This window comes from Ilumatobacter sp., from assembly GCF_039969435.1.
GTDB lineage: Bacteria > Actinomycetota > Acidimicrobiia > Acidimicrobiales > Ilumatobacteraceae > Ilumatobacter_A.
Genome location: NZ_JBDVNU010000017.1, coordinates 343473 through 442560 on the forward strand (window position 1 = coordinate 343473; position 99088 = coordinate 442560).

Sequence of the window (99088 nt, forward strand, 5' to 3'; positions counted from 1 at the left end):
GGCGAACCCGGTCGGCTCGGTGGTGACCTCATCGCCGGTTGCGTCGACGCTGTCGTCGGCTCGGCCGCGAGCGGGCATCGTCATCGACTCGGGGATGATCTCGACGATCGGTGCGGCGCCTTCGGGGAGGGCGGCGGTGCGGACCTGGAGGTCGGCCTGACGGACGTGGCGTTCCCCGTTCGCGATGCCGAGATCGGACGTCGGATCTGCGTTCGCCAAGGCCTTCATCGTGGACACGCCCTGCTCGACGAGCACCGACCGATCGGCGGCTCGGAGACCGCTGACGTAGACGAGCGAGTCGTCGGCCCGCCACTGGTCGTCGCAGACCGAGGCGTAGTCGCAGAAGTCGCAGTGCGAGCAGGGGATCGGCTCGGTGATCGCCGCCGATGCACCGTCGATCGCCGTGGCGAGGCGGTTGCGGAGCCGTTGCCAGTACGGCTCGACGTCGGCGAGGCGGATCCGTTCGCAGTCGCCCGATCCGAGTTCGAGGGCGACCGTGTCCGCCCGGCGACCCGTAAGCGCTCGCACGGCGTCGGCGTAGAAGCAGAGCTGGAGGACGTGGCCCGGCTTGGCCTCGCTGCGGGTGAGCTTCGCGTCGACCGCCTCGTAAACGGGTGCGTCGTCGGGTGAACCGTCGACGCGGAGGAGGAAGTCGGCCACGCCACGCACGCCGTCGTGGATCAGCGGGAGTTGATAGACGACATCCCACTCGCCGGTCGCCATCGGATTCCCGACCCGGGCGACCCACGCATCGAACGGCTCCCAACCGCCCGGGAAGTCACGGGACGTCAGGCCACCGGCGTCGGGGGGCGTCGGGTTGTCCGGCGTGATGCGTGCGGGCACCTCGAAGACGCGCTTGCCCTCGGCCCGGTATCGGGCGAGGACCTCGCGTTCGTGCGCCTCCCCCTTCTCGAGCAGCATCGTTGCCATCTCGCCGAGGCCGGCGACCTCGATCTTCAACGAACCGGTCGTCCTGCGGTGGTCGAGCGTGAGGGTGTGGGCGCACGCCAACCACGCCGTCACCTTCGAGGGCGAGATCAGTCGGTCGGTCATTGTCCGATTGTTGCCGATGCTCGTGGGGCTGGTGCCTGATGCCGTCGGGAGAGCCGAGCCGATTCGTTCGGAGCGGATCTCGAGATCGGATTGCGAATGCATCTCGCATGCAATGCTGCTATTCTGCATGCATGCCGGCGATGACGATCCGTGAGGTGCCCGATGAGACACGCAACGAGCTGGCCGCTCGGGCTGCTCGGAGCGGACGATCGTTGCAGGAGTATTTGCGACAGACCCTGATCGACCTCGCCGCCAAGCCGGACATGAACGAGATGCTCGACCAGTTGCGCGCGCGGAAGGAAACAACGAGATCTCGTCTGAGTTCAGAGCAGATCCTGGCATTCCGTGACGACGGTCGGCGTTGAGCATCGTCGTCGATGCCTCGACGGTCGTGGCGGCGTTGATCGACGACGGGCCGGATGGACGTTGGGCGGAGGAACAGCTTCGGAGCGGCCGGGTGGTGGCACCCCATCTGCTCCCGGTCGAGGTCGGTCACGTGTTGCGACGAGCTGAATCAGTCGAAACCGTCGGGAAGGATTCAGCTGCCCTCGCCTTCGCCGCCCTCGTTCGGCTTCCGATCGAACTTGCACCGTTCGAGCCCCTCGCCGAGCGGATCTGGGAACTGCGATCCAACCTCACGATCTACGACGCGTTCTACGTCGCGCTCGCGGAGTCCATCGATGCTCCGCTCGCCACGCTCGATCTGCGCCTCGCTCACGCGCCCGGCACGAGGTGCGACTTCATCACGCCGTGAACTGACCTGGATCGATCGGCTGACGCAGCCGGCTTGCGGAGCCAGTGGACAACGTCCCGCATGCCCGACGCAATCGGATCGCCAACGCGTCTGTCGTCGAAACGGTTGCCGTCGTCTGCCACGACGACGGGTCGAGTTCTACTCGCAGCCGACACCGTCACCGTCGCGGTCGAGCTTGCTTTCGTACCCCGGGTCGCCCCGGTAGATCGGATCCGCACCTGCAGCACGCACGGCATCGCAGTTCTGATACGAGACGTTGGCCGGAGCAGGCGGAGGTGGGGGTGGCGGAGGAGGTGGGGGCGCATTCGTTGTCGTCGTCGTAGTGGCGATCGTCGCTGGAGCCGTCGACGCAACGACAGGATCGACGAACGGCACGATGGACACCGGGGCGGCCGTCGTCGAACTCTCGACTTCGGCGAGCGAGAGCTGCCACTGACGGCTGAGCTCGGCCAGTGCCTCGGGATCGTCGTTGCCGTACTGGTCGCACCAGTCCCTCAGTCGAGCTTCATCTTGGTTCATGTTGTTCCAGTGCTCTTGCCAGAACTCCTCGCCGTTGAAGGCGCGGCCCATCGTCTGCTGCACGCAGTCGTCGACCAGCGCAAGCGGAGCAGCGGGAACGGTCGTGATCGCTGTGTCCTCAGGAACCGGGACGGCGCTCGCTGCGACCGCTTCGGTCGAGTTCGTCGACGCCGTCGAGTCGGCCGGCTCCTCGCAGGCAGCGGAAACGAGGAGCACGCCACCGAGGATCACGCAGCGTCCGAACGTTCGCACGGGAGTCATCAAGCGCGAGGAGCCACCGGCCCGCCCGTCGGTTCCACTCGTGCTGCTCGCGATCGACATCATGCACATCCATCGGTCGATGGCGGGACGAAACCAGCACGAGGACACCTTCTTGTCGAACTCTTGCCAGATCAGATTGTTCGAGATCGTTGGCCAACGATGATCCCGATGCAGCGACGGATGTGCTCCTCGATGTGCTCGACGTCCTCCGCAACCTGCGGCTGGTGGTCTCGTGACGAGCGGTATTCGACGGTCCGACCGAACGCACGAACCCGTCATCAGAACCTCGCGGTCGGCGATGCGAAGGTCATCGCCCCAAGAGCACCAGCAAGCGGTCGGCGATCGAATCGACCGTCAGCGACGAATCCGACGCCACGTCGATCACCAGGTCGTAGGCGCCATTGAGGTCGACCGAGGCGACGTCGACGTCGCTGTTCAGCGCGCCGAAGACGACGCTGGCGGTCCAACCCAGCCGTTCGTTGCCATCGATCAGCGCAAGGTTTCCGACCAGCGATTGGAGCAGCGCAGCGGCCTTCGTCCACAGGTCGGGATACGCATCGTCGCCCATCACCGTCGACGCAGGCCGAGCGACAGCGGAATCGAGCAGGCCGACATCACGAATCGGCGGTGGCGACCCGAACTGCTGCACCGCGATCGCAATCACGTCGTCGAGCGTGAGGAACCGAGTCACCGGATCGAGGAACTACTTCGAGAGTCGATCGAGGAGGTCTCGGTGGTGCTCCATGACAGAACTGCTGATCGCGAGCACTTCGTCGCGCTGCGTCCGTCGTGCGACCTCGTTGCGAACGGCCTCGACTGCGAGTGCGTGCATCGACATGTTCGCCTTCGCCGCTGCTTCTGCAAGCGCAGCGTGTTCTGCATCACTGAGCCGCGAGGTCATCGCCGCACGTGATATCGAACTGGTATCACGTGCGGGTTCGCGTCGCGAGCGACCGTTCAGGACAGATGGCGGCCGCACACGGGCCAGGGGCCACTGCCCGCTTCGATGTAGAGCGCGAGGGCCATGGCGTCCTGGTCGGCCGGTGTGGCCGCTGCCGGATCGATGCCGACGAGTGTCGGATCGTTCCGGTCGGCGACGCTGTCCCAGGTCGACTGGACGAACTGGTAGGCGCCTCGGTAGCGGCCACTGCTGCTGGCGATCGCGTAGTCGCCGCCCGACTCGCAGTCGCGCAGAGCGGCCCACTCCTCGGCGCTGGGGCCCAGCGGAGCCTCGTCCGGAACACCGTCGGTGCTCAACGCATCGGCCTCCAGGACGTCGAGATGGGAGCGGCGGGTGACGACGCCGTACCGGCCGTCCACCTCCACGTTCAGCACCTGCTGCAGCGCCGCCACGCGCAGGCTGTCCTCGCCCCACGTGTAGGTCTCGGTGAGGAGCGCCTGCACGTCGAGGTCCGGTTCGGCCACGGCCACGGCTTTCCATTCGGACAGAGTCACGACTCCCGGTTCGGACAAGGTCGCGGCTCCCGGTTCGGCGACGGTCTCAGCGACCGCAGTCGTGTCGGGCTGCGGGGCCGATTCCTCGACCGACCCGACCCTCGGCGTGAAGACCGGTTCGTCCGCGGTCTCGGCGGGGCTCACGGTCGTTCCGGTCGGCACGGCGGAGCCGTCGTCGGCCACGGCGTTGACCACGAGGGGTGCGCCGACGATCGTCACGAGCAGTGCCGTGACCACCGCCGAACGACGGAACGCGGAGCGGTGGGGGCGGCGACATGCCGCGGCGGGGGGTGGGGTGAGGGGAGTCATGACGCTTCCTGCCGAGGTGCGCCTTCTGCAGCGGCACCGGCGGGTCGTGTGCGGAACTTCGCCGCAGACGACCGAGATGGTCGGATGTCGAAATGTTACGGAATGATGACGGAGCCGGCCACGAGACATCGGGCACAGGAGTCCGGAGGGTCGTTCGGGCCCCGAACACGTGGATCAGGCGGGGCCGACAGCGCCTCGAGGAACTCTGATGTACCCCTGTGCTTGAATGATCTCCGAGGCGTTGTCCGACGCCGAATCGTTGTCATCACGCAACCGAACTCACGACCACGAGAACGGAGCCACACGATGGCAATCCACGAGCGAGACCTCTTCGACACGTCCACCGACCAGCCGGCCTGGCCGCACCCTCACGACGAAAGCGCCTTCACCACAGGTTGCCCGGAGTGTGATTTCACCCGGATGGTCCTCTCGATCCAGCGTGAGCTCCGGCTCACCGTTCGGGATCTCTGGATCTCCGGTTGGACTCCGAACGGCTTGGCGGATGAGATCCGACGCCGTATCGGCACGGGTGCTCGCGACCTCGTCATCCACGCGCTGCTCGACGAGAACGAGACGCGAAGCGATCAGGCGAAGGCGGAGGACTGGACCCGACAGGTGGCGTGCCTCGCGACTGAGGCCGGCGTCGACGACTGCGACACCGGCTGGGTCGCCCGGTGGACCTTCCGACAGAAGGACCGGACCGTCGCGGGCATCGTCCTCTTCGATGCGCTCGACGCCCTTCACGACCTGCTCCCAGATCCCGGATGATCTCGGAACCTCAACGGTCCGACCACGGTGCTACCGTTCGTCTCATGCCCCGTGGAGCGCCTTCTCCGAAGATCTCGATCAGCATCGCCCCATCGGTTCACACCCGTCTCGTCGAGGCGGCCGAGGCCGAGGGGGTCACGGTGTCGGCATGGATCACCCGGGCCGCCGAGGACCGACTCGCGATCATCGACGGGTTGGCGCTCGTCGCACAATGGGAGGCCCAGCACGGTGCCTTCACCGTCGACGAGCTGGCTCGCGCCGACGAACGAGTGCGAGCGGACCTCGACCCGAACCGTCATGGGGGACGCGATGACCGTCGCCTATGACGCCGGCCCGCTGATCGCTGCTGATCGGAACGACCGGGAGATGTGGGCGTACCACCGCCGTCTGCTCGAGCATGGCCGACGACCGGTCACGACAGCGCCGGTGGTCGCTCAGGTGAGTCGACCCTCGAGTCAGGTCACGCTTCATCGCCTGCTCGCTGCCTGCCGGATCATCGGATTCGATGCCGATGACGTGCGATCGGTCGGGGCACTGCTCGCCCGATCGAACACGTCGGACGTCGTCGACGCACACCTCGTCTGCGTCGCCGAACGCATCGATGCCCTCGTCCTCACCTCCGACGGCGACGACATCGCGCACCTGGCCGACCATGCCGAGACGTCGGTGCGACACCGCCGACTCTGACGTCATCCGCGACGGAATGTCGACCGACCTCCCGAGCGACCCGGCCGAGTGCTCGTCCCGACGTAGCGAACGGTGATGGCGGCCGGTTCACTTCCAACAACCAGCATCACATCGCTCCCTTGGAGGCAGCAGATGACCACCACCGACGCAACGAGCGACTCCGCCACGTCGCACACGAACACCCCGACCTGGCCGTCGCACGACCCGGCCACGCGCCGATGCCTGCCGACGACCTTCCGTCCCGTCGACCACGACCGGGTCGCGTCGCTCGTGGCCTCGGAATGGGAGCGGTTCGCGAAGACCACCCCCGGATCGGCCGAGCACAACGTGCGCGCCAGGAGGACACTGCCGCTCGGGGTCACCTCGTCGTTCCAGCACTGGGACCCGCACCCGATCTCGGTCCAGTCCGCCGAGGGCGCCTGGATCGCCGACGTCGACGGTCGCCGCCTGCTCGACCTGTCGATGGGCTTCGGTGCGATGCTGGTCGGCCACCTCAACCCGGTGGTCGTGGAACACGTCACCCGGGCGCTGGAGGAGGTCGGCACGCTCTTCGTCACCCCGAGCCCGCAGGCGACCGACATGAGCGAGCGCTTCTGCGCCCGCTTTGGCTTGGACCTGGTGCGCTTCACCAACTCGGGCACCGAGTCGTTGATGTACGCGATCCGCGCCGCCCGGGCGTACACGCAGCGCAAGGCGATCGTGAAGATCGAGGGCGGATACCACGGCGGGTACGACCCGCTCCAGGTGTCGGTGAAGCCCGCGCTCGCCGACATCGGCCCCGCCGACGCACCCGTGGGCGACGTCCCCTTCGACGTCGAGGCGGGCACCGTCCACGTCGTCGCGTACAACGACCTCGCGATGCTCGAACGCATCCTGGCCGAGCACGGTCGGGACGTCGCGGCGATGGTGGTGGAACCGGTGATCGAGAACCTCGCGATCGTCCTGCCCGACGAGGGGTACCTCGCCGGCGTGCGAGCGCTGTGCGACCAGCACGGCGTCGTGTTGATCTTCGACGAGGTGAAGACCGGCCTCACCGCCGGCCACGCAGGAGCCGCGCAGCGCCTCGGCGTCCAACCGGACCTGATCACGCTCGCCAAGAGCATCGGCGGCGGCCTGCCGCTCGCCGCGTTCGGCGGCAAGCGCGAGGTCATGGAGGTCGTCGTCGACGGGCGGATGGCCCACTTCGGCACCTACAACGGCAACCCGCTGGTGATGGCCGCCGCTCTGGCGGTCGACGAGCTCTGCACGCCCGACGCGCTCGCCGCTGCCGAGGAGATCAACGTCCGCGCGCTCGACGCGATCGACGACGTCATCAAGCAGTACGAACTTCCCGCCCACACCGTCGGCATGGGTGTGAAGGGCTGCGTCACCTGGTCGCCCTCACCGGTGCGCAACTACCGCGACTACAAGGCGACCGACTTCGCGACCGCCGAGCTGTCGTGGCTGTGGGGCGTCAACCGCAACATCCTCACCCCACCCGGACTCGACGAGCAGTGGCTGGTCTCGCTGATGCACACCGATGCCGACATGGACCTGCTCGTCCACGACTTCACCGCGCTCGCCAAGGCGCTGCGCGACTGAAGGTGGCGACCGGCTCGGTCGTGCACCGGCGAATACCGGAGCCGGTCCCGGGGTTGCACCACCCGTGGAAACAGCCATCGAACTGCGGATCGACCCGCGACACCGTCCCGTCGGATCCAGCACGGTCCGCCGCCTGCTCCCGTTCCGGGAGCGACGGATGGTCGGTCCGTTCATCTTCGCCGACCTGATCGGTCCGGAGGAACTCGCCGACCAGTCGTCGCCGAACATCGATGCCCACCCGCACATCGGTCTCGCCACCGTCACCTACCTCCTCGACGGACGGATGGTCCACCGCGACTCGACGGGTGCCGTCGCCACGATCGAGCCCGGTGACGTGAACTGGATGACGGCCGGTTCGGGGGTGACCCACACCGAACGTGCGCACCCCGACGACGCGAACGTGGCTCGGTCGCTGCACGGTCTGCAAACGTGGGTGGCACTCCCCGATACATCGGAGGAGGCGGCCTCGGCCTTCGAGCACGCCGACGCTGACGCGTTGCCCACCGAGACGGTCGGACGCTCACGAATCCATCTCGCCGTCGGCACCGGGTGGGGAATGGAGTCGTCGGTCGTCGGCGCCTCACCGCTCGTGCTGGCCGACGTGCGACTCGACGCCGACTCACCGGTGCCGATCTCCACGACGCACGCCGAGATCGCCGTCCTGTCGGTCGACGGCGACATCGCGATCAACCACGAGCGGATCGAAGCAGGCCAACTCGCCGTGCTCGACACCTCCCGGGAGCTGACGCTGAGCGGATCGGGCACCGCGATCGTGCTCGGCGGCGACCCCGTCGGGAAGCGCCACATGTTCTGGAACTTCGTCCACAGCGACGAGGACCGGATCGAACAGGCCAAGGCCGACTGGATCGAGCAGCGGTTCCCCACGGTCCCCGGTGACCACGAGCCCTACGTCCCGCTCCCGGGCCAGACCTCGCCGAGCCCCGCATCGACGCCGACACGAACGGACTGACATGCAGATCGGAATCGACAGTTTCGCGGCAACCATGCCGGACCCCGCGACGGGTGTGGCCGTCTCGGGGGCCGACCGGATGGAGGCGCTTCTCCTCGAAGTCGAGACCGCGGATCGGGTCGGCCTCGATTCGTTCGGGATCGGCGAACACCATCGCGCCGAGTTCCTCGACGCTTCACCCGCCGTCATCCTCGCGGCAGCGGCCGCACGCACGCAGCAGATCCGGCTCACCAGCGCGGTGACCGTGCTCAGCGCGGCGGACCCGGTCCGGGTCTTCCAGGACTTCGCCACCGTCGACCTGATCTCACGCGGCCGAGCCGAGATCGTCGTCGGACGCGGATCGTTCGTCGAGTCGTATCCGCTCTTCGGCCTGGAGTTGCAGGACTACGATGAGCTGTTCGTCGAGAAGCTCGGACTGCTCCTCGAGCTGCGCGAGAGCCCCGAGGTCACGTGGAGCGGCCGGTTCCGGCCGCCGCTCACCGGCCAGGGAGTGTTCCCCCGGCCGCACCAGGACGAGATCCCGATCTGGGTCGGCGTCGGCGGCACGCCCGAGTCCTTCGCCCGGGCCGGCGCACTCGGCCTGCCGCTGATGGTGGCGATCATCGGCGGGACGTTCGAACGCTTCCGTCCGCTCGTCGATCTCTACCGCGAAGCCGGACGACGTGCCGGCCACGACCCCGACTCGCTGAAGGTCGGCGTGCACGCGATGGGCTTCGTCGGTGAGACCGACGAGGCGGCACGCGACAGCTTCTTCCCCGGATGGGCGCAGATGATGTCCGGTGTCAGTCGGGAGCGGGGCTTCGCGCCGCCGTCACGCCGGCAGTTCGACGCGATGTGCGGGCCCGGCGGTGCCTTCCTGATCGGCAGTCCGCAGACCGTCGCCGACAAGCTGATCGCGACGAACGACGAACTCGGTGGGCTCGCCCGGGTCACGTTCCAGATGAGCTCGGCGGCACTCGAGACCGCCGGGATGCAACGCTCGATCGAGTTGCTCGGCACCGAGGTCGCACCCGTCGTCCGGTCCGCACTCGCCGACTGACCGTCCGACCTCGTCAATCCGGCTGCCCGGCTCGATCACCGTCTCAGGTGGACGGGTGGTGGATCGCCATGCGCGTCCGGGGGTCGAAGAAGTGGAGTCGGTCGGGCGGGATCGCCAGGTCGAGCACGGTGTCGGCGCGCGGCGCACGGCCCGGCGTGAGGAATGCGACCGGAACGCCGAGGGCCTCGGCGTAGACCATCGTCTGGTACCCGACACTCTCCGTCGTGCGCACCACGGCTTCGATGCCGTCGGTCGTCGGAGCACCCACCACCAGATCCTCCGGGCGAACGCCGACGACGACGTCACCACCGTGGTACGGGTCGATCGCCGACGTCGTCACCGGGATGCGATGCCCGAGCACGGACACGTGTCGCCCGCCGCCACCGGCGTCGACGCGGCCGGCGAGGATGTTCATCGACGGCTCACCGAAGAAGTCGGCGACGTCGACCGTCGCGGGTCGGTCGTACACGTCCGCCGGCGTGGCGTACTGCTCCAGGCGGCCGTCGACGAGCACGGCGATGCGATCACACATCGCCATCGCATCGCGCTGATCGGCCGTGGCCATCAGCGACGTCAGTCCACGGTCGTGATGTGTCGCGACGATCTCGGCTCGGACCCGCGCCCGCACCTGGTCCTCCAGGTTCGCCAACGGCTCGTCGAGCATCAACGCCACCGGCGCACCGATCACGGCCCGTGCGAGCTGGACCCGACGCCGCTGCCCCTCCGACAACGTCGAGGGACGACGATCGAGGAGCGATTCGAGACCCAGACGCGACGCCTCGCGCCGCAGTCGCTGGTCGATGTCGCCGACCGTCGCACGCTCCTGTCGGACCTCGAGCGGAAAGCAGATGTTGCGACCCGCCGAGAGATGTCCGAGCAACTGGTTCTGCTGCGTCACCAACCCGAAGTACCGGTCCCGCGACGCGATGTTCGTGATGTCACGGGAGCCGACGAGGACGCGACCCGACGTCGGCGCCTCCAACCCGCACAGGATCCGCAGCACGGTCGTCTTGCCGCAACCGGACGGTCCGACCAGTCCGACGAACTCGCCGGCGGAGATCGCCAGATCGAGATGATCGACGGCCGCCGGCGCGCCCGGCCACGCCTTCGTCACGTCGTCGAGCACGATGCCCTGCACGCGCGACGACGGTAGTGAATCCGCCGTCGACGGGCCAGGCGTGGTCGCAGGTCGACTGCTGGGTGAGTCGATGGTCGACCCACCGGCAGTCTGGACCCGCCGCCGGTGCCCGTCGTGGTCAGCCCACGCGGCTCGAGGCCTGCGGCACCGCCCAGTGTTCGAACGTCGACTGGAACGGCGCGATCTTCAGGTTGCTGTTGAGGATCGAGATGAACGACTGGCCGCCGGCGCTGTCCGTCTTGAGGCGGGTCATCGCCACGTACGCGAGTCGCTTCGACCCGGCGTCGGCGCGGATTCCCATCACGAGCACACGCGTCTCCCATCCCTTGAAGCTGTGCACGGTGCACCCCTTCACGCCCGGGGCGTCGGGCCAGAACCGCTGCTTGCGGCGCTGCTGCTCGTTCTTGTTCTCGCTGAAGATGTGGTGCACCGCATGCCCGGCGTCCTCGATCACGTGGACAGCGTCGATGCCGTCGCGGTGCTGCTCGCACAGGAACACGACGTCGTTCGGCGACAGCTCGGGATGCGCCGCCAGCAGCCGCACCACTTCGCGACCGATCAGGCGGCCGAGTTCGTTCGGGCGATCGGTGTTCAGTCACCGACGACGCGTCGGGTTCGACGCGCCGGAGATCGCCACCCGATCGGCGGGCACCTCACCGGCGATGTGCTCACCGTTCAGGTATTTCGCAGCGAACGCGTTCGCCATCGGCACGAGGTCGCTCGGCAGGCGGTACGACCCGCTGAGCTCGGTCCACGGTCCGGAGAATCCGGCGCCGAGCATCCGCTCCTCGTCGGTCCACGCCTTCTTGTCGTACACGTCCTGCGTCGGGTCGGACACGAGCAGCATCTCGCCGTCCTCGGCCACGACGGGTTGCGCCCGATGGATGCGTCGACGTTCGTGTTTCGGAAACCCTGTGACACCCCCTGGGTACTGTTGTTCGTATGTTGATGTCGGGGGTGATCGAGCGAGCGGAGCGGGTGATCGCGGTGCGCGCCGACCCCGCTGCTTCGGCTGCGTCGCTGACCTCGGCGATGCGATCGGTGGCCGAACTGCGGTCGTTCCTCGCGGCAGCTGATGCCGATCTTGCGGTTCGGTTGCGGGCGGTGTCGTCGTTCCCCGAACCGGAGATCGCTGCGGTGTCGCGCGAGTCGCTGTCGGCGGCGTCGACGGTGATCGAGCGAGGCGAGACCCTCGCGGTGGTGGCCGGATTGGCCGAGGCACTCGATGATGCCAGGGTGACCGCTGGGCATGTCGATGCGGTCACGCGTGGTGCCAAGTCGCTCGAGCCATCGCAGCGTGACGCGTTGTTCGGTCGGATCGAAGGGCTCGTCGAGGAGGCGGGTGGGTTGTCGGTGGCCGAGTTCGCGCGTCGTGTGCGTCGTGAGGCCGACGGGGTGCGTGCCGATGACGGGATGGCGAGGTTGGAGCGTCAGCGGCGGGCGACGTCGATGTCGACGTGGACCGATGACGAGGGCATGTGGAACGTGCGTGGTCGGTTCGATCCGGTGACGGCGTTGTCGGTGTCGTCGGCGCTGGAGCGTGCGGTGGAGGCGTTGTTCGCCGAGGCGGTTCCGGAGTCGTGTCCGTCCGATCCGATCGAGAAGCAGAAGCATCTGCGAGCGCTCGCGTTCGCTCGTCTGGTCGAGGGTGGTGTCGGTTCGGGCAGGCCGGGTCGGGCGGAGTTCGTGGCGGTGATCGATGTCGATGCTCCGGCGGTGGCGGGTGCGGCGGCGGTCGACTGGCCGATTCCGATCGAGGTGCCGCAGCGGGTGTTGGCGTCACTGGTTGCCGACTCGGACGTGACCACCGTGGTGGTGCGCAATGGTGTGGTGTTGCACGCGCCCGGGAATCTGGATCTCGGTCGGGCGACGCGCCTGGCGAACCGGGCACAGCGGCGTGCGTTGCGTGGTCTGTATGCGACGTGTGCGATTCCTGGCTGTTCGACCGGGTTCGACCGGTGCAAGTTGCATCACGTGGTGTGGTGGCGTCACGATGGGGCGACCGATCTGGACAATCTGTTGCCGGTCTGCTCGCGTCATCACCACGCCATCCACGACGGCGGATGGAACGTGCAACTCGGCCCGAACCGTGAGCTCACCCTGACGTTGCCGGACGGCAGCGTACGCAACACCGGGCCTCCGAGTCGGAGGGCGGCATGAAGTGGCCGGGTGCCTTGCCCGGTTGCCTTGCCAGGTCGCGTGCTCGGTCAGCGAGCACGACGGCGCGCCGCTCGCCGCGACTGCAGAGCCCCCATGTCCCGGGCGACCTCTGGTCACACTCCAGGTCGGCGCGTCACGTGTGGACGCGGAATGCGTCCGCATCGTGACGCGTCGGCGTGGGCCTCGTGGATGCATCGTCGTCGACGGAACGACATGATGTTCCGATGCTGGCGATCGTCGGGAGTGGTGAGTACCTGGCGGGGATGACCGCCGTCGATCGCGACCTCCTCGACCTGTTCGACTCGCCGGCCCGGGTGGTCTGCCTGCCGACTGCGGCCGGCACGGAGGGCGATCCGATGATCGACGACTGGATGCATCGTGGCGTCGCCCACTTCACCGCTCTCGGCGCCGACGCCGCACCGGTACGTGTGTGGGATCGCACGAGCGCAGACGACGTCGGCCTCGCCGAACAGGTCGGGGCGGCCGACCTCGTGTACCTCTCCGGCGGCAAGCCGACCCACCTGTTCGACAGTCTGAACGGGTCCGTCGTGTGGCAGGCCATCCTCGACGTGATCGGTCGCGGCGGCCTGCTCGTAGGGTGCAGCGCCGGAGCGATGATCCAGGGCGAGGTGTTCGCCGGCTTCCCTCGCTCGCACCAGGGATTCGGCCTGTGGCCCGGCGCCCACATCGTTCCGCACTTCGACGAGATCCCGACGGCCGTGGTCTCAGCGATGCGCTTGGCGCTGGGCCGCGAACACACCCTCGTCGGCGTAGACCGGAACACGGCGTTCCTCCACGCCGACGACACGTACCGGGTGATCGGCGAACGAGTGACGATCTGGACCCGCGACGACAAGGTCGAGTTCGGACCCGGTGAGGTTCCTGCCGGCGCGATGCCGTCGTGACCCGCGGCGACGAGGTCGAGTTCGGTCCCGGTGAGGTTCCTGCCGGCGCGATGCCGTCGTGACCCGCGACGGCGAGGTCGAGTTCGGTCCCGGTGAGGTCCCTGCCGATGCGGTGCCGTCCTGACCTGCGGCGACGAGTCGAGTTCGGGCCCGGTGAGGTCCCCGCCGACGCGATGCCGTCCTGACCCGGACGCGCGCACTCGGAGCGGCACCTGCGAACCTGTCGGGATGAGTAACGACGCAACGAAGTTCGGATGGTTGTCGCCGGTGGCCGGCCACGCGGGGAGCGACTTCCAGCCGATCGTCATGTACCAGGAGGAGCACATCTTCCCCGGCGTGCTGGAGCACTTCGACTCGCTGTGGATCGCCGATCACTTCTACGGCTTCGACGCCGACAAGAAGGAAGGCTTCCTCGAAGCGTGGGTCACGCTCACCTGGCTCGCCGCGCGGTACCCCGACATCATGCTCAGTCACCACGTGCTCGGCCACGGCTACCGCAACCCCGCACTCACGGCGAAGATGGCGGCCACCCTCCAGGTGCTGTCGGGCAACCGGTTCATCCTCGGGATCGGCGCCGGCTGGCGCGAGGACGAATACGACTCCTACGGCTACGACTTCCCGTCGAACGCCACCCGTCTGCGCCAACTCGAGGAGGTCGTGCAGATCTGTCGGCTGATGTGGACTGAGGAGCACCCGACCTTCACCGGCGACCACTTCGCCATCGACGACGCGGCGGCAACGCCACGGCCCGACGTGGTGCCGCCGATCTGCATCGGGAGCTCCGGTGAGCAGATCGGTCTGCCCATCGTCGGACGCCACGCCGACATCTGGAACGGTTCGCACCGGGGCGGCGACGAGTCCTGGCTGCGGATGCGAGACATCGTCCGCGCGTCGGCGATCGACGCCGGACGCGATCCCGATGCCGTCGAATGCAGCATGACCGTCGGGGGTGACCTTCCCGAGTCCGACGCGGACTCCGAGGCGTGGGTCGAACGCCTGAGCCACCTGCGCGACCTCGGCGTCGAGCACTTCATCATGGACTTCGGCCACCCACTCCACGCCGACCCCGCCCTCCGCTTCGTCGAGCAGGTCATGGCCTCCATGCGGAAAGCCGGGTGAAGTCGACGAACCAGCACGGCCACCATCGATGACGCGCCGAGCGTCGACGAAGTCGCGCCCGGATGGTGGCACGCAGCGGATCAGCGATCGAGCGGCGATACTCGGCATCACGATGGCTGAGTACGAGGACTTCCGAACACCGGGCCGCAAGCGTTCGCGCAACAGCGTGGACGACGACGTGCACGACGCAGAACTGTCCGCGAAGAGCCTGCAGGAGATCGCGCACGACCGCGGGCGCATCTGCAAGAAGCGCGGCTGCGTCGTCTGTGCGCCGCTCGTCGAACGTCGCCGCGAGAAGAAGAAGGAACGCAAGGCGGCAGCGCGCGCACTCCTCCACGAGAAGGGCCAGCCGTGCGGAGCGCAGAAATGCTCCGTCCCGGTCTGCGTCGCCGCTCGTGAAGCAGGCTCCTCGTCTGCGTCGTCGCCCACGTCGTCGTTGCCCAGCTCGTCGTCGACCAACTCGTCCTCGCCTGCGTCGTCGTCAACCAACTCGTCGTCAACCAACTCGTCGTCACCCAGCTCGTCGCCGCCCAACTCGTCCTCGTCTGCGTCGTCCGCGTCCGCCTCGTCATCGGCCCCCGTGCGCGACGAGCGACCGGTCCCGCCGCCGACCGCAGCGCCCGCCACCATGTCGACCAGTGCAGTGGACTCGACGGCCGGAGCAGCGCCGACGGAGAGATCGTCCGCCGCTGATCGGCGAACCGGTGGACCGACACCGGATCGGACGCACCGTCGACAGGCGGATCGGCACCGCGTGGGCCTTCCGTGCGGGTTCGAGGACTGCCCGCGCCAGGAGTGCATCGACGGCTTCGCCAACGAACGCACCCGGCGGCATCGTGCTCACCGACCATGCCGGTCGGCCACATGCGACAACCCGATCTGCGTCGCGGGCCGATCGACGGACTGAACGGTCGAGATCTGAGCAAGGGTCGAGATTTGGACGACGGTCGGGACCTGAGCAACGGTCGCGATCCGAGCATCGGTCAAGATCTCGACCGGACGAGCCGATGAAGGAGCGTGCTCGCATTCACCGACGTCTCCACGCTCCGCGGACATGATCGGCCCGCCGCCGGATCACGCATCCGCCGGCTCGAGGCCGAGGTGTTGATGCAGGCGATCACTGCGCTTCACCTCGCCGACCTCCTCACCGACGCCGAGTACGAAGCGAAACTCCAGCGCCTCGCCGCCCGACTCTGAACCGACTGCACGCGCCTACGCGGGACTGCACGCGACTGCACGCGACTGCCGGGACTGCCGGGACTGCCGGGACTGCACGACTCAGACGTGACTGCAGGCGACTGACGGACTGCACGCAAGTGACGGGACTACGCGGGACTGACGGACTGCGGGCGACAGACGCGATTGCGGGCGACTGACGGACTGCACGGGAGTGACGCGACTGCACCCGCTGCGGCCGGAACGCGACGAAGCCCGGCCCACCGCGTCGATGCGGTGAACCGGGCTCCGGCGAGATGAACGTGACGGGAGAGGTCAGGCCGAGGCAGGAGCGACGAGCTGGATGTCGAGTTCGATCGCGACCTTGTCGCTGATCATCACCTTGTCGCCGCCGAGCGGGACGTTGAACTCGATGCCGAAGTCCTTGCGCGAGATCTGACCGGTCGCCGAGAACCCGGCGCGGGTCGACTGGTCCATCGGGAACACCGAGGTGCCGAAGAACTCGACCTCGAGCTCGACCGGCTTCGTGACGCCGTTGATCGAGAGGTCGCCGAGGAGCGTGTACTCCTCGCCGCTGCCGACGATCGACGTGGAGTTGAACACCATCGTCGGGTTGGCCTCGGCGTTGAAGAAGTCGGCCTGCTGGAGGTGGGCGTCGCGGTCGGTGTTGCCGGTGGAGACCGTGCTCATGTCGACGACCGCCGACACGACGCTGGACCCGAGGTCGTCACCGACGGTGAGGCTGGCCTCGACGCCGTCGAAGCGACCGCGGACCTTGGCGAGGCCGAGGTGGCGAACGGTGAAGCCGACCGTCGAGTGCGACGGGTCGGCGGTCCAGATCCCGAAGGAGAGGGGGAGTGATGCTGTTTCTGTCATGGAAATGATCCTAACGAAAGTATTTGCGAACGCAAATAAATGGAGATGTCACTGATGTCACAAGCAGTCAACGGAAGATCCGTTCCGATGCGAGCTCGCATCCATGGGCGAGCGAGGCGAGCTTCGCGAAGGCCACGTCCGGGTCGATGTTGCGGATGCCGACGTGGACGGAGAAGCCGCAGTCGACCCCGGCCATCAGTCGTTCGGGATCGACGACCGTGGCCCACTGTTCCAGCCGTTGGGCGACGACCTCGGGGTGTTCGATGTAGTTCGACTGCGGTTCGATCACGCCGGGGCAGATGATCTTGTCGGCGGGCACGCCGATCTCGGCGAGCACCTTCCACTCGTGTGCGTGACGCGGGTTGGCTCCTTCGAACAGCACCGTCCGCGGCTTGGCAGTCCACACGATGTCGGCGATCTGGGCGATCGAGATGTCGCAGTGGTGTGGCCCCGGGTAGTTGCCCCAGCACAGGTGCATCCGCAGTTGTTCGGCCGGGATGTTGCGCACCGCATGGTTCAACGCCTCGATGTTGATCGAGATGATCCGGCGGAACTCCTCGTCGTCGAGGTCGGCGTAGGCGGAGTGGCGCCCCATCGCGAGGTCGGGGCAGTCGAGTTGGACGATCGCTCCGGCGTCTGCGATCGCCTCGTACTCCACGCGCATCGCGTCGGCGATCGCGAACAGGTACGACTCGTGGTCGGGGTAGTACTCATTGCCGAAGAACAGCGACACCACGCCGGGCGATGCGGCGCTGGTGAAGATCTGGTGGCCGTCGGCCGCCCGTGACAGACGCGTCATGTCGTCGACGGCCGGTCGTGGATCCTTCACCCCGATCGGCCCGTTGCAGGCGGGTGCCGAACGCTTGCGGCGCCCCGGGTTGTCGGCCACCATCTCGGCACTGCGCGGGAAGTCGACGAGATCACCGAAGTGGTAGGTCTGCACCGACTCGCCGTCGAACCCCGACAGACGGTGCTGGACGTAGGTGGCGTACGACGGCTTCGACATCTCCCCGTCGTTGATCACGGTGATTCCGGCATCGATCTGGCGTGCGACGACCTCGCGCACCGCGTCGTCGATCTGCTCCTCGAGCGCGACCGCGTCGACGGGGACCCCGTCACCGGCCGCCCACATCGTGGTGATCAGGCGATCCGGTCGGGGGAGGCTGCCGGTGTGGGTGGAGGCAATGGTGCGTGTGGTCATCGGGGATCTCCGGAGGTCGGGTGGGTCAGGGGAAGCGTGGTCGGGTCGAGGACGATCCGGGCGACCTCGACCGGTCGGGCGATCATCAACCAGTGCGAACAGTCGAGTTCGCCGAACCTCCAGTCGCACGACGCGCGAGCCGCCGCTGCGTATCCGGCGAACGGGGAGTCGGCGTCCTTCGTCGCGGCCACGTAGGTGGTGTCGACATCGGTCGGGAGGTCGACGGCGAAGTCCGCAGAGAGGGTGGCCGCCGACTGCGGACGCAGCCGTGACGTGAACCAGTCGACGGCGTCGGCGCCTCCGAACTCGGCGGGGTCGGGCGTGAACCTGTCGAACGGCACCATGCCGTCGCGCTCGACGAGATGACCGGTCGCTCGCTCGATCGCTGCCTCGCCGAGCGGTGCGTGCGCGTCGAGGTAGACGAGACGGTCCACCCGGTCGGCCACCCTCGGCCACGCCCGCGTGACGACCCGGCCGCCGTAGCTGTGGCCGACCAGGGTGACCTCGTCGAGGTCGAACGTGTCCACGAGGTCGACGAGGTCGTCGACGTGATCGTCGAGGGTGATGTGCGGCCCGGACTCGCGTGCCCGCACCCCGTGGCCCCGCAGGGACACCGCGTGGACCGCCCGACCCGATCGCCGGATCAGCGGGAGGACCGGCTCCCAGCACCATTCGCCGACCCAGGCACCGTGGACCAGGACGATGGCTCCGCCACGGCCGGTCGGCGGGAACGCCGGCGGGGTCACGACGGCTCCGCCCGCCCGGCGTGCTCGGGACGTCGGTCGGTGCACCGAGCGATCATCGGTGGATCAGGGTGAGCATGGGTCGGGGGTGGTACGGGCTGATACGAGAGTGGAACGGTCGGGCTGGTTCGGGGATCGTGTAGGGCTGGTTCTGGGCGGGCACGGGGTGGTGCGGACTGTTCGGTCGTCCGTCGAGTCGTCGGCCCGACTGGCGCCAGTGTACGCACAGCGGTACACTGCCCGTGCAGCGGACACCCCTCGATCTCGCTGATCGGATGAGTGATGATGGGGGACGGATCGCACCGCACGTTCCGATCGACCGCACATCACAACGGCACTCGACCACCAGAGGGACCCATGACCGCCACCGAAGAAACAATCACCGAAGACACCGCCACCGAAGAGACCGGCCCCGCACCGCTCGTCAAGCGACTCCACCACACGGCGTACGTCACCAAGGACCAGGGCGCCACCCGCGATTTCTACGAAGGCATCCTGGGGTTCCCGCTGCTCGCCACGTGGGCGGAGTCCGACGAACTGTTCGGTGCCGTGCGCGTCTACTGCCACACCTTCTACGGCCTGGCCGACGGAAGTGCACTCGCGTTCTTCCAGTTCGCCGAGGAGTCCGACCAGGAGTTGTTCGACCCCGAACTCGCACCGTCGCCCTTCCGCCACATCGCCCTCCAGGTCGACGACGAAGGCCAGCGCGAACTCCAGCGTCGGCTCACCGAAGCGAACTGGAAGCCCGAGGGCACCTACGTCCTCGAGCACGGCTACTGCCGCTCGCTGTACACCGAGGACCCGAACGGGATGCTGCTCGAGTTCACCGTCGACGTGGCCGAGGTCGACGAGGTCAACGCGGCGCGCCGCGTCGATGCCCACGAGACCCTCGACCGCTGGCTCGCCGGCGACCACACCGGCAACAACCCGTACCGCTGAACCGGCACCTCCATCGCACCGTACCGACCACCGATCTGCCCGTCGACATGACGCCGATCGAACTCCGGCGTGCACCGACGGCCTGCGCTCAGCGGTCGGACGAGCGGACGGACGAGCCGACGTCCGCGTCCTCGTCCGCCGATGCGACCGGCAACAGCGCTCGATCGGCCCACGCCGCGGTGATCGCCGCCGTGGTCTCCAGCAGGTGCGGCAGGTACTCGTCGGTCAGCTTCTCGATCGACGTCTCGGCGGCGTGCACGGTCACGTTGGCCGCCGCCGTGATGCGGCCCTTCGTGTCGCGGACCGGAGCTGCGATCGACCGGATGCCGACCGACAGTGCTTCGTCGGACAGAGCCCACCCACGATCGCGAACCGTTGCGAAGCTGGTGTCGAGAGCGGCGCGGCTGGGCACCACACGCGGGATGATCCCCGACCGCGACGGTGTCGCCAGCACCTCGTCGAGCTCGGAGGCGCTGTGCTCGGAGAGCAGGACGTGTCCCATCGAGGTGGCCACTGCGGGGAACAGCGTCCCGATGTTGACCGACAGCGCGATGATCTTGGCAACCGGCACACGGGCCGTGTACACGATGTCACTGCCGTCGAGTTGCGACATCGAACTCGACTCGTTCGTGCGGCGTACCAGCGCAGCGAGGTGCGGGCGGGCCACGTCCCACAGACCCTGCGCCGCGATTCCGGCGGTCCCGAGCCGCAGGACGCGGGTCGTGAGCGAGTACACGCCGTCGTCCGACCGCACGTACCCGAGCGTCTCCAGGGTCATCAACAGCCGCCGCGCCGTGGGCCGGGCCAATCCCGTCCGGGTCGCCACGTCGCTCACGGTCAACTCGACCGCCGTCGGCCCGAAGCACGTCACGATGTCCAACCCGCGAGCGAGTGCTTCGACGAAGTCGCCGCTCGTTCGGCGGGCGGTCCTGTCGACGGGCCCGCCGTTCCGTTCCCTCGTCACTCCCCGAAAGAGTAGCCACCATGCCTGACACCCCTCCCCCGAGCGCCGCAACCGGTTCGGAATCCACCACCACGGACGCCACTCCCAAGCGCGGGCCCCTCGACGGGCTGATCGTGTGCGACCTCTCGCGCGTCCTCGCCGGGCCGTACTCCTCGATGCTGCTCGCCGACCTCGGAGCGACCGTGATCAAGGTCGAGAGCCCCGGAGGCGACGACACGCGCGCCTGGTCGCCGCCCGAGAAGAACGGCGTGGCCACCTACTACATGTCGATCAACCGCAACAAGCAGTCGATCGTGCTCGACTTCAAGGACCCCGACGACATCGCCCTCGTCCACGAGTTGTTCCGTCGCTCGGACATCGTGATCGAGAACTTCAAGACCGGCGGCCTCGAGAAGTTCCGCCTCGACTACGAGACGGCACGCGAGATCAACCCCGCACTCGTCTACCTGTCGATCAGCGGCTTCGGTACGGCGGAGGGTGCGTGGCTCCCGGGCTACGACCTCGTCGTGCAGGCCGTCTCGGGGCTGATGAGCCTGACCGGCGACGCCGACGGGCCCGCCTACCGCGCCGGGATCTCGGTGTTCGACGTGATGACCGGTCTGCACGGCACGATCGGTCTGCTCGCAGCACTGAACCAGCGCAACGAGACCGGAGTCGGCCAGCACGTCGAGGTCAACCTGCTCTCCTCGGCGATGTCGGGACTCGTCAACCACACGGGCGCCTACGTGGCCGGCGGTGTGGTGCCGACCCGGATGGGCAACGCACACCCGAGCGTCTACCCGTACCAACCGATGCCGACCAAGGATCGCGACGTGATCGTGGCCGTCGGAAACGACCGCCAGTTCCGCTCGTTCTGCGACGTGCTCGGGATCCCGGAGATCGCCGAGGACGAACGCTTCGCTCTCAACGCCGATCGCGCCGACAACCGCGACGAGGTGCATCCCCTGCTGCTCGAGAAGCTCGCCGAATGGTCCGCCGACGACCTGTTCATCGCGCTCAACAAGGTGGGCGTGCCGTGCGGTCCGATCAACTCGATCGCCGACGGCGTGCAACTCGCCGATGACCTCGGCCTCCGACCGCGGGTGACCGTCGGTGAAGGTGACCGCGAGGTCGACCTGATCCGCAACCCGATCTCGTTCAGCGAGGCCGAACCCCGCTACACGTCACCGCCACCGCTGCTCGGCGAACACTCCGACAGCGTCCGCGAGTGGCTCTCTGCGCCCGCTTGACCCGCCCGCGCCATCCGAAGCCGCGCCATCCGAAGCCGCGCCATCAGGTCCAGCGCCATCCCATCCCATCCCGCCCGTCCGAACCCGCTCGTCCCATCCGAACCCGTACCTGCCCGGATGCGATCCGCTGGGTCGTCGGGGTCGGGCCATCGAATCCATCCCACGGAGACCTACATGACCGAACCCACCACGCCCGCCGCCCAGCCGCCCACCTACCGCACCGGCCTGGGTGCGTCCGACCTCGATCACATCTGGCTGCTCGGACACGAGATCCAGGATCTGCTCGGCGCAGTGACCTTCGGTGAACTCGCCTACTGGATGGTCGCCAAGCGCCGACCCACCGAGGGCCAGCGCATCTTGTTCGAAGCGGTGCTCGTGGCACTCGCCGACCACGGCTTCACGCCCACCGCGATCGCGGCGCGCCAGACGTACCTCAGCGCGCCCGACTCGATCCAGGGCGCAGTGGCGGCCGGCCTCCTCGGTGGTGGATCGCGCTTCCTCGGCGTGACCGAGAACTCGGCGAACTTCCTCCACGACGCCCTCGACGCGCTCGACGACGTGCCGACGGACGACGCCGGGTGGGACGCAGTGGCGACGCGCATCGTGGCCGACACCAAGGCCGCCGGGAAGTTCGTCCCCGGGCTCGGCCACCCGGTCCACAAGCAGGGAGACCCGCGCACGCCGGCGCTGTTCGCGCTCGCTCGCGAGCACGGAGTGTTCGGGCCGCACCTCGCCCTGTTCGAGGCGATCGGGCGAGCCCACCCCGACGTCCTCGGGCGCACGTTGCCGCTCAACGGCGCCGGGGTGTGCGGGGCCGTCCTCGCCGATGTCGACCTGCCGTTGGGCGTCACGCGCGGCTTCGCGCTGCTCGCACGCTGCGCTGGCCTCCTCGGTCAACTCGCGGAGGAGATGGTCGACCCGATCGCCAACGACATGTACATGAACATCGACCGCAACACCGACTACCAGCCACCCACCTGACTCGCGGGGACCGGGACGGCCGGTCGAGTCGGTCCGATCCGTTCAGAATGGATCGGACCAACTGACGGCGTCGGCCTCCGTCGATGGTCCGCACGTTCCCCGCGCCGTAGGGTCGTGGCCGATGGGGGAGCGCAACGACAACCTTGCCGGCTCGTCGGGATTCGGCTACGCGGAGTTCGGCAGTTGGTACGACACGTACTGCACCGACGTGCTCCAGCCGGCGCTCGACCGTGCGATGGACGCGCTGCAGCGTGAACTCGACGATGCGCTGCCCGAGCGCGACATCGCACGCATCCGCAGCCTCTCGGGCCGCGTGAAGTCGAAGCGCCGCACGTGGCGCAAGGTCAGCCAACCTCGATACCGGCGGCGGATGAACACGGTCGACGACATCCCGTCCGTGATCGACGACCTCATCGGAGTCCGACTCACCTGCACCAACCTGCGCGACATCGAGACCGTGCAGGTCGCGCTCGAGAACCTGCCCCGCACCGCCGGTCGCCGACGGCCGCTCGGTCTCGACCCCGACTCCGAACGCGATTACATCGAGAACCCGAAGCAGTCGGGCTATCGCGGCTGGCACATCAACCTGAACGTGCAACAGGACGCCACGCCGGTCACGTGCGAACTCCAGGTGCGAACCGTGCTCCAGGACAGTTGGGGCGAGTTGACGCACGAGGACACCTACAGCAAGGCCGGGGGGTCGCCGCCGCTCGTCGAGGTGCTCAGCACCCGGATGGCCGACCTCCTCGCGACGCTCGACGACATCGCCGAGGACCTGCGCAACGAACTCGACCGCATCGACGAGGCGATCGTGCAGGAGACCGCCGTCCAGGTCGACGAACCGGACGAACCCACCCTCGACCCGGACGTCAACCCGGGCCCGGCGGCCGACGCCGCCGACCTCCTGCTCGAACGTTGGTCCTCACTCGATCGGCCACTCGAACTGTCGTCACTCGCCTGGGCCCTCCAGCACGAGTTCGGTGCCGAGGTCAGCGACGACTGGTTCGGTTACCGCACGTTCAAGAGGTTCCTCCGTGCGGCGATCCCCGACGGCGAGATCAGCACGGGCCGGCGCGCCTACCTGCTCCCGCCCAGCCGCGCGCTGTCCGGCACCGACCAACCTGTCGACCGAGCCGCCACCGACGACGACGCCACCGACGACGCCGATGCCACCGACGACGACGCTGCCGCCGACGACGCGACCGACGACGCGGCCGCCATCGTCATCGAGACACCCGACCGCGAGACGATGTCGGACGACAGCGGTGTCGCCGTGGCGGGCGACGGCCTCGCCACAGGATCGGCGAGCCGGTCGAACGAGGCCATCCCGTCGTCGGTCCCGGACGAGGCCCACCAGCTCCGACGGATCGACCGCGGCTTCCCGCTCGTCGAGTCGGCCGACTGGCGGCGCATCTACGACCAACTCGCCGCCGCCTGGCAGCGGGTCGGGGCGGGGACGCCGTCGACGAAGATGGTCAACCAGCTCACCCGTTCCGCTCGCGACAGCGCCCGTGCCACCGGCGAGCCGTTGTCACGCCGACACCTCGACCACGTCGCCAAGGCCGTGCTCGCGGCCACCGAGTCGGGTGACCCGCTCGACGCCGATCGGATCGCCGACGTCTTCGCCACGTCGGTGCTCGAACGTCTGGCCGAGCTCCGCATCGTGCCGACCGGCAACGCCCCGGTGCGCGCCCGCGTCGCACGCTGGCTCCTCGGCTGACGTGTCGAGTCGGTCCGACCGGGGTCAGGACCAGCCGACGCACCGCAGCACCGGTGAGATGCCGCACGTGACGTGTGCGACGTGTTCGATCGCCGACCCGATGAATGGAATCCCCGGCACTGGGTATCCGAGGCGCATGATCTGGTTCATCCTCATCCTGCTCGTCTTCGGTTTCGTGTTCGGGCTCATCGCCCGAGCCGTGGTTCCCGGCGACGACTCCATGTCGCTCGTACAGACCTGGGCCCTCGGCGTCGGCGGTTCGCTGCTCGGTGGTTTCCTCGGCGCGGCGATCTTCGGGTTCGACTCCGAGGACGGCGCACTGCAGGCCGGAGGCATCGTCGGCTCGATCATCGGCTCGATCCTGCTGCTGCTGATCGTCCGCGTCGTGCGCAGCCGCGCCTGACCCGGTCCGCCGTCGGCGTCGGCTGATCGGCGCAGTTCACACGCTGGAAACCAGCCGTGTGTATCGTCGGCTCGACAACGGGTAGAAGCAGTCAGCCATCCCGACCGGGATCGCAGGTCATTGCCCCTCGCACCAACGAGGAACCACCATGACGCCGCCTGTCCACGCATCTCCCACCCCTGTCGTCCCGACCGCCGCTCCGCTGGGATCAGTCGAGAGCGAACTCGCCAGGGAACGCACCTTCGGCGGCGAGGGTGTCGCGGTTCACCGCGACATCCGCGTGATCGACCTCGATGATCCCGACGCGACGCACGCCGACATCGACGACGCTCTGTGGTCCGCGGCAGCCGAGACCGGCTTCTTCCAGGTGGTCGGGCACGGGATCCCGCAGGCCGACATCGACGCAGTCTTCGACGCGACCGCACGCTTCTTCGCTCTCCCGACCGAGGTGAAGGAGCGCCGATCGATGCCGGCCCGCACCAACTCGGGTTGGGAGTTCAAGTCCCAGAAGCGTCCGTCGACCGGCACGTACGACCACAAGGAGACGTTCCAGGTCACCATCTCGCGTATGGACGAACTGGACCTGTGGCCGACCGAGGACGAGATCGCCGGCTTCCGTTCGACCCTCGAATCGTTCGAAGCCGCCAACCGGTCGCTCGCGATGCGCCTGCTCTCCTCGTTCGCCCGCAAGCTCGGATTCGCCGACGACTTCTTCACCGAGCGCCACGATCCGACGTCGCCCGAGTACCAGTCGACGCTGCGCATCCTGCACTACCTGCCGATGCTGGTCGCGGACCTGCGCCCGGGCGAATGGCGAGCCGGCGCCCACACCGACTACGACTGCCTGACGCTGCTCCACCAGCGTGAAGGCCAGCGCGGACTGCAACTGTGCCCCGGCGCCGAGGCCGCCGGTCGCGCCGACGATGCTCCGCTCGGCTGGACCGACGTGGAACCGACGGCGGGGACCGTCACGTGCAACATCGGCGACATGCTGATGCGGTGGAGTGACGATCAGCTTCCGTCCACGTTGCACCGGGTGCGGATGCCGCGGCCCGACGAAGTCGTCGCGTCGGGCGATCCCCACCTGCTCGACGCCCGCTACTCGATCGCCTACTTCGCTCAGGCCGACCGCGATGTGGTGATCGAGAGCCCGAGCGGCCGCCATGCTCCCATCACGGCAGCCGACTACCTCCAGCAACGCATCGCCGCGAACTTCGCCGGATGAACGTCTCGACCGGCCCCGATCCTCGTTCCGGTGATGGACTGGACGCCACTGCCCCAGGCGTCGTCGAGTTCCTCACCTTCACGGTCGCGCCGCACGATCAGGCCGAGTGGCTCGACGCCGACGAACGCATCTGGACCACGTTCCTGCGCACCCGGCCGGGCTTCGTGAGCAAGCAGACCTGGACCGATCGAGCACACCCCGACCGGGTCCACGCCGTGATCGTGTGGGTCGACGAGGCGTCGTGGAAGGCGATTCCGTCCGACGCTCTCGCCGCCGTCGACGAGGCGATGGGCGACTGGCGCCGACCGCTCGAGTTGCACGTGTACGACATCGCCCGTTCCACCTGAATCGCCGCAGCGTGCGGCGCCCCGCCTGACGATTCAGTCGAGAGGGATCGCCGGGACGCGACTGCTCGGTGCGGTGTCGGGCGCGTCGTGCGACACGAGCACCAACCACGCGACGGCGCCGAGGATGATCGCACCTCCGATCAGCGTGGCGACGCTCGGCGCCTGCCCCGGCCAGATCCACACCCAGATCGGGGCCAGGACGACCTCGGACATCAACAGCAGCGGCACGCGTGCGGCTGCGACCGAGCGGTGGCCGAGGTTGAACAGCGGCAGTCCGACTCCGAGCGCGAACCCGCCCGACACGCAGGCGAGAACGGCGTCGCGCGGGCTGACGGCGAGACCATCGGTGGCGATGGACACCACCGCCGAACCGAGCGCCAGAAGCGACCCGGCGATCAGCGCCGGGACCACCGGGTCGACGCCCGACACCGAGCGCATCAACACGCTGTACAGCCCGACCGTGACGGGGATCCCGGCGGCGAAGAGCAGACCGGTCACCGACCCGACGTCGAGGCCGGCTCCGACCGTGATCGTCACGCCGATCGCCGTCACCGACATCGCGACGATCGTGGATCGTTCGACCCGCTCGCGCAGCACCAGCCACCCGATCACGGCCGCGAAGATCGGCGCGGCCGCGAGGAGGAACACGGTGGTGGCCGCCGTCGTGCGTGACAACGCCAGGATGTAGAGCATCGACGTGACCGCGAGCGTGGCGCCTGCGAGCCACACGGTCCGCGTGACACCGGCGAACGACACCGGGCGACCGCCGCGACGCGCCACGATCAGGACGAGCATCGCCAACGCCGTCGATGCGCCGCGGTAGGTGAGGAACTGGAAGTCGCTGGCGTCCTCGACGCCCGCGAGGGAGATCGCCGTGAGGCTGAACACCGTGCCCGAGGCGAACAGGACCACGGCACCCTGGCGTTCGGTCAGTTCACCATTGCCCGCGAAGGCGTCACGAAGGGCGATCAGCACCGGGTGATCGTAGGTGGACGTCGGTGCGGTGAACCAGGTGGAATCGCTTCCTGGCAACTGCGCTCGGTGACCTGTGTGCGGGTGTTCGGCCGGTTCGTACCCGCCACCCGGAGGCCGACAGCGCGGTCCTCAGTCGAGCAGCTTCAGGATCGTCTTCGGCGCCACATGTCGGAACGCCTCGTCCACGATTCCCGCGACTTCGTCCCAGTCCGGCTCGACGTCGAGGTAGACGCCGAGCCAACCGTTGCCCCCGACGTACGGAGGCCGGAAGAACCGCTCGGGTTCGGCCTCGACCATCTGCTCCTGGACGCCCGCGGGAGCGGGGCACCAGATGTCGATCCGCTCGCTGTGATGGTGGTCGTCGTGGAACGATACGAAGGTCCGCTTGTCGCGGATGAAGAACGACGGCGAGCCGTGGCTGAGCCGCTCGTTGGTCTCCGGGTAGGCGAGGCAGATCGCTCGGACCCTGGTGAGCGCCACCTCGGCGGATCGCTGTGCCATGAGCGCACAGTACGTGACGCCGCCGTGTCCTCGGCGGAACCGGGCCGGTCCGAAAAGTCCCCGTGATCGGTCACCGGTAGCCTGCCGTCGTGGAACCCGACGAGTGCGGCGTCGAGGTGCACGCCGCCGTCAAGCGCTTCGGCAGCGTCGAGGCGCTCAGGACTGGGCACTGTTCCCCCATCTGACGGTTGGCAGAACATCGAGTACGGGCTGAGCCGCACTGGTGCCGACCAGCAGTGCGAGGAGCCGGATGATCGGTGAATCGAGGAGCAATCGACCGGCACCGCCGCGCGCCGCGGCCCGGCCCCGCAGGGCCGGACGGTGCGGCGGAGCGGCGACGGTCGCTGTCACGGTACGAACGAGGTCCCGTCCGCTCGACGCGTCACAGTGCGCCGACCTCGGTCAGCAGATCGACCGTGCCCTGCAGGTCGAGCAGCAGGTTGAGGTCGAACTCGGGCAGCGTCAAGGAGTCGAGCGCCGGCAGTTCGACCGGGAGCTCGGCGCCTTCGATGACGGGGATCTCGAACGTCTCGTTCGCGAAGTACTCCTGGGCCGTGGGCGAGAGGAGGAACTCCATCAGGGCCATGGCCCCGGCCTCCTCGTCGGTCGTGGACAGCACGCTGGCGCCGGCGATGTTGCCTTACGATATCCACGCCGACCGTCCGCTTCACGCTGACCGTCGCACTCCGTGCAGACCGTCCACGACGCGCCGGACCGCTCAGGCATGGTCGGCGTCTGCCGTGATCTCGACCACGCCGGTTGCGATCACCTCAGATGACGATCTCCTCGGCGTCGTCGCCGGAATCACCCGTCGCCGCCGCTTCGGATCGCAGCTCGGCGAAGATCGCTGGCGGTTCTCGCCACGGGTCCGCGAGTGTTCCGGCCTCGGCATCACGGATGGTCTGCCACACTCGCTGACTCGTGCACGGGAGGTCGATGTGGCGCACGCCCAGATGCGCGAGCGCGTCGATCACCGCGTTCTGCACGGCCGGCGTGGACCCGATCGTGGCCGCCTCGCCGATGCCCTTCGCGCCGAGCGGGTTGAGCGGCGTGGGCGTCTCGGTCGAGATCGTCTCGAACGACGGCAACTCCGCCGCCGACGGCACGCCGTACTCGGCGAAGTTGGAGGTGACCGGGTTGCCGTCGTCGTCGAAGAGGATCTCCTCGTAGAGCGCCTGACCGATGCCCGCCGCGATGCCGCCGTGCTGCTGACCCTCCACGAGGAGCGGTGCGATCACGGTGCCGCAGTCGTCGACTGCGACGTGACGCAGGACGGCCACCTGGCCGGTGTCCCGGTCGACTTCGACGACCGAGATGTGCGTCCCGAACGGGAACGTGCCGTTCTCCTGCGTGAAGTCGAACTCGCCGTGCAACGGTGCGTCGTCGATCTCGGCCTGCGTCGCGACGTCGGCCCACGACAGCGCCTGGGCGGGAACACCCGCGACACCGATCGTGCCTGCGGCCCGGTCGACGACGATGTCGGCGGCGTCGGCCTCGAGCATCCGCGCCGCCACCTCGCGCGCCTGCTCCACGAGGAGTTCGGTCGCATGGTGAACGGCTGATCCGGCCAGTTGCAACGAGCGCGACCCGCCGGTGCCGCCTCCCGTGCGGATCGCATCGGTGTCACCGTCGACGAGTCGGATCCGATCGACCGGAATCCCGGTCTGTTCGGACACGAGCATGGCGTACGCCGTCTGGTGCCCTTGGCCGTGCGACTGTGTGCCGGCGTACATCGTGGCCGATCCGTCGGCGTGCACGTCGAGCGCACCGAACTCGCTGCCACCCGAGCCGGTGGTCACCTCGACGTAGGACGCCACCCCGATTCCGAGCAACTTGGTGTCGCCCCGTTCGCGTCGCGCCGCCTGTTCGGCACGCAGCGACTCGTAGCCGACTGCTCGTGCAGCCTGGTCGAGCGTGAGGGAGTAGCGACCCGAGTCGTAGACGGGCCCCATCATCGTCGTGTAGGGGAAAACGTCGTCGGCGAGCAGGTTACGACGACGGATCTCCAACGGGTCCATCCCGATCTCCAGCGCCGCCTGGTCGATGAGGCGCTCGAGCATCGCCGTGGCCTCGGGGCGCCCGGCGCCGCGGTACGCGCCCATCGGTGTCGTGTTGGTGACGGCGACCGCGATGTCGAACTGGATGTCGTCGAACCGATAGGTGCCCTGCGCCATGTTCTTCGTCAGACCCGACAGGTACGCGCCCACGTTCGGATAGGCACCGGCGTCGCTGACGAGACGCACGCGCATCGATGCGAACGTGCCGTCGTCGCGGACCCCCAACTCGACGTACTGGATCTGACCGCGGCCGTGCAGCGAGGTCTTCATGTCGTCGCTGCGCGGCGGCACCCACACGACGGGCCGGCCGACCGAGCGGGCTGCGGCGGCCACGGCTGAGTACTCGTGGGACAGACCTGCCTTGCCGCCGAACCCGCCACCGACCTGCGGCGTGACCACGCGCACGTCGTCGGCATCGAGCGACAGTGCCTCGCAGAGCTGACGCTTCACGGTGTGCGGCATCTGGTTGGCGACCCACAGCGTGAGGCGGCCGGTGGTGGTGTCGACCTCGGCGGCGCAGCACGCCGGTTCCATCGGGGCGACCGCCATCCGCTGGTTGACGTAGCGACCGCGCGTGACGTGGACCTCGTCGGCATCGAGGGCGGAGTCGGGGACGAGGGTGTCGCCGACGGTGGTGATCGCCCGGTTCGACCCGTGGTCGGGGAACAGCAGCGGGGCGTCGGCGTCGAACGCATCCTCCATGTCGATCACGGTCGGCATCGGGTCGATCTCGGCCCACACCGCGTCGGCGCCGTCGGCCGCAGCCTGGGGTGTCTCGCCGAGTACGAGGGCGATCGACTCGCCGACGAAACGAACGATGCCGTCGGCGAGCGGCGGCCGCAGGAACGCCGGCCCGACCGGTGCGAACCCGTGATGCGGCGCGACGCCCAGATCGGCGGCGGTCAGCACACGGACCACGCCGGGAACGGCGAGGGCGTCGTCGACGTGGATGGACTCGATCGTTCCGTGGGCCACGTCGGACCCGACGAATGACGCGTACAGACGTCCTTCGAGTGGGAGGTCCGCCACGTACAGCCGCTCGCCGGTGAGCAACGCAGGGTCTTCCGTCCGCAACACGCGTGTCCCGAGAACGGAACCGGGGGCAGGGCGGGAATCGAGCGACGTCACGTTCCCGACTCTAGAGACCGTCGGCCGACGGTCGTCAGCGGAGACGCGTTCGTGTCGGGGCGGGTCGGACCCGTGGCGAACCGACGCGTGCACCGCGCGCGGTCGTCACGGGAACGAACCTGCGTCGTCACGGCACGAGTCGGACGGCGAGCGTGTTCCAGGCGGACGCGAAGCCGAGTCGGCGGTACATCCGGTTGGTCACCGCCGTCGACGCCGGTTGGTCGATCACGACGTCGTCGACCTTCTGGCGAGCGACCTGTTGGGTCGCCACGGCAGCGGTGATCGCGCTCGAGTGGCCGTCCTTGCGCAGCGGTGGCGGGGTGTACACGCCGTTGATGCGCACCACACCGAATCGGGCGGGCGAGATGATCGCCTGGCTGACGACCTCGTCACCGATCACCCATTCGAAGAGGCGCCCCTCGTGGATCGCGTCGGTGACCCTCGTCCTCGCGGCGTCGACCGACACGGGCAACCCGACGTCGACACCGAACTCGACCATCCACCTCGCCGCACGGTCGATCGACGCAGTGCCCGCAGCTCGAAGTGCGCCCTTGTGCTTCCTCGTCTCGGGTGCCTCACCCAGCCGGTACCACCGGAACAGCGGTCCGGTGTCGACGGCACCGTCGCACCGCTCCGTCCATCGGCCCGCCACGTCGGCCACGTCGCCCGCCGCACCGAGCAACGTGCTCGGTCGGTCGATCGGCAACACGTCGGCCAGCGCAGCAGCGGCGCCCGGGCCGAGCGGCGTGAGGGTGTACGCCTCGGCCTCCTCGGCTGCCACACCGACGGTGACCGAACCGGCCGACACCCGCAGCAGAGCGCTGGCTCGTCCCGGGTACAGACTCGTGGTGACGGGTGTCGATCGGATCGGCTCTCGCCGGAACAGGTCACCGCACACGTCGAGGCCCTTGGAGGCGTCCGCGATGATCTCGACCGAACAGGCCGCTGCGCCGTCGTGACCCTCGTCGTCGAGGGACGCTGCGTCGATCTCGCCGTGGTCGGTCATCGTCGAAGCCTGCCACGTCCGTGCACACAGCCACGGACGCCGTCGCCGGCGGGAGCTCCGCACCAAGTCGGTCCTTCTGGTTCTGAATCAATCGGACCGACTTGTACTGACTCGGACGGTGGTTGGTCCGATCTGTTCTGAATCAATCGGACCGACTCGGACCGACTCGGACGGTGGTTGGTCCGATCTGTTCTGAATCAATCGGACCGACTTCGCCTGACTCGGACGGCGGTTGGTCCGATCTGTTCTGAATCAATCGGACCGACTTCGCCTGACTCGGACGGCGGTTGGTCCGATCTGTTCTGAATCAATCGGACCGACTTGGCCTGACTCGGACGGCAGTTGGTCCGATCGATTCAGAACCAGAGGGACCGACTCGAGGGCGCTGGGGCTGGTCGGACTCGGGGTCAGAAGTCGTCGAGCACCTTGACGACGGTGACGTCGGTCCAGTCGATGTCGTCGCCGGTGCTCTCGTCGCCGCCGAGTGCACCCGACCCGCTGCACGGCCGGTTGCCGTACAACTCGAACAGACCCGTCAGGTCGCCGTTGTCGAAGTCCGGCTCGTTGCTCGGGTCGAGTGCCGGGAACATCAGTTGGTCTCGGATCACGAGGTCGGAGAAGAACGTGTCGTTGAGACCCCGGCCGTTCGCGCTGGTGTCCACGTGACCGAGGCCGAACATGTGCCCGAGTTCGTGGGTGGTCGTGGCCTTGATCTGGCCCAGCGTCATGGGCCCGGCGGGTCCGTCACTGGTGTACAGGTCGGGCAGGTCGATCACTGCGAAGCCGCGGATCTGTCGTGCACGCCCGGAGGCATCGACCTGGTTCCGGAGGGAGCCACCGACACCGATCACGCCACCTGCCAGCTCGGGTGTGTCGGTCTGGTCGGAGAAACCGATCACCAGGTCGACCGTTCCGCCGCCGTCGGCCGGCGGGAGATACCGGAACGGTGCGCCGGTGCTCTCGGGGAGGATGATCGGATCGTCGATGTTCATGCCGGCCGAGGTGACTCCGGCGAACTGCAGGTCGATGCCGGTGGCGGCCTCCATCTCCTCGACGGAGTCGATCAGGACCTGGATCTGCTGGTCGTTCTCGGCGAGATCGACGTTGAGCGCGTACCGCAGCGGCAGGCAGTTGTCCCACGCAGCCTTGATCGTCGGATTCGGTCGACGACCGGTCCCGAAGAACACACCACGATCGAAGAGGAAGTCGTACGGACCGTTCGGCGGCGAGTCCCCGGGCAGCAGGGCGTCCGGCGCGAAGGAGCCCGGAACGACGGTCTTGGTGACGGCCGATCCACCTGTCGGCACCGGGGCGCCGGCAGCCAGGAAGTATCCGCTGGCGTCGACGATCACGTGCGTGTTCACGCTCGGTTGGATCGTGATCGCGCCCGACGCGTTGAGCGACGTGATGGCGTGGTTCGGCACGACCTGGCCGGGGTTGGTGAAGTTGAGCGACGACGTGCCGGGCGCGGCTGCGCCACCGGGGTATGCCTTGACGAAACCGCGGGCAGCAGCTCGCGCTGCGGTGAGGTTGAGGGCGACGGCCTTGGCGCCGTTGGCGGGGACGTCGAGGCGCCCGCCGACCTGCAGTGCGAGGAGGCGATCACCGGCGACCTGCTGGCCGCCGGTGGGGCCCGACGCCTCCCGAGTGTCGAGGAGGCGTCCGGGGGTGAACGGCACGAAGAGGCCCTCCGTCGACGATGCCGCCGACGGGCCGGTGAAGTATCCGGTGACGTCGACGGTGAGGCCGCCGCCGATGTCGGAGAACACCTGGATCCGACCGTCCTTCACACCGGTGATGACCTGGTTGCCGGCGTTGTAGTTGACGCCGAGGACGTTCATGCTCGAGTGGGACGGGGGTGCGGTGACGGCCGACCACACGCGGTAGTAGCCGCGACCCTTGCTTCGGACGGCGGTGACGTTGAGGACCACGCCGGTGGCGTCGGCGGGGACACCGACTCCTTTCAGGTCGATGACCTGGGTGCCGTTGGCCGGGATCTCGGGGTCACCTTCACGCGAGTCGTAGGCGCGGGTCGGACCGAGTGATTCGAAACGGCCGGACGTGACGGCACCGCTCGCGACGAACACGCCGAGCACGTCGAGGATCACGTCGGCTTCGGCCGAGGCGTACACCGAGATCTTCCCGTCGAGCCCGAGCGGGGCGATCACGAGGTTCGGGATGGTGTGCCCGGCGAACTCGGTGTTGTTGGTGGACGTCGCGAGGCGCCGGCTGCCGGTGGGCCACACCGTGCCGAAGCCGATTCCACCCGAGCGCACCATGGTGGTGTTGACGATGACGGCGGTGATGTCGCCGGGCGACACGCCGGCCGCGTCCGCGACGCCGGTGTTCGTGACCGGGTCGATCGAGAACGCCGAGTTGCGGTACACCCGCTTGATCCCGGCGTCGGTGCGGGTGTCGAGGATGCGGACGGGGTTGACTGGCCTGTACGCCGACGCACTTCCCGCCAACGAGCCCGATGCGACGACGAGATCGTCCTGGGCGGTGGCGCCGACCACGTCGGCCCCGCCGGTCGGGACGACGAGCGCGGCCAGAGCGAGGAGGACGGCCAGGACGATCCCACCGAGCGGGCGCTTGAACAGTGGCGTGTCGGTGGCCCGGTGCATGACGCAGAACTGTACGCGTCCGACAGAATCCATGCACCGCAATACGTCACCCTCACCCGAAAGTTGGCGAGCACGGAACGGCGGGGAGCCGACTGGTGCGGATGACGAGCCGGTGGGAGATCGTGTCGGGTGCCTCCCCTGGGTCTCGAACCCAGAACCAATGGATTAAAAGTCCACTGCTCTACCATTGAGCTAGAGAGGCGGGGCTTGCGAGGTTTCTCGCAAGACAACGCGCAAGGATAGGACCCCTCGGGGGCCCTTTCCCGGTTACCAGCCGGACCGTCGACTGTGGGACGGGAAACGTCGGGCGCAATCGGACATCGGCTCGCTCGTTCCGGCGGTCCGCACAACTGGCAGCACCGATTGGCCGAGCTCCTTGCACCTGCGTACCCGTAGGAGCCCTTGTGCTCGCTCGTCACGTGACAGCGACGCCGGTCCGGTTCGGCTGATGCGCACGGACGGGTCGGTCCTCTTCCGACGGCGTCGCTGAACGGTTCTCAGATCTCTGCCGACCTCTCAGGCGGAGTCAGGAGTCGGGGTTCATCGAGAGGACGTGGTCGAAGACCCCAGCGACTTCGCCTCGAACAGCCCTCGCGGATTGGGATCGGGCGGTAGATCCTCGTCGAGCGCTGTGCGGCCGGCGCGATAATCGTCGGGTGGAGCGTCCAGTCGACTTCAACCGGGACCGGCAGTTCCTCTGTGGGTAGTGCTCCCACTCCTGGACTGTCGACCTGGCATGGCTGGAACGCTGGCGTTCAGCGAAGGAGTGTTGCCCGAACTGCCAGGTCACCTGCGAAGCCGAGGACGCCGGAGGGGTGACGGTCGCCGATGGAGACCCCGCGTTGAACGACGACCTGGTGAGAGAGTCTTTCTGGTATCACACGACCACCGAGTCCGACTGGCCGGCGCCGATCGACTTCGCGTCGAGGCTGGAGGAGCGCACGCAACAGATGATGGGCGGCGAAGAGCGCGCCGCCGCGTGGGCGTGACGCAGATCTTTGCGATCTCGCCGACGGCCTCGCGAGCGGACGGGTTGACGACCTGGTCGGGGTCGAGTTCGTGGACGCCGGCCCGGGCCTTCAACGCCATGGATATGAGGATCTTGCCAACGGGTGTGGTGCGAGAGTGAACTTGAACAGTTCGACGAGGTCGGGCGCCGGTTGCGATGCCGACGAAGCGGGGTTCGCGAGGCAATCGGCCGAAGTGCTGACCGAAATGTTCCGTGACCTGGTGATCTACGGACCTGATGGCGGGGACTTCACCCTGACAGACGTGGAACCGTTCGTGGGTACCGGCCGCGCAAGCTTCCGGCCGCGACTTGATCTGGCACCCGCTGGTCGGTCGTTGAGGAACGGGCGGCGGTTGCGCTCGGACCGATCGCTTCTTGGAGTGCCTGGACCAACGACCAATGACTTGACGCCGATGCGATGTTGTGGGCTAGCTTCTCGTCACTCACGTAGCGGGGCTGGATCCGCGTGAGGCACGGCTGAGGCCGTGTGGGACACACACCGGCATTCGCCGGTGTCGACCAACGCAGGGGGACAACCGTGTTCACAACAATCGTCGCGTCAGAAGGCGGCTACCAACAGTTCGTGTTGGGCGGCGGCGAGATGACGGTGCTGTTCTTCTCGGTTCTCGCAGCCTTGACTGCGATTGCGGTCGGGTTCGGGCTCATGCGGGGTGTTCTCGCCGCCGAGCAGGGCACCCCGAAGATGATCGAGATCGCGTTGGCGATCCAGGTCGGTGCCGCTGCCTATCTGAGCCGGCAGTTCAAGACGATTGCGGTGATCATGATTCCGGTCGCGGCCATCGTGTTCCTCACTTCGACCGAGGTGCTCAAACCCGACGGTGTCATTGCGTTGTCGCGGATGGAGTCGGGCGCGTACCGCACGATCGCGTTCGTCGCTGGGGCGTTCCTGTCGGGGCTCACCGGGTACATCGGCATGACCCTGGCGACACGTGGCAACGTTCGAACCGCGGCGGCGGCGAAGTCGGGGTCTCTGCCCGCAGCGCTCAAGGTGGCGTTCCGCACGGGTGGCGTGGCGGGCATGTTCACCGTCGGTCTCGGCCTGCTCGGGGCGACGTTGATCATCCTGTTGTTCCAGAACACGAGCTCTGCGATCCTCGTCGGTTTCGGATTCGGCGGTTCGCTGATCGCGCTGTTCCTGCGAGTCGGCGGGGGCATCTTCACGAAGGCCGCCGATGTCGGCGCTGATCTGGTCGGCAAGGTCGAGGCGGGCATTCCTGAAGACGACCCGCGTAACCCGGCGACGATCGCCGACAACGTGGGTGACAACGTGGGTGACTGCGCCGGTATGGCTGCAGACCTCTTCGAGTCGTACGAGGTGACGTTGGTCGCGTCGATCATCCTGGGCGTCCCGGCGTTCGCTGCGATCGGCGCGAACCCGGCGCTCGGGCTCGTGTTCCCGGTCGCCGCCCGAGCGGTCGGGGTCATTGCATCGATCGCCGGTGTGTTCGCGGTGCGTGCCAAGGAGGGTGAGACGAACGCGCTCAAGCCGATCAACCGTGGGTTCCTCACCGCCGGGATCATCACCGTGGTCGGCACCGCTCTGGTCGCGCTGCTGTATGTGGGCAACGACAACGCCAACGAGGGCTGGAAGTGTTTCGGCGCCGTGGTCATCGGGCTCGTGCTCGCTCAGGTCGTGAGTCGCCTGACCGAGTACTTCACCGGCACCGAGTACGCGCCGGTCCAGGAGATCGCCGCAGCGACACGCACGGGACCGGCCACCACCGTGCTGTCGGGGACGGCGTCGGGGATGGAGTCGTCGGTCTACGCCATCATCGCGATCGCGATCGCGATCGGCACGGCACTCGCCCTCGGCGGCGGGAACCTCCAGTTCTCCTTCTACCTCGTGGCCCTCACCGGCATGGGCATGTTGGCGACCACCGGCGTGATCGTCTCGGAGGACACCTTCGGCCCGGTCGCCGACAACGCAGCGGGGATCGCCGAGATGTCCGGCGAGTTCGAAGGCGAGGCCGAGAAGATCATGGTCAGCCTCGACGCCGTCGGCAACACGACCAAGGCCGTCACGAAGGGGATTCGCGATCGGTTCCGCCGTGATCGCAGCGGTTGCGATCTTTGCCAGCTACATCGAGACGGCGGCCAGCGAAACCCTTCCCGCAGCTCTGGTCGAGGAACTCAACGGCACCGCGAGGGGAGTGTTCGATGCGGTCCCGATCAACGTCGCCGACCCCAAGGTCTTCATCGGTCTACTCGTCGGCGGATCGGTCAGCTTCCTGTTCTCGGCCCTTGCGATCCGCTCCGTCTCGCGCACGGCCGGCGTCGTCGTGCAGGAGGTCCGCAACCAATTCGCCGACGGAAAGATCATGTCCGGCGAACGCCAACCCGACTACGGACCGGTCATCGACATCTGTACCAAAGCATCTCTGCGCGAACTCGCCACGCCGGCGCTGCTCGCCGTGCTCACTCCCGTCATCATCGGCTTCGGTGTGGGCTACACGGCGTTGGGGGCGTTCCTCGCTGCCGTCATCCTCACCGGTCAGCTGATGGCCAACTACATGTCGAACGCGGGAGGCGCATGGGACAACGCCAAGAAGTACATCGAGGACGGCCACGAGGGCGGCAAGGGATCCGAATCACACAAGGCGGCAGTCATCGGCGACACCGTCGGTGACCCGTTCAAGGACACCGCCGGTCCCGCCCTCAACCCCCTGATCAAAGTGATGAACCTGGTGTCGCTGCTGATCCTGCCGGCGATCATCGCCTTGTCGAACATCGACGAGGACAATCCGATCGTGTCGAGTCCGGAGCCCGCCGGCTACGCGATCGCCGGCGTGTCGCTCGTGGTGCTGATCGGCGCCGTGCTCTACTCGAAGCGCAGCACCGAACTGGAAGCCGACACTGGAGTGTCGGAACGACAACTCACGTCTCGCTGAGGACCGATGCGAGCCGAAACCGACACCCCAGGTGTTCCCGGGAACCAGACGACGCATCGGGCGGTGAGGTCGATCACGAGGTCGACGGCGTCCAGCGCCGTTGCGGACTCGACGGGGCCGTGAAGTGAACTCGTCGAGGCGCTGGGTGGCCGCCGTTGCCTATGCGAGCATCTTCGTCGTCCTCGGAGTCGGACTGTTGTTGGTGCTCCCGGCCGGAAACGACCTGTCCGGAGCACCACAGGCGCCGCCGCGGGGCGAAGTGAGTGCCGGCGCAGAGCAGTGCCTCGGCGAGAGCGTGGCGCTCGTCCAATCCGGGGTGTTCCTGCAGATTCACGAGGTCGACGATCGAATCGACACGGGAATCGGGCCACTCCTGGTGGATGGTCGCATGGACCGAACGTCGGGCGCTGCAACGTTGTCGGGTTGGTGTCGCGCCGACTCGGACCTCGGCCGCGTCGAGGTCCTCGTCGACATCGTGGTGGCCGAGGGCGTCGGTCTCACCGGGGTCGCACGGGTGGAGGGCGCTCGGTTGGCGCTGAGTGTCGTCGGCGCCGACGCCACGCAGGAGTCGACGTCGACGTCCGAACGCCTGACCGGTGGTGCGTTGCTCTCCAGGATCCTGCTGGCCGTGGCTGCGGTGATCGTGACTGCACGGCTCGTCGGATCAGCGTTCCGACTCATCCGCCAACCACGGGTGATCGGCGAGATCACCGCCGGGATCATTCTCGGGCCGAGTTTGCTCGGGTTGGTGTTCCCGGGGATCACCGCCTACCTGTTCCCGACGTCGGTGACCGAGGTGCTCGGGGTGCTCGCTCAGCTCGGATTGATCTTCTTCATGTTCCTGATCGGCCTCGAGCTCGATCATGCGCTGATACGCGGGTCTGGTCACACGGCGTTGTTGATCAGCCACTATTCGATCGTGGTGCCGCTCGTGCTCGGCCTCGGCTCGGCACTCCTCGTCTACCCGTTGGTCGGCAGTGGCGACTTCACTGGCTTCGCCCTCTTCATGGGTGCAGCGATGGCGGTCACGGCATTTCCCGTGCTCGCTCGAATCCTGTCGGACTCCGGCCTGAACAAGACGCGGCTCGGAGCGATCACGATCGCGTGTGCTGCGGTGGACGACGTGACTGCATGGTGCGTACTGGCCGTTGTCGTCGCGATCGTGAAGGCGGGCGGCCCGACGGATGCGATCCTGACCGTCGGATTCGCACTCGCCTTCGTGGCGACGATGGTGTCCGTCGTGCAGCCGACTGCCAAACGCTTGTTGCAGACACGGGGCAGACACGAACCCGTCGGTGCCTCGGCCATGTCGTTCGTGATCGTCGGGCTGTTCCTCTCGGCCTGGACGACAGAACTCATCGGCATCCACGCCATCTTCGGTGCGTTCATGTTCGGAGCGATCCTTCCTCGCGCTCCCTCGATCACGACGCGCATCGTCGATCGGCTCGAAGACGTCACGGTCTTGTTGCTCCTGCCGATCTTCTTCGCGGTCGTCGGACTCTCCACCCAGATCGGTCTCGTGTCCGGCCGCGAACTCTGGCTGCTCACCGGACTCATCGTCGCAGTCGCGATCGGCGGCAAGATCGGCGGGTCGTTGATCGCCGGGCTCGCAGCGGGCGAGTCACTCCGCTCGTCGGCAGTGATCGGCGTGCTGATGAACGCTCGCGGCATCACCGAGATCGTCATCTTGACGATCGGGATGGAACTCGGCGTCATCTCCCCTGCACTCTTCACGATCATGGTGCTGATGGCGTTGCTCACCACGTTCATGACGACTCCGATCCTGTCCGTGCTCTACCCGAGGAAGATGGTCGAACGCGACATCAAGACGCGCCATCACCTGGATGCCGCTCGTCGCGACTACGCCGGTCGACGAGCAATGGTCGGAGTCGCCGACCCGAACGCCGCACGTTCGCTCATCCGGGTCGCGAGCTGGTTGCGTGGCGACAATGGGCAGACGCTCCGGGTCGTGCTGGCGTCTGTGATCCCACCACCGGCGCGGGAGCGGCTGACGTTGCGTCTCAGCGATCGCATCGCCACCAGCGCTGCGGCAGCCAACCTCACACGACTCGCCAGAGAACTCGAGGACGACGGCGTCGGTACCGAGATCGTCACCCGCATCGGCACCGACTCGAGCACTGATCTGAGCGTGCTCGCTCGACAACAGGCGATCGACATTCTCATCGTCGGATCGAACGATCCATACCGACGCGACCGCCCATTCGGGGGCCTCGTCGGCGACCTGCTCCGGTCGAACCATGCCGACATCTTGGTCGTCCTCAACGCAGAAGCCGTCGCCACCCTCAGCGACGGACCCGTCGCAGTCTGGCTCCCGGATGAACCAACCGACGTGGCCGCCATCGAGTTGGCTCTCAGCATCTCCAAGGGGCTCCGACGTCGTGTACGAGCCGTCGCCATTCGACCAGCGACCACCGACCGGTTCGACGACATCGTCGTCGTCGCCGAGGGGAGCACTGCTGCTGACGTGACCCCTGCATTCGCCGGCGCATCACTCATCGTCGTGTCCACGCCCAATCTCCAGCACGAGCTCGACACCGACGTCGTCGAAGCGACATCCCGCAGAAAGATCGCTCCAGTTCTCGTTCTGCGCGCCGGGCTCAGCCCCCTCCACGACGACGGCGTCCGAAGGAGCCAACCCGCAGCAGCCAGCGACACACGGACCGCCGTGAACGGTCCGAACCGAATCGACGCACCACCGAACGCGCTCCCAGCAGCGGACTGCGAGACGATCCCTAGGATCACCGACCGTGGTGACTGAGGAGGGCGACAGTGTCGGCACCGTGCGGGCGCGTGATTCCGCGAGCCGGGGTCAGTGGGAGGACGAACTGGTTGCGGTTGTTCGTGCCGTCTCGGGTGGTCTTCTGTTCGGCGTCCCGCTGCTGTACACCATGGAGTTGTGGTGGGTCGGAGAACACACCGACGCACCGCAGATGTTGTTGATCCTGGCCCTCCTCGCCGTGGTCTTGATCGTTCTCAACCTCACCGCCGGTTTCCGGAGTACCCAGGATGTGCGGTTGCGAGATGCGGCGGCTGACAGCGTCAAAGCACTCGCGATCGGCATCGTGGTGTCGGCAACGGTTCTGTGGATGCTGAGGGTCGTGACCGTCGAGACATCCGCCTTCTCGGCGATGGGCAAGATCGTCAACGAGTCGGTGCCGTTCTGCCTCGGCATCGGTGTCGCCAGATTCCTCCTGTCGGGGAGACCTGGTCTGTCCGATGAGAAGGACGAGGGCGGTGCGTCCGCGAGCGGTTCGGGGACGAGGCCGCTGAATGCGAGCGTCGCCGAGCTGGGAGCGACGGTGTTGGGTGCGGCCTTCGTCGGGTTGAGCATCGCTCCGACGGACGAGATTCCGATGCTGACATCGTCGATGGACCCGCCCTGGCTCGTGGTCGTGGTCGTCACCTCCCTCGTGGCGTCGTATGCCATCGTGTTCGTTGCGGGCTTCGCCCGACAGGGTGACCGACACGAACAGGAGGGGATCTTCCAGACGCCGGGTGTCGAGACGATCGTGACGTATCTCGCATCCCTCGTCGTCGCGGCGTTCCTGCTCTGGCTGTTCCAACGCGACGTGTGGCCGGCATCGAACCTCCTCGACCAGATGATCGTTCTCGGATTTCCGGCGACCATCGGCGGAGCGGCCGGGAGACTGGCGCTGTGAGATCGGAAGGCACGCTCGCCGAGTCGGTCACCCTCGCTCTGTGCGCCGCAGTTCTTGCGGTCGTCGTCGGTGTGATTCTGTTCCTGGGGCCGGACAAGGACGACCCGCCGGCTCCAGTGGCGTCGACCGAAGCCGTCGAACAGGTCGGTGACGAGTTCCATGTGACTGTCGTCGTCAGGAACACCGGCGGACGGACCGCTGCGAACGTCCAGGTGAACGCCGAACTCGTGGTGGACGGTGAAACGACCGCCGGGGATCAGACCGTCGACTTCCTGGCGCCCGGGAACGAAGCCAGCCTTGCGTTCGTCTTCGCCGATGATCCGTCATCAGGTGACTTGACCGTCGGCGTCAGCGGCTTCCTCAATCCCTGACGGACGGACGGGGGTCTGCGGCCGAGTGGCTCGTCGCGGCCAGACGTGCGAGTAGGTCGGATTGCTCTGATGCGAGGATGTGGAGATGACGACTCCGCATCTGTGTGCGTACCGGGTCCTGTCCGTCGACGAACGAGCGTGTCGGGTGTGGGCCGACGGTGAGGTCGTCGAGGTTCGATTCTCCGCCACGTTTCCCCGTCCACGAATGGAACGGGGGTCGCGCCTGGTCATCTGGTCGCCGTCACCTCGGGTCCGGACGTTCCCGAGGTCGTGGTGTGGCGATGGTTCGACGCAGTCGTGGTCTCCACGCCGGTCGATGGCGGCGTCGTTCTCTGGGAGCCGGCGCACGGCGGGGTCTCATGCCGGGCAAGGGATTCCGCTGTGCCGCCGGAACCTGGGTGTCGTGCGTACGTCTCGGCAGGGCTGCCTGGCGCGGATTGGTGGATTGCGTGCGCTGTCGAAGATGGTTCCGACGGCGTGAGCTTCGACCTCGAGCAGGTCATTGGTCTCTATGCCGAGAACGACCTCTGGGCCGCGGCGTTCGACCTCTCGGACTGACGGGTCCGTTCTTCGACGTGTCTGCCATGCCGCCATGTGATCTCTCCTCGCAGATCCCCGAACGCCGTCGTCGGATTGCAGGGTGACTGGCCCGGGCCGGTAGCTGGTCGGCATGATCACCTCTTCTCGAGGTGATGTTGCCCCTCTGTGATGGACACCGATCTCTACGCGATTGTGTGCGGAGGAAGGAGGCGCCCTCATGGGTGGTCCATCGAAGTATCCCGAAGAGTTCCGTCGAGAAGCGGTCGAGCTGTTCCTCACGGGAGACCGGCCCCGAGCCCAGGTCGCCAAGTCGCTCGGTATCGCGGACGGCTCGCTCGCTGCGTGGGTCAAGGAGCATCAGAAGCGAAGCGCTCCCGGTGCGTTGTCCGAAGACGAGCGAGCGGAGCTGAAACGGCTGCGTCAGGAGAACGCCGAGCTGAAACAGGATCGTGAGATCCTGAAGAGAGCAGCGCAGTATTTCGCTCGAGAGACGACCAGGTGAGTCGCTGCTGGTTCGTCGATGATCATCGTCACCTGTTCGAGGTGCAGCGACTCTGCGAGCTGGTCGAGCCTCCCCGTTAAGCAGAGCAGCCGACGGAGGAAGCGCTTCGGTCCCACGACCTGGACGCCCATCGGCGCTGCGGACCGGTCGTCGTCGGTTGCCGACTTCCGCGGCTCTGGCGTCTTCATGGACGACCTGTTCGCTGCTGGGCACCTGGCGTCCGTCGGCACATCGGACGGACCGCTACGGTCACGATCGTGACGTCGAAAGCTTCGTTCGACTTCGATGCGTTCATGTGTGCCGTCGACAGCGAGCGTCGTGCACGGAAGATGGGGTGGTACGACCTCGCTGACGCCTTGTGGCAACAGTCCAGCGAACTCAACGCACACCGGAATGATCATCCGATTTGAGGCGGAGCACTGTCGCGTCTGGAGATGCGAGGAGCAGCATCGTGTCAGTACGCGCTGCTTCTGCTGCGCTGGCTCGGTCGAGCCCCGGAGGACTTCGTCGCCGGGTCTGTCGTCGGGGGTCGTCCGACGCAGCTCCCCAGGGTCGGGCCTGACCGACTGATGCGTTTCGATCTCAGCGAGTTGCACGCTGCGCTCAATGTCGCCCGTCGCGACAAGGGCCTGACCTGGAATGGGTTGGCGGCGGAACTCGATTGCTCGGCGAACAGGCTCACGAATCTGCGATCCGCCAAGCTTGCCGACATGGCGTTGGTGATGAGAACCACTCAGTGGCTGGAGCGACCGGCTGCCAGCTTCATCCACGCCGCTGCATGGTGACCGGAAGAGCGTCAGGGTCCGCCGGTCGGCCAACAACCTGCCCGAGCAATCTCGCGCAGGTTGCCCCTCGCATCGGTGCCGATCTGATCGCTGGCCGGGTGTGTTCCACTTCGTTGATCTGTGCTCGCAGTTTCGAAGGCGCAGCCTTGACCCTGTTGCGGGTGAGGCCGTCAAGATGACTCCATGAGCGACAACGGCGAGCAGCTCCAGATCGGCGCATTCGGCGAACTCGTCGGGTTGAGTGTGCCGCAACTCCGCCGCTACGACCGCCTCGGCCTCCTGGTCCCCGAAGGCCGAACGGAGTCGGGCTACCGCCACTACAACACAGGCCAGAGTGGTGCCGGACGCGCGATCTCGCTGTTGCGGTCCATGGACATGCCGCTCGCCGACATCCGTCGGCTCCTCGAGGGAACCAGCGACGCGGAGCGCCACGAGTTGTTCCGTGTGCATCGGGCTCGACTCGAGGCCCGTCTCGACGAAACCCGCCAACTCCTGCATGCCGTCGACTCGCACACGAAGGACGACACCATGACCGCCACCGACACCCGCACCGACCTGTCGGCCTGGCTCCACGTGATGCCCCGGATCCCGGTCACCGATCTCGATCGCTCCGAGCGGTACTACGAAGAAGTCCTCGGATTCCGCGCCGCCTGGCGGACATCGGATGGTGCGATCGCCGCTGTGGCGAGCGGAGGAATCGAGATGTTCCTGCTCATTGCGTGGCACGGCGATGAACGGCCACCGATCCAGTCCGCGTACGTGTACGTCGAGGACCCCGACTCGCTGTGGGCCGAGTACGAACAGGCCGGTGCCGTGATCGTCGAACCTGTCGATTCTCGTCCGAACGGCATGCGCGACTTCACACTGATCGATCCCGACGGGCATCGCTTCACCCTGGGACGTGGTGAGGAACGGCTTCGCGAGGTGGCCGACTACTACGGCATGACCGCCGAGGAGATCGCCGTCGACCCCGACTGGTTGCGCGGCGGCTGACCGTCGTCCGAGCGTGTCCCCCTGTCGAAGTCCGCTCGTTGATCAATCATGAGCAGATCAACCGATCCAACGTGCCGATCTCGGGCACCCGATGGACCGTTCTGGTCGTGTCGTTGTGAGCGCGTTGCGGTGGGTTTCGGGTCCGGACCGTAGTCGACCCGTCCATCGGTCTTCGACCCACCCGCCTGGTTCGGAACGGAGATCACCGGTGATGTCGCAGCGAGCACGAGCTCGTACGGCTCACCCGGTGGCGAGGTCACGGCGGGCGAAGCCGACCAATCCGACAGCGACCAGCGCAGCGGCCACCACCATCATCACGACGACGGACGTCGTGTTCCAGTCTTCTGCCGGCACGGCGGACATCCGAGCGAGCGGTGAGAGATCGACCACCCAGTCGGGAAGCCGCAGCACCGGTCCGAACAGCGTGACGATCGCGACGAAGGCCAATACGCCCCACGCAGCGACCGTGGCGCGAGGCACCCACCCGAACAGCATGGTGGCCACCCCGATGAGAACGAGCACCGTCGGGGCGACCGAGGACGCCGCAACCATCATCGTGCCGATCTCCGACCAGTCGCCAACCGACGCTGCGTAGGACATCCCGATCGTCAGGCCGGCCACGCCGACGAGCAGAAGGCTGGTCACCGTTGCGACCACGAGGGTGCTCCCCGCCCACCACCAGCGGGTCAGGGGTGTGGCGAGCATCGACTCCGCCGTTCCGCGGATCTCTCCGTGTCGTGTCCGCAGCGTCGCCGAGATGGCGTAGCCGCCGATGACGAGGGCCATCATCTGCATCGTCGTCGCGAGGTACGACTCGGCCAGGGTCGCACCGCCGGCACCGGCGAAATAGTCGGCCAGTTCCGGATTGTCCGCCACCATCGCCTCGATCTCGTCGGCGAGCGACCCGTACACCAATCCGGCCGCCACGATGCCGACCGCCCATCCCACGAACACGACTCGCTGGATCCGCACGGCGAGTCCGAGCGGTCGGCGTGTGGATGGCGACGCAGTGGCAGGTCCAGTGTGCTGCGACAACAGACCGCTCCCGAGATCACGGCGAGCAGACAGCCACACGGCGAACACGAACAACCCGATGGCGAACCCGACCAGACCCAGCAGCGTCCACCACCGCTCCCCCGCAAACGCGCGCACGCCCAGACCCCAACCGAACGGGGTGCTCCACGACAGCGCCGGTGCAGCGACGTCGCCGATGCCGCGGACGACGAACGCCAGCCCGACGAGCCCGACCGACGCACCGAGCGCTGACCGCCCCGTGCTGGCGACCTGCGCACCGGCGGCCGATGCAGCGCCGAATGCCAAACCGGTCAGACCGATCGACGCACCCAGGGCGATCGAGCCGGCGGTCGCGAAGCCGAACGCGATCGCCGCGACGGTGCAGCCGACAGCGACGGCCAGGTTGGCCATCCCGGCCACCAGCAGAGTTGCCGCAGCCGGAGCGTGTCGACCGACGACCAGGGAACCGACCAGATCGAGGCGCTCGGTGTCTTCCTCGGTCCGAGTGTGACGGACCACGAGGAACACGTTCATCAGTGCGGCCGCGAGTGCGACCCACAGTGAGGTCTCGTTCACGAGAATCGCGCCGACCGTGGCGTCGTCGAAGCCGTACCCCGGCCCGGCGAACATGACCAGCGCCGGGTTGTCACCGACGGTGTCGACGTAGGTGCGAATCTGCCCCGGCGTCTCGTAGAGCGACGCGATGCTTCGAGCCGACACCGCCATCAGCCCGACCAGACCGACGACCCACAGCGACAGCCGAGCGCGGTCGCGACGCAGCACGAGACGCATCAACCGGCGAGTGCCGACGAGCGTGTCGGTGATACGCGCGTCGACCGGAGCCGAAGGAACAGCGAAGCAAGACGCCGTGGGGGCAGCGTCGATGGTCATGTCGTCTCCGACAGTGAGCGAAGTTCGTCGTCATAGTGACGAAGGAACAACTGCTCGAGCGTTGGCGGAGTGCTCGAGAGCGATGACACGTCGAACGTGGCGAGGTGGCGAACGACATCGGACATCGCGCCGTGATCGACCTCGAACGTCACCTGGCTCCCGTCGCGCCGGAACTCGTGGACACCCGCCAGGTCCGCAATCGCACTGCTGTCTCCGTCGATACCGGCCGTCATCGTGGTGCGTGACAGGACACGCAGATCGGCCAGCGACCCGCTCTCCACTGCACGGCCCTTGCGGATGATCGTGACGCGGTCACAGAGCCTCTCGACTTCGGCGAGGATGTGACTCGACAGCAGCACCGTCCGGCCGTTCGCCACGACGTCGAGGACGACGTCCTGGAACACCGCCTCCATCAGCGGGTCGAGACCAGCGGTGGGTTCGTCGAGGATCAGCAACTCGGCGTCGGACGCGAGCGCAGAGACGAGTGCGACCTTCTGCCGGTTGCCCTTCGAGTAGGCCCGCGCCTTCTTGGTCGGATCGAGATCGAACCGTTCGATCAAGTCATCGCGCCGCGTCTCGTCGAGCCCGCCGCGCAGGTCGCCGAGGAGATCGATGATCTCCCCACCTGTCAGGTTGGGCCACAGGTTGGTGTCGCCCGGAACGTACGCGAGCCGTCGGTGCAGCGCGACGGCATGTTTCCACGGATCCGCTCCGAACAATCGCGCCTCACCGTCGTTCTGTCGCAGCAAGCCGAGGAGTACCCGGATGGTGACCGTCTTGCCGGAACCGTTCGGGCCGAGAAATCCGTGGACCTCACCGTGGGCTACCCGCAAATCCAAGCCGTCGAGGGCCGAGGTCGCACCGAAGGTCTTGACCAGTCCGCTGCACTCGATGATCGTCGCCATGGCTCCAGTCGACGCGAAGCGTCGACTGGAGACCAGAGTCCGACGTCACTTGCACCGGACCATGATGTGCCGCTCGCAGTTCCAGTTGCCCGAGTGGCCAGCGGGCCCGAAGGTCACAATCAGTCGTCGACAAGCCGCCGTCTGCGTTGGGCGTGGCGGCCACTGGGACCCGGCTGTGATGCCGTGCAGCACCTCCGACGACGATCCGCTGCGAGACGTCGGCGCCCGACTGCTTCGCTCGGGCGACGAGGTCGCCGAAGTCGTCACAGACTTCGGTCGGCGCGAAGTCTGCGATCTGGTCCCTCGCCAATCGGAAGTCGCCAGCGGTCAGTTGCCAACACCGCACCAGGACCAGGACCAGGACCAGGACCAGGACCAGTTCGGTCGACCGGCCATCGACGTGGGCGAGCGCCCACTCCGCTGAATGTGAGGCGCCGGGGAGCCGTCGTGTCCGATCGTCCACGTGTGACCTGGTGTGACGGTCACGACAGGTGTCCGATCAGGTCGTTCATCGTGTTGAGGCGAGGGTATTGCTCGTCGGGAATCGTGACACCGGTCGACTCCGACAGGGACGTCATGATGTTCATCCGGTCCATCGAGTCGAGGCCGAACTCTTCGAACAGGTCGACGTCGTCGCCGATCGTGGCGATGTCGTCGGCGACGTCGGGCGCCGTGGCCGTGATCACGCTCACGACGATGGATCTCAGATCGTGTTCGGTCGGTCCTGGGTTCATAGCTGCTCGGGATGCTGCAGTGTGTTGGCCAGTGTGGACAGGAAACGACTTCCGATCGCACCGTCGGTGGCGCGATGATCGGCGGCCAGGGTCGCGATCACGACGGGTCGCGCCACGACGACACCGTCGACGACCATGGGTCGCTCGGCGATGCGTCCGAACCCGACGAGCGCGACCTCGGGCGGTGAGATCAGGCCGTGGACGAGGTCGGCGCCTCGATCTCCGAGGTTGGTCACCGTGATGGAGCTGGTGATGGCGGTCCACTCCGACCGCAACGTCCCGGTCCGAGCGACGGTCGTGAACTCGCGTAGCAGGCGCATCGTCTCGTCGAGCGTCACGTCATCGGCGTGGCGGATGGTGGGTGTCACGAGCCCACCACCTCGCAGGGAGATCGCCACCGAGACGTTGACCGCCAGACCCGGTCGAAACCGTCCGTCGCGCCAGGTCCCGTTGAGTTCGGGGTGGCGCTGTGCGGTGAGTGCGACCGCACGAACGAGTGCCGCGGCCGGAACGATCCGCTCACCGATGGGTCGTTCGGCGTTGACCGTCGAAAGATGAGCCGTCAAGGGACCGAGATCGATGTCGTACTGCAGTCGGTAGTGCGGGATCTCCGCATTCGACCGTGCCATTCGCACGGCGATCACCGAACGTATCCGTTCCGTTCGGCTGCGCGGTTCGTTCTCGTGAGCTGCGGTCGGTGGGTGATCGGAGTGGGCCTGCAACGCAGCGAGCTCGGGAAGGTCGCTCGATCGGATCGCACCACCTGGGCCGGTGCCGTCGATGTCGAGGAGCGCGATTCCTCGTTCGCCTGCCAGCCGGCGGGCGAGCGGACTGGCCCAGACCGTCTCGTGGGGAACCCGGGGGGCTCGATCGGCCGGAGCGGGTCGTGGCCCCCTCGACGAGTTGTCCCGTTCCAGGGGGAAGCTGATCTCCTCCCTCGGCTTCGCCGTCGGTGCCGGCGATGGCAGCGGCGTCGGGCCGTGTTCGGCCCCGTTCGCATGGAGGTGCATCAGCACGGTCCCGACGGGGACCGTCTCACCCGCACCCACCACGATCTCGGCGACGGTGCCGCCTCGCCAGGTCTCGATGTCGATGTCGGACTTCTCCGTCTCGACCCTGGCGACGACCTGACCACGTTCGACCGTGTCGCCGACCTCGACGAGCCACTCGATGACGGCACCCTCGTCCATGTCGGCGCCGAGCGACGGCATGGCATATGAAAACAGTTCGGTGTCGGTCATCTGCCGGTCTCCAGGAGTCGTGTCGTGGCGTCGACGATGTCGTCTGTCTGCGGAATCGCGTGCTGCTCGAGGTGTGAGGCGTACGGAATGGGGACCTCCGCGGCAGCGACGCGTCTGACCGGAGCGTCGAGCGTCCAGAAGCACCGCTCGGTGATCGACGCGCTGAGCTCGGCGCTGAGCCCTGCGGTCCTCCACCCTTCGTCGATCACGACGGCATGGTGAGTGCGCTCGACCGACGTCTGCACCGTCGAGGCGTCGAGGGGCCGCAGCGAGCGCAGGTCGATGACCTCGGCGGAGATGCCGAGTTCGGCGAGCTGGTCGCTCGCCGCAACTGCCTTGTCGACCATTCCCGCCGATGCCACGAGCGTGACGTCGTCACCCGCTCGGCGGATGGCCGCCCGCTCGATGTCCACCGGCCCTCTGCCGCTGTCGAGCACGCCACGCTTGGCGTAGAGCGCGTTGTGCTCGAAGATGATGACGGGGTCGGGATCGGCGAGTGCCGTGGGCAACATCCAGCGGGCGTCGTCGATGGTGGTCGGTGCCACGACTCTGAGACCCGGAACGTGTGCGTACCAGGCTTCGAGGCTGTGGGAGTGCTGTGCCGCGAGTTGTCGGCCGGCTCCGGTGGTCATCCGGATCACCAACGGAACGCCGAACTGGCCACCCGACATGTACCTCAACGTTGCGGCAGTGTTGACGATCTGGTCGAGGGCGAGCAGGCTGAAGTTCACGGTCATGATCTCGACGATCGGACGCATGCCGCCGAGTGCTGCACCGATGCCTGCGCCGACGAAGCCGGACTCGGACAGCGGAGTGTTGCGGACGCGATCTCGACCGAACTCCTCGTGGAGTCCCTTGGTGACCGCGTAGGTGCCGCCGTAGTCGGCGACGTCCTCGCCCATCACGAAGACGCGCTCGTCGTCGAGCATCGCCTGGCGGATCGCCGTTCTCATCGCGTCGCGATACGTGGTCTCGATGGTCGTGGTGTCATCGCCGGCCGCGTTCAGGGGAATGGTCTGCGTCATCGTCCTGCTCCGATCCGGTCCGGTGTGCGAGCAGGCGCTGTGACGTGGTCCGTCAACCCCTCGAGCGGTTCGAGCGGACCGGCCTCTGCGGCCGCGGCGGCTCGATCGGTCTCCGACCGAGCCGCCTCCCACCGTGCTGCGATCTCGATGTCGTCGGCGCGACCGTGTTCGACGAGCCACTCGGCGAGGGCGGGGATCGGATCGCGTTGCTTCCACTGGTCGACCTCTTCGGTGCTGCGGTACAGATCCGGGTCGAACATCGAGTGCGCACGGAACCGGTACGTCTGGAACTCGACGAACACGGGGCCGGAACCGGCGGTGATCATGCCGGTCGCATGGCGGGCGGCGCGGGCCACCTCGAGCGGATCCATACCGTCGACCGCCCATGCGGGCATGGAGTAGGCCGCTGCCTTGATCGCCAGATCGACCTGGGACTCGCTCGACTCGAGCGACGTGCCCATCGCGTACCGGTTGTTCTCACAGCAGAACAGAACCGGCAGATTCCAGAGCGCCGCCATGTTGAGTGCCTCGTGGAACTCCCCTTCGGCCATGGCGCCTTCCCCGAAGAAGCATGCCGTCACACCGGTGCGCCCCACCATCTTGTCGGCGAGAGCCAAACCGACGGCGAGCGGAAGGTGACCTCCGACGATCGCGTTGCCACCGTAGAAGCGCCGTTCGGCGTCGAAGAGATGCATCGATCCACCGCGGCCACCCGAGCATCCGGTGGCCTTGCCGAACATCTCGGCCATGATCGACTCGGCCGGCACTCCGCGTAGGAGCGCATGGCCGTGTTCGCGGTAGGTGGCCAGCACGTTGTCGTCCGGGGTGAGAGCGCTCATGACACCGGCGGCGACCGCTTCCTCGCCGATGTACAGGTGGAGGAAGCCCCGGATCTTGGCGTCGGCGTACAGCTCCGCGCAGCGTTCCTCGAACACCCGGATGCGGATCATGTCGCCGAGGAGTTCCAGCGCCGTTGCGTCATCGAGCCCATCGAGTCTGAAGCAGTTCATCGCTGCGCTCCGATCGAACCCGACGGTGCTTCGAGCGACGACGTGTCACCTTCGTCCTCGCCCAGTTCTCTCGCCCTGAGCAACCGTCGCATGATCTTGCCGCTGCGTGTGTGTGGGAGGTCGTCCGTGAACTCGATCTCTCGGGGAGACACGGCGGCCCCGAGGCGACGCCGGCAGTGCGCCATCAACTCGGTACGGAGTTCGTCGTCGGGTTCGTGACCCTCGTGGAGGATGACGAAGGCCTTGATGATCGCCCCCACGGTCGGATTGGGTGTGCCGATTGCGGCTGACTCGGCGACCGCTTCGTGTTCGTCGAGGACGGCCTCGACTTCGAACGGGCCGATCAGGTGCCCTGCGGTCTTGATGACGTCGTCTCCGCGTCCGACGAACCAGAAATATCCGTCCTCGTCGCGCCGGGCCAGGTCACCGGAGCGGTACCAGTCCTGTTCGGGTCCGACGAAGCACGACCGGTACTTGTCGTCCCGATCGAGGTACGAGCGAAACATCGACGGCCAGCCGGCACGCAGTGCGATCTCGCCGGACTGCTCCGGGTCGTCGACGAATCGCAGCGCACCGTCGGGTTCGAGGACCAGATCCCCGTCGACGTCGCGCTCCAGGAGTGCCACGTCGATCCCGGGAACCGGCCGCCCCATCGACCCCGGCCGCACCACGTCGCCCCGTCGGTTCGCGATCATGATCGCCCCGGTCTCGGTCTGCCACCACGTATCCAGCACTGGCACACCGAACACACCGGTCGCCCACGTGACCGACTCTGCGTCGAGCGGTTCGCCCACGCTCGCCACGAGGCGGAGGTCGCCGAACTCGGCGGGTGCCACGTCCGCTCCGACTCGTCGCAGCATTCGGATCGCCGTTGGTGCGGTGTAGAACACGTCGACGGCCTGTTCCGTGAGGATGCGGTACCAACGCTGCGCGTCGAAGTCCGCTTCGTCGACGATCGCCGTCGCCCCGGTCACGAGAGGGGCGATGATGCCGTACGAGGTTCCGGTGACCCACCCCGGATCGGCAGTGCACCAGTAGACGTCGTCCGGCTGCAGGTCGAGCACCACCTGCGCGGTGGCAGCGTGGCCGACGACCGCCTCGTGGACGTGCAACGCACCCTTCGGTGCGCCCGTGGTGCCACTCGTGAAGTGCAACAGCGCCGGAGTGTCGGCTGCCGTGGGCGACGCGTCGAAGGTGTCGTGTCCTTCGGCGATGAACACACCGAACGACATCACCGTCGGCGAGGCGCGAGGCGGGGTCGGTGCGATGTCGGTGATCGACTCCTCGGTGGCGCCGACGATGAGGACGAGTTCCAGCTCGGCCAGGCGGCCGAGGATCTTGGCGACCTTGCGCCGGTAGAGCGCCGGCGTGGTGACCAGAACTCGCGTGCCGCCGAGTTCGAGGCGTTGTGCAATCGGATCCGGGCCGAACGCTGAGAAGAGTGGTGTGTAGACACAACCGGCTTTGAGGGTGCCGAGGGCGGCGACGTACAACTCCGGGACGCGCCCGGCGACGGTGGCCACTCCGGCGCCCGGACCGATCCCGTGACGCCGGAGCCCACCGGCGAAGCGGCTGCTGCGATGGTCGAGCATCTCGTAGGTGATGTCGATCGGGTCGCTCACCTCTGCGTCGTCTCGTCCGAACCAGCGAATTGCCGTCACCGCGCCCCGGCCTGCTTCGACGTGACGGGTCGTGGCCAGGCGACCGATGTTGAGGTCGAGACCGTCCGGCTCTGCTCCGACGAGTCCGAGCGCTGTACGAGCGGCGTCCCACGGCGACGTGTCGCCGATTGGCGTCGCTCGATCTCGAAGTCCGGGGTCCACACCTCCATCGAGCCACTGAGTGGGGCTCACCGGCCAGGGGCGAAGGTCATCTCCCTGTCGCGGCGATCGCACGTCGGCCGATGACGTCGATGACGTGCTCACCGGTCAGTTCGACGGCGTGTCCGGCGGCGGGCTCCCGGCAGCGAATTGCTCGAGCGCCACGAGCGCTTCGGTCGCATAGACGGATGCAGGCCCGCCCCCCATCAGCACGGCGACTCCGAGCGCTTCGTGGATCTGCCCCTCCGTGGCGCCGGCCTTGAGGGCGGCACTGACGTGCAGCGCGATGCACCCTTCGCATCGGGCCGCGACTCCGATCGCCAGCGCGATGAGTTCCTTGGTGGTGTGGTCGAGTTCGCCGTCAGCGACGGCGGCCTTGTGGAGTGCGCCGAATCTTGCCATCACATCGGGAAGGGCCTTGCCGAGTTCGACGTAGCCGTTTCGGAGTTCGGATCGCTTCTGTGCGAAGTGTGTGGTCATGACTTTCCTTTGTCTTCAAGGGTCGAGAGGTCACGGGCTCGAGCGTGTTCGAGCATGATGCGCCGTTCGGCGGTGCCGAGCGCGCGACGGGCGGAGTCGACGGCATCGGCATCGACCGAGATGGACGTGATGCCCATGCGAACGAGGAGCTCCGCGAATTCGGGGTCCGCTGACGGAGCAAGACCGCACAGCGATGACGTGATGCCCACGCGTTGGCACGAAGCGATGATGTGCTCGATTGCCCACAGCACGGCGGGGTCCCGCGCATCGAACAGGTCGGCGAGGACCTCGGAGTCCCGGTCGACTCCGAGCATCAACTGCGTGAGGTCGTTGCTCCCGATGGACACGCCGTCGATGCCGAGTGCTGCGTACTCCTCGAGGCGGGCGATGATCGAGGGGACTTCGGCCATCACCCAGAGCTTCAATCCCGACTGGCGGCCCAATCGGCTCGTCGCGATCGCGTCGAGGCATGCTTCGAGTTCCCACTTCGTCCGGACGAAGGGGATCATGACGTGCAGGTTGGGGAAGTCGTCCCGAACTCGCGCGATCGTCTCCAGCTCGAGTGCGAACGTCTCGGTGTCGTGGAGGTATCGGAAGCATCCCCGGTACCCGATCATCGGGTTCTGCTCGACCGGTTCGTACTCGTCGCCGCCGATGAGTCCACGGAACTCGTTGGACCGGAAGTCCATCGTGCGATACACGACGGGGCGCGGTGCGAATGCCCTCGCGATGCGGGCGAGTTCGGATGACATCCGCGAAACGAATTCTCCTTGACCCCCTGCAGCGATGAGGGCACGGGGATGCCGGCCGCCCAGTGCTTCGGTCACCATGAACTCACCACGCAACAGGCCGACACCGTCGACGTCCAGCGCAGCGACCTCCTCTGCACGATCGGCGATCGCCAGATTCACGTAGAGCCGGGTGGCCAGCGGCTCGGCCGAACCGCGAGCCGGCGCCGGGTGTTCCAGCAGCGCCGGAACGGAGACGTGCCGAGAGTCGGCGAAGACCATGCCGCGCTGTGCGTCGACGGTGACGACGTCGCCGTCGTGGAGGGCCGCCGTTGCATGTCGCGTCCCGACGACAGCGGGTAGACCGAGTTCGCGGCTCACGATCGCGGCGTGGCACGTGCTTCCGCCGGCGTCGGTGACGAGAGCCGCAGCCCGCCGCATGGTGGGGACCCAGTCCGGCGATGTCTTGTCGGCGACGAGGACCTCTCCGTCGCGCAGCCGATGCCCGTCCTTCGGTGAGTGCAGCACCCTCACGGCTCCGGACGCCGAACGTGCACCGACGCCCAGACCCCGAAGCAATGGGGTGTCGGCGCCGGAACGATCATCGCCGAGCGTGGTGATCGGACGCGACTGGACGATGAACAGCTCATTGCCGACGTACGCCCATTCGATGTCCTGCGGGTTCCCGAAGTGAGCCTCGATCTCGAGGCCGATCGAGCCGACGTCGTGGATCTCACGGTCGGACAGAACGCGCCTCCACGCCTCGGGGCCGTCGATCGGCTCGTGGACGTCCCCGTTCGCGCCGCTCGTGATCTGGTGGGTCTTGTGCCCGACCCTGATCTCGCGGACGCTTGCGGTCTCGCGGTCCAGTCGGTACGTGTCGGGCTCGACACTTCCGGAGACCACGATCTCGCCGAGTCCGAATGCCGCCTCGATCAGCACCTCGTCTCCGCGCGCCGGGTCGCACGTGAACATCACTCCGGAACGCTCCGAGCTCACCATGACCTGCACGACGACGGCGATGGACGGGTCATCGGCGAGCCCTCGCTCGGCGCGGTAGGAGACGACACGCTCACCGAAGAGCGAAGTCCAGCAGTCGGTGATCCGTTGCACGAGATCCTGTTCGGTCACGTTCGTGAAGGACTCGTTCATTCCCGCGAACGACGTCTCGGCGGTGTCCTCGGCGGTCGCGGACGACCGGACCGCCACTCGTTGCCCGTGGCAGGAACTCGCGTATGCGGTGGTGATCGCCTCGACGAGGTCGTCCGGTACGGCGACCCGGGACATGAGTCCTCGCGCCTCCTCGGCCATGAGCGACACTTCGGCGGGCGAGGCCGAGACGGCCTGCGCGGAGATCTCCGCGAGCCGGGGGCCGACCCCGGCGTCGTCGACACACCGGCGATACGCCTCGGCGGTCACCACGAAACCGGGCGGCACCGGGAAGCCACTCCCGAGCAGCTCGCCGAGGTTGGCACCCTTGCCTCCGACGAGTTGCACATCCGCCGACCCGACCTCCGACAGTGCAATGGTGAGTGGGCGACCTGTGGTGTCGTCGGGTCGTGCCTGTTCCGATTCGATCGTCGTCATCGAGCGGTCCATTCGAAGGGGTGCGATTGGACTACGACGCGCGGACGACAGCGGGAGGCGACGCTTCGTCCCGCGCATGCGGGAAGGCGATCTGCGTGGACAGGACGCCGGCGAGGTCGGTGAGTTCCGCGGCGGTCGAGACCATGGCGTCGTCGAGGCTGATCATGCCGACCACGCGATCGTGCTCGACCACCGGAACCCGCCTGATCGCGTGTCGGGCGAACACGGCGTACAACTCGTCGACCTCTTCGTCGGCGTCGAGGGCGATCACTCCCATCGACATCAGCGAGTCGATCCGAGCATCGGGTGGGACTCGTTGAGCGACGCCGCGCACCACGAGGTCGCGGTCGGTGACGACGCCGACGGGTCGGTTCGCGTCCAGCACGATCAGTGCGCCGACACCCTGGTCGGAGAACATCTGCGCAGCGTCGGTGATGCTGGCGTCGACGCTGATCGTGACGGGCTTTCGCCACGTGAAGTCGCGGACCTTCATCGTCCTGCTCCCACCGCGGCGTGGTGACCGATCGCTTCGATCGTGCAGTCGGGTCCCGGGTACAGCAACGTGGTGTGGCCGTCGGCGTCCCACTCCACCCGGTACGGCGGACCGCCGTCGTCGCCTCGAACCTCCTTGATCATGCCGATCCGCTTCGGTTCTCCGACCTGGTGTCCGGAGATGACCAGCTTGTCGCCGGGCTGTGCTCTCACGTCGATTCCTCTCGTCTGTTCCTGGTTGCTTCATCGTCTCCGAAGGCCGGCGACGGTCGTAGGGCCAGAGGTCCCGATCGGACGAGTCCACGTCCAGGTCGTCCGACCATTCGGTTCTGTGCGAGCCCGTCGCAGCGCTGGTCGTCCGTCGGGTCACCGAGGTGGGATCCGCTTCGTCCCTTCGTCCCTTCGTCCACGATGGTTGCAAGCTGAGATCGAGCAAGCCACGCGGTACGCGGGCCATCCATGAAGGACCACCACCATGTACGACCTCGTCGTCGACCGCGCCCGCCGACTCGGTACCGTCGAACACGATGACTGATGCCAGACGAGCCACGCGTGGCGACGACCCCTCACGCCATGAACTGGGATCCGACGATGTCTGTCGCGCGACGAATCGAGAGCCATGAGCCGGAGTCGAGTGGTCACGTTGACCTTCAGTCCCGCACTGGACGTCGCGACGTCCGTCGACGTGATCACGCCGTCACGCAAACTGCGCTGCGATGCGCCGCGCCATGAGCCCGGCGGTGGAGGCATCAACGTCGCGCGCGTCGCGCAACGGCTCGGGGCCGACGCCGTTGCCGTCGCTCCGCTCGGCGGTGATCGTGGACGCCGGGTGGCCGAGCAACTCGGCAAGGAGGGTGTCACCGTCGAGCAGGTGATCGTCGATCACACGATTCGTCAGAGCTTCGCCGTCACCGAGGAGTCGACCGGCCGCCAGTTTCGGTTCGTCATGCCACCGCAACGGCTCGACCGCGACGAAGCGGACCGTTGTGTGAAAGCCACATGCGACCTCGCAAGCGCTGCACGGTGCGTCGTCGTGTCGGGCAGCATCGACCTGCCGGACGTCGTCGAGGTACTGCGGTGCATCGTCCAGACGGTGCGTCCCGTCCCGGTGCTGATCGACACGTCGGGAGACGCGCTCGACGCCGCGCTCGACAGCGGCGCAGCGCTGATCAAACCCAGTGCGCGCGAACTCGCCGATCTCGTCGGCCGCCCGCTCGACACCGAGAGCGACATCACCGCCGCGGCCACCGACGTCATCGCACGGTCGAACGTCGACGCACTGCTGGTTTCCATCGGGGCCGGTGGCGCCGTGCTCGTACGACCGGACGTGCCCCCACTGCGCTTCCGAGCACCCACTGTCCGGGTGCGCAGCACGATCGGAGCCGGTGACTCGCTGGTTGCCGGGATCGCGACGGGCCTTGCGGACGGACAGGAGCTGGTCGACGCCGTTCGCCTCGGCATCGCGGCCGGCACCGCGACAGTGCTGACCGACGGAACCCAACTGTGCGATCCAGCCATGGTCGACGAACTCCTGCCGCTGGTGGCCGTGGACGTCGCTGTCGACGACTGAACAGGGCCTTCGGCCCTGGCGCCCGACCGTTGCACCGGTGCACCATCGAGTCGTGGCCTTCAACAGTCCTGATGCCGACGATCGCGACGACGCAGTCCGGGCACAGCTCGACGACGACGTGGATCGGTGACCCGTGGATCCGACCACCGTGGCGACGATCTTCTCGATCTGTCTGCTCGGCGGACTCGTGGGCGGGTTCACGCTCTTCGTGCTTCCGCGCACGCGCCAGCGGTTCATCGCCCACGTTCCGAAGGTCGCTGCCCTCGTCGCAGTGAGTGCAACCGCCGGCAGCCTCTATTTCTCCGAGATTGCGGACTTCATCCCGTGTGAGCTGTGCTGGTACCAGCGGATCGCGATGTACCCGCTGGCGATGATCCTGCCGCTCGCGTTGGTGCGGCGCGATCGCGATGTCATGAACGAGGCGTTCGTGCTCGCTGCAGCCGGCCTCCTCGCGTCGGCGTACCACATGCGCGTTCAGTGGTTCCCCGACTCCTCGAACTCGTGCGCACTCGACGACGGGTGCTCGGCGAAGTGGGTCGAAGGGCTCGGAGTGTTCACCATCCCGCAGATGGCCGCGACGGCGTTCTTCCTGATCATCATGCTCTCGGTTGCATTCACCTTCGAGGAGGAATCCGGTGACACACTGGCGCATGCGGATTCAGCCGCGGTCCGAGGGTGAGGCGTGACTGACCGTTCGTTGGACCTCACACCGTTGCTGGTGGCCAGGGCACGTCGGTCATCACCGTCTCGCTGCATCGCCGGATCTCGAAGCCGCTTCGAGGACCGAGGTGAAGTTGGTATCGGTCAACCGTCAACGAGCACGCGCTCGCCGGGTCGCGGCGCCACGGCCACCAGACCGCCATCGAGTTCGAGCCGTTCGATCAGCGCGGTGGAGGCTTCTGGTTCACCGTGGTTGACGTACACGATGTCGGGAGCGGGCGCAGCTGTTCGTGCCCACGTGACCAACTCATCCTGATCGGCGTGAGCCGAGAGTTCGACCGAGACGACTGTGGCTCGCACGAGTCGGTGGCGGCCGAGCAGCTTGATGCTGCGAGCGCCCTGGCGGAGCAGATCGCCTCGGGTTCCTGGCGCTTGGAAGCCCACGAGCATGACGGCGTTGCGATCGTCACCCATCCTCTGGGCAAGGTGGTGGAGGATGCGGCCACCGGTGGCCATCCCCGACGCCGAGATGATGATCATCGGCCCGGGTCGAGCACTGATCTCCTTGGACTGCTCGACGCTGCGTGACTCCCGGAGCTGGAGCGACGAGAAGAGTTGCTTCCCGTGATACTCGGGGCGAATCTCCGGTGATCCATCGCGCGCTTCGCTTCGGTAGACGTCGAGCGTGCTGAGTGCCATCGGGCTGTCGACGAAGGTGGGGAGGACCGGAATCCGGCCGGCGGCGACGAGCTGATCAAGGTGCCACAGGATGACCTCGGTGCGGTCGACTGCGAACGCCGGGACGACCACGACGCCTCCGCGGCGTGCGGACTCATTCACGGTGTCAGCGATGACTTCGGCGGGGTCGGCGTGAGCGCGTCTCCGGTCACCGTAGGTCGATTCGGTGATGAGTACGTCGGTCGCTTCGAGTGGGCTCGGAGCGACCAGCAGCGGGTGGTTCGAGCGTCCGAGATCCCCACTGAAGATCACGTGGCGACCCGTCGGTCGACCTGCATCCGTCGACGACAGTTGAATGTCGATCGACGCTGCGCCCAGGATGTGGCCCGCTCGACGCCACGTGGCGGTGACTCCGTCGAGGACCTGCAGTGGCTGGTCGAAGTCGACGGGAACGATCAGGTCGAGGCTGTTGTAGGCCTGTTCCTCGGTGTACAGGGGCAGTGCCGGGTCGTGCTTGGAATAGCCCTTTCGATTTGCGTAGGCCGCCTCCTCTTCGTGCAGATGGCCGCTGTCGGGCAGCACGATCGCTGCGAGCTTGCTCGTCCCGTGCGTGCAGTAGACGGGTCCGCTGAAGCCGCCGGCAGCGAGGCGGGGAAGGTAGCCACAGTGGTCGATGTGCGCGTGGGTCAGCACCACCACATCGATGGATGCCGGGTCGACCGGGAAGTCGTCCCAGTTCTGCAGCCGGAGTTGTTTGCGGCCCTGGAACAGTCCGCAATCGACCAGCAATCGGCCCCCTGGCGTGTCGAGCAGCGTCTTGCTCCCGGTCACCGTTCCAGCCCCGCCGACGAACGTCAGCGCCGAACCGGTGGTGGACCCAGACCGTGTGGTCACGCCGGCACCTGGCTTTGCTCGTGCGTGTCATCCTTGATACTGCCGAGTGCGTACATCTCCTCGATCAGATCGCTGTGCCGATCGCGCACGACCTGTCGCTTCACCTTCATCGGCGGCGTCAGCTCACCGTTCTCGATCGTCAACTGTTCGGTGAGCAGACGCCAGTACTTGATCTGTTCGGCTGGTGCGTGGTGAGCGTTCACCCGCCGCACGGACGCAGCGATCTCGGCGCTCAGGCCCTCGTCGTGCACGAGGTCGGCCAACTCACCGAAGGTGCCGTGGCGTCGCGCCCATTCCGAGACGGCGTCGCCGTCGAGAGCGATGAGCGCCGTGAGGAACCGCTGCCCCTCTCCCACCACAACCGCCTGGCCGATCAGGGCTTCCATCGACAGGGCAGCTTCGATCTCGGACGGCGCGATGTTCTTGCCCGCCGCGTTGACGATGAGGTCCTTCTTGCGACCCGTGATCCAGATGTAGCCATCGTCGTCGATGTACCCCAGGTCGCCGCTGTGGAGCCAGCGCTCGGCGTCGATGAGCTCGTCGGTTGCCTCCGGGAGTTCGTGGTAGCCGACGCACACGCTGCCGCCACGGAAGAGGAGTTCGCCGTCGTCGGCGGCTTTCGCCTCGAGTCCCGGGATGGGGAGCCCAACGGACCCGATCCGGATGGCGCCCGGTGGGTTGACGGTCGCCGGGCCGCAGTCCTCGGTCTGGCCGTACACCTCTGCGATGGGGAGCCCGACCCCGGCGAACCAGCGGACGAGGTCGGGGTGGATCGGCGCAGCCGCCGAGACCAGGAGTCGGGCTCGATCGAGCCCCACCCTGCGGCGAATCACCTTGCCGAGCGTCTGGTCGATCGAGAATCGCGTGCCCGCCGTTGCCAGACCGGCGATCGACCACCAGGGCAGACCTGGGTCGAGTTCGAGCTTTGCCACTCGATCGACCAGCCCGGACAGGTGAACCGGGGTGGAGTCGAGTTCCTCGACAATCGAGTCGTGGAGCTTCTGCCACACTCTCGGCACCGCCATGAAGATCGTCGGTCGGCAGGCGCGAAGATCCTCTGGCACCGATGCCAGGCTCCGTGCGAACCAGGTCTGGCCGCCGGCCGCGAGCATGCCGAAGTGGCTCGTGATGCGTTCGGCGATATGGCTGAGTGGAAGGTACGAGAGCATCCGGTCGTCGGAACGAAGTCCCACCATCTCGGTCACCGCATCGATCGTCCAGGTGATGTTCGCATGACTCAACATCGCCCCCTTGGGCGGACCCGTCGTCCCGCTCGTGTACACGAGCGTCGCGACGTCTTCGGACCGGATCTGCCTCGCACGTTCGGCCACGACGTCCACGTCGCCCGCTGCACGGATCTGCTCCAGGGTCTCGATCCGCCCAGGCCGGTCGAGCCCGCTCGTCGAGTCCAAGACCACGATGCGCACCGACTGCGGGAAGTCGTCTGCGTGCAGCAGGATCTTCGCGGCCTGCTCGCCGTCCGACGCGAAGCACACCTCGGCCCCGGAGTTCTCGATCACGTAGGCGACCTGGGATGACGAACTCATGGGGTAGATCGGGACCGACACGGCACCACACATCAAGATCGCGAGATCGGCGACGTGCCACAGCGGCGAATTCGACCCGAGTAGCACCACCCGGTCGCCCCGGGAGACTCCGAGACCGATCAACCCCGCTGCGGTCTGCGACACCGCAGCGCCGTACTCGGCCCACGTGGTGTCGATCCAGCGCCCGCCGTCCTGATGGCGCATCGCCGAGCGTCGGGGACCTTTCTCCACGCGGTCGAGGAAGCGGTGAACGATGCTGTCGAACGGCTGATGATCCGTCGTCGTGGAGTCAGTCATGATCCGATGGTCGTGAGTTGTCGGCGTGTGCGACAGAGGCCTTGGTCCCGCCGGCGATTCGTCACGCCGAGCCGAAGCGCTCCGTGTCGCGAGCTCGATGCGTTTCCTTGGCGTCTCCGACGAGCCTGATCATTTCGTCCCGCACGACGTTGAGTGCGACATCGAGGTCCGTCTCGGACGACGTGGCCACCAACGACGGGAGACCGGCGATCCGCGCCTCGACGGTGAGGTGCTGACTCGGGGTGTCCCGGTCTTTGAGGTACAGGTGGAGACGGACGTCGTCGGGTTCGAAGCTGCGCAGTCGAGCGTCGAGTCCGTTCCAGTGGTTCGCGATCGAGTCGATCTCGTCGTTCGTCATCGGTCCATGGACGCGCAGACACGTCTGGACACTGGCTGTGGGGTCGGTCACGTGAGCTCCTTGGGGACGCCACCCGGGTTCGGGTGTTGTGTCCGGCTTCATCGAATCGCAGGAACGAGACTCACGACAGGGCACAAGGACCCGATCGAATCGCACATCAGCGGTCGCCTTCGACGCGTCGAGACAACGTTCGATCAGAGCGACAGATACTGATGCCGACACAACTCCACTGCACCGATCGAGGCGAGCGCCATCTCATGCTGTGACTGACCACCTCGGCCGCCGGCGGCAGCGCGAGACCCGTGCGAGCAGGCCTCGAACTCGACCTCGGAGCCTCGAATCTCGGTCTCCGTCTGGCAATGCGAGAGCGGAGATGACAGCCGAGTCCGACGCGGCCACGAGGCGATCCGAGTGCCTTGCACCGGCGCAGCTTCGTTTCGCCGAGCGTCGTCCGATGGTGGTCCGACGGGCAGCACGAGCTGAACGGTTCAGTCCGATGTGGTGATCGGGATCGTGTTCGCCGAAGCTGGCTCGGCATCGACGGGCACCCTGACCTCGAGGATGCCTTTCGTGTACGTCGCGGTGATCTCGTCGCGTCGTGCTCCGACGGGAAGCCGGCGGGAACGGTGGAACGAGCCGTAGCGGAACTCGCTGCGGCGGGTGCCGTTGGTCGTCTCGTCGGACCTGTCTTCACGTTTGCCGGCAATCGAGATGTCGTCATCGACGATCGTGATCGTCACGTCCGACTCAGGATCGAGGCCGGGTAGTTCACCCCGCACGATGAGCGTGCCGTCGTCGTCGACGGACTCCTCCATCCGGAATCCCGCCTCGGCCAACGAGATGTCCAGGAAGCTCTCTGGCCATCGCTGGACGAGGAGGTGTGGCCAGCGGTCGAACCAGTCGCCCAGGAGGAGCTGCGGGAGGGATTCGACAGTGGCTGCCTCCGAACTGGTGGAGGATTCGATGGCGGTCGAACCGGCGGCGTGTTTGTTGCGACGCTTCGACGGCGTCTTTGACTTCTTGGACATGATGTCTCCTTTGGAGGTTGACGGAACTTCATCTCGATCTCGCGTGCATTCGAGCGACGGCAAGTCGGTCGAAACGGATCTCATCGAGACCGTCGGCCGTGTTTCCATGCAGTGCTCGATGGGAGACCTGCGTGCGTGAGTTCCGCCTCCGCCGTCGACACCGTCACGTCTGGACGATCTCATGTCGCTCGTTGTGTGGCGCCGGAACGATCACGGTCGTCAGCTCCGCACGGTGCAGTACCTCGGTGGCGGTCGATCCGAGCAACGCAGCTCGCAACCCGCGAGTTCCGCGTTCGCCCACCACGATGGCGTCGGTTCCTTCGGCGGCAGTCAGCAAAGCCTCGGCTGCATGCCCGCCGACGAAGTGGCGCTCGAACGCGACGTCCGTCGACGTCGATTCGATCTCATCGATGACGGAGCCGAATCGGATTTGCGCTGCGTCGAAGCCGTCCGCTTGGGCGTGGAGATCGCTGTTCTCGTCCCACGACGCCGGCTGCCAGACGCCCACGACGCGAATCGCGGCACCAGGCGGCACGAACTCAGCGGCCCATCGCAATGCTGCGCATGCGCCAGCGGAACCGTCCATCCCCACCACGACACGCCGCACGGCGCTGTCGGTGACACCCGATTCGGGAACGATCGCCACGGGAACCCGAGCATGGGTCGCGCACTGGTGACTCACCGACCCGACGATGAGTCGACCGAACCCACCGAGACCTCGCGTGCCGAGCACGAGAAGATCCGCGTCAGCGGAGGCGTCGAGCAACACACGTGCGGCGACGCCGTACTCGACGGCGGTCGTCAGTTGGATGCCGAGCTCGGCGAAGTGCGCGGCGAGCCGTTCGGGATCGGGGTGTGCCATCGCTGGTTCGAAACCCACGTCCGGGATCGGCATGGTTGCAGCACTGACGAGCGTCGGGTAGTGCCAAGCCTGCACGACGTGGACCGCACTCGAGCGTCCCGGTGCATTCGCGAGGCACCAGTCGATCGCTCGTTCGGCACCCTTCGAGCCGTCACATCCCACGACCCATCTCGTTGCGTCGTCGCTCATGACCTCAGCGTCGTCACGATCGGCTTCGAACACCAGAGTCCAAAGACTCCTCGGCGTCACCCGAGTCGTCGGTGAAGCCTGCGATCAGCACGGTCCGGCGATCCAAACAGAACCTCGGGCAGATCAGGACCTCGGCCTCTACTCAGACCAATCGTCCGACCAGCACGGTGAAGCCATGAACGACGAACAGGCGCCGTGGCACATCACGGTGATCGGGGACGCCCGAGATGCAGGGCCCGATCGGCTCGGAGTGAAGGGCTGGTACCTCGAACAACTCGAGGCAGGCGACTTTCCCACGCCGCCAGGGTTCGTGATCGAAGCCGACGCATACCGCGAGGCCATCCGGCTCGGCCGTATCGACCACCGACTCGCACAGATCTGGGAAGCCGCCCGGCACTCGTCGCCGAGCGACCTGCCGTTGCTGGCGCGCAAGGCACGACATCTCATCGCTGGCATCGAGTTCAGTGCCGGCTTCCAAGACAGCGTCCAGGCACACCTCGACTTGCTCGCGTCGAGGCGGTCTGTCGCCGATGCGGACGACGAACTTCGCGTGGCGGTGCGCTCGTCGGCGACGCCCGGAGCGGTGTCCGGACCTGAATGCGCCGGCGTTCACTCGACCTATCTCTCGATCGCAGGACTCGATCGTGTCCTCGCGCGCGTCCACAGCTGTTGGGCGTCGTTGTTCGGGGAGCGGGCGTTGGCGATGCGCGGACACGGCCTGGGCGACGGCGATCCGTCGATGGCCGTCGTCGTCCAGACGATGATCGATGCCGACAAATCGGGATTCATCACCCCGACGGGCTCTCCCGACGAGGTGCTCGTGGAAGCGACGTTCGGATTCGGCGAGCCGATCATGTCCGGCGCCGTCGAACCCGACCGGTACGTCGTCGACCGCACGCGTCATGTCGCGTCGAGTGTGACCATCGGCCGCAAGCGGATCGTGCTCCACCGAGGACCCGATACGGCCGTACATCGGTTCGCCGAGCCCGATCGCGTACGAGAGCGCGTGGTCGACGATGCCGAACTCGCCGTGCTGAGCACCCTCAGCGCGGCCATCGACGAGCACCTCGGGGCCTTGCACGAGGTCGAATGGTCGACCGACCGGACCGGTGTGCATGCGATCCAAGCTCGACCCTTCACTCCCACTCATCATGTGGACGCTCCCTTGATCGACGCGTGCGTCAACGGAATCGGCATCGGGCTCGGTTGGGCGACCGGCCGCGTTCGGGTGATCGATCGGTACGAAGAACTCGACGAACTCCGCGACGGCGAGATCCTGGTCACCGCCGAGACGACACCTGAGTGGCGTCCCCACATCCGGCGTGCCGCCGCCGTGATCACCGACGAAGGCGACACGAGATGTCACGCCGCACGGGTCGCAGTCGAGGAGGGCCTCCCGGCAATCGTCGGTACGAAGGATGCCACCACCGAGCTCGAATCGGGCCAGTACGTGACGGTCGATGCCAGCCGCGGCTGGGTCTTCCCGTCCGTCACGTTCGCGACCTCGACCTGAGGTCGGAGTCGTGGTTGCCCCGCCGGGCCCGCTCCCGACTCGAGGTGCCGGAGTACCAGTCGCCCTCCCGCATTACTCCGTGTCGGCGCTGCTGTTCGGCACCGTCGGTGTCGCCGGCAGGAGCCGCCGGCATGGCCGAACCGGCCATGACTGCGTCGCGCGAGACCGACGACGTCGTGGTCCGAGGCGAGGGATCGGAGGACCCGTCGCGTCGCCGCGTCGATCTGGACGAAGGATCTTCGCCCCCCAGCACCACGGGACACTCACGGCGTCAGCACCGAATCGATCCATGCACGGATGCGGTCCGCGGGCAGTGCGCCGACCTGGCGACCGACCTCCTCCCCGGCGTGGAACAACACCATCGTCGGGATCCCCTGCACGCCGAGTCGGGCCGAGATGGTCGGCTCCTCGTCGACGTTCACCTTGACCACCCGAAGCGAGCCCACCCGATCAGCAGCCAGGCGTTCCAAGATCGGGGCGATCGAGCGGCACGGTCCGCACCACGGGGCCCAGAGATCGACGAGCACCGGAATGCTCGACTGGTCGAGCATGGCGGAGAACTGCCGCGCATCGGCGTCGACGAGCCACGGGAGGTGGGTCGAGCACTTGCCACACCGTGGTCGGCCGCTCGCCACCACCGGCAGTCGGTTGCGCGCGCCGCACGCAGGGCATGCGATCAGAGCATCGGTCACGATCACCCCGGGACGGTCGAGCCGGCGACCCGATCGAGAGCGGCGCTGACCAGGCGTCGGGCGTCCTCGGCGATCGGAGCCATCCCGTCCGCGCCGGTCACGTCGGCCATCAGACCCGGATCCATCGCCTCGACGATCACGTCGTCACCCTTCTGGCGCACGACGACGTTGCACGGAAGCAACACGCCGATCTGAGGAACGACATCGAGTGCTCGGCTCGCCAGCTGCGGATTGCACATGCCGACGATCACGTAGGGCTCCATCTCGCGGTCGGCCTTCGCCTTCAACGTGGCCTGCATGTCGATCTCGGTGAGCGCGCCGAAACCCTCGGCCGCAAATGCTGCCTTGACGGCGTCGAGCACTTCACCGAACGGACGGGAGGCCACCAGAGCCTCTTCGAAGATCATGATCGTGTCCGCTCAGGGGGCGACGTGTCGTCGGACGGAACGGGATGCTTCGCGGTACGTCACGGAGATCGCCTCGACGAGCCGGTGGCCCGCCTCTCGCAGATCCTCCCGCACTGCGTCGTCCTCGGCGGCGTTCTCGGCGGCGTCGACTGCGACGTCGATCTTCTGGGCAAGACGCTCGAACGCGCCACCCCCGTCATCGTCCTCGTCGGCGCCCTCCTGTTCGAGATGGAGCTTCAACTTCAGGCCGATGGACTCGAGTTCGTCACCGACCTCGAGCCACGCACTCTTCACCGGGTTGTGTGTCATGAGTCCAGCAGACCGCGATGACACGCCATCGAACAGAGCACAAGGTCACCATGCGGATCTGCCGGTCACCCCGATGGCGACCTGGTCGTGCCCGAACACGGTGACCCAACATTCCGCTCACCGCAGGTCGTTGGACCCTGGGGCCGGACCGATCGCAGCGCGACCATCGGAGGTGTGCCGCTGAGGATCGACGCCGTCGAGCATGGTCCGGTCGGGCTCACGACAACGGAGGCCGTGCGTCGCCTCCGGGAACTCGGGCCGAACACACTCCCCACACCCGAGGGCGTCCCCATCTGGAAGAGAATCGCCGAACAGTTCGTGCAGTTCTTCGCGCTGATGCTCTGGTTCGCCGGAGGGCTTGCCATCGTCGGTGGGCTTCCGCAACTCGGCATCGCGATCTTCGTCGTGATCCTTCTCAACGGTTGGTTCGCCTTCGCCCAGGAGTATCGAGCCGAACGGGCCGCAAACAGGCTGCGTGACCTGCTCCCGCGAAACGTGACCGTGATCCGTGACGGCAGGCCAACGGTCATCGACGCGAGCGAACTCGTTCCCGGCGACCTCGTCGCGCTCGGCGAAGGTGACCGGATCAGTGCGGATCTGGCCTGCATCGAGAGCCACGCGCTGTCGATCGACACCTCGACCATGACCGGCGAGAGCGTCCCCGATCGCGTCGCAGCCGGCGACTCGCTTCGCGCCGGAACCTTCGTGACCGAAGGCGACGGGCTCGCCGCTGTGACGGCGACCGGAGGAGACACCGAACTCGCTCGCATCGCAGTGCTCACCCAGGTCATACGACGCCCGGACACGCCGCTCACGCGAGAACTCCATCGACTCGTCCGGACCATTGCGATCATCGCGATCGCAACCGGTACGGCGTTCTTCCTGCTGACGTTCCTGCTCGACACGCCAGCGTCGGACGGTTTCGTCTTCGCCATCGGCATCACAGTTGCGCTCGTCCCCGAAGGACTACTTCCCACCGTCACCTTGTCCCTCGCCATCGGGGCACAGCGGATGGCCGATCGGAACGCGTTGGTTCGCCGACTCGAGTCGGTCGAGACCCTTGGTTCGACGACGTTCATCTGCACCGACAAGACGGGGACGCTCACACAGAACCGGATGCGCGTCATCGAGGTCTGGACACCTGCCGGCATCGTGCATCTCGGCGGCGACGGATACGACCCGACCGGCACGATCGCCGCCGACCCTCCAAGCGTCGCGCGACTGGTGCCCACGGTCGCTCTCGCTGCGCGTGCATGCTCGACGGGCCGTGCGGTCAGGATTGACGATCGATGGGTCGCACAAGGCGACCCCATGGAGGCAGCAATCGATGCACTCGCTCGATGGACGGCAGGGGACGACGCCATCGCCGAGCACGTGGACTCGATCCTCGGTCGATTTCCGTTCGATCCGCGTCGACGATGCGCCTCCGTGTTCACCCAGGATCGAGTCGTCGTGAAGGGAGCTCCCGACGCTGTTCTGGCGCAGTGCGGTGTCGAGGTGGCAGGCGCAACCCGCGCAACTGAAGAGATGTCGTCGCGGGGTTTGCGCGTGCTCGCCGTCGCCACTCGACCTCATCACGGTGAAGCACTTCGAACGTCGGACGAAGCCGAGGTCGGGCTCATGCTGCTCGGCTTGCTCGGTTTCCAAGACCCTCCTCGTACCGAAGCACGTCAGGCGATTGCGGAGTGCCGCAAGGCCGGCATCCGCGTCGCGATGATCAGCGGTGACCATCCACTGACCGCACGATCGATCGCCGACATCGTCGGACTGCGCACGACGGACGCACCAGTACTCGTCGGAGCAGACTTGCCCGCCGACGAGCAGCTGCTCGGAGCGCTCGTCGACCGCGACGGCGTCGTGATCGCTCGAGTCGCTCCGGAGGACAAGCTCCGCGTCGCCAGGGCGTTGCGCGCCCGTGGCCACGTCGTTGCGATGACCGGTGACGGCGTCAACGACGGACCAGCCCTGCGAGAAGCCGACATCGGTATCGCGATGGGAGCGAGCGGCAGCGATGTGGCCCGCGAAGCGGCCGATCTCGTGTTGCTCGACGACAATTTCGCCACGATCGTCGCAGCGGTCGAACAAGGCAGAGCGACCTTCGCGAACGCCCGGCGGTTCCTGACGTATCACCTCACCAGTAACGTCGCCGAACTCACGCCGTTCGCGATCTGGGCACTCTCGGGTGGACGCTTCCCGCTCGCGCTCGGGGTCCTGCAGGTACTCGCGCTCGACATCGGTACCGACACGCTGTCGGCCACAGCACTCGGTGCCGAAGCACCGACGTCTCAGCTCATGAAGCAGCCTCCGACTTCGGGTCGGCTGCTCGACCGCACGGTTGCTTCCAGGGCGTTCGGGGTCCTCGGGCCGACGGAGGCAGCCTTCGGCATCGCCGCCTTCCTCGCTGGAATGCTCGCAGCGGGCTGGCGTCTCGGGGACGACTTCCCGACCGGAACCGCACTCGCAGCGGCCTCCGGGGGTGCCTTCATGGCCGTCGTGGTCGCGCAGACCGCGAACGCATTCGCATGCCGCAACACCAGTCGTCCCGCCTGGGAGCTCGGGTGGACAACGAACAGGTTCCTCCTCGTCGCCGCATCTCTCGAATTGTCGTTCGCCATCGCGTTCATCGCCATTCCACCGTGCGCACGGCTGATCGAACAGGCAGCACCGCCGACTCTGTCCTGGATCGTGATCGTGGCCGGGGCACCATCGATGCTCGCAGTCGATGCGTTGTGGAAGCGACTGCGCCGCGCATCCGACGAAGATCGCTCGAGTGCCTGACTCGGAAGGTTCCGGACGGTGGGGACGGGAACTGCCCGGTCGGTCGACGTCAGCCTGAGCCCAAGCCGATCTCGTTGCTGGACGCGGTCATGTCAGCAGCACCGAGGCGTGGCCACCGTTCGGTTGAGCGTCGAAGTCGTTCGCTGCCGGATCGTTGATGACCTTGTACCCGTCGAGGACGAACTGATACGCGAAGTGGCGTCGCAATGGCAGACCCACCCGCGCTCGGTGTGCTCCATCGGCCCCGAGATCCATCGCAAGCGGTGTCCAGCCGATGAAGTCTGCGACCAGCTCCGCGTGGCGCGCCAGACCAGGCGGCACGACGAAGGTGACGAACGCATCCGACTCACCACGTTCGACGGTGGTCGTACTTGCCTCCGACTCGCAACGTCCGACCCCTGGTTCCCGGGTCCCGGCCCGTCCGACCGACTTCTCACATCCGATGGTGCTGGCCGTGTTGGTGATCACGCTTGCGATCACACCATCGGTGCCCCGGGATCTCCAGAGCCGAAGGTCACACCGTCCGGTCAGCGATGCATCAGCGCCAGCCCGCCGGGACGCAGGCGCTCACGTCGTGTGGTGATGGTGCCGACGGTGCAGCGAGCTGATCAGCTCGAGGCGTGCGATGTCGATCGCTGCAGCGGCGCTGCGGTCGTCAACCGTTGCCTCGATGGCGGCGATGTCCGCAGCAATGTCGCGGAGGTGGAAGACGTCGTCGATCCAACGTGAGAAGTCGCCACGCAGCGCATGATGACGTACCACGTCGCGTTCGCAACGCGAGAGCTCGACCTCCAACTCGTGGAGGTTGTGGGCGACCGCACCGGTCGGAGCACCTTGATCGCTGCGCATCCAGAAGCCGCGGTGCGGTGGGGTGCCGTCGACGTCGTACTTGTGTTCATGGCGGAAGTGGTTGGTGTGTCGAGCAGCCAGTCGTGCGGTCGGCGGCGGGTGCGGCTGGTTTCGAACCGCCACGACGACACTCCCGGTGGGCCCGGTGAGTTGCTCAGCGATGTCTCGCCGCGCGTATCCCGAGACGGCGGCGACGAGATCGACGGTGCTCGGATCCGGATCCGCAGCAGTGAGCGCCAGCACGATGTCGGTGCCAGCGATCAGCGGTGCGGCAAGCTCGTCGGGTCGCCACGTGACGAGGCAGTACCCGGATGCGGAGAGGTCGATCGTGCCCAGCGTCGCGCTCGACGGCGTGATCGTCCGGTGAGCTTCGTCGATGAAGACCCAATGCGGACGTCCGTGGGTTCGCCGAGCCGCCTCGATGGCCGCTGGAAGACCACCCAGATAGCGGAACCTCTCGGCGTGATCGAAGGCCGAGAGGTCGACGACGACGCACGCATCACTGCGCTTGAGCATCGCAACCACCGTGTCGGGTGCCGGCGGCGGTCCGTCGTCACCGACGACGGTCGCGGATCGCAACGTGTCGAGTCCGATGTGATCGCCCTCCGGGTCGATGACCATGACCGAGTAGCCGAGCTCGATGAGCTGTTCAGCGATGAGGCCGGCGAGGTACGACTTCCCGTCGCCGCTGCCGCCGCTGATGATGATGTTCGCAGGGTGCGCAGGAATCGAGACCACGGCACCGTGCGCATCGCAACCGAGGTCGAGCTGCGGGCGCCGCCGTCGATGCCAGACGAGAGCGTCGGTCGTCAGGTCGTCGAGTAGTTCGACGATTCCGGCGCCGTTCGCCGTCTCGAGTACGACGTCTGCGTCGCTGAGCAGTGAGCCGACAGCGTTTGCCACGGCGACACCGAGTTCTGCTGCGGCCAGCAACGAGTGGTCGTTCTCGGCGTCACCGACGGCGACGCAGTCGTGATGAGAGATGCCGAGTTCACCGAGTGCGACCCTGAGCCCGACACCCTTGTTGACGCCGGAGGGAACGATCATCAGTTCGGCTCGGTTCCGGGTGAGTTGGCATTCCAATCCCAGGGCGGCGATGACATCGACGATCGCGTGCTCGTCGGCGACCGAGCAGGCGATGATGACCCTTCCCCGACGGTGCTTGATCGCTTTCGAGGCCAGCTGATCGGCGAGCCGCGGGTCGACCGGCGCAAGCGGCGTGACGTCCCGATCGCCGATCCTCACGTGGGCACCGTTCTCCACGACGAGTGCGTCGAAGTGATCTCCCACGTCGGGGAAGTCGGCGACGAGTTCGTCGAGGATGCGACCGGTGGCCAACACGACGGCGAGGCCACACCGCCGGGCGTGTGCGAGCGCCGCCAGGACGGCGGCGCTGGGGCGCGTGGTGGTTGTCAGCGTCCCGTCGTAGTCGAACGCGACGAGCCGTGGTCGTCCACAGCGGGGCGCGCTGGTCGGCACTGCGTCCGCGAGGTCTGGTGCCGGAGGAGGGACCGCGCTCATCAGGAATCACTCACCAAACGATCGTTCGTCGCCAGACCGTGCGCTGCACAGGGCCGAACGACCCACCTTCCGGCGGAGAACGTGGAGATCGGGGAGAGGTCCAACGACCCTGTTGCGCCGAAGGCACCGACGCGACGCTGGATCGGTGACCCGACGCACTCGCTTCTTTCGTCGGCGCTCGCTCACCGACAGCTCCCGTGGGAACATTCCAACGCTGCTCATCGGCCTCGAGACGATGCTCTCCGTCGCAGCCGCCGGCGGGGCGGTCGCCATGTTGGCGGGCACGACGCCGCTCGGCGAAGCAACCGACGACCTCCCGTTCCGTTCTCCAGTGCTCGCAGGTGTCGCACTCGCGGCGATCAATGGCATCGTTCCTCTCACGGCGGTCGTCGGCACGCTTCGCCGTGCGTGGTGGGCACCGTTTGCGCACCTCGCAGTGAGCGCCGCACTGGTTGGTTGGATTGCGCTGCAAGTGGCGGTCATCGGATTGACCAGTTGGCTCCAGCCGATTCTGCTCGCATACGGGATCCTCGTGGGGCTCCTTGCCGTCGACCTGGACTGGTGACCGTGAAGCGGACGTGCTGCGTCGTCGGCTCGCCGACGGGCCGTGAGCTCGTGTCGATCCGGCGGGCCCTTCGGCCCTGTGCGTTCCGACGACGTAGCCGGATGATGGGCATCGAAGCGGTCGCGTCAGTGAGCGGTCGCCCACACCGAGGAGTCGTCCACATGAGAGCCGCAGTCGTCCACGAGTTCGGAGCACCACTCGCGATCGAGGACATCGAGAAGCCCGAACCCGGACCCGGCGAGGTCGTCGTGAAGATCGAGACCTCCGGGCTCTGTCACACGGATGTCCATGCCGCGTGCGGTGACTGGCCGGTGAAGCCGGGACTCCCGTTCGTTCCGGGCCACGAGGGTGTCGGGCTGGTCGAGCGCGTGGGAGCCGGGGTGTCCCGCCTCAGCGAAGGCGATCGGGTCGCAGTGCCGTGGCTCGGTTGGGCATGCGGAGCTTGCGAGGCATGCGCATCGGGTTGGGAGTCACTGTGCCCACATGCGAAGTACACCGGATACACCGTCAACGGAGGATTCGCTGACTACACGGTCGCCGACGCATCCTTCGCCGGCCTGGTGCCCGGCACCGTGGACCCGCTCGACGCGGCACCACTGACGTGCGCCGGCGTCACGACCTACAAGGCGGTCAAGGTCTCAGGTGCCGGGCCGTCAGACCTCGTCGCTGTCGTGGGAATCGGAGGCCTCGGCCATCTCGCCGTGCAGTACGCCAAGATCGCCGGTGCGACGGTGGTGGCGATCGACGTCGTCGACAGCAAGCTGGAGATGGCCCGACAGCTCGGTGCCGCACACACGATCAACGCGAGCACGCAGGATCCGATCGCCGAATTGCAAGCGCTCGGTGGCGCCGACGCTGCCATCGTCCTGGCAGCGACGCCACAAGCTGCGGAGCAGGCCCTGGCCGGCCTCCGCAGAAACGGTCAACTCGTCCTCGTCGGCCTGCCGAAGGACAACACGATGAAGCTCCCGATCTTCGAGACGGTGCTGATGGGCAAGAAGATCGTCGGCTCGCTCGTGGGAACCCGCGTCGACCTCGCCGAGACCTTCGAACTGCATGCCGACGGTCGCACCAAGATCGTCCGCGAGTCACGACAGCTCGAACAGGTGAACGAGTCGATGGATGAGGTGCTGTCGGGCACGGTCGACGCGCGACTCGTGTTCGACCTGCGGTGAAATCGGGGGACGTGGGAACCCGTCGGCATGATCGGGTCCTTCGCCTCTTTTCCCGTCGCAGCGCTCGCTGGAGGATTGCGAAGTCACCAACGATCCAGAAGAGGAGAAATTCATGAGTGCCACCACGCTTCCCGCCATCAACCCGCCCTACTCGCGAACAGCGGTCGGTGCACACGTGCTCGGTGTCCTCGCCGAACCCGAAGCGCAACTGGTCGAGGTCACCGACGCACTGGTCGGAGATGGGGTCCGCCTCGCCGACATCAGCGTCTTCGGTCGGTGGGCGGCCCTGCGCTCCTTCAACGCGCGCGTCGACCCGACCTACCGACCTCAAGCGTCGAGAATCGTCCATCTGTTCGACGTCACCGACCATGAGCTGGGGCGCTACAAACGGGCTCTGACGGCCAACGAAGCCGTCATCAGCGTGCGGGTCGACACCTTCGAGCGACACCGGGTGTCTCGACTGCTCAGGGCACACGGGGTGAGCGATATCGCGTTCTACAGTCGGCGTCACCATCGACTTCCTCTGGAGGATTTCGGGACCAGAGGCAACATGGCGCAGCCGCGCCTCGGGAGGTGGTGACGTCATCGAGTCCGGTCGCGCGGACCTCGTCCTCGGCGAACTGGGCCGGAACCAGCACGATCTCCAAGAGGTGGAGCTGCTGCTTCCCGGACACTTCCGTGCCGCTCATCGCGCGCATCGCTCCCGGTACCGGGTGGGGCCCGCGTCGAGGTCACCTCCGCCTCGTTGACCCTCGTGGTTCGCGACGACGGGCGAGGAGTCGATCCGACCCGCCCTCGTGGCAATGGTCTGAAGAACCTTGCGGAGCGTGCGGCGCGTCTCGGTGGCGACCTGTCGCTCCCGCAGCGCGGCACGGACGGATGCGAGCTGGTCTGGACGATTCCCGGTGAGGGGAAGCGACCGGTCGTCGTGGGTGTCACGGGTTCCCGCCGATCTCGGGACCTCAGGCCGTGCTCGATGCGCCGCCACCCTGCGATGATCGAGGTCCGGGCACACTTGGGAGAGGGATCGGCATGAAGGCACGACGCACTGGATCGTCGACGAGTGCCACACCACGAGAACTGTCAGCCCGACCGGCGAGTGTTCACCCGGACGGGTGGTTCGGGTGAGTACACTCGCCGCCGTGGTAGAGATGTCTGATGGCAGGTCCGCTCGGCGCGAACGCAATCGCGACGCAGTGCTCGATGCGCTCGTCGCTCTGACCACCGAAGGCGCCCACGATCCGTCGATCGACGACATCGCCGACCGCGCCGGTGTGTCGTACCGCTCCGTCTACCGGTACTTCAAGGATCGTACCGAGATGATGGATGCGGCCACCGATCGCGCTCTCGCCTGGATGCAGCCGCTGCTGCTCAACGCCTCGGGTCCGGTGGCGCCGAGCGACCCGCTCGATCACCGGATCGATTCGATCGTCGACGCTCGAGTCGAGGTGTACTTCCAGATCGCCGACAAGGTCCGAGTCGCCAAGGTCCAGGCCTTCTCCAACCGCAAGATCGACGAGCACTTCCGCAATGCCCGCCGCCTGTCGCGTGGCCAGATCCACGACCGGTTCCACGCCGAACTGAAGCTGTTCACGCCCCCGGAGTGCGAACTGCGGATCTCCGCGATCGATCAAGTGCTGAGCTACACCGCGATCGACTACATCGTCCACGAACGCAACCACAGCCGTGAAGAACTCGAGCGCTACCTCCGCGGCGCCATCCGCGCCGCGTTGACGGTGCCCGAGATCTCGGACTGACGGGTCGGGCCGCACAAGCGGTCGCGGGTCAGAAGCCCGAACCTGCGACCTCGCGCTCGCCCGCCTCGATGGCGACGACGATGCGCTCGGCCACGACGGCGGGGTCGAGTCCCTCGGGCATCTTCGGCGCCGAGCCCGCCAGCGGCCGGGTGGCCAGTCCGGTCTCGGTGTGGGGAGGCCGCACGTCGGTGACCGCGATCTTCCTGCGTCGCCACTCCTTGCCCAGTGCGAGCAGCGCCGCCGACGCAGCGGCCTTGGATGCCGAGTAGGCCGCCATGCCGGGCATCGGCGTCTCGGCGACGACGCCGGAGATGTTGACGAAGAATCCGGCGGTGTCGGTGAGCGCCTGCTCGACCCGGGCCGCAAGCCACATCGGACCCATCGCGTTCGTCAGGAAGAGTTCCTCCACGACGACGTCGTCGTGCGAGCCGATGTCACCGAACGCCACGATTCCCGCCGCGACGATCACCCCGTCGAGTCGCCCGTGGTGTTCCATCGCGTGGGAGACGACCGACTCTCCGCTGCGACTGTCACGCAGGTCGACCGTGACGTCGACGTCCCGGCTGCGACCGGCGCGCACGACGGTGGCGCCGCGTGCGCGGAGTGCGTCGACGATCGGTGCGCCGAGCCCTCCGGTGGCCCCCACCACCGCCACGATCGCTCCGTTCAGATCTCGGGTCGTTGCCATCGTGCGATCCTGTCGCGCTCGGCGGCCGACCGACTCACGGAGCTCGGGTCGAGCGGATGGAAGCCCGCCAGGGGAGGGGGCGGTTCAGTCGGTGAACGGCGCGACCAGCGTGGTGGTGGTCGTGGTCGACGACGTGGTGGTCGGCGACGTGGTCGCCGGGCCCGATGTCGTCGTGGTCGTCGTGATGTCGGGTGCCGTGGTGGCGGGAGCGACGGTCGTGGAGGTCTCGGGCACGGTGGTGGTCGGAGGGATGGTCGTGGTGGTCGTCGTGGTCGCGGACGGATCGGCGTAGTCGAACGACGGCAACGACTCGCGCTCGCTCACGTTCTCGGGCTCGTCGACGCCGTTCCACACGTAGATCCGGTCACCGATCGACATCGTGTCCTGGAAGTAGTCCGAGATGTGCATCGGCAGGCGCACGCAACCGTGCGACGCCGGTTCGAGCGGAACCTCGAGTGCACCGTGGACGGCGATTCCGTAGTTGAAGTACACCGGGTTCCACATGCCGCCGAGCGGGCTGACGCGCTTGCCCTGCACCTCGCGCTTGTAGGTGAACACGCCACCGGGAGTCTTGGCGAGCGCGCACACGGCCTTGGTGACCGGTTCTTCGAGTTCACGGCCCTGGGCGTCGGTGTCGTACGTGGCGGTCTCGCAGTACTCCGCGGGGTTCCCGTCCTCGTCGAGTTCGCCGCTCGAGATGTGCGAGATGACGACCGGCACATCCTTCTGGAACACGATCAGGACCTGCTCGGGAAGGTACACCTCGGTGTGGTCGGCCTGGCCGTTGGTGGATCGGCGCGGCTTGATCTGCACGTCGCCCATCAGCCGTGCCCACGCCGCCTGGTCGATGCGGCCGGTCGCTTCGGCGCGCGGCGTGCCGAGCACCAGCTTCTCGAATGCCCACACCGACTGGGTGGTCATGAGGCCGAAGATGCCGTCGGCGGGTCCCGGGTCGAAGCCGAGCGACGTGAGGCGCTCCTGGAGTTGCTGGACCTCGGCACCCTGCATCCCCTGGGACAGCGTCTGGCTGAGCGGCGGGATGGCGGGCGCCGGTGCGGTGGTGACCGGAGGTGTCGTCGAGGTGGTGGTGACGGTGGATGCGGGAACCGACACGTCGACGGTCTGCGACGGTGGCGTTGCGGGCGCCGACTGTTCCTCGCCGCCGGTTGCGCCGACCACTCCGACTCCCACGATGACGGCCACCAGCGCGGTGGCGGCGATGATCGGTGCGCGGTTGACCGCGCCGACGTCACCGGGTGCGGTGGCGCGCCGCGGCGGGCGAGAGGGGTGGCGTGAGGCAACGATGCCAACCATGTTATTCAGTGCGGTCGGGTTGCGGGCGGCGGGTTCTGTGACGTCCGTGGTCGACGTCGCACCGCCCTCGCAGCGTCCGGTTCAGGCCGCGACGACGGGGTCGGTCCAGTCCGCCCAGTCGGGTCCGAGGGCCCGGCGGATCCTGCTGGACGCGGCGTCTCGTCGGTTGCGGATCGTGCGCACGGTCACCTCGCACTGACGTGCCGCCTGCGACGGTGATCCGGCGACGACGATGCTGCGCATCAACTCCAGGTCGGCGGCAGGTACCCCTGCGAGTCGGGCCGCCCGCAGCGTCCCGGCGAGCGCCTCGAGTGGTGCCGCCTCGCGCGCCGGTGCGGCATACGCCGTCAGCACGTTCGCCGGCACGGGCACCTCCTGTTCGACCTTGCGGCGAGCGCTGCGTCGGAAGCCGATCCAGAGCGAGTCGGAGATCAGCGACGGAGCCACGTGACGTGATCTCGTGTGGACGTCGAAGGTGCGGATCGCGAGCCAGGCGGCCCCGATGGACACGTCGCAGGCGTCGCCGCCGTGAGCGTGTCCGTCCCATCGGCGTGACCGGCTGATCAGTCCGGGCAGGATCCGTTGGAGCACGATTCGTCCGGCGAGTTCGTCGTCGATGGCGAGTGTGATCAGGCTCCGCAGGATCTCGTCGCCCGAACCGTTCCGACCGGCCGCCCGAGACGTTGCCCGGACCAACTCGTCCAGGTCGCGGATGTCGGACACGATCGGCGCGAGCGCGGGGTCGTTCGACCAGGATCGAACACGACGCAGGGTCTGTGGACGACGCCGAAGTCGAGCCCACTCCCGGTCGAGTGCCACGAGGAGGGGAGTGCAGTGGCGCGGTCGTGCGGTCGGTGCGACGGTGCTGGAGGTGCTGGTGGCCGTGGTGCTGGAGGTGGTGGTGGACGTGGTGGTGGGAGCGTCGGGGGTGATGTCGTTGGTCATGGCGCCACCGTGCGCTTCGTCCCTCACCGCACGACTCACCGCCGTGGTGGCCCGCTTCCGGATCGCCGGCGGGTGACGCCTCACAGGCGACTCGGTGACTCACAGCCCCAGCTCAGGGATGGTTTCCGTCGACTCCGGATCGGTTGGGAGAGCGGGGGCGTTCCGAGCGCACACGAGTCGACCCGAACGCGGGCGCCTCGGTCACCGAGTGTCGGCGTGCGTCACAGCGCCGGGGGATCCGGCCGGTTCCGGGATCCGCGTTCCCGTTCCGGATCCGGACGACCCCCTGATGGGTGTGGCACACACATCGCTTCCCCCGCTCGATCTCGTCGGTCCCGACGGCGATCGGATCATCCTGCGCTCGCTCGGTCGCGACGACACGGTGGGCGCGCTGGCCGCACTCCTGGGTGCCGACACCCTGTCGACGACCGGCAGGACCCTGGAGGGATCGGAGCGACTCGTCGAGATCGACGGGCTCCGGATCGGAGCACGACTCGGAGCCGGTGTCGGCGCGGCGTCGGCGATCGCCGGTCCGCTGACATCGGACCGGTCGGATCGGGATTCACCCGTGGTCGTCGAGGTCGCCGTCGTGTCGGGTCCGGCGGCGTCGAACTGGATTCCGCTCCCGGCCGGACGGCACCTCGTCGGGCGGGCGGGCCACGCTCGACTGCGCCTCGACGATCCCGCCGTGGAGTTGCATCACGCGCTGTTGATCGTCGGAGACGGGGTGGACCCCGACGAGGGGCGCGACCGGGCAGCCGATCCGATCGACACCGAGCACGGTGATGCCGCCGGTGTGCGCTCCAGGGTCGAGATCGTGCAGCTGAGTGGCTCGGTACCGATCCGGATCGACGGTCGGGTGCTCGAATCCGGTGCGCGCATCGACGTGGGCGACCGCATCACGATCGGGTCGAGCACCATGCAGTTCAGGCGCCCGGGTGGGCCGGGGTCTCGCGATGTGCGCGGGCCGGTCATGAACGCACTCCGACCGGGCGGAACCATCGCCGCACATCCGTCGGACCCCTGGCGACGGATCGTGCGGCGCGCACCGTTCCAGGAGCCGGAATGGGCACCAGCGTCCGTCGTCGCCCCGACGCCGCCGAAGGAGCCGGCGCGTCCCGCACTGACCGGGCTGATCGGTGTTGCGGTGACCGGGATGGGTGCGGTCGTGATCGCACAGGTGATGGGGAACCCGATGTTCATGCTGTTCGCTGCGATGGGCGTGTTCGCGTCGCTCACGACGTTCGCGGTGGGCACGATCACGGCCCGGCGCGCGAGGTCCAGGTCGCGCGCCGCGCATGCCGAGGCGGTCGAGGTCTTCCGGAGCGACGTCGAGCGACTCCACCGGGCACGGATCGCGCACCACGCCGCGACCCACCGATCGATCGTCGCGACACACGACGAGGCACTCGGCGGTGGAACGCGGATCTGGCAGCGACGGATCGAGACAGGCGACGCCGTGTTGCGCGCCGTGGTCGGGACCGGCACGGCGCGGTGGCGGCCGGACGTGGACGTGCGCGATCGGGCGACACTCGAACCCGCTCTGCTCCAACGTGTGGAGGCGAGTGCACGCCTGGTCGGCGTCGACGCTCCCGTCAGCATCCGCTCCGGCGATGCCGTCGCGCTGCACGGATCCAGTGCACTCGCACACTCGATCGCTCGCGCGGTGATCGCCCAGTTGGCCACGTGGGTCGGCCCGGCTGACTGGCAGTTGGTCGTGGTGTCGAGCGATGCGCGTGCGTGGCGGTGGGTCGACTGGCTGCCGCACGGCGCGCTGGACGGTGCCGCGATGATCGACGTCGACGGTGCGCGTGTCGAGGGTCTGGGCGACGCACTCGACGCCGTCGACCCGACCCGCACGACACTGCTCGTCACCGACGAGCCGCGCCTGTTCACCGCACGCACGGGGGCGTTGCGTCGATTCCTCGGCGCCTCCGGCGCTGCCGCGATCGTCGTCGTCGACACCGAGGCGACCGTGCCGGCCATGTGTCAGCGGGTGCTCACGGTGGGGTCGACGGGGTCGGCGACGTGGACGGGGGACGTGCCCGACGAGGACGACGCGGTGGCGATCGAATTCGCCGGCATCTCGCTCGACACCGCGGACGAGATCGCCCGCAGCCTGGCCTGCCTCGTCGACCCGGAGGACGACGGCGGGTCGGGTGGAGGTGTGCCGGGCACCGTGTCGTTCGGTGAGTTGCTCGCGATGTCGGACGCGTCGCCCGAGGCGATCGCCCGGCGGTGGCGCGACGGCGGGCCGGACCCGGCACCTGCCGCACCGCTCGGCTGGTCGGTCGACGGTCGTGTCGACATCGACCTCGTGCGCGACGGGCCGCACGGGCTCATCGCCGGCACGACGGGTGCCGGCAAGAGCGAACTGCTCCGCACCCTCGTCCTGAGCCTGGCGGCATGCGTCGGTCCGCAACACCTGAACTTCGTGCTCGTCGACTACAAGGGTGGCTCGACGTTCGACGCCTGTACCGCGCTCCCGCACACCGTCGGATTGGTGACCGACCTCGACGACGGTCTCGCCGAACGAGCCCTCGTGAGCCTCGATGCCGAACTGCATCGGCGCGAGCGGATGCTGCGCAGCGTGGGTGCAGCCGACCTCACCGACTACCGGGCCCGCCGCGACGGGTCCGGCGCGCCGCTCGACCCGATCGCCCGACTCGTCGTCGTGATCGACGAATTCGCCGCGCTGGCCAAGGAACTGCCCGACTTCCTGAGCGCCCTCGTCGGGATCGCCCAGCGCGGTCGCAGCCTCGGGGTGCACCTCCTGCTCGCGACACAGCGTCCGGCGGGCGTGGTCAACGACGACATCCGCGCCAACACGAACCTGCGCCTGGCCCTGCGCCTCCACGACCGACCCGATGCGATGGACGTGGTCGGCGACGAACTCCCCTCGAAGTTCCCGCGCGGGGTGCCGGGTCGGGCGGCGCTGCGACTCGGACCCGACGAACTGGTCGTGTTCCAGGCCGCCCGCTGCACGGGCCCGTCCGTGGGTGGGGACACCTGCGGCATGATCGTCGAGCGCCCGGCGTCACCATCGCAGGGCGCTCGGCGACATCGGAGTTGGTCGGGTCAGTCCTTCGATCGGGAGTGGAGTGAGTTGGAGGTGACGGCCGAGGCGATCGTGGCGGCTGCGGCGATCGACGGTGTCGACGCTCCGCACCGCCCCTGGGTCGAGCCGCTGCCGTTCCCTCTGCACTGGGCCGACGGTGTCGAACGCGATGGTGTCGACGCGACCGGTGCACGCGACCGGATGGAGGGCGGCGTGGAGGGAGGCGACGTGTCGTGGTCGGCGGCGATCGGGATGGTGGACGATCCCGGGCGCCAGCGTCGCGTCCCACTCGTGTGGAAGCCGGGCGACGGCAGTCTCGCCCTGATCGGCTCGATCGGTTCGGGCACCACGCGGACGATGATCTCCCTGGCTGCGGCGAGGTGCAGATCGACCGCACCCGACCGGCTGCACCTGTACGTCATCGACGCGCGCGGCGATGACGCTCTCGGCGCGTTGTCGTCGCTGGCGCACTGTGGCGGAGTCGTGCGGGTGGTGGAGGACGAGCGCCTGCATCGGTTGCTTCGGCGGGTCGTCGACCTGATCGACGAGCGGATGACGGCCGACACCGACGACGGGCCCGACGTCGTGGTGATGATCGACGGATACGCCTCGGTGCGCACGGCTCTCGGTGCCGTCGAACGCCAGGCGACCTTCGACCTGTTGCAGCGGGTCGTCAACGACGGCCCTGCGACTCGGGTCGAGGTCGTCATCGCCGACGATGCGACGAGTGCGATGACGATGGCGCCGGTCGCCAACCGCTGGTTCTTCCACCTCGACGACCCGAGTGCGGCGCGTGGCCTCGGGCTCCGGGCGACACCCGTCGCCGGCGGTCGACCCGGACGCTGCCGGATCCTGGCCTGCGGTCGCGAGGCGCAGGTCGCGCAGGGTGCGGCCGGCTTGGCGGCGCTCCCGGGCCACGGCGATGTCGACGGGGGGCCGGACCCGCTCGTGGTGCTCCCGGACCGGGTCGGTGCAGAGGCACTCGTCGCATCGCACCACGCGGCGCCCGGGCGCGGCGTGGTCGTCCTTCCCGTCGGGCTGTCGAGCGCCGAACTCGGTGTCGCGACGCTCGAGGTCGCCCCGGGCGACCACGTCCTGATCGTCGGTGCGCCACGCACCGGCGTGTCGACGGCGGTCACCCGATGTGCAGCGGCATGGGTGGCCGACGCCGAGCGGCGTGGACGACGCTTCGTCGTGATCCACGTCGATCGGCGGACTCCACTCGACTCCGACGCGATCAGCGATCCGGGAGCACGCATCTGCATCGTCGCCGACGACGCCCACCGCATCGACGACGCAGGCCCCCTCATGTCGATCGCCAAGGGCGATCACCCACACGTCACCATCATCGCCGGCGGCAGGGCCGATGCGATCCGCGGTGCCTACGGCCACTGGACCCGCGAGGTCGCAAAGGCGCGCTGCGGGATGGTGATGACATCGCGCAACGATCCCGACGGCGACGTCCTCGGGGTCCAGGTCCCACGCCGTGCGCTGATCCCCGCACGTGCGGGACTCGCCTGGCTGGTCGATGCCCATCCGCTGCGTCTGGCCCAGATCGCCATCGACGCGAACCACACCTTGTCGGACACCAGTTGACAACCACACGGCATCCACACGGTGTCCGACACCGTGTGGACGCCGAACGCAGAAATCGTGGAACCGATCGCGCACCTGGTGCGTGTGTGAGTGTGACCGCTGTGGTGGAGGATGCGTCGGTGAACACCGATCGGGAGGTTGCGTCTCCGCTGGACATCGACGCGTCCGGCTTCGACGGGTTCTTCCACGAGCATCATGGGTCGATCGTGCGTGCACTGGCTCTCGCGCTCGGTGACGAGCACCTCGCTCGCGACGCGGCTGCGGAGGGCTTTGCCCAGGCATTGCAGCGGTGGCGGCGAGTGGCGGGTTACGACAATCCGGCCGGCTGGGTCTACCGCGTCGGGTTGAACTGGGGACGCTCCCGGTGGCGCAAGACGCACCGCGAGATCTCCGAGCACGCATCCGATTCCGTCGAGCGACCCTTCGCCGCGTCCGAGCCCCGCGACCCACGGATCGCTTCGGCGTTGCACCGACTGTCCGTCGACCATCGTGTCGTCGTGGTGGCCCGCTTCTACCTCGACTGGTCCGAGCAGGAGATCGCCGCAGCGCTCGACATCCGACCCGGCACGGTCAAGAGCCGACTGAGTCGGGCCCTTCGACACCTCGCCGACGACCTCGGCGCCGACTGACCCCACGCCGACGACCCCCGGATTCGCAGCACAGGAGCACACGATGACCGACGACGACCGATTCCATTCCAGCCTCGAGCACGGCCTCGCCGCCGCAGCCGACGGCGTCGATCCCGGCGACCCGTCGGCGATGCTCGGTGCGGTGCGTTCGACCGTGCAGCATCGGCGTCGACGCCGACAGGTGATCACCGGGGTCGCCGCGGTCGGGGTGCTCGCCGCGTCCGGTGTGGCGATCGCGAATGTCGTGAGCACCGACGGCAGCGACATGATCGTCAGTGCTCCGGCCGACGAGCCCGCCGACACGACCGTGGACACGGGAACCGGCAACGGTTCGGGTTCCGACGACTCGATCCCGGAAGATGCAGTACCCGCTGACGAGTCGGTGGTCCCGCCGGTCGACTCGGGCCAGACCGATCCGACCGCCACCGGTGAGCCGCTTCGTGTCACCCCGTCTCGCACCGAAGCACTGGTCGACGGCGGCCTCTCGGTCGCGCAGCGCAACAGCGGCGGCGCCCAGCTCTTCGAATGGAACGACGGATTCCTCGCGCTGTACACCGAATACACACCCCGACCGCTGCCCACGGAGTTGCCCGAGAGTGTCGTCGCGCAGTTCCCCCAGGAGGTCCAGGACCTCTTCGTCGACGGGCTGCCACCGACGATCGACGAGGCGATCACGATGCTGGAGGACGCGGGCCTGTTCGACGAGGTGTCCGACATCGTCACGTCGAACCCCGAGGTGCAGGCGGCGATCTACGGCGAGCAGTCCGAGCCGATCACCACGGTCCGCACCAGTTCCGACGGTGTCGAGTGGAGCGATGTCGCAGCGAGTTTCCCGATTCCGCGGAGCCAGTGGATGACCACGTCGAGCACGGGGGACCGATTCGTCATCGTCACCCAGACCGGGGGTGGCTTCGGGCCGGAGCCCGATCTCGAACCCGCGACGGCGACCACGATGGACATCTGGTCGTCGACCGACCTCGTCACCTGGGAATCCCAGACGGTCACACTCCCTGCCGAGCCGGTCGATCAGTCGAACTTCCTCACGACCAACAGCGGTGTGCAATCCGTCGCGGTCGGCGACGACGCGTGGGTACTGACCGTGAGCACCTACACCGACATCGACCCGTACTCGTTCCTCGACGACGCCGAGCGGGCAGCATCCGACAGTGGGTCGTTGTCGGTCGGGACGTCGAGCAACGACGAAGGTTTCAGCGTGCAGATCTACGAGGTCGGCGACGACGGATCCTCCGGGGACACGCCCCCGCAGCGGACGATCACGAAGACGTGGGCCGAACTCGGCCTCGACGGTTCACCGTTCGAAGGCCTCGGGTCGGCTGCTGCGTATTCGGCGCAATGGGGTGGCGAGCCTGAGCAGGTCGAGACGGTTCCCGCGCTCGAATCGAGCCAGTTGATGGCGATCGACGACGGGTTCGTGGCGTTCGGCGAAGATCTGGCGCTGTCGTCCGACGGGGTCGCGTGGTCACCGGTGGCGCTTCCGGTCGACGGCTTCGTGGACTGGGTGATCGACACCGACGACGGGCTGCTCGTCTCGGTGTCATCGTTCGAAGGGACCTCCCTGCGCTACCGGTTCGACCCGGCCTCGTCGGAGTTCACCCCGGTCGACCTCGACGGCGTCCCGTTCGGGACCTATCCCGAGCAGCGCGACCGTGGCGCCGTGGTCCTCACCGACACCGGAGACGGTGGCGACGATGCGATCGGTTCGGGAGGCTCGCTCGCCGTCGCCGAGGTCGACGGCTACCGGTTCGAACTGGACTACCGCGTCGACACGACGTCGACGGCGGGGGGCGAACCGATCGGCTCGGTGACGTACACGTTGACCGACGTCGCATCGGGTGCCGTGGTGTCGACCGAGACGCTCGACTCGGCCGGTGACGGAGAGTTCGAGTTCGCGAAGGAGGAGTACGACGTCGGACCCGGCGAGGAGGAAGGCTTCCGCCTGCTCGACCCCGCGACCGGCGAGGACCTGGTCGAGGTCCCGTACTCGATGATGACCTTCACCTCGCTGGATGCCGACGGCAATCCGATCGAGGATTCAGCGACGGCAGCTCCGGCCGAGTACGACGTCACGATCGCCCGGTGGCTGGTCGCTGCCGTCGGCGACGCACTGATCGTCGAGCAGTTGTCGGTCGATCGACCCGAGCCGGTCGACGGCGAGTTCGTCGACGAGAACTACATCTCGTCGGTGGTCACCGGCACCGACGCCGTGCTGCTCGCCTACAGCGACGGCTCGATCGTGCGGATCACCCCCGAACCCTGACATCGATCCGCCGCCGACCACGCCGTGTCGGACGCCGTGTGGTCGTCTGTCAAACGGTGTCTGACACCGTTTGGATCACCGTGTGGATCGGCGTGGTCAGTTCTGGGTGATGCGGCCGCGCATCGCGGCCGATGCCAGTCCGAAGCTGATGGTGGCGACCGCGAGGATGCAACCCAGGCCCTTGGCGAGTTCGCCCCACTCCCAACCGTCGGTGATCAACGAGCGCAGTCCTTCGAGCACGTAGGTGACCGGGTTGTAGGTGGCCACGGTCGACAGCCAGCCCGTGAGCGCCTCCTTCGGGAGGAAACTCGTCGTGAGGAACGCGAACGGGAAGAACAGGATGAAGCTCGAGTTCACCGCCGCCGGGTTGCCCGTCTTCAGCGCGATCGCATACGGGAATCCGGCGAACGCGATGCCCCACAGGCCCCCGTACAGGAGGAAAACGAGGATCCCGATCGGCCCGGTCTCGAAGCTCACTCCGAGGATCAGGCCGAGCGCGGTGACGGGAATGGCGAGCATCAGCACCGCCATCAGGTCGGCGGCCATCAGCCCCAGCAGCAGCGTCGGACGCCGGACCGGGGTGAGCAGCAGGCGGTCGAAGTAGCCGCCCTGGATGTCGATCACCAGCGAACTGGCGCGCGAGATCCCGGTGACGGCGAAGATGATCGCCACGGGCAACTGGAACGCCTTGAAGTCGAGCGTGCCGCCCGAGCCGGCCTCGGCGACGTCCTGCAGAGCGCCGATGTTGACGACGAAGAAGAAGACCGGGACGATGATCGCGGGGATGAAGAATTCCGGCTCGCGGAACACGCTGCGGCAGGCCCGCTTGGCGATCGTGGCCAGGTCGTGGCCGATGCTGGCCTTGCGAGCCAACGGCTCCTCGGCGGACCCCGCGAGTCCGTCGGCTCGTCTGCTCGGCGTGGCATTCGTGGTGTCGGTCATGACGACTCCTCCTGGTCGGATCGAGCTTCGTGGCTGGCGGACAACTTGGCTCCGGTGACGTCGAGGAACACGTCGTCGAGGGTCGGGGTCCGAAGGGTGAGCGAGGTGACCCGCAGGTCCGACGAGTTGAGCGCGACCGCCACGGCGGACACCGCACCCGCGCCGTCGCTGACCGACGCGGACAGTTCGTCACCGTGGATCTCGACGCTCTCGATCCCGTCGACCGCACGCACCGCAGCCGCGGCCGCATCCATGTCGCCTTCGATCTTGGCGACGATCAGGTCGGTCCCGATGGTCTTCTTCAACTCGGCGGGCGTGCCTTCGGCCTCGAGTCGACCATGGGCGATGATGCCCACCCGGTCGGCCAGCGTGTCGGCCTCCTCCAGGTACTGCGTGGTGAGGAAGATCGTCATCCCCTCCTGGTCGTTGAGCGCACGCACCTCGTTCCACACATCGGTCCGACTGACCGGGTCGAGCCCGGTCGTGGGCTCGTCGAGGAACAGGATCTGAGGCTTGTGGATCAGCGACATCGCCAGGTCCAGGCGTCGCTTCATGCCGCCGGAATAGGTCTCGACGCGATCGTCGATCGCGCTTCCGATGTCGACGAGTCCGATCACGTCGTCCATCCGCTTCCTGATGTTCGACTTCGACAGGCCGTACAGGCTCCCCTGCAGGTCGAGCAGTTCGCGACCGGTCTGCTTCCCGTCGAGCGACGCGTCCTGGAGCGCGACGCCGATGCGGAGGCGGATCTCGCTCGCCTGCGTGGCCACGTCGAAGCCGGCGACGGTGGCGGTGCCGCCCGTCGGGGTGAGGAGCGTGCAGAGCATCTTCACGCAGGTGGACTTGCCGGCACCGTTCGGCCCGAGGAACCCGTAGATCTCGCCGGGCTGGACGGCGAGGTCGACGCCGGCCACCGCCTCGTTGTCTCCGAAGGTCCGTCGGAGTCCGGTGGTGGTGATCGCTGCACTCATGTCGGACACATCGTGCCAGAGGTCCAGGGTCCGACGCACACCCCGTTTCGATGTGTGCCTCCGTGTCCACGTCGGGCACGGAGAAGGACGACGTGGCGTCATCGGTTGTCCATGCGGTGCCACCACCGGGAGGTCGGGCGCGCCTACGGTCGAACCGTGATCGAAGTCAGAAACATCACCAAGCGGTTCGGGAGCGTCACGGCGGTGGACGACTTGAGCTTCGACGTGCACGCCGGTCGGGTGACCGGGTTCCTCGGCCCGAACGGGTCGGGCAAGAGCACGACGATGCGCTGCATGCTCGGCCTGGACAACGCTCAGGGTGGTGAGGCCCGCTTCGGTGGTCGTCGTTTCCGTGAGTTCGACAAGCCGCTGCACGAGGTCGGCGCGCTGCTCGACGCCGGGTACGTGCACCCCGGGCGGACGGGACGGAACCACTTGCGTTGGATGGCGATGTCGAACGGCATCCCCGCCTCCCGTGTGGACGCCGTGCTCGAACTGGTCGGCCTGACCGATGCCGCCGAACGACGTGTCAAGGGGTACTCGCTCGGGATGCGCCAGCGGTTGGGCCTGGCGAGCGTGCTGCTCGGCGACCCGCACACGATCATCCTCGACGAGCCGGCCAACGGCCTCGACCCCGAGGGGATCCGGTGGATCCGCGACGTGCTGAAGGGCCTCGCCGTCGAAGGGCGCGCGGTGTTGGTGAGCAGCCACCTGCTGTCGGAGATGGCGCTGATGGCGACCGACCTCGTGGTCATCGGTCAAGGTCGCCTGGTGCAACAGGGCACCGTGGCCGAGTTCGCCGATGTCCACTCCGACACCTGGGTGCGGGTCAAGTCGCCCGACCTCGCGCGGCTCGTCGACTCCGTACAGAGCGCCGGTGGTGTCGCTGCACCGATGGACCCGAACCAACCGATGGCCGGAGCGACGGTGCGTGGGATCGCCGTCGAGCGGATCGGTGAGATCGCCGCATCGAACGGCATCGTCCTGCACGAACTCGCCATCGAGCAGTCGTCGCTGGAGGACGCATTCCTCCGCGCGACCGCATCGGTGCAGGAGTACCGATCGACGGGCATCGCACCCGGCGTGGCAGGCGCAGCGCCACCGCCGCCACCTGGCCCGCCGCCCGGTCCGCCGCCCCCGTCATCTGCTCCAGGGGCCGACCGCGGCCCGATCGCGCCCATCGATGGAGGACCGCGATGACCGACCTGCTGAGATCCGAGTTCTTCAAGCTGCGCACGCTGCGCCTCAACTACATCCTGCTCGCCATCGGATTCGTCTTCGTGGTGCTGATCATGGGGCTCATCGGGATCTTCGCCGACGTCGAGGGCTCGTCCACACCGAGTTCGGACATCGCCGACATCATCGGCACCACTGCGATCCTCCCCGGTCTCCTGATCAGCGTGATCGGCGTGCTCGCGATCTCCTCGGAGTTCGCTCACGGCACGATCCGCCCGACGCTGGTCGCCACTCCGTCGCGACCCAAGGTGTTCCTCGCGAAGGCGATCGTCCTGGTCGTCGTCGCGTTCGTGTCGGCGGTCGTGATCGCGATCGTGGGCTACCTCGTCGGCTATGCGTTCCTGTCGTCGCGAGGTGCCGAGGAGCTCACGCTCTTCGACGGTGACGGCACCCTCGGCGTGCTCCTCGTCGGTCTGCCGATCCTGTTCGTGCTGCTCGTGCTGTTCGGATACGGGCTCGGCCTGCTGATCCGGAGTTCACCGGCTGCGGTGTCGCTGGCGATCCTCTGGCCGATCCTGATCGAGACGATCGTGGCCGGATCGCTCACCGTCGCCGGCGTGGACGATGCCGGCAAGTTCCTTCCGTACCAGTCGGCGCTCGTCCTCGTGTCCTCCGACCCGAGCGGGAGCGACTTCGCCTACGGCAAGGTGGGCGGAGCGGCCTTCTTCGGTGTCGTGGTCCTCGCACTCGTCGGTCTGGCCGTGGCGGTCAACAACAAGCGCGACGTCTGACCACGGACCGCTCCCGCCATCGCCGTGCCGGTGGATGTCGCACACCGGCGCGGCCTCGTGGAGGGCGGGACCGGACGTGACGCTGTGCTCAGCGAGCTCGGAGTTCGAGTCGGTCGCGCTGGGTGATGTGGTACGTGCGGTCGTGCTGTTCGAGCCACCCGAGGCGGATGAAGCTCGCGATTGCCTTGTTCACCCGTTCGCGTGACGCGCCGACCATGCCGGCGAGTTCCTCCTGGGTGACCGGGAGGGTGAACTGGTCCTGACCGTCGGCGAGTTCCAGGAGGCGCTTGGCGGTGCGACCCGTGACGTCGAGGAAGACGGAGTCGGCGAGCGCCTCGTCGGTGACACGGATCCGTTGCGCCAGCAGGCGGGTGACGTTCCAGAGCAGCTTGGGGTACTGGTCGAACATCGCGAGGACGGGTTCGAACGGGATCTCCAGCACGGTCGTGGGTTCGAGGGCGCGGGCCATGGCCGAGCGGGGGCCGTCGTCGAGCATGCCCATCTCGCCGAACAGGTCGTCGGCCTCCATGAGGGCCACGACGCTCTCGCGACGGTCGATCGGGTTGGCGATGGCGATGGCCAGCCGGCCGCGCAGCACGAGGTAGAGGGACTCGGGGGGATCACCTTCGTTGAACAGCACATCACCGCGGATGAGGTGGCGTTCGTGTCCGGTTGCGGCGACCACACGCAGTGCGTCGGGGTCCGCATCGGCGAAGAAGTCGGTTCGGGCGAGGGTCTCTTCGTGGGCCATGACGCACGTCACGGTACTACCCTCGGCGGTCGTGGTGTGTGCCGTACCCCCAGGTGATCGCGCAGATGCCACGCTGTCGGTGTGGACCATCGTCGTCGCAGGCGGGAGCGGCCGGCGATTCGGGCGGCCCAAGCAGTACGAATCGCTGGGGGATCGACGGGTGCTCGACGCGTCCTTCTCGGTTGCGGAGTCGTGCAGCAGTGGTGTGGTGCTCGTCGTGCCCGCAGCCGACGTGGCACGCGAGGGCGGCGTGGCAGGCGGCGCGACGCGCAGTGAATCGGTGCGAGCCGGGTTGGCCGAGGTGCCCGCCGACGTCGACATCGTGTGCGTCCACGATGCCGCTCGACCGCTTGCGTCGGCTGCGCTCTACCGGAGGGTGATCGACGCGATCGCCTCGGGCGCCGACGCCGCCGTCCCCGGGCTCCCGGTGTCCGACACCGTCAAGGTGATCGACCCCGGATCGGCGGGCGCGACGGTGCTCGGCGAGGTCGTCGCGACGCCCGACCGCTCGACGCTCGTGGCGGTCCAGACCCCCCAGGCGTTCCGCGCCTCGGTGCTGCGTGCCGCCCACGCGTCGGGAGTCGACGCCACCGACGACGCCGCGCTCGTCGAAGCCGCCGGAGGCAGGGTCGTGGTGGTGCAGGGCGACCCGACGGCGCGCAAGATCACCACCGTCGACGACCTGGAATGGGCACGCTCGCAGGTGGGAGGCGCACCGTGAACGCCGGATGGATCCGCGTCGGTCAAGGTTTCGACATCCACCGCTTCTCCGACGACCCGACTCGAGTCCTCGTGCTCGGCGGCTCGGTCTTCGACGGCGAGCGTGGCCTCGAGGGCCACAGCGATGCCGACGTGATCTCCCACGCCTGCAGTGACGCACTCCTCGGCGCTGCCGGGCTCGGCGACATCGGCATGCACTTCCCCGACACCGACCAGCGATGGAAGGGTGCCGACTCGCTGACGCTGCTCCGTCACGTCATGTCGTTGGTCGGACAGCAGCGTTGGTCCGTCGCCAACATCGACTGCGCCGTCGTGTGCGAGCGCCCGAAGCTCGCACCTCGGCGCGACGAGATGCAGGCGACGCTCACGCAGATCGTCGGGGCACCCGTCACGATCAAGGGGAACCGTGCCGAACGTCTCGGAGCCATCGGCCGCGACGAGGGGATCGCCTGCTTCGCGACGGCGCTCCTCGTGCACGACGATGCCGCTGACGCCCGGGACGGCACCGCCGGGGACCGCGATCACGACGCAGACGACCCCGACGACCACGACGCAGACGACCATGCCGAGGCGGCCCCCGCTGTCGACGCACGACAGGAGACGCCATGAGCAGACCAGGATCACGCAAGCCGTCCGGTGACGGACGAGGTGGCGCGCGCGGTTCGGGCGGTGGTCGCAGCGGTGGGCGTTCCGGCCCGGGTCGCGGCGGCGACTCGCCGCGCGGTGGGGCGGGCCGTGGGGGTGCCGATCGCGGAGGTTCGCCACGCGGCGGATCCGGTCGGGGTGGCGCCGACGGAGCACGTCCCGGAGGTGGACGTCCGGGTGGACGCTCGACGGGTGGCCCTCCGAGCCGTCGCAACGATCGTCCGACCGACCGCGGCGCAAGCGGACCCAAGGGTCTCGGTGGCCGCCAGATCGAGGGCCGGCAAGCGGTGCGCGAGATGCTCATCGCCGGGCGTCGCAAGGTCCACGAGATCTGGATCAGTGCCGAGCTCGAAGGCGACCCGGGCGTGGACGACATCGTCACCATCGCCAACGCGCAGCGGGTCACGATCGTGTACATCGCGAAGAGTCGACTCGAGAAGGAGGCGCGGAGTGAGGCACCCCAGGGCGTGCTGGCGCATGCGGCCGAACTGCCCGAGGCCGACCTCGGCGACCTGCTGCGCGGCGACGGCACGACGCCGCCGTTCCTCGTCGCGGTCGACGGCGTGACCGACCCGGGCAACCTCGGGGCGATCGTGCGGAGTTGCGACGGCGCCGGAGTGACCGGGGTGTTGTTGCCGCGTCACCGTGCCGTGCACGTCACCCCCACGGTGGCGAAGGCTGCGGCGGGCGCGGTCGAGTTCGTGCCGATCGCACTCGTTCCGGGGTTGCCGGCCGTGCTCAAGCAGATGAAGGACCACGGCATCTGGGTCGTGGGGCTCGATGACGATGCGGATCGCAGCATCTTCGACATCGAGGAATTGGCAACGGCTCCGATCTGTCTCGTGCTCGGTGCCGAGGGGTCGGGCCTGGCGCGTCTCACGCGGGAGCGTTGTGATGCGATCGTCTCGATCCCGATGCTCGGTGGAGTCAGCTCGCTGAACGTGTCGGCTGCCGCTGCGCTCTCGCTCTACCAGGTGACCCGAGTTCGCTCGTTGGCGACCTGACCTCGACGCATCACAGGTGCGCTGCGACGCGCCGGATGGGAGTCGGGGGTTGGTGGCCCGTTCGCCGGAGCCGTCGGCGGGCGCCGGTATCGTGTGCCGCGTCGCCGGGTTAGCTCAGTTGGTAGAGCGCTTGACTTGTAATCATGAGGTGGCGAGTTCGATCCTCGCACCCGGCTCCCCGATCACTCCAGCTCAAAGGCCTTTTTCGGATGACGTGCGAGTTGCGAAACCGGCCAGCTGTCCACGAGGTGTCCACGAACGAGTAGCGTGGGTCCATGAAGGGCGCCATCCGCAAACCCCGGACGTCGGGCGGCGCATGGAGCTACCGGCTGGACCTCGGCGTCGATGACGCGGGAAAGCGACGGCAACGCCAGGTCGGCAACTTCGCCACCAAACGTGAAGCGCAGGCTGCGCTGAACGAGGCGCTCGCCGGTCTGCAGCAGGGCACCTACGTCGCCCCGTCCAAGCAGACCGTGCGCGAGTTCCTCGACACATGGATCGACACGGTGAAGCCGGAGCTGGCGATCACTGCTTGGACCAACTATCGCGAGGTGTTGAAGAGCTATGTGCTGCCGTACATCGGCTCGGTCCGATTGGCCGATCTGTCGGCGATGGATCTCAAGCGGTGGCACGGCGAGCTGCTCGATCACGGTCGACGTGACGGCACTCCGCTGGCGGTGAACTCCGTCAAGCTCGCGCACCGGGTGCTGCACCGTGCCCTCGCCGACGGTGTCCGGTGGAACGTGATGCCTGCCAACCCGGCGAGTTCGGTGCGGGTGCCGAAGGGTGAGCACAAGGAGATGTCCGTCTGGACATCGGAGGAGGCTCGACGGTTCCTCGACTCGTTGGAGGAGGACAGGTTGCGAGGACTGTGGACGCTGGCACTCCACACGGGGATGCGTCGCGGGGAACTTGCTGGCCTCCGGTGGAGCGACGTCGATCTCGATGGCGGGACGCTGACGATTGCGCAGCAGCGAACCACTGCGGGAAGCAAGACGGTGACCATGGCGCCAAAGGCTCGCAGCCAACGGCAGCTGCTTCTCGCCGATCCAACCGTCGCGTCGTTGTGCGAGCATCTCGAGCGTCAGGTGATCGAGCGGTTCGACGCCGGAGTGGCGTGGGTCGAGTCTGGCTATGTGTTCGTGGACGAATCCGGCGAGCCGCTGTTGCCCCAGCGGATCACCAAGATGTTCGCGGCGGCGATCGCTCGCGCCGATGTGCCGACGATTCGTCTTCACGACGTGAGGCACACGATGGCGACCAACGCGCTCGCTGCCGGCGTTCATCCGAAGGTGGTGCAGGAACAGCTCGGCCATGCGACGATCGCCGTGACGATGGACATCTACTCCCACGTCCCGCAGGCTGTCCGCCGGGAGGGCGCCGGCCGCATCGCAGGGCTCTTCGAGTAGCGCGCCGGAGTGCGTCAGCTTTGGACTGCTGCGTCGTGTTGTGGCTCCGGGGTCACCGAGCCCAGGAGTGCGTTGATTGCCTGGGTTGGCACGACGATTCGGCGACCGAGCCGAATCGAGGGGATCGACCCGAGGCGAACACACTCGTAGGCGCTCGATCGTGAGATACCGAGAACCGTCGCCGTCTCCGTGACGGTCATGGTCGCTGCGTTGGACGTTGTGGTCATGAGGTGGCTCCATTCGTTTGGGGAGCGCTCCGGTGTTCTCCCTCTGCCTTGTAAAGGCGGCCTGCTCGGCTCGGCGGGACATCTCCAGCCTGCTTCGGCTTGGCGGCGCGGTGTCGCTCGCCTGGCGGTTCGAGCTGGCTTGTCGTGTGGGTCCGGTCGGGCTGCGGGGAGGCTCGCCTCGCCAGATCGTGTGAGTCCGGAGGTCGGGTCGGGCAGGTCGTGTGTCCGGGTGGTGGGAGGGCATACACACTTGCAGGTTTCCCTCAACGGGAAACCTGGGCCACACGAGGTGCCCTCGCGAAGGCGCCGAAGTGCTGGCGGTCGAGGCGTCTCAGGTTCCGCGAAAGCGGAACCTGCAAAGGTGCATCCCCACTCACCGCTCTCGCACACGACGTGCTGACCCGACAGCGGAACCGGCCTCGGACGGGCCAGGCGAACCGACCCGAACGGCAGTGCGAGGCGCACAGGCTGCCGAGACGCCCAGCGAGGGCGGGCGTGCCCCGGCGGCACTGGCGGGAAGCGCCTGGACGGCAAGAACCACGACCGAACGGCAATCCCGGGCGGGCTTTGGAAGACCGGCGCGCCCCCAGCGATCTGGCCGAGAGGCGAGCGCATTTCGGGAGTATTTGATTCGGCGCGCTCGGATCTTCGATGGTTGGTCGTGTCGACTGCAAGCTGAGGCGACGAGCGCGCACGAACTGGTGCGCTGACCAGGGGTGATCGTGTGCCCGAGGGTCTCAGTACACGACTTGGCGAAGCGGGACAAGTCGCCACGGCCCCGCTACTCGAGAGTCGCCTCTGAACGGGCCGACGTACTTCGTGAGCTGACTGCTGCCGGTCGAGCACATTCTGGGCGGGACAGCCGAGCGCGTAGGTGCCGCTAGCGCGCAGTCTCGTGACTGGTCGAGCGCTGGTGTTATGTACGCCTTCAACGGTGGCGGGCCGGCGCGATCGGGTGCCGACAACCCCGGTTCGGCGGCGCTAACCCAGCATCGCTCGGTTGGCTCTGGTCTGACATGCTTGGAATCGTGGGGATGTACAACCGTCTTTCGACAAATGCAGCGTGTCGACACTGTGGCGAGACCGTCGAGCGGGTCCTCCAGTTCAAGTTCGGATACTGCAATCTCAACGACTACGTGGTTGGCGATTCTGTTGATTGGGCTGCCGGGAAGCGGGGCCACACGCTGAACCATGGAGAACCAGTCACTGGCCGCGCTTGGGTCCCGGCCTACGCGGAGGAGGCGTGCCCGTCATGTGGCATCGACTTCGTTCTTGCAGAGTTCGCTGTCGTCGTGGACGGAGATCAGCTGACTGGGTTCGAACAAGCAACCGTCGGATTCCACTTTCCAGAGGAGAACGATGTCGTGCTCCTCCCGACCGCAACGACTGCCCCCACGCCAGTGCCTGGCTGACATCGCACCGTCGCCCAATCGCGACGGCGGCGCTGCTCGACGCTCGTTCTCGAGCACCTAAACGATCGCGTACGTGCCGTTCTGAACGGTCAACGGCGGCTTGTAGCGATGTCGTTATGCGCTGCGAGTGGGATCGGTGTCGTTCGCCATGTCCAGCGTTCCGACGATGAATGCATCACCGGATTGAATGCCGGCGAGCGGCTCGTCTCGACGTGAAGCGGCGACCGAACCGCGAACGAACGGGGAGCGCTGCAGGTTTCACGGGAGATCGCGGTTCATGATCGCACGCTTGTTGCTTGGGCGGCTCTCCACGTCGAAGCCCGCCGACGTGAACAGGGTTTCGTTACCCGTCATCAGGTCCGACCCAGACTTTCGGCGTGTCGATCCGGAGAGTGGGAAACCTTGGATTGCTCGGGCGCCCGCACGTGTGGCGAGTTCGACTGCGGCGTCGAGGAGGGCCGCTGCGACTCCGACGCTGCGGTGGTCTGGGTGTACGAAGAAGCACGGCACGAACCAGACCGTGTCATCGTCGCCGGAACGTCGTTTCAGCGTCGGTGTCTTGACGGCACGGACGTAGCGGGATCGTGGTCCGACGGCGCACCAGCCGACGGGCTGGCCGTTGTCGTAGGCGATGAGACCCATCGGTTCGGGTTCGTCGATCGTGTACGTGATGAAGGCTGCGCGGTTGCCCTCGCGTCCGGCCGTGTGGAACTCCTTGTACGTGGTGATGAACCACATGCACCAGCAGCGGTCGGCTGTGTCGTCGGTGGCGAAGAGTGCGGTGAGGTCGTCGATGCGCGTTTCGTCGAACGGGTGTATGTCCAGCACGTCAACGACAGTAGAGATGGCTGGCGACAGAGCGGTGTCGGGGAGACATCTTCTCCACTGGTCGGACAGGGCTTCGGCACTGTTGTCGAACGACGTGCTGAGCACCCACGTAGTCACTGACACCTCAGCCGACCACTAATTCCATCGCGCCAGGGACAACCTCTCCGCTCATCACAACTAGTCGTCACCGATTTCTGCGAAGGCGAAGGCGACGTCGACGAGCGCGGGAGTGCTGCGGATATGCCGGAGGTGGGGTCGTTGGGCGTGATCCCGTTGAGAGGCGCCGAGCGACAGTGTGTGTGATGGCGTCGATGAGTGTTCGCGTGGGGCTTGGTCGGTCGGCTGGTGAGCAGCCGGGTCGAAGTCGTTCGCCGCGCTGTGGTGGACGTGCGACGGTGTGTCGATGAGGAGCGGACGCGACCTTTCGACGTTCGATGACGCTGCTCTCGTTCGGGCGGTCGCGGGGGAGGACGTCGACGCATTGCGTTGTCTGTATGACCGGCACGTCCCGTGGTTGGTCGCCCGG

General features: G+C 67.4%; 93 protein-coding genes, 2 tRNA genes and 1 pseudogene (1 of these 96 running past the window's edge). 48 read left to right on the plus strand and 48 right to left on the minus strand.

All coding sequences use genetic code 11. The features are described from left to right. Positions 1 to 1053: the 5' end (the start) of a TM0106 family RecB-like putative nuclease gene (locus ABJK40_RS10600; RefSeq protein ID WP_348479173.1), read on the minus strand. It extends 2466 nt beyond the left edge of the window; 1053 of the gene's 3519 nt are visible here — the first part of the coding sequence; it begins with the start codon at positions 1051 to 1053; its stop codon lies beyond the left edge, outside the window. Positions 1054 to 1208: 155 nt separating this feature from the next. Here ABJK40_RS10600 and ABJK40_RS10605 point away from each other — a divergent pair, with 155 nt between their 5' ends. Both ABJK40_RS10605 and ABJK40_RS10610 read left to right on the plus strand, forming a co-directional pair. Then, positions 1209 to 1418, plus strand: coding sequence for a hypothetical protein (locus ABJK40_RS10605; protein WP_348510254.1), 210 nt, complete (start codon positions 1209 to 1211; stop codon positions 1416 to 1418). Next, complete coding sequence (locus tag ABJK40_RS10610) at positions 1415 to 1807, plus strand: type II toxin-antitoxin system VapC family toxin (protein ID WP_348479175.1); 393 nt, start codon at positions 1415 to 1417, stop codon at positions 1805 to 1807. The genes ABJK40_RS10605 and ABJK40_RS10610 overlap by 4 nt, the downstream gene beginning before the upstream one ends. Before the next feature lie 138 nt (positions 1808 to 1945). Here ABJK40_RS10610 and ABJK40_RS10615 read toward each other — a convergent pair whose 3' ends face one another. From ABJK40_RS10615 to ABJK40_RS10630, 4 genes are all read right to left on the minus strand, one after another. Next, positions 1946 to 2578: an excalibur calcium-binding domain-containing protein gene (locus ABJK40_RS10615; RefSeq protein WP_348479176.1), complete on the minus strand. Its 633-nt coding sequence runs from the start codon at positions 2576 to 2578 to the stop codon at positions 1946 to 1948. Between the two features lie 316 nt (positions 2579 to 2894). Beyond that, positions 2895 to 3278, minus strand: coding sequence for a Fic family protein (locus ABJK40_RS10620; protein WP_348479177.1), 384 nt, complete (start codon positions 3276 to 3278; stop codon positions 2895 to 2897). Positions 3279 to 3290: 12 nt separating this feature from the next. Further along, positions 3291 to 3488: a hypothetical protein gene (locus ABJK40_RS10625; protein WP_348479178.1), complete on the minus strand. Its 198-nt coding sequence runs from the start codon at positions 3486 to 3488 to the stop codon at positions 3291 to 3293. Positions 3489 to 3544: 56 nt separating this feature from the next. Next, positions 3545 to 4351, minus strand: a complete 807-nt coding sequence (locus ABJK40_RS10630) for a transglycosylase family protein (protein ID WP_348510255.1) — start codon at positions 4349 to 4351, stop codon at positions 3545 to 3547. Between the two features lie 420 nt (positions 4352 to 4771). On the opposite strand from ABJK40_RS10630, the gene ABJK40_RS10635 reads away from it, so the two are divergent. The 6 genes from ABJK40_RS10635 (at position 4772) to ABJK40_RS10660 (ending at position 9396) form a co-directional block, all read left to right on the plus strand. Further along, positions 4772 to 5119: a hypothetical protein gene (locus tag ABJK40_RS10635; protein WP_348510256.1), complete on the plus strand. Its 348-nt coding sequence runs from the start codon at positions 4772 to 4774 to the stop codon at positions 5117 to 5119. Between the two features lie 44 nt (positions 5120 to 5163). Further along, positions 5164 to 5445, plus strand: coding sequence for a hypothetical protein (locus ABJK40_RS10640; RefSeq protein WP_348481256.1), 282 nt, complete (start codon positions 5164 to 5166; stop codon positions 5443 to 5445). Continuing rightward, on the plus strand, positions 5417 to 5806 hold the full coding sequence (locus ABJK40_RS10645) for a PIN domain-containing protein (RefSeq protein WP_348481258.1): 390 nt from the start codon (positions 5417 to 5419) through the stop codon (positions 5804 to 5806). Before ABJK40_RS10640 ends, ABJK40_RS10645 begins: the two co-directional genes overlap by 29 nt. A 132-nt stretch (positions 5807 to 5938) precedes the next feature. Further along, positions 5939 to 7387 carry an aminotransferase class III-fold pyridoxal phosphate-dependent enzyme gene (locus ABJK40_RS10650; RefSeq protein ID WP_348481260.1) on the plus strand — a complete coding sequence of 483 codons (1449 nt, stop codon included), beginning with the start codon at positions 5939 to 5941 and terminating at the stop codon, positions 7385 to 7387. 64 nt (positions 7388 to 7451) lie between these two features. After that, on the plus strand, positions 7452 to 8357 hold the full coding sequence (locus ABJK40_RS10655) for a pirin family protein (RefSeq protein WP_348481262.1): 906 nt from the start codon (positions 7452 to 7454) through the stop codon (positions 8355 to 8357). Between the two features lies 1 nt (position 8358). Then, positions 8359 to 9396, plus strand: a complete 1038-nt coding sequence (locus ABJK40_RS10660; RefSeq protein WP_348481264.1) for an LLM class flavin-dependent oxidoreductase — start codon at positions 8359 to 8361, stop codon at positions 9394 to 9396. Between the two features lie 43 nt (positions 9397 to 9439). Here ABJK40_RS10660 and ABJK40_RS10665 read toward each other — a convergent pair whose 3' ends face one another. From ABJK40_RS10665 to ABJK40_RS10675, 3 genes are all read right to left on the minus strand, one after another. Further along, entirely contained in the window at positions 9440 to 10534 is a 1095-nt protein-coding gene (locus ABJK40_RS10665; RefSeq protein ID WP_348481266.1) for an ABC transporter ATP-binding protein, read from the minus strand. 118 nt (positions 10535 to 10652) lie between these two features. Continuing rightward, a complete protein-coding gene (locus tag ABJK40_RS10670) occupies positions 10653 to 11081 on the minus strand; it encodes a hypothetical protein (RefSeq protein WP_348481268.1) in 429 nt (142 codons plus the stop codon). A 48-nt stretch (positions 11082 to 11129) separates the two neighbouring features. Beyond that, positions 11130 to 11399: a hypothetical protein gene (locus ABJK40_RS10675; protein WP_348481270.1), complete on the minus strand. Its 270-nt coding sequence runs from the start codon at positions 11397 to 11399 to the stop codon at positions 11130 to 11132. Between the two features lie 77 nt (positions 11400 to 11476). Between ABJK40_RS10675 and ABJK40_RS10680 the strand changes: the two genes are divergently transcribed. The 4 genes from ABJK40_RS10680 to ABJK40_RS10695 all read left to right on the plus strand — a co-directional run bounded on the left by ABJK40_RS10680 (position 11477) and on the right by ABJK40_RS10695 (position 15915). After that, positions 11477 to 12694, plus strand: coding sequence for an HNH endonuclease (locus ABJK40_RS10680; protein ID WP_348481272.1), 1218 nt, complete (start codon positions 11477 to 11479; stop codon positions 12692 to 12694). Positions 12695 to 12918: 224 nt separating this feature from the next. Further along, entirely contained in the window at positions 12919 to 13599 is a 681-nt protein-coding gene (locus ABJK40_RS10685; RefSeq protein ID WP_348481273.1) for a Type 1 glutamine amidotransferase-like domain-containing protein, read from the plus strand. A 228-nt stretch (positions 13600 to 13827) separates the two neighbouring features. After that, the gene (locus ABJK40_RS10690; protein WP_348481275.1) at positions 13828 to 14718 is read left to right on the plus strand and encodes an LLM class flavin-dependent oxidoreductase; all 891 of its coding nucleotides are present in this window, start codon (positions 13828 to 13830) and stop codon (positions 14716 to 14718) included. Positions 14719 to 15735: 1017 nt separating this feature from the next. After that, positions 15736 to 15915 carry a hypothetical protein gene (locus tag ABJK40_RS10695; RefSeq protein WP_348481277.1) on the plus strand — a complete coding sequence of 60 codons (180 nt, stop codon included), beginning with the start codon at positions 15736 to 15738 and terminating at the stop codon, positions 15913 to 15915. A 294-nt stretch (positions 15916 to 16209) separates the two neighbouring features. On the opposite strand, the gene ABJK40_RS10700 is transcribed toward ABJK40_RS10695, so the two are convergent. From ABJK40_RS10700 to ABJK40_RS10710, 3 genes are all read right to left on the minus strand, one after another. Continuing rightward, positions 16210 to 16770 (minus strand): YceI family protein, encoded by a 561-nt coding sequence (locus ABJK40_RS10700; protein ID WP_348481279.1) that lies wholly within the window; start codon positions 16768 to 16770, stop codon positions 16210 to 16212. Positions 16771 to 16837: 67 nt separating this feature from the next. Next, positions 16838 to 17971 carry a cobalamin-independent methionine synthase II family protein gene (locus ABJK40_RS10705; RefSeq protein WP_348481281.1) on the minus strand — a complete coding sequence of 378 codons (1134 nt, stop codon included), beginning with the start codon at positions 17969 to 17971 and terminating at the stop codon, positions 16838 to 16840. Next, complete coding sequence (locus ABJK40_RS10710) at positions 17968 to 18762, minus strand: alpha/beta fold hydrolase (RefSeq protein WP_348510257.1); 795 nt, start codon at positions 18760 to 18762, stop codon at positions 17968 to 17970. The genes ABJK40_RS10705 and ABJK40_RS10710 overlap by 4 nt, the downstream gene beginning before the upstream one ends. Positions 18763 to 19071: 309 nt before the next feature. Between ABJK40_RS10710 and ABJK40_RS10715 the strand changes: the two genes are divergently transcribed. Further along, the gene (locus ABJK40_RS10715; RefSeq protein ID WP_348481285.1) at positions 19072 to 19653 is read left to right on the plus strand and encodes a VOC family protein; all 582 of its coding nucleotides are present in this window, start codon (positions 19072 to 19074) and stop codon (positions 19651 to 19653) included. An 88-nt stretch (positions 19654 to 19741) separates the two neighbouring features. Here the strand turns inward: ABJK40_RS10715 and ABJK40_RS10720 are convergent, their stop codons facing one another. Next, entirely contained in the window at positions 19742 to 20617 is an 876-nt protein-coding gene (locus tag ABJK40_RS10720; RefSeq protein ID WP_348481287.1) for an IclR family transcriptional regulator C-terminal domain-containing protein, read from the minus strand. A 20-nt stretch (positions 20618 to 20637) separates the two neighbouring features. Between ABJK40_RS10720 and ABJK40_RS10725 the strand changes: the two genes are divergently transcribed. The 6 genes from ABJK40_RS10725 to ABJK40_RS10750 all read left to right on the plus strand — a co-directional run bounded on the left by ABJK40_RS10725 (position 20638) and on the right by ABJK40_RS10750 (position 26522). Next, positions 20638 to 21846, plus strand: a complete 1209-nt coding sequence (locus tag ABJK40_RS10725; protein WP_348481289.1) for a CoA transferase — start codon at positions 20638 to 20640, stop codon at positions 21844 to 21846. Between the two features lie 174 nt (positions 21847 to 22020). Next, the gene (locus ABJK40_RS10730) at positions 22021 to 22827 is read left to right on the plus strand and encodes a citryl-CoA lyase (RefSeq protein ID WP_348481290.1); all 807 of its coding nucleotides are present in this window, start codon (positions 22021 to 22023) and stop codon (positions 22825 to 22827) included. A gap of 121 nt (positions 22828 to 22948) precedes the next feature. Continuing rightward, positions 22949 to 24547, plus strand: coding sequence for a RelA/SpoT domain-containing protein (locus ABJK40_RS10735; protein WP_348481292.1), 1599 nt, complete (start codon positions 22949 to 22951; stop codon positions 24545 to 24547). Positions 24548 to 24683: 136 nt separating this feature from the next. Further along, positions 24684 to 24950 (plus strand): GlsB/YeaQ/YmgE family stress response membrane protein, encoded by a 267-nt coding sequence (locus ABJK40_RS10740; protein WP_348481294.1) that lies wholly within the window; start codon positions 24684 to 24686, stop codon positions 24948 to 24950. 148 nt (positions 24951 to 25098) lie between these two features. Next, positions 25099 to 26175 carry a 2-oxoglutarate and iron-dependent oxygenase domain-containing protein gene (locus tag ABJK40_RS10745; RefSeq protein WP_348481296.1) on the plus strand — a complete coding sequence of 359 codons (1077 nt, stop codon included), beginning with the start codon at positions 25099 to 25101 and terminating at the stop codon, positions 26173 to 26175. Further along, entirely contained in the window at positions 26172 to 26522 is a 351-nt protein-coding gene (locus tag ABJK40_RS10750; RefSeq protein ID WP_348481298.1) for a TIGR03792 family protein, read from the plus strand. The genes ABJK40_RS10745 and ABJK40_RS10750 overlap by 4 nt, the downstream gene beginning before the upstream one ends. Before the next feature lie 33 nt (positions 26523 to 26555). Here the strand turns inward: ABJK40_RS10750 and ABJK40_RS10755 are convergent, their stop codons facing one another. The 7 genes from ABJK40_RS10755 to ABJK40_RS10785 all read right to left on the minus strand — a co-directional run bounded on the left by ABJK40_RS10755 (position 26556) and on the right by ABJK40_RS10785 (position 35015). Continuing rightward, a complete protein-coding gene (locus ABJK40_RS10755; protein WP_348481300.1) occupies positions 26556 to 27497 on the minus strand; it encodes a DMT family transporter in 942 nt (313 codons plus the stop codon). 129 nt (positions 27498 to 27626) lie between these two features. After that, positions 27627 to 27998, minus strand: coding sequence for an MmcQ/YjbR family DNA-binding protein (locus ABJK40_RS10760; RefSeq protein WP_348481302.1), 372 nt, complete (start codon positions 27996 to 27998; stop codon positions 27627 to 27629). Between the two features lie 382 nt (positions 27999 to 28380). Continuing rightward, positions 28381 to 28617, minus strand: coding sequence for a hypothetical protein (locus ABJK40_RS10765; protein WP_348481304.1), 237 nt, complete (start codon positions 28615 to 28617; stop codon positions 28381 to 28383). 151 nt (positions 28618 to 28768) lie between these two features. After that, the gene (locus tag ABJK40_RS10770) at positions 28769 to 31183 is read right to left on the minus strand and encodes a xanthine dehydrogenase family protein molybdopterin-binding subunit (protein ID WP_348481306.1); all 2415 of its coding nucleotides are present in this window, start codon (positions 31181 to 31183) and stop codon (positions 28769 to 28771) included. A gap of 127 nt (positions 31184 to 31310) precedes the next feature. Next, positions 31311 to 32189 carry a hypothetical protein gene (locus ABJK40_RS10775; RefSeq protein ID WP_348481308.1) on the minus strand — a complete coding sequence of 293 codons (879 nt, stop codon included), beginning with the start codon at positions 32187 to 32189 and terminating at the stop codon, positions 31311 to 31313. 407 nt (positions 32190 to 32596) lie between these two features. Then, complete coding sequence (locus tag ABJK40_RS10780; protein WP_348481310.1) at positions 32597 to 34813, minus strand: hypothetical protein; 2217 nt, start codon at positions 34811 to 34813, stop codon at positions 32597 to 32599. Between the two features lie 130 nt (positions 34814 to 34943). Further along, positions 34944 to 35015: transfer RNA gene (locus tag ABJK40_RS10785), tRNA-Lys, on the minus strand. A gap of 613 nt (positions 35016 to 35628) precedes the next feature. On the opposite strand from ABJK40_RS10785, the gene ABJK40_RS10790 reads away from it, so the two are divergent. The 9 genes and pseudogenes from ABJK40_RS10790 to ABJK40_RS10830 all read left to right on the plus strand — a co-directional run bounded on the left by ABJK40_RS10790 (position 35629) and on the right by ABJK40_RS10830 (position 45602). Next, positions 35629 to 35802, plus strand: coding sequence for a hypothetical protein (locus tag ABJK40_RS10790; protein ID WP_348510258.1), 174 nt, complete (start codon positions 35629 to 35631; stop codon positions 35800 to 35802). A 684-nt stretch (positions 35803 to 36486) separates the two neighbouring features. After that, a pseudogene (locus tag ABJK40_RS10795) lies at positions 36487 to 37806 on the plus strand (sodium/proton-translocating pyrophosphatase); the annotation flags it as partial. An 85-nt stretch (positions 37807 to 37891) separates the two neighbouring features. Beyond that, on the plus strand, positions 37892 to 38731 hold the full coding sequence (locus tag ABJK40_RS10800) for a sodium/proton-translocating pyrophosphatase (protein WP_348481313.1): 840 nt from the start codon (positions 37892 to 37894) through the stop codon (positions 38729 to 38731). Positions 38732 to 38855: 124 nt separating this feature from the next. Then, the gene (locus tag ABJK40_RS10805) at positions 38856 to 41510 is read left to right on the plus strand and encodes a cation:proton antiporter (protein WP_348481315.1); all 2655 of its coding nucleotides are present in this window, start codon (positions 38856 to 38858) and stop codon (positions 41508 to 41510) included. Beyond that, a complete protein-coding gene (locus ABJK40_RS10810) occupies positions 41500 to 42411 on the plus strand; it encodes a TIGR02587 family membrane protein (RefSeq protein ID WP_348481317.1) in 912 nt (303 codons plus the stop codon). The genes ABJK40_RS10805 and ABJK40_RS10810 overlap by 11 nt, the downstream gene beginning before the upstream one ends. Beyond that, positions 42408 to 42782, plus strand: a complete 375-nt coding sequence (locus ABJK40_RS10815) for a CARDB domain-containing protein (protein ID WP_348481319.1) — start codon at positions 42408 to 42410, stop codon at positions 42780 to 42782. The genes ABJK40_RS10810 and ABJK40_RS10815 overlap by 4 nt, the downstream gene beginning before the upstream one ends. Positions 42783 to 43539: 757 nt before the next feature. After that, positions 43540 to 43824: a transposase gene (locus ABJK40_RS10820; protein WP_348481321.1), complete on the plus strand. Its 285-nt coding sequence runs from the start codon at positions 43540 to 43542 to the stop codon at positions 43822 to 43824. A 434-nt stretch (positions 43825 to 44258) separates the two neighbouring features. Next, positions 44259 to 44609 (plus strand): hypothetical protein, encoded by a 351-nt coding sequence (locus ABJK40_RS10825; RefSeq protein WP_348510259.1) that lies wholly within the window; start codon positions 44259 to 44261, stop codon positions 44607 to 44609. Positions 44610 to 44792: 183 nt separating this feature from the next. Continuing rightward, positions 44793 to 45602 (plus strand): VOC family protein, encoded by an 810-nt coding sequence (locus tag ABJK40_RS10830; protein WP_348481324.1) that lies wholly within the window; start codon positions 44793 to 44795, stop codon positions 45600 to 45602. Between the two features lie 240 nt (positions 45603 to 45842). On the opposite strand, the gene ABJK40_RS10835 is transcribed toward ABJK40_RS10830, so the two are convergent. Together ABJK40_RS10835 and ABJK40_RS10840 are read right to left on the minus strand one after the other, a co-directional pair. Then, on the minus strand, positions 45843 to 47507 hold the full coding sequence (locus ABJK40_RS10835) for a hypothetical protein (RefSeq protein ID WP_348481326.1): 1665 nt from the start codon (positions 47505 to 47507) through the stop codon (positions 45843 to 45845). Continuing rightward, entirely contained in the window at positions 47504 to 48412 is a 909-nt protein-coding gene (locus tag ABJK40_RS10840) for an ABC transporter ATP-binding protein (protein WP_348481328.1), read from the minus strand. Before ABJK40_RS10840 ends, ABJK40_RS10835 begins: the two co-directional genes overlap by 4 nt. Before the next feature lie 178 nt (positions 48413 to 48590). On the opposite strand from ABJK40_RS10840, the gene ABJK40_RS10845 reads away from it, so the two are divergent. Then, positions 48591 to 48836 (plus strand): hypothetical protein, encoded by a 246-nt coding sequence (locus tag ABJK40_RS10845; protein WP_348510260.1) that lies wholly within the window; start codon positions 48591 to 48593, stop codon positions 48834 to 48836. A gap of 58 nt (positions 48837 to 48894) precedes the next feature. On the opposite strand, the gene ABJK40_RS10850 is transcribed toward ABJK40_RS10845, so the two are convergent. From ABJK40_RS10850 to ABJK40_RS10890, 9 genes are all read right to left on the minus strand, one after another. After that, complete coding sequence (locus ABJK40_RS10850) at positions 48895 to 49104, minus strand: acyl carrier protein (RefSeq protein ID WP_348481330.1); 210 nt, start codon at positions 49102 to 49104, stop codon at positions 48895 to 48897. Positions 49105 to 49142: 38 nt separating this feature from the next. Continuing rightward, a complete protein-coding gene (locus ABJK40_RS10855) occupies positions 49143 to 50387 on the minus strand; it encodes a dihydrolipoamide acetyltransferase family protein (protein ID WP_348481332.1) in 1245 nt (414 codons plus the stop codon). After that, positions 50384 to 51412: an alpha-ketoacid dehydrogenase subunit beta gene (locus ABJK40_RS10860; protein ID WP_348481334.1), complete on the minus strand. Its 1029-nt coding sequence runs from the start codon at positions 51410 to 51412 to the stop codon at positions 50384 to 50386. Before ABJK40_RS10860 ends, ABJK40_RS10855 begins: the two co-directional genes overlap by 4 nt. After that, positions 51409 to 52422, minus strand: coding sequence for a pyruvate dehydrogenase (acetyl-transferring) E1 component subunit alpha (pdhA, locus tag ABJK40_RS10865; RefSeq protein WP_348481336.1), 1014 nt, complete (start codon positions 52420 to 52422; stop codon positions 51409 to 51411). The genes ABJK40_RS10860 and pdhA overlap by 4 nt, the downstream gene beginning before the upstream one ends. After that, positions 52419 to 54245 (minus strand): acetate--CoA ligase, encoded by a 1827-nt coding sequence (acsA, locus tag ABJK40_RS10870; RefSeq protein ID WP_348510261.1) that lies wholly within the window; start codon positions 54243 to 54245, stop codon positions 52419 to 52421. Before acsA ends, pdhA begins: the two co-directional genes overlap by 4 nt. A 105-nt stretch (positions 54246 to 54350) precedes the next feature. Then, entirely contained in the window at positions 54351 to 54722 is a 372-nt protein-coding gene (locus tag ABJK40_RS10875; RefSeq protein WP_348481342.1) for a carboxymuconolactone decarboxylase family protein, read from the minus strand. Next, positions 54719 to 57037, minus strand: coding sequence for a phosphoenolpyruvate synthase (gene ppsA / locus ABJK40_RS10880; RefSeq protein WP_348481343.1), 2319 nt, complete (start codon positions 57035 to 57037; stop codon positions 54719 to 54721). Before ppsA ends, ABJK40_RS10875 begins: the two co-directional genes overlap by 4 nt. Positions 57038 to 57068: 31 nt before the next feature. Continuing rightward, positions 57069 to 57530 carry a CBS domain-containing protein gene (locus ABJK40_RS10885; protein WP_348481345.1) on the minus strand — a complete coding sequence of 154 codons (462 nt, stop codon included), beginning with the start codon at positions 57528 to 57530 and terminating at the stop codon, positions 57069 to 57071. After that, on the minus strand, positions 57527 to 57742 hold the full coding sequence (locus ABJK40_RS10890) for a DUF1918 domain-containing protein (RefSeq protein WP_348481347.1): 216 nt from the start codon (positions 57740 to 57742) through the stop codon (positions 57527 to 57529). Before ABJK40_RS10890 ends, ABJK40_RS10885 begins: the two co-directional genes overlap by 4 nt. 406 nt (positions 57743 to 58148) lie before the next feature. On the opposite strand from ABJK40_RS10890, the gene ABJK40_RS10895 reads away from it, so the two are divergent. Together ABJK40_RS10895 and ABJK40_RS10900 are read left to right on the plus strand one after the other, a co-directional pair. Beyond that, positions 58149 to 59099, plus strand: a complete 951-nt coding sequence (locus ABJK40_RS10895; protein WP_348481349.1) for a 1-phosphofructokinase family hexose kinase — start codon at positions 58149 to 58151, stop codon at positions 59097 to 59099. 133 nt (positions 59100 to 59232) lie between these two features. Then, a complete protein-coding gene (locus tag ABJK40_RS10900; RefSeq protein WP_348481351.1) occupies positions 59233 to 59778 on the plus strand; it encodes a disulfide bond formation protein B in 546 nt (181 codons plus the stop codon). Between the two features lie 125 nt (positions 59779 to 59903). On the opposite strand, the gene ABJK40_RS10905 is transcribed toward ABJK40_RS10900, so the two are convergent. From ABJK40_RS10905 to ABJK40_RS10925, 5 genes are all read right to left on the minus strand, one after another. Next, the gene (locus ABJK40_RS10905) at positions 59904 to 61331 is read right to left on the minus strand and encodes an MBL fold metallo-hydrolase (RefSeq protein WP_348481353.1); all 1428 of its coding nucleotides are present in this window, start codon (positions 61329 to 61331) and stop codon (positions 59904 to 59906) included. Then, on the minus strand, positions 61328 to 63175 hold the full coding sequence (locus ABJK40_RS10910; RefSeq protein WP_348481355.1) for a long-chain fatty acid--CoA ligase: 1848 nt from the start codon (positions 63173 to 63175) through the stop codon (positions 61328 to 61330). The genes ABJK40_RS10905 and ABJK40_RS10910 overlap by 4 nt, the downstream gene beginning before the upstream one ends. Positions 63176 to 63236: 61 nt before the next feature. Then, on the minus strand, positions 63237 to 63533 hold the full coding sequence (locus ABJK40_RS10915; RefSeq protein ID WP_348510262.1) for a hypothetical protein: 297 nt from the start codon (positions 63531 to 63533) through the stop codon (positions 63237 to 63239). A 488-nt stretch (positions 63534 to 64021) separates the two neighbouring features. Then, the gene (locus ABJK40_RS10920; protein ID WP_348481358.1) at positions 64022 to 64561 is read right to left on the minus strand and encodes an Hsp20/alpha crystallin family protein; all 540 of its coding nucleotides are present in this window, start codon (positions 64559 to 64561) and stop codon (positions 64022 to 64024) included. Positions 64562 to 64724: 163 nt separating this feature from the next. Then, positions 64725 to 65612, minus strand: a complete 888-nt coding sequence (locus tag ABJK40_RS10925; RefSeq protein WP_348481360.1) for a universal stress protein — start codon at positions 65610 to 65612, stop codon at positions 64725 to 64727. Positions 65613 to 65787: 175 nt separating this feature from the next. On the opposite strand from ABJK40_RS10925, the gene ABJK40_RS10930 reads away from it, so the two are divergent. Then, on the plus strand, positions 65788 to 67125 hold the full coding sequence (locus ABJK40_RS10930; RefSeq protein WP_348481362.1) for a PEP/pyruvate-binding domain-containing protein: 1338 nt from the start codon (positions 65788 to 65790) through the stop codon (positions 67123 to 67125). A gap of 263 nt (positions 67126 to 67388) precedes the next feature. Here the strand turns inward: ABJK40_RS10930 and trxA are convergent, their stop codons facing one another. From trxA to ABJK40_RS10945, 3 genes are read right to left on the minus strand one after another with little or no spacing between them, the layout of a single operon-like run. After that, on the minus strand, positions 67389 to 67823 hold the full coding sequence (gene trxA, locus ABJK40_RS10935; RefSeq protein WP_348481363.1) for a thioredoxin: 435 nt from the start codon (positions 67821 to 67823) through the stop codon (positions 67389 to 67391). Next, the gene (locus ABJK40_RS10940) at positions 67820 to 68224 is read right to left on the minus strand and encodes a DUF302 domain-containing protein (RefSeq protein ID WP_348481365.1); all 405 of its coding nucleotides are present in this window, start codon (positions 68222 to 68224) and stop codon (positions 67820 to 67822) included. The genes trxA and ABJK40_RS10940 overlap by 4 nt, the downstream gene beginning before the upstream one ends. Before the next feature lie 12 nt (positions 68225 to 68236). Beyond that, positions 68237 to 68533 (minus strand): hypothetical protein, encoded by a 297-nt coding sequence (locus tag ABJK40_RS10945; protein WP_348481367.1) that lies wholly within the window; start codon positions 68531 to 68533, stop codon positions 68237 to 68239. A gap of 174 nt (positions 68534 to 68707) precedes the next feature. On the opposite strand from ABJK40_RS10945, the gene ABJK40_RS10950 reads away from it, so the two are divergent. Continuing rightward, the gene (locus tag ABJK40_RS10950) at positions 68708 to 71311 is read left to right on the plus strand and encodes a cation-transporting P-type ATPase (protein WP_348481368.1); all 2604 of its coding nucleotides are present in this window, start codon (positions 68708 to 68710) and stop codon (positions 71309 to 71311) included. An 87-nt stretch (positions 71312 to 71398) separates the two neighbouring features. On the opposite strand, the gene ABJK40_RS10955 is transcribed toward ABJK40_RS10950, so the two are convergent. Together ABJK40_RS10955 and ABJK40_RS10960 are read right to left on the minus strand one after the other, a co-directional pair. Continuing rightward, positions 71399 to 71779 (minus strand): hypothetical protein, encoded by a 381-nt coding sequence (locus tag ABJK40_RS10955; RefSeq protein WP_348481370.1) that lies wholly within the window; start codon positions 71777 to 71779, stop codon positions 71399 to 71401. A gap of 99 nt (positions 71780 to 71878) precedes the next feature. Further along, complete coding sequence (locus tag ABJK40_RS10960) at positions 71879 to 73681, minus strand: HAD hydrolase family protein (RefSeq protein WP_348481372.1); 1803 nt, start codon at positions 73679 to 73681, stop codon at positions 71879 to 71881. A gap of 145 nt (positions 73682 to 73826) precedes the next feature. Here ABJK40_RS10960 and ABJK40_RS10965 point away from each other — a divergent pair, with 145 nt between their 5' ends. From ABJK40_RS10965 to ABJK40_RS10980, 4 genes are all read left to right on the plus strand, one after another. Next, complete coding sequence (locus tag ABJK40_RS10965) at positions 73827 to 74246, plus strand: hypothetical protein (protein ID WP_348481374.1); 420 nt, start codon at positions 73827 to 73829, stop codon at positions 74244 to 74246. Positions 74247 to 74407: 161 nt separating this feature from the next. Continuing rightward, positions 74408 to 75421, plus strand: coding sequence for a zinc-dependent alcohol dehydrogenase (locus ABJK40_RS10970; RefSeq protein ID WP_348481376.1), 1014 nt, complete (start codon positions 74408 to 74410; stop codon positions 75419 to 75421). A 112-nt stretch (positions 75422 to 75533) separates the two neighbouring features. Further along, the gene (locus ABJK40_RS10975; RefSeq protein ID WP_348481378.1) at positions 75534 to 76001 is read left to right on the plus strand and encodes a hypothetical protein; all 468 of its coding nucleotides are present in this window, start codon (positions 75534 to 75536) and stop codon (positions 75999 to 76001) included. A gap of 571 nt (positions 76002 to 76572) precedes the next feature. Then, complete coding sequence (locus ABJK40_RS10980; protein ID WP_348481414.1) at positions 76573 to 77178, plus strand: TetR/AcrR family transcriptional regulator; 606 nt, start codon at positions 76573 to 76575, stop codon at positions 77176 to 77178. 28 nt (positions 77179 to 77206) lie between these two features. Here ABJK40_RS10980 and ABJK40_RS10985 read toward each other — a convergent pair whose 3' ends face one another. From ABJK40_RS10985 to ABJK40_RS10995, 3 genes are all read right to left on the minus strand, one after another. Next, positions 77207 to 77866: an SDR family NAD(P)-dependent oxidoreductase gene (locus tag ABJK40_RS10985; RefSeq protein WP_348481380.1), complete on the minus strand. Its 660-nt coding sequence runs from the start codon at positions 77864 to 77866 to the stop codon at positions 77207 to 77209. Between the two features lie 84 nt (positions 77867 to 77950). Then, a complete protein-coding gene (locus tag ABJK40_RS10990) occupies positions 77951 to 79180 on the minus strand; it encodes a L,D-transpeptidase family protein (protein ID WP_348481382.1) in 1230 nt (409 codons plus the stop codon). 81 nt (positions 79181 to 79261) lie between these two features. Continuing rightward, a complete protein-coding gene (locus ABJK40_RS10995) occupies positions 79262 to 80125 on the minus strand; it encodes a hypothetical protein (protein WP_348481383.1) in 864 nt (287 codons plus the stop codon). Positions 80126 to 80414: 289 nt separating this feature from the next. Here ABJK40_RS10995 and ABJK40_RS11000 point away from each other — a divergent pair, with 289 nt between their 5' ends. From ABJK40_RS11000 to ABJK40_RS11010, 3 genes are all read left to right on the plus strand, one after another. Then, the gene (locus ABJK40_RS11000; RefSeq protein ID WP_348481385.1) at positions 80415 to 84779 is read left to right on the plus strand and encodes an FtsK/SpoIIIE domain-containing protein; all 4365 of its coding nucleotides are present in this window, start codon (positions 80415 to 80417) and stop codon (positions 84777 to 84779) included. A 119-nt stretch (positions 84780 to 84898) separates the two neighbouring features. After that, positions 84899 to 85408, plus strand: coding sequence for a sigma-70 family RNA polymerase sigma factor (locus tag ABJK40_RS11005; RefSeq protein ID WP_348481387.1), 510 nt, complete (start codon positions 84899 to 84901; stop codon positions 85406 to 85408). A gap of 43 nt (positions 85409 to 85451) precedes the next feature. Next, a complete protein-coding gene (locus tag ABJK40_RS11010) occupies positions 85452 to 87686 on the plus strand; it encodes a hypothetical protein (protein ID WP_348481389.1) in 2235 nt (744 codons plus the stop codon). A 96-nt stretch (positions 87687 to 87782) separates the two neighbouring features. Here the strand turns inward: ABJK40_RS11010 and ABJK40_RS11015 are convergent, their stop codons facing one another. Both ABJK40_RS11015 and ABJK40_RS11020 read right to left on the minus strand, forming a co-directional pair. Then, the gene (locus tag ABJK40_RS11015; RefSeq protein ID WP_348481391.1) at positions 87783 to 88628 is read right to left on the minus strand and encodes an ABC transporter permease; all 846 of its coding nucleotides are present in this window, start codon (positions 88626 to 88628) and stop codon (positions 87783 to 87785) included. Further along, on the minus strand, positions 88625 to 89599 hold the full coding sequence (locus ABJK40_RS11020) for an ATP-binding cassette domain-containing protein (protein ID WP_348481393.1): 975 nt from the start codon (positions 89597 to 89599) through the stop codon (positions 88625 to 88627). Before ABJK40_RS11020 ends, ABJK40_RS11015 begins: the two co-directional genes overlap by 4 nt. 156 nt (positions 89600 to 89755) lie before the next feature. Here ABJK40_RS11020 and ABJK40_RS11025 point away from each other — a divergent pair, with 156 nt between their 5' ends. Both ABJK40_RS11025 and ABJK40_RS11030 read left to right on the plus strand, forming a co-directional pair. Beyond that, the gene (locus ABJK40_RS11025; RefSeq protein ID WP_348481395.1) at positions 89756 to 90799 is read left to right on the plus strand and encodes an ATP-binding cassette domain-containing protein; all 1044 of its coding nucleotides are present in this window, start codon (positions 89756 to 89758) and stop codon (positions 90797 to 90799) included. Then, positions 90796 to 91566 (plus strand): ABC transporter permease, encoded by a 771-nt coding sequence (locus tag ABJK40_RS11030; RefSeq protein WP_348481397.1) that lies wholly within the window; start codon positions 90796 to 90798, stop codon positions 91564 to 91566. The genes ABJK40_RS11025 and ABJK40_RS11030 overlap by 4 nt, the downstream gene beginning before the upstream one ends. An 88-nt stretch (positions 91567 to 91654) precedes the next feature. Here the strand turns inward: ABJK40_RS11030 and ABJK40_RS11035 are convergent, their stop codons facing one another. Further along, positions 91655 to 92317, minus strand: a complete 663-nt coding sequence (locus ABJK40_RS11035; protein WP_348481399.1) for a Crp/Fnr family transcriptional regulator — start codon at positions 92315 to 92317, stop codon at positions 91655 to 91657. A 31-nt stretch (positions 92318 to 92348) separates the two neighbouring features. Between ABJK40_RS11035 and ABJK40_RS11040 the strand changes: the two genes are divergently transcribed. The 5 genes from ABJK40_RS11040 to ABJK40_RS11060 all read left to right on the plus strand — a co-directional run bounded on the left by ABJK40_RS11040 (position 92349) and on the right by ABJK40_RS11060 (position 96095). Next, complete coding sequence (locus ABJK40_RS11040; protein WP_348481401.1) at positions 92349 to 93038, plus strand: IspD/TarI family cytidylyltransferase; 690 nt, start codon at positions 92349 to 92351, stop codon at positions 93036 to 93038. Next, entirely contained in the window at positions 93035 to 93646 is a 612-nt protein-coding gene (ispF, locus tag ABJK40_RS11045) for a 2-C-methyl-D-erythritol 2,4-cyclodiphosphate synthase (protein WP_348510263.1), read from the plus strand. The genes ABJK40_RS11040 and ispF overlap by 4 nt, the downstream gene beginning before the upstream one ends. Next, a complete protein-coding gene (gene rlmB, locus ABJK40_RS11050) occupies positions 93643 to 94686 on the plus strand; it encodes a 23S rRNA (guanosine(2251)-2'-O)-methyltransferase RlmB (protein ID WP_348481405.1) in 1044 nt (347 codons plus the stop codon). The genes ispF and rlmB overlap by 4 nt, the downstream gene beginning before the upstream one ends. 103 nt (positions 94687 to 94789) lie before the next feature. Then, positions 94790 to 94862, plus strand: a tRNA-Thr gene (locus tag ABJK40_RS11055). 99 nt (positions 94863 to 94961) lie between these two features. Beyond that, the gene (locus ABJK40_RS11060) at positions 94962 to 96095 is read left to right on the plus strand and encodes a tyrosine-type recombinase/integrase (protein ID WP_348481407.1); all 1134 of its coding nucleotides are present in this window, start codon (positions 94962 to 94964) and stop codon (positions 96093 to 96095) included. 14 nt (positions 96096 to 96109) lie between these two features. Here the strand turns inward: ABJK40_RS11060 and ABJK40_RS11065 are convergent, their stop codons facing one another. Next, the gene (locus ABJK40_RS11065; protein WP_348481409.1) at positions 96110 to 96937 is read right to left on the minus strand and encodes a helix-turn-helix domain-containing protein; all 828 of its coding nucleotides are present in this window, start codon (positions 96935 to 96937) and stop codon (positions 96110 to 96112) included. 413 nt (positions 96938 to 97350) lie between these two features. Between ABJK40_RS11065 and ABJK40_RS11070 the strand changes: the two genes are divergently transcribed. Further along, positions 97351 to 97734: a hypothetical protein gene (locus ABJK40_RS11070; RefSeq protein ID WP_348481410.1), complete on the plus strand. Its 384-nt coding sequence runs from the start codon at positions 97351 to 97353 to the stop codon at positions 97732 to 97734. A gap of 258 nt (positions 97735 to 97992) precedes the next feature. On the opposite strand, the gene ABJK40_RS11075 is transcribed toward ABJK40_RS11070, so the two are convergent. Continuing rightward, complete coding sequence (locus ABJK40_RS11075) at positions 97993 to 98562, minus strand: GNAT family N-acetyltransferase (protein ID WP_348481412.1); 570 nt, start codon at positions 98560 to 98562, stop codon at positions 97993 to 97995. Positions 98563 to 99088: the final 526 nt, after the last annotated feature.

Bases quoted from the DNA above. Each gene is read 5' to 3' on its own strand.
- ABJK40_RS10925 (WP_348481360.1), bottom strand. From the start codon at position 65,612: ATGAGCGACGACGCAACGAGATGGGTCGTGGGATGTGACGGCTCGAAG.
- ABJK40_RS10685 (WP_348481273.1), top strand. From the start codon at position 12,919: ATGCTGGCGATCGTCGGGAGTGGTGAGTACCTGGCGGGGATGACCGCC.
- ABJK40_RS10735 (WP_348481292.1), top strand. From the start codon at position 22,949: ATGGGGGAGCGCAACGACAACCTTGCCGGCTCGTCGGGATTCGGCTAC.
- ABJK40_RS10640 (WP_348481256.1), top strand. From the start codon at position 5,164: ATGCCCCGTGGAGCGCCTTCTCCGAAGATCTCGATCAGCATCGCCCCA.
- ABJK40_RS10650 (WP_348481260.1), top strand. From the start codon at position 5,939: ATGACCACCACCGACGCAACGAGCGACTCCGCCACGTCGCACACGAAC.
- ABJK40_RS11000 (WP_348481385.1), top strand. From the start codon at position 80,415: ATGGGTGTGGCACACACATCGCTTCCCCCGCTCGATCTCGTCGGTCCC.
- pdhA (WP_348481336.1), bottom strand. From the start codon at position 52,422: ATGAACTGCTTCAGACTCGATGGGCTCGATGACGCAACGGCGCTGGAA.
- ABJK40_RS10910 (WP_348481355.1), bottom strand. From the start codon at position 63,175: ATGACTGACTCCACGACGACGGATCATCAGCCGTTCGACAGCATCGTT.
- ABJK40_RS10740 (WP_348481294.1), top strand. From the start codon at position 24,684: ATGATCTGGTTCATCCTCATCCTGCTCGTCTTCGGTTTCGTGTTCGGG.
- ABJK40_RS10990 (WP_348481382.1), bottom strand. From the start codon at position 79,180: ATGGTTGGCATCGTTGCCTCACGCCACCCCTCTCGCCCGCCGCGGCGC.
- ABJK40_RS10825 (WP_348510259.1), top strand. From the start codon at position 44,259: ATGCGAGGAGCAGCATCGTGTCAGTACGCGCTGCTTCTGCTGCGCTGG.
- ABJK40_RS11065 (WP_348481409.1), bottom strand. From the start codon at position 96,937: ATGCGCTCGCCTCTCGGCCAGATCGCTGGGGGCGCGCCGGTCTTCCAA.
- ABJK40_RS10705 (WP_348481281.1), bottom strand. From the start codon at position 17,971: ATGACCACACGCACCATTGCCTCCACCCACACCGGCAGCCTCCCCCGA.
- ABJK40_RS10960 (WP_348481372.1), bottom strand. From the start codon at position 73,681: ATGAGCGCGGTCCCTCCTCCGGCACCAGACCTCGCGGACGCAGTGCCG.
- ABJK40_RS10970 (WP_348481376.1), top strand. From the start codon at position 74,408: ATGAGAGCCGCAGTCGTCCACGAGTTCGGAGCACCACTCGCGATCGAG.
- ABJK40_RS10625 (WP_348479178.1), bottom strand. From the start codon at position 3,488: ATGACCTCGCGGCTCAGTGATGCAGAACACGCTGCGCTTGCAGAAGCA.
- ABJK40_RS10680 (WP_348481272.1), top strand. From the start codon at position 11,477: ATGTTGATGTCGGGGGTGATCGAGCGAGCGGAGCGGGTGATCGCGGTG.
- ABJK40_RS10745 (WP_348481296.1), top strand. From the start codon at position 25,099: ATGACGCCGCCTGTCCACGCATCTCCCACCCCTGTCGTCCCGACCGCC.
- ppsA (WP_348481343.1), bottom strand. From the start codon at position 57,037: ATGACGACGATCGAATCGGAACAGGCACGACCCGACGACACCACAGGT.
- ABJK40_RS10915 (WP_348510262.1), bottom strand. From the start codon at position 63,533: ATGACGAACGACGAGATCGACTCGATCGCGAACCACTGGAACGGACTC.
- ABJK40_RS10985 (WP_348481380.1), bottom strand. From the start codon at position 77,866: ATGGCAACGACCCGAGATCTGAACGGAGCGATCGTGGCGGTGGTGGGG.
- ABJK40_RS10635 (WP_348510256.1), top strand. From the start codon at position 4,772: ATGGTCCTCTCGATCCAGCGTGAGCTCCGGCTCACCGTTCGGGATCTC.
- ABJK40_RS10630 (WP_348510255.1), bottom strand. From the start codon at position 4,351: ATGACTCCCCTCACCCCACCCCCCGCCGCGGCATGTCGCCGCCCCCAC.
- ABJK40_RS10945 (WP_348481367.1), bottom strand. From the start codon at position 68,533: ATGACACACAACCCGGTGAAGAGTGCGTGGCTCGAGGTCGGTGACGAA.
- ABJK40_RS10840 (WP_348481328.1), bottom strand. From the start codon at position 48,412: ATGGCGACGATCATCGAGTGCAGCGGACTGGTCAAGACCTTCGGTGCG.
- ABJK40_RS10885 (WP_348481345.1), bottom strand. From the start codon at position 57,530: ATGAAGGTCCGCGACTTCACGTGGCGAAAGCCCGTCACGATCAGCGTC.
- ABJK40_RS10920 (WP_348481358.1), bottom strand. From the start codon at position 64,561: ATGTCCAAGAAGTCAAAGACGCCGTCGAAGCGTCGCAACAAACACGCC.
- ABJK40_RS10775 (WP_348481308.1), bottom strand. From the start codon at position 32,189: ATGACCGACCACGGCGAGATCGACGCAGCGTCCCTCGACGACGAGGGT.
- ABJK40_RS10645 (WP_348481258.1), top strand. From the start codon at position 5,417: ATGGGGGACGCGATGACCGTCGCCTATGACGCCGGCCCGCTGATCGCT.
- ABJK40_RS10820 (WP_348481321.1), top strand. From the start codon at position 43,540: ATGGGTGGTCCATCGAAGTATCCCGAAGAGTTCCGTCGAGAAGCGGTC.
- ABJK40_RS10980 (WP_348481414.1), top strand. From the start codon at position 76,573: ATGTCTGATGGCAGGTCCGCTCGGCGCGAACGCAATCGCGACGCAGTG.
- ABJK40_RS10875 (WP_348481342.1), bottom strand. From the start codon at position 54,722: ATGACCACACACTTCGCACAGAAGCGATCCGAACTCCGAAACGGCTAC.
- ABJK40_RS11010 (WP_348481389.1), top strand. From the start codon at position 85,452: ATGACCGACGACGACCGATTCCATTCCAGCCTCGAGCACGGCCTCGCC.
- ABJK40_RS11020 (WP_348481393.1), bottom strand. From the start codon at position 89,599: ATGAGTGCAGCGATCACCACCACCGGACTCCGACGGACCTTCGGAGAC.
- ABJK40_RS10895 (WP_348481349.1), top strand. From the start codon at position 58,149: ATGAGCCGGAGTCGAGTGGTCACGTTGACCTTCAGTCCCGCACTGGAC.
- ABJK40_RS10845 (WP_348510260.1), top strand. From the start codon at position 48,591: ATGCCGTGCAGCACCTCCGACGACGATCCGCTGCGAGACGTCGGCGCC.
- ABJK40_RS11060 (WP_348481407.1), top strand. From the start codon at position 94,962: ATGAAGGGCGCCATCCGCAAACCCCGGACGTCGGGCGGCGCATGGAGC.
- ABJK40_RS10995 (WP_348481383.1), bottom strand. From the start codon at position 80,125: ATGACCAACGACATCACCCCCGACGCTCCCACCACCACGTCCACCACC.
- ABJK40_RS10830 (WP_348481324.1), top strand. From the start codon at position 44,793: ATGAGCGACAACGGCGAGCAGCTCCAGATCGGCGCATTCGGCGAACTC.
- ABJK40_RS10835 (WP_348481326.1), bottom strand. From the start codon at position 47,507: ATGACCATCGACGCTGCCCCCACGGCGTCTTGCTTCGCTGTTCCTTCG.
- ABJK40_RS10730 (WP_348481290.1), top strand. From the start codon at position 22,021: ATGACCGAACCCACCACGCCCGCCGCCCAGCCGCCCACCTACCGCACC.
- ABJK40_RS10725 (WP_348481289.1), top strand. From the start codon at position 20,638: ATGCCTGACACCCCTCCCCCGAGCGCCGCAACCGGTTCGGAATCCACC.
- ABJK40_RS10855 (WP_348481332.1), bottom strand. From the start codon at position 50,387: ATGACCGACACCGAACTGTTTTCATATGCCATGCCGTCGCTCGGCGCC.
- ABJK40_RS10660 (WP_348481264.1), top strand. From the start codon at position 8,359: ATGCAGATCGGAATCGACAGTTTCGCGGCAACCATGCCGGACCCCGCG.
- ABJK40_RS10760 (WP_348481302.1), bottom strand. From the start codon at position 27,998: ATGGCACAGCGATCCGCCGAGGTGGCGCTCACCAGGGTCCGAGCGATC.
- ABJK40_RS10750 (WP_348481298.1), top strand. From the start codon at position 26,172: ATGAACGTCTCGACCGGCCCCGATCCTCGTTCCGGTGATGGACTGGAC.
- ABJK40_RS11015 (WP_348481391.1), bottom strand. From the start codon at position 88,628: ATGACCGACACCACGAATGCCACGCCGAGCAGACGAGCCGACGGACTC.
- rlmB (WP_348481405.1), top strand. From the start codon at position 93,643: ATGAGCAGACCAGGATCACGCAAGCCGTCCGGTGACGGACGAGGTGGC.
- ABJK40_RS11030 (WP_348481397.1), top strand. From the start codon at position 90,796: ATGACCGACCTGCTGAGATCCGAGTTCTTCAAGCTGCGCACGCTGCGC.
- ABJK40_RS10700 (WP_348481279.1), bottom strand. From the start codon at position 16,770: ATGACAGAAACAGCATCACTCCCCCTCTCCTTCGGGATCTGGACCGCC.
- ABJK40_RS11035 (WP_348481399.1), bottom strand. From the start codon at position 92,317: ATGGCCCACGAAGAGACCCTCGCCCGAACCGACTTCTTCGCCGATGCG.
- ABJK40_RS10780 (WP_348481310.1), bottom strand. From the start codon at position 34,813: ATGCACCGGGCCACCGACACGCCACTGTTCAAGCGCCCGCTCGGTGGG.
- ABJK40_RS10940 (WP_348481365.1), bottom strand. From the start codon at position 68,224: ATGATCTTCGAAGAGGCTCTGGTGGCCTCCCGTCCGTTCGGTGAAGTG.
- ABJK40_RS10860 (WP_348481334.1), bottom strand. From the start codon at position 51,412: ATGACGCAGACCATTCCCCTGAACGCGGCCGGCGATGACACCACGACC.
- ABJK40_RS10715 (WP_348481285.1), top strand. From the start codon at position 19,072: ATGACCGCCACCGAAGAAACAATCACCGAAGACACCGCCACCGAAGAG.
- ABJK40_RS10975 (WP_348481378.1), top strand. From the start codon at position 75,534: ATGAGTGCCACCACGCTTCCCGCCATCAACCCGCCCTACTCGCGAACA.
- ABJK40_RS10690 (WP_348481275.1), top strand. From the start codon at position 13,828: ATGAGTAACGACGCAACGAAGTTCGGATGGTTGTCGCCGGTGGCCGGC.
- ABJK40_RS10930 (WP_348481362.1), top strand. From the start codon at position 65,788: ATGAACGACGAACAGGCGCCGTGGCACATCACGGTGATCGGGGACGCC.